At 57.8% G+C, this 115,343-nt stretch carries 84 protein-coding genes (1 of these 84 running past the window's edge); 46 read left to right on the top strand and 38 right to left on the bottom strand.

Translation table 11 applies throughout. From position 1 onward, the window contains the following. Nucleotides 1-361: the 5' portion of a hypothetical protein gene (locus tag HYZ49_06035; GenBank protein ID MBI3241838.1), read on the bottom strand. Its footprint begins 173 nt before the window's first position; the window shows 361 of its 534 coding nt (coding positions 1-361); it begins with the start codon at nt 359-361; the stop codon falls past the left edge of the window. Nucleotides 362-610: 249 nt separating this feature from the next. On the opposite strand from HYZ49_06035, the gene HYZ49_06030 reads away from it, so the two are divergent. From HYZ49_06030 to HYZ49_05980, 11 genes are all read left to right on the top strand, one after another. Continuing rightward, nucleotides 611-1,183 (top strand): sigma-70 family RNA polymerase sigma factor, encoded by a 573-nt coding sequence (locus tag HYZ49_06030; protein MBI3241837.1) that lies wholly within the window; start codon nt 611-613, stop codon nt 1,181-1,183. 99 nt (nt 1,184-1,282) lie between these two features. After that, nucleotides 1,283-1,912, top strand: coding sequence for a carboxypeptidase regulatory-like domain-containing protein (locus HYZ49_06025; protein ID MBI3241836.1), 630 nt, complete (start codon nt 1,283-1,285; stop codon nt 1,910-1,912). A gap of 2 nt (nt 1,913-1,914) precedes the next feature. After that, entirely contained in the window at nt 1,915-4,803 is a 2,889-nt protein-coding gene (locus HYZ49_06020; protein MBI3241835.1) for a CHAT domain-containing protein, read from the top strand. Between the two features lie 219 nt (nt 4,804-5,022). Beyond that, nucleotides 5,023-6,336 (top strand): S8 family serine peptidase, encoded by a 1,314-nt coding sequence (locus HYZ49_06015; GenBank protein MBI3241834.1) that lies wholly within the window; start codon nt 5,023-5,025, stop codon nt 6,334-6,336. A 407-nt stretch (nt 6,337-6,743) separates the two neighbouring features. Next, the gene (locus HYZ49_06010; GenBank protein MBI3241833.1) at nt 6,744-7,988 is read left to right on the top strand and encodes a glycosyltransferase; all 1,245 of its coding nucleotides are present in this window, start codon (nt 6,744-6,746) and stop codon (nt 7,986-7,988) included. Beyond that, nucleotides 7,985-9,259 carry a glycosyltransferase gene (locus tag HYZ49_06005; GenBank protein MBI3241832.1) on the top strand — a complete coding sequence of 425 codons (1,275 nt, stop codon included), beginning with the start codon at nt 7,985-7,987 and terminating at the stop codon, nt 9,257-9,259. Before HYZ49_06010 ends, HYZ49_06005 begins: the two co-directional genes overlap by 4 nt. Nucleotides 9,260-9,272: 13 nt before the next feature. Beyond that, nucleotides 9,273-10,571, top strand: coding sequence for an aminoglycoside phosphotransferase family protein (locus tag HYZ49_06000; GenBank protein MBI3241831.1), 1,299 nt, complete (start codon nt 9,273-9,275; stop codon nt 10,569-10,571). Beyond that, nucleotides 10,568-12,811, top strand: a complete 2,244-nt coding sequence (locus HYZ49_05995) for a glycosyltransferase (protein ID MBI3241830.1) — start codon at nt 10,568-10,570, stop codon at nt 12,809-12,811. Before HYZ49_06000 ends, HYZ49_05995 begins: the two co-directional genes overlap by 4 nt. Continuing rightward, on the top strand, nt 12,808-14,661 hold the full coding sequence (locus tag HYZ49_05990) for an ABC transporter ATP-binding protein (GenBank protein MBI3241829.1): 1,854 nt from the start codon (nt 12,808-12,810) through the stop codon (nt 14,659-14,661). Before HYZ49_05995 ends, HYZ49_05990 begins: the two co-directional genes overlap by 4 nt. Further along, on the top strand, nt 14,658-15,491 hold the full coding sequence (locus HYZ49_05985; GenBank protein MBI3241828.1) for a tetratricopeptide repeat protein: 834 nt from the start codon (nt 14,658-14,660) through the stop codon (nt 15,489-15,491). Before HYZ49_05990 ends, HYZ49_05985 begins: the two co-directional genes overlap by 4 nt. Nucleotides 15,492-15,512: 21 nt before the next feature. Beyond that, nucleotides 15,513-16,238 carry a hypothetical protein gene (locus HYZ49_05980; protein ID MBI3241827.1) on the top strand — a complete coding sequence of 242 codons (726 nt, stop codon included), beginning with the start codon at nt 15,513-15,515 and terminating at the stop codon, nt 16,236-16,238. 143 nt (nt 16,239-16,381) lie between these two features. On the opposite strand, the gene thrC is transcribed toward HYZ49_05980, so the two are convergent. The 8 genes from thrC to npdG all read right to left on the bottom strand — a co-directional run bounded on the left by thrC (nt 16,382) and on the right by npdG (nt 26,363). Further along, on the bottom strand, nt 16,382-17,683 hold the full coding sequence (gene thrC, locus HYZ49_05975; GenBank protein ID MBI3241826.1) for a threonine synthase: 1,302 nt from the start codon (nt 17,681-17,683) through the stop codon (nt 16,382-16,384). Continuing rightward, nucleotides 17,676-18,779 (bottom strand): 3-phosphoserine/phosphohydroxythreonine transaminase, encoded by a 1,104-nt coding sequence (gene serC / locus HYZ49_05970; protein MBI3241825.1) that lies wholly within the window; start codon nt 18,777-18,779, stop codon nt 17,676-17,678. The genes thrC and serC overlap by 8 nt, the downstream gene beginning before the upstream one ends. Before the next feature lie 75 nt (nt 18,780-18,854). After that, nucleotides 18,855-21,788: a molybdopterin-dependent oxidoreductase gene (locus HYZ49_05965; GenBank protein MBI3241824.1), complete on the bottom strand. Its 2,934-nt coding sequence runs from the start codon at nt 21,786-21,788 to the stop codon at nt 18,855-18,857. Nucleotides 21,789-21,827: 39 nt separating this feature from the next. Continuing rightward, nucleotides 21,828-22,601 (bottom strand): FAD binding domain-containing protein, encoded by a 774-nt coding sequence (locus HYZ49_05960; protein ID MBI3241823.1) that lies wholly within the window; start codon nt 22,599-22,601, stop codon nt 21,828-21,830. 9 nt (nt 22,602-22,610) lie between these two features. Then, nucleotides 22,611-23,822 (bottom strand): YgeY family selenium metabolism-linked hydrolase, encoded by a 1,212-nt coding sequence (locus HYZ49_05955; GenBank protein ID MBI3241822.1) that lies wholly within the window; start codon nt 23,820-23,822, stop codon nt 22,611-22,613. After that, complete coding sequence (locus tag HYZ49_05950) at nt 23,819-24,676, bottom strand: EF2563 family selenium-dependent molybdenum hydroxylase system protein (GenBank protein ID MBI3241821.1); 858 nt, start codon at nt 24,674-24,676, stop codon at nt 23,819-23,821. Before HYZ49_05950 ends, HYZ49_05955 begins: the two co-directional genes overlap by 4 nt. Continuing rightward, entirely contained in the window at nt 24,676-25,671 is a 996-nt protein-coding gene (locus HYZ49_05945; GenBank protein ID MBI3241820.1) for an LLM class flavin-dependent oxidoreductase, read from the bottom strand. The genes HYZ49_05950 and HYZ49_05945 overlap by 1 nt, the downstream gene beginning before the upstream one ends. A 17-nt stretch (nt 25,672-25,688) precedes the next feature. Beyond that, nucleotides 25,689-26,363 carry an NADPH-dependent F420 reductase gene (npdG, locus tag HYZ49_05940; GenBank protein MBI3241819.1) on the bottom strand — a complete coding sequence of 225 codons (675 nt, stop codon included), beginning with the start codon at nt 26,361-26,363 and terminating at the stop codon, nt 25,689-25,691. A 248-nt stretch (nt 26,364-26,611) separates the two neighbouring features. On the opposite strand from npdG, the gene HYZ49_05935 reads away from it, so the two are divergent. The 5 genes from HYZ49_05935 (at nt 26,612) to HYZ49_05915 (ending at nt 29,700) form a co-directional block, all read left to right on the top strand. After that, nucleotides 26,612-27,097, top strand: coding sequence for an adenosine-specific kinase (locus HYZ49_05935; GenBank protein MBI3241818.1), 486 nt, complete (start codon nt 26,612-26,614; stop codon nt 27,095-27,097). A gap of 186 nt (nt 27,098-27,283) precedes the next feature. Next, a complete protein-coding gene (locus HYZ49_05930) occupies nt 27,284-27,430 on the top strand; it encodes a hypothetical protein (protein MBI3241817.1) in 147 nt (48 codons plus the stop codon). A gap of 1 nt (nt 27,431) precedes the next feature. Further along, on the top strand, nt 27,432-27,950 hold the full coding sequence (locus tag HYZ49_05925) for an Lrp/AsnC family transcriptional regulator (protein ID MBI3241816.1): 519 nt from the start codon (nt 27,432-27,434) through the stop codon (nt 27,948-27,950). Further along, entirely contained in the window at nt 27,947-28,855 is a 909-nt protein-coding gene (locus HYZ49_05920; protein ID MBI3241815.1) for a DMT family transporter, read from the top strand. The genes HYZ49_05925 and HYZ49_05920 overlap by 4 nt, the downstream gene beginning before the upstream one ends. Before the next feature lie 218 nt (nt 28,856-29,073). Then, nucleotides 29,074-29,700, top strand: a complete 627-nt coding sequence (locus HYZ49_05915; GenBank protein ID MBI3241814.1) for an SCO family protein — start codon at nt 29,074-29,076, stop codon at nt 29,698-29,700. 38 nt (nt 29,701-29,738) lie between these two features. Here HYZ49_05915 and HYZ49_05910 read toward each other — a convergent pair whose 3' ends face one another. The 26 genes from HYZ49_05910 to HYZ49_05785 all read right to left on the bottom strand — a co-directional run bounded on the left by HYZ49_05910 (nt 29,739) and on the right by HYZ49_05785 (nt 72,922). After that, nucleotides 29,739-31,214 carry a LysM peptidoglycan-binding domain-containing protein gene (locus tag HYZ49_05910; protein MBI3241813.1) on the bottom strand — a complete coding sequence of 492 codons (1,476 nt, stop codon included), beginning with the start codon at nt 31,212-31,214 and terminating at the stop codon, nt 29,739-29,741. A 90-nt stretch (nt 31,215-31,304) separates the two neighbouring features. Further along, on the bottom strand, nt 31,305-32,333 hold the full coding sequence (locus HYZ49_05905) for a copper oxidase (GenBank protein ID MBI3241812.1): 1,029 nt from the start codon (nt 32,331-32,333) through the stop codon (nt 31,305-31,307). Between the two features lie 192 nt (nt 32,334-32,525). After that, nucleotides 32,526-32,708: a hypothetical protein gene (locus HYZ49_05900; protein ID MBI3241811.1), complete on the bottom strand. Its 183-nt coding sequence runs from the start codon at nt 32,706-32,708 to the stop codon at nt 32,526-32,528. Continuing rightward, the gene (gene rlmB, locus HYZ49_05895; GenBank protein MBI3241810.1) at nt 32,705-33,493 is read right to left on the bottom strand and encodes a 23S rRNA (guanosine(2251)-2'-O)-methyltransferase RlmB; all 789 of its coding nucleotides are present in this window, start codon (nt 33,491-33,493) and stop codon (nt 32,705-32,707) included. Before rlmB ends, HYZ49_05900 begins: the two co-directional genes overlap by 4 nt. Nucleotides 33,494-33,564: 71 nt before the next feature. Next, nucleotides 33,565-35,013 (bottom strand): cysteine--tRNA ligase, encoded by a 1,449-nt coding sequence (locus HYZ49_05890; protein MBI3241809.1) that lies wholly within the window; start codon nt 35,011-35,013, stop codon nt 33,565-33,567. A gap of 64 nt (nt 35,014-35,077) precedes the next feature. Continuing rightward, entirely contained in the window at nt 35,078-36,142 is a 1,065-nt protein-coding gene (locus HYZ49_05885) for a TRAM domain-containing protein (protein MBI3241808.1), read from the bottom strand. Nucleotides 36,143-36,379: 237 nt separating this feature from the next. After that, nucleotides 36,380-37,795 (bottom strand): DNA repair protein RadA, encoded by a 1,416-nt coding sequence (gene radA, locus HYZ49_05880; GenBank protein MBI3241807.1) that lies wholly within the window; start codon nt 37,793-37,795, stop codon nt 36,380-36,382. A 446-nt stretch (nt 37,796-38,241) separates the two neighbouring features. Beyond that, nucleotides 38,242-38,694: a hypothetical protein gene (locus tag HYZ49_05875; GenBank protein MBI3241806.1), complete on the bottom strand. Its 453-nt coding sequence runs from the start codon at nt 38,692-38,694 to the stop codon at nt 38,242-38,244. A 1-nt stretch (nt 38,695) separates the two neighbouring features. Continuing rightward, entirely contained in the window at nt 38,696-39,445 is a 750-nt protein-coding gene (locus HYZ49_05870) for a hypothetical protein (protein MBI3241805.1), read from the bottom strand. 18 nt (nt 39,446-39,463) lie between these two features. Beyond that, nucleotides 39,464-42,586, bottom strand: coding sequence for an ATP-binding protein (locus tag HYZ49_05865; GenBank protein ID MBI3241804.1), 3,123 nt, complete (start codon nt 42,584-42,586; stop codon nt 39,464-39,466). Between the two features lie 30 nt (nt 42,587-42,616). Continuing rightward, nucleotides 42,617-44,200 (bottom strand): Hsp70 family protein, encoded by a 1,584-nt coding sequence (locus tag HYZ49_05860; protein ID MBI3241803.1) that lies wholly within the window; start codon nt 44,198-44,200, stop codon nt 42,617-42,619. Between the two features lie 95 nt (nt 44,201-44,295). Beyond that, the gene (locus HYZ49_05855; GenBank protein ID MBI3241802.1) at nt 44,296-44,898 is read right to left on the bottom strand and encodes a hypothetical protein; all 603 of its coding nucleotides are present in this window, start codon (nt 44,896-44,898) and stop codon (nt 44,296-44,298) included. A gap of 101 nt (nt 44,899-44,999) precedes the next feature. Next, nucleotides 45,000-45,716: a hypothetical protein gene (locus HYZ49_05850; GenBank protein MBI3241801.1), complete on the bottom strand. Its 717-nt coding sequence runs from the start codon at nt 45,714-45,716 to the stop codon at nt 45,000-45,002. 6 nt (nt 45,717-45,722) lie between these two features. Continuing rightward, nucleotides 45,723-46,070: a hypothetical protein gene (locus HYZ49_05845; protein MBI3241800.1), complete on the bottom strand. Its 348-nt coding sequence runs from the start codon at nt 46,068-46,070 to the stop codon at nt 45,723-45,725. Nucleotides 46,071-46,101: 31 nt separating this feature from the next. Continuing rightward, a complete protein-coding gene (locus HYZ49_05840; GenBank protein ID MBI3241799.1) occupies nt 46,102-47,793 on the bottom strand; it encodes a trypsin-like peptidase domain-containing protein in 1,692 nt (563 codons plus the stop codon). Next, the gene (locus HYZ49_05835; GenBank protein ID MBI3241798.1) at nt 47,783-49,834 is read right to left on the bottom strand and encodes a hypothetical protein; all 2,052 of its coding nucleotides are present in this window, start codon (nt 49,832-49,834) and stop codon (nt 47,783-47,785) included. Before HYZ49_05835 ends, HYZ49_05840 begins: the two co-directional genes overlap by 11 nt. A 247-nt stretch (nt 49,835-50,081) precedes the next feature. Beyond that, nucleotides 50,082-51,467, bottom strand: a complete 1,386-nt coding sequence (locus tag HYZ49_05830) for a VWA domain-containing protein (protein ID MBI3241797.1) — start codon at nt 51,465-51,467, stop codon at nt 50,082-50,084. A gap of 25 nt (nt 51,468-51,492) precedes the next feature. Beyond that, nucleotides 51,493-52,497 (bottom strand): metallophosphoesterase family protein, encoded by a 1,005-nt coding sequence (locus HYZ49_05825; GenBank protein MBI3241796.1) that lies wholly within the window; start codon nt 52,495-52,497, stop codon nt 51,493-51,495. Between the two features lie 9 nt (nt 52,498-52,506). Next, nucleotides 52,507-57,009 (bottom strand): hypothetical protein, encoded by a 4,503-nt coding sequence (locus HYZ49_05820; GenBank protein ID MBI3241795.1) that lies wholly within the window; start codon nt 57,007-57,009, stop codon nt 52,507-52,509. 10 nt (nt 57,010-57,019) lie between these two features. Beyond that, complete coding sequence (locus tag HYZ49_05815) at nt 57,020-58,846, bottom strand: hypothetical protein (protein MBI3241794.1); 1,827 nt, start codon at nt 58,844-58,846, stop codon at nt 57,020-57,022. Between the two features lie 14 nt (nt 58,847-58,860). After that, entirely contained in the window at nt 58,861-60,480 is a 1,620-nt protein-coding gene (locus HYZ49_05810; protein MBI3241793.1) for a hypothetical protein, read from the bottom strand. An 86-nt stretch (nt 60,481-60,566) separates the two neighbouring features. Then, a complete protein-coding gene (locus HYZ49_05805) occupies nt 60,567-63,128 on the bottom strand; it encodes a hypothetical protein (GenBank protein ID MBI3241792.1) in 2,562 nt (853 codons plus the stop codon). Between the two features lie 2,179 nt (nt 63,129-65,307). After that, nucleotides 65,308-66,006 carry a hypothetical protein gene (locus HYZ49_05800; GenBank protein ID MBI3241791.1) on the bottom strand — a complete coding sequence of 233 codons (699 nt, stop codon included), beginning with the start codon at nt 66,004-66,006 and terminating at the stop codon, nt 65,308-65,310. Nucleotides 66,007-66,072: 66 nt separating this feature from the next. After that, on the bottom strand, nt 66,073-69,612 hold the full coding sequence (locus tag HYZ49_05795; GenBank protein ID MBI3241790.1) for a hypothetical protein: 3,540 nt from the start codon (nt 69,610-69,612) through the stop codon (nt 66,073-66,075). Nucleotides 69,613-69,681: 69 nt separating this feature from the next. Continuing rightward, nucleotides 69,682-72,537 (bottom strand): VWA domain-containing protein, encoded by a 2,856-nt coding sequence (locus HYZ49_05790; GenBank protein MBI3241789.1) that lies wholly within the window; start codon nt 72,535-72,537, stop codon nt 69,682-69,684. Between the two features lie 169 nt (nt 72,538-72,706). Then, nucleotides 72,707-72,922 (bottom strand): helix-turn-helix domain-containing protein, encoded by a 216-nt coding sequence (locus HYZ49_05785; GenBank protein MBI3241788.1) that lies wholly within the window; start codon nt 72,920-72,922, stop codon nt 72,707-72,709. Between the two features lie 718 nt (nt 72,923-73,640). Between HYZ49_05785 and HYZ49_05780 the strand changes: the two genes are divergently transcribed. Together HYZ49_05780 and HYZ49_05775 are read left to right on the top strand one after the other, a co-directional pair. Further along, nucleotides 73,641-74,459, top strand: coding sequence for a hypothetical protein (locus HYZ49_05780; GenBank protein ID MBI3241787.1), 819 nt, complete (start codon nt 73,641-73,643; stop codon nt 74,457-74,459). Between the two features lie 66 nt (nt 74,460-74,525). Continuing rightward, nucleotides 74,526-75,515, top strand: coding sequence for a phosphodiester glycosidase family protein (locus HYZ49_05775; GenBank protein MBI3241786.1), 990 nt, complete (start codon nt 74,526-74,528; stop codon nt 75,513-75,515). 99 nt (nt 75,516-75,614) lie between these two features. On the opposite strand, the gene HYZ49_05770 is transcribed toward HYZ49_05775, so the two are convergent. Both HYZ49_05770 and HYZ49_05765 read right to left on the bottom strand, forming a co-directional pair. Then, on the bottom strand, nt 75,615-76,481 hold the full coding sequence (locus HYZ49_05770; GenBank protein MBI3241785.1) for an IS3 family transposase: 867 nt from the start codon (nt 76,479-76,481) through the stop codon (nt 75,615-75,617). Continuing rightward, nucleotides 76,478-76,774, bottom strand: coding sequence for a transposase (locus tag HYZ49_05765; protein ID MBI3241784.1), 297 nt, complete (start codon nt 76,772-76,774; stop codon nt 76,478-76,480). The genes HYZ49_05770 and HYZ49_05765 overlap by 4 nt, the downstream gene beginning before the upstream one ends. Before the next feature lie 236 nt (nt 76,775-77,010). Here HYZ49_05765 and HYZ49_05760 point away from each other — a divergent pair, with 236 nt between their 5' ends. The 28 genes from HYZ49_05760 to HYZ49_05625 all read left to right on the top strand — a co-directional run bounded on the left by HYZ49_05760 (nt 77,011) and on the right by HYZ49_05625 (nt 113,413). After that, nucleotides 77,011-77,604, top strand: coding sequence for a hypothetical protein (locus HYZ49_05760; protein MBI3241783.1), 594 nt, complete (start codon nt 77,011-77,013; stop codon nt 77,602-77,604). Then, nucleotides 77,601-81,224, top strand: coding sequence for a serine-rich protein (locus tag HYZ49_05755; GenBank protein ID MBI3241782.1), 3,624 nt, complete (start codon nt 77,601-77,603; stop codon nt 81,222-81,224). Before HYZ49_05760 ends, HYZ49_05755 begins: the two co-directional genes overlap by 4 nt. After that, nucleotides 81,221-81,430, top strand: a complete 210-nt coding sequence (locus tag HYZ49_05750; GenBank protein MBI3241781.1) for a hypothetical protein — start codon at nt 81,221-81,223, stop codon at nt 81,428-81,430. The genes HYZ49_05755 and HYZ49_05750 overlap by 4 nt, the downstream gene beginning before the upstream one ends. Before the next feature lie 10 nt (nt 81,431-81,440). Further along, a complete protein-coding gene (locus HYZ49_05745) occupies nt 81,441-81,632 on the top strand; it encodes a hypothetical protein (GenBank protein MBI3241780.1) in 192 nt (63 codons plus the stop codon). Then, nucleotides 81,625-82,416 (top strand): Flp pilus assembly protein CpaB, encoded by a 792-nt coding sequence (gene cpaB / locus HYZ49_05740; protein ID MBI3241779.1) that lies wholly within the window; start codon nt 81,625-81,627, stop codon nt 82,414-82,416. The genes HYZ49_05745 and cpaB overlap by 8 nt, the downstream gene beginning before the upstream one ends. Continuing rightward, nucleotides 82,413-83,723 (top strand): AAA family ATPase, encoded by a 1,311-nt coding sequence (locus HYZ49_05735; protein MBI3241778.1) that lies wholly within the window; start codon nt 82,413-82,415, stop codon nt 83,721-83,723. The genes cpaB and HYZ49_05735 overlap by 4 nt, the downstream gene beginning before the upstream one ends. A 1-nt stretch (nt 83,724) precedes the next feature. After that, a complete protein-coding gene (locus HYZ49_05730) occupies nt 83,725-84,981 on the top strand; it encodes a CpaF family protein (GenBank protein ID MBI3241777.1) in 1,257 nt (418 codons plus the stop codon). Beyond that, nucleotides 84,981-85,919: a hypothetical protein gene (locus tag HYZ49_05725; GenBank protein ID MBI3241776.1), complete on the top strand. Its 939-nt coding sequence runs from the start codon at nt 84,981-84,983 to the stop codon at nt 85,917-85,919. Before HYZ49_05730 ends, HYZ49_05725 begins: the two co-directional genes overlap by 1 nt. 72 nt (nt 85,920-85,991) lie before the next feature. After that, the gene (locus tag HYZ49_05720; protein ID MBI3241775.1) at nt 85,992-86,852 is read left to right on the top strand and encodes a hypothetical protein; all 861 of its coding nucleotides are present in this window, start codon (nt 85,992-85,994) and stop codon (nt 86,850-86,852) included. Continuing rightward, nucleotides 86,849-87,436: an HD domain-containing protein gene (locus tag HYZ49_05715; GenBank protein MBI3241774.1), complete on the top strand. Its 588-nt coding sequence runs from the start codon at nt 86,849-86,851 to the stop codon at nt 87,434-87,436. The genes HYZ49_05720 and HYZ49_05715 overlap by 4 nt, the downstream gene beginning before the upstream one ends. Nucleotides 87,437-87,527: 91 nt before the next feature. Continuing rightward, entirely contained in the window at nt 87,528-88,529 is a 1,002-nt protein-coding gene (locus HYZ49_05710; GenBank protein MBI3241773.1) for a LysM peptidoglycan-binding domain-containing protein, read from the top strand. Between the two features lie 61 nt (nt 88,530-88,590). Continuing rightward, complete coding sequence (locus tag HYZ49_05705; GenBank protein MBI3241772.1) at nt 88,591-88,935, top strand: hypothetical protein; 345 nt, start codon at nt 88,591-88,593, stop codon at nt 88,933-88,935. A 138-nt stretch (nt 88,936-89,073) separates the two neighbouring features. Next, on the top strand, nt 89,074-92,328 hold the full coding sequence (locus tag HYZ49_05700; GenBank protein ID MBI3241771.1) for a hypothetical protein: 3,255 nt from the start codon (nt 89,074-89,076) through the stop codon (nt 92,326-92,328). 29 nt (nt 92,329-92,357) lie between these two features. Further along, on the top strand, nt 92,358-92,648 hold the full coding sequence (locus tag HYZ49_05695; GenBank protein ID MBI3241770.1) for a hypothetical protein: 291 nt from the start codon (nt 92,358-92,360) through the stop codon (nt 92,646-92,648). Nucleotides 92,649-92,686: 38 nt separating this feature from the next. Next, a complete protein-coding gene (locus tag HYZ49_05690; protein ID MBI3241769.1) occupies nt 92,687-93,268 on the top strand; it encodes a hypothetical protein in 582 nt (193 codons plus the stop codon). 10 nt (nt 93,269-93,278) lie between these two features. Continuing rightward, nucleotides 93,279-93,710, top strand: a complete 432-nt coding sequence (locus HYZ49_05685) for a prepilin peptidase (GenBank protein ID MBI3241768.1) — start codon at nt 93,279-93,281, stop codon at nt 93,708-93,710. A 346-nt stretch (nt 93,711-94,056) separates the two neighbouring features. Then, complete coding sequence (locus tag HYZ49_05680; GenBank protein ID MBI3241767.1) at nt 94,057-94,674, top strand: hypothetical protein; 618 nt, start codon at nt 94,057-94,059, stop codon at nt 94,672-94,674. 82 nt (nt 94,675-94,756) lie between these two features. Beyond that, on the top strand, nt 94,757-104,389 hold the full coding sequence (locus HYZ49_05675; GenBank protein ID MBI3241766.1) for an N-acetylmuramoyl-L-alanine amidase: 9,633 nt from the start codon (nt 94,757-94,759) through the stop codon (nt 104,387-104,389). Between the two features lie 174 nt (nt 104,390-104,563). Then, entirely contained in the window at nt 104,564-105,817 is a 1,254-nt protein-coding gene (locus HYZ49_05670) for an ATP-binding protein (GenBank protein MBI3241765.1), read from the top strand. Between the two features lie 120 nt (nt 105,818-105,937). Beyond that, the gene (locus HYZ49_05665) at nt 105,938-106,117 is read left to right on the top strand and encodes a hypothetical protein (GenBank protein ID MBI3241764.1); all 180 of its coding nucleotides are present in this window, start codon (nt 105,938-105,940) and stop codon (nt 106,115-106,117) included. Next, the gene (locus tag HYZ49_05660; GenBank protein MBI3241763.1) at nt 106,114-106,527 is read left to right on the top strand and encodes a hypothetical protein; all 414 of its coding nucleotides are present in this window, start codon (nt 106,114-106,116) and stop codon (nt 106,525-106,527) included. The genes HYZ49_05665 and HYZ49_05660 overlap by 4 nt, the downstream gene beginning before the upstream one ends. Then, a complete protein-coding gene (locus HYZ49_05655; GenBank protein MBI3241762.1) occupies nt 106,527-107,003 on the top strand; it encodes a hypothetical protein in 477 nt (158 codons plus the stop codon). The genes HYZ49_05660 and HYZ49_05655 overlap by 1 nt, the downstream gene beginning before the upstream one ends. Continuing rightward, on the top strand, nt 107,003-107,467 hold the full coding sequence (locus tag HYZ49_05650; protein MBI3241761.1) for a hypothetical protein: 465 nt from the start codon (nt 107,003-107,005) through the stop codon (nt 107,465-107,467). Before HYZ49_05655 ends, HYZ49_05650 begins: the two co-directional genes overlap by 1 nt. Beyond that, the gene (locus tag HYZ49_05645; protein ID MBI3241760.1) at nt 107,464-108,696 is read left to right on the top strand and encodes a hypothetical protein; all 1,233 of its coding nucleotides are present in this window, start codon (nt 107,464-107,466) and stop codon (nt 108,694-108,696) included. The genes HYZ49_05650 and HYZ49_05645 overlap by 4 nt, the downstream gene beginning before the upstream one ends. Before the next feature lie 205 nt (nt 108,697-108,901). Beyond that, complete coding sequence (locus HYZ49_05640; protein ID MBI3241759.1) at nt 108,902-109,663, top strand: hypothetical protein; 762 nt, start codon at nt 108,902-108,904, stop codon at nt 109,661-109,663. Nucleotides 109,664-110,046: 383 nt separating this feature from the next. After that, nucleotides 110,047-110,907, top strand: coding sequence for a hypothetical protein (locus HYZ49_05635; protein MBI3241758.1), 861 nt, complete (start codon nt 110,047-110,049; stop codon nt 110,905-110,907). A 320-nt stretch (nt 110,908-111,227) separates the two neighbouring features. Continuing rightward, nucleotides 111,228-112,709 (top strand): ATP-binding protein, encoded by a 1,482-nt coding sequence (locus tag HYZ49_05630; protein MBI3241757.1) that lies wholly within the window; start codon nt 111,228-111,230, stop codon nt 112,707-112,709. 125 nt (nt 112,710-112,834) lie between these two features. Continuing rightward, a complete protein-coding gene (locus HYZ49_05625) occupies nt 112,835-113,413 on the top strand; it encodes a metallophosphoesterase (protein MBI3241756.1) in 579 nt (192 codons plus the stop codon). A 274-nt stretch (nt 113,414-113,687) separates the two neighbouring features. On the opposite strand, the gene HYZ49_05620 is transcribed toward HYZ49_05625, so the two are convergent. Continuing rightward, the gene (locus HYZ49_05620) at nt 113,688-115,118 is read right to left on the bottom strand and encodes an ATP-binding protein (GenBank protein MBI3241755.1); all 1,431 of its coding nucleotides are present in this window, start codon (nt 115,116-115,118) and stop codon (nt 113,688-113,690) included. Between the last annotated feature and the right edge of the window lie 225 nt (nt 115,119-115,343).

Raw genomic sequence — 115,343 nt, 5'->3', positions numbered from 1 at the left:
CGCGAGTCAGCGTGCCATCGGTCACGGCTTGCTCAATCGAGCTGCGTGTTGCCTCCTGGCAAGCGGCGGTGACGGCGTCCTGAACATCCTGCAACTTAACGCCGGCTTTGTCTGCCAGGTTGGCCAGGCTCTCGCCGGCCCACAACTGGGTGGTCAACTCATCCGCCGTCAGGCCCAATGTCTTGGCGGCGGCCTCCAAGCCCGCCTGCCCGCACAAGCCACGCCCGCCGTGATCAACTGTTGTATCCTGTTGGGTTTGTGATGCCGCCGCCGGCAGAGTATTTGCCAGAGCGCCAATGCCCACCACCGTCAACACAGCCACCAGCGTTATAACCCCTACATTCCGAATGAACTTCAACATGTTTACCTCCGTAAATTGCCGGATTGCGCCGGCGCGTTTTGTTGGTTGCAGAATACTTGAGGCGTATACAGAAAGTGTTTAGAACCAATTAGAGGTTGATAAAAACAGCCGGCGCTTCTTTTGGCCCCTTTTGGTCAAAAGGGTAGCCGCCGCTTCGTTCCTTCCTTTACGCTTTGATTTGACAGCCTTCAATTAGCCGTTACAATGAACCGCCAGCCGCCCAGGTGAAAGGCCTGGCTACCCAAACACGTGATCGAGAATTCTTCTGACACTCTAACCGACTCGGATCGGGAACTGATCCTGGCTTGTCGCAAAGGCAATGTTGGGGCCTGGGAGCGCGTCCTGCAAAAATATGAGCGCCTGGTATTTTCCGTTCCACTTCATTATGGCTTCAGCCGCGAAGACGCCGCCGACGTGACTCAACTTACGTTCACCATCCTCATGCAACGGCTAAATGATTTGCGCGAAGACAGCCATCTCGGCGCGTGGCTCACCACGGTGGCCCGGCGGCACACCTGGCGCTTGTTCCGGCGGGCTAACCGAGAAGTTACCACCGACGACGATGATTTTGTCGAAACGGTCTCGGCGCTGGGCAAGCCCGGCAACGATCCAATTGACCGGTGGGAAATGACGCAATGGGTGGATCAGGGATTAACCCAGCTCAACGAGCGTTGCCGGATGATTCTGCTGGCCCTCTACTTCGACTCGCAGGAGCCTTCGTACGCCGAAATCGCCAGCCGCCTGGGCATTCCGGTCGGCAGTGTCGGCCCCACCCGCGCCCGGTGCCTGGAACGGCTGAAGCAGGTTCTACAGGAGTCGTAACCCACCTTGAGGCGGCGGCATCTGGGTGTATTTTCCAGCCTGGGAATGGGCATTTATCACTGACTACACCAAATGACTGACACCTTTGCCGGAGACAACATGCCAAATTCCGATGCCCTTAACTTTGAGCGCCTGGTAGACTGGGTGGATGGCCGCCTTTCTGAAGAGGAAGCCGCCACCGTTGCCAGGCAAGTGGCAACCGCCGACGAAGCCACCCAGGCGGACCTGAACTGGTTACGAGCCTTTGCCACAGCCAGCGCCGCCACCGCCCTGGCCGCCCCGCCGCCCGAAGTGAGGGCCGAACTCATTCGGCGCTTTGAAACCCTGGCGCGTGAACAACGCGGGCCTAGCTTCTTCCAGCGCCTAATTGCCTCACTCACCCTCGACAGCGAAGCGCAATTTGCCGCCACCGGTTTGCGCTCCGCCGGCGCTCAAGGCTCGCAACGGCAACTCATCTATTCAACCGAGATCGCCGACATTGCTCTAAATGTCCAGCCTCGCCTCTACGACAAGCATCTCGACATCACCGGCCAGGTTTTCCCCGGCAAGCAGGCCGCCAGCGGCAACTTCAGCGTTCAACTCCTGCGTGAGGCCGCCGAGTTTGGCCTGACCACCACCGACGAACTAGGCGAGTTTGCCTTCGAGGCCATCCCGCCCGGCGTATACGAAATTGTCTTAAGCGCCGAGCAGGCCGAAATTCTGATCGCGCCGGTCGAACTCAATTTGTAGCAATGCCTGATGATGATGACTCGGACATAAGCCCGCAGATCATAGAGAGTCTACTCGCCCAGCCGACTGTGGAACAACAGTCGGCCTTTTTGCGTTCGGCGAACTTGTTGGACGCCGGCGGTCTATTGAAGTTGTTGGATGAGGCCGCCTATCTCGCCGGAAGCGACCCCGGCAAGGCGCGGCGGCTGGCCGACCTCGGCGCCGAGGCCGCCCAAATCATCCACGCCCCAAACGTCATTCCTCGCGCCACCTACATTCGCGCCCAAACCCACGCCATCAACGCCGAATACGACGCCGCCCTTGACCTGATCGCCGCCGCCCGCGAAGGTTACAAGGCGCTGGGGCAGGAGCTGGATGCCTTGCGCACCAATCTCGGCCTCATTCACGTGCTTCAGGAGTTAGGCCGCTATCAAGAAGCCCTCGACGCTGGCAAAGTGATTCTGGATAACCTTGAAGCCGCCAGCCAACCTGAGGCCGCCAAAGCTTCGCCGGAGCGCGGCCTGGTGGCCGCAACTGCTTACCAGAACACGGGCCGGTGTTACGAGCAAATGGGCCGCTACGACGAGGCGCTGGCCGCCTATGCCGCCGCCGAGGCGATCTTTCTCGCGCTCGACATGAGCGACCGAATCGGCGACATTAGCAACAACCGGGGCATTGTGCTTTTGAGTCTGGGCCGGGGACGCGAGGCGCTGGCCGCCTTCGAGGCGGCGGCTTCCATCTTTGCCGAAGCCGACCTGGCCCTGTTCCACGCTCAAACCCAGATCAACATCGGCGACGCTCATCTTTTGTTGGGCAACTACACGCGCGGCCTCGAGGCCTTTGAGCGCGCCCGCCGCCTGCTTGCGCCGCTGGAGGCGCTGGCCGACAAGCACGTCCTCCTGCTCGACATGGCCGACGCTTACCTGGCCCTCAACTTGTACGCCGAGGCTTTGGCCGCTTATCGCGAAGCCGACGGTTTGTTGCAGGCCGCCGGCATGACCCACGACCGGGCGCGGGCCTTGTGGGGCATGGGGTCGGCCCTCATTGCCCAGTCGCAGTTTGAAGTAGCCGGGCAAATTTTGGCTCAGGCCGAGAGCCTGTTTTCTGCCGCTGACAACACGCCCCTGCTTTCGAGCGTGTTGCTGGAGCAGGCCTCTTTGCTGGCCGCGCGCGGCGACCGCGGCGCGGCGCTGACGACGGCTCGCCGGGCGTTGACTCTCGTCTCCGGCGACGATTGGCCGGTGCAACAAGTGTATGCTCACATTCGCATTGCCGACCTGCTCCTGCCCAACACCGGCAATGCTCAGGCGCACTTGCGCGAAGCCAGAAAACTGTCCGACCGCCTGGCCCTGCCACACTTGCGAGCGCGCCTCAACCAGCGGCTCGGCCACCTGCATTTACTGCTCAACCAGGATCAGGAAGCGCAAAAAGTTTTGCAGACGGCAGTGGACGAGATCGAGCAATTGCGCGGCATCCTCTCGCAGGAAATGGCGCGCACTTCTTTTGTGCGCGACAAGACCGCCGCTTACGAAGACCTGGTGCAACTCCATCTGGCTCGCGGCGGCGAAGAAAACACCTGGCAGGCCTTTGCCGTAGCCGAGCGCGCCAAGTCGCGGGCGCTGGTGGACTTGCTCACCGGCGTGGTGGACGCCAGGGCGGCCATCCCCACCGATCCCGAACTGGCGGCTCAACTTCAGTTGAAGCAAGCCGGGCTAGAGTCAGTCTATAACGAATTGTTAAGCGGTCAGGGCAAAGCCGCGCTCTCCGAACTTTACGGACGCGCCGTCAAGCTGGAGCAGGAGATCAGCCGTCTGCGCCTGCAAGTGACCGCCGCCGCGCCCGCGCCAGCCGGGCAGTTCGATGGCCCGCTCACGCCTGAGGCGTTGCAACAACAACTTCCGTCGGACGCGATTTTGGTCACCTACTACATTTGCGGCGATGAAGTTCTGGCTTTCGTTGGCATTCGCGGCAAGCTCAAGGTTGCGCGCCGCCTCGGCCTGGCCAGTTCGGCGCAAAAGCTGGCGCAAAAGCTGGCGATGCAGTGGGAACGCTTCCGGGCCGGGCCGGGCTTTGTGGCCCGGCATATGCCCCAGCTTGAGCAATCAACCCAACGTGTGCTGGCCGCGCTTTATGATGAACTGATCGCGCCGCTGGAAACGATCTGGGCCGGCTCGACCGGTGAAACCGCCTCGCCGCCCAAACTCGTCGTCGTGCCTCACGGCATTTTGCACCAGGTGCCCTTCCATGCTCTGTTCGACGGCAAGCAATACCTGATTGACCGATTCGAAATCTCGTACGCGCCAAGCCTGACGGTGTGGGCGCTATGCCAGAAACGAACTGCGCCGCCTGCCCGCAAAGCATTGGTGTTCGGGGTAGCCGACTCGCTGATCCCGGCGGCGGCGGCAGAAGCCAAAGCCGTTGCCCAGCACCTTGACGGCGTTACGGTTCGCACTCGCGAGACGGAGGCCACACTTGCCGCTCTTCAGGCCGAAGCCTCAGGGTGCAGCGTCCTGCACCTGGCGTGTCATGGTCTCTTTCGCGCCGACAACCCTATGTTTTCCTCGTTACGGTTGCACGATGGCTGGCTGATGGCCGTTGACGCCATGCAGTTTGAACTCAGCGGCGCGCTGGTGACGTTGAGCGCCTGCGAGTCGGGGCGAAGCCAGGTGATGGCCGGCGACGAGATTATTGGCCTGACGCGGGCGTTCCTGGGCGCCGGCGCTTCAACCCTGGTCGTTAGCCTGTGGCTGGTGCAGGACGAAACCACCATGACTCTGATGGGGAACTGGTACGAACAACTGAAGCGTGGCACAGGCCGGGCGGCGGCCCTGCGGGCCGCGCAACTTTCCCTTAAAGCCGTCCACCCTCACCCCTATTATTGGGCGCCATTTGTTCTGGTGGGGCAACGCTAAAAGCCTCCCCTGCAAATCGGCGGTTGCCACGTATTTTTCGGCTCAAATGTAGGCATATCTATTGAAAGAGGTGAAGTAACAGCAGAAAAATTGTTCTGGCTGACGCTTTAGCCGGAAGCAATTATTCAGGCAAATTCTGTCTGAACCGTAACTTTTTGGGGGCATTGCCGACATTTTAGTAAGTTGCAACATAAATCAATCAGCGGGGAGTCTGTTTGAATGAAAACCCAAACAATTATGCGGCATCTGATCAATGTCGCGTCACGAAGCGCAATTTTTGTTGCCTTAATGCTTGGCCTTGTTCATGCCAGCCCGGTGGGCGTCGTTGCCGCCGAGGGCGGCGGTTTTAGAGCAGGTGAAATCGTCATCAAACTTAATCCACTTGCCGGCGCTACTGTTGACGACATCAACGCCACTTACCAAACCACAACTCTCAAATCACTCGCTCCCGCTGACGGCATCTATCTATTACAAACGCCGCCCGGCAAAGACGCTCAGATATTAGCAGAGACAATAGAGCTTGATCTGAGATTGTCGTTTGTCGAACTGAACTTTCTCGGCCAGGCGCCGGAAGCCGACCCGCGCGGCATCTCGCGCTGGGGCGGCATGGACGCCGCGCCTTACTCCAGTCAATATGCCGCCGACCTGCTTGGCCTGGCGCAGGCACAGGTCATCAGCCGGGGCGCAGGCGTTGTGGTCGCCGTCATTGATACCGGCGCGCAACTCGATCACCCGGCGCTGGCCGCCAGCTTCACTGCCGCTCGCCACGATTTTATTGACGGCGATGATGTGCCCGACGACGTTTTCAGCGGCCTGGACGGCGATGGCGATGGCGTGGCCGATGAAGCCGCCGGGCACGGCACGCACGTAGCGGGCATTGTTCACCTGGTTGCGCCCGAGGCGCAGATTATGCCGTTGCGCGTGCTGGATACGGACGGCAACGGCGATGTCTTCACGGTTGCCGAAGCGATCATGTACGCCATTCACAACGGCGCCAATGTGATCAACCTCAGCCTGGGCACGCCATCAAAATCGGATATGTTGAAGGAAGTAATTCGAACAGCCACTCGCAACGGCGTGGTGGTGGTGGCCGCCGCCGGCAACTTGAACAGCAAGGAGCCCCAATACCCCGCCGCCAATGAATGCGCGCTTTCGGTGACGGCTGTCGGCCCAGGCTCTATAAAATCCGACTTTGCAAATTTTAGCGGGGGCGTTGATTTTGCCGCGCCGGGAGAATCGATCTACAGCACATTCCCGAAAGATGGTTACGCCTGGTGGAGCGGCACTTCAATGGCGGCGCCGTTTGTGGCCGGGCAGGCCGCCCTCATTCACAGCGCCGCGCCGGGCCTCAATGTGCGCGAGATTGCCCTGTTGATGGGTGGCGTCGCCCATTCTTTGGATAAGCTCAATCCACAATTCGACGGACAGCTGGGCCAGGGCCAGGCCGACATCGGGGCCAGCCTCGAACGCCTCTTCACTAACCCCTTGCCCGCTTCCAACCGTGGCCTGATGGGCCTTAGTTGCGTCCAGTAACAATCGCCAAAGGAAATTAGAAAATGAACAAGAAAACCTACTAACCAAACCGTTCATTGTATCTTTCAACAATCCCCAGTCCTCTGGTTCCCCCGTTGTAGACAAGAGACGTGACTCCCACACGTCTCTTGTCATTTAAACCAACTCTCGCCATAGAGCAAAACGCATTGCCCAAAATTAATGACCAGCACTTTTCGATCAACTGGCTGGTATTTTTCATGATGGGTTTAAGCATTCTTAAACATGGTCAATCATCTGTCGCAGGCGTTTAGCAACACGCTACGGTTATTGTTACTTCTCTGTAACAAAACCAACATATATCCAAAACGCCATAACTTCCGTATTTGTTAAGCGACTATTAGATAACCACTTGCCGATTACAATCTAAAACTGTTTGGATAACATTTATGTCTTCTCATAAAGCTCGTATCATGTTGTACTCGCACGACACCTACGGCCTCGGCCACCTGCGCCGTAGTTTAGCCATTGCCGGGCAAGTGGCCGCCGATTTGCCGAAAGCCAGCCAGTTGCTCATCACCGGCTCGATGGTGGCCGGCGCATTTGGTCTGCCGCCCCGGCTGGACATGATCAAGTTACCCGCCCTCAGCAAACGCTCCAGCGGCAAGTATCAGTCGCGCGCTCTGCCGTTGACGCTCAACGAAACCATGGCCTGGCGCACTCAAATGATTCATCAGGCCGTCACCGCTTTCAAGCCCGACCTGGTGCTGGTGGACAAGTCCCCCGCCGGCGTGCAGGGCGAAATGCTCCCGGCCCTGCGTTATCTCAAAACCTGGTCGCCGGAAACAAAACTGGTGCTGGGCATGCGCGACATCGAAGACGACGCCGGCGCCACCCGCGCCGAATGGGAAGCGTCGGGCGTGCCGCAACTCCACGACGAAGTCTACGATCACATTTTGCTCTACGGCGAACGCAACATTTTTGATCCGGTTGAGGTTTATGGCATGTCGGCCAGCGCCGAGGCCAAGTTGATCGAATGCGGCTACCTGGGCCGCGCCGACGCCAAACGCAGTCCCGAAGTCGTCCGCCGCGAGTTGGGCATTGGCGACAACCCCTTCGTCGTGGTCACCGTTGGCGGCGGCGGCGATGGTTACGAAATCATCCAGGCATATTTGGAAATGCTCGGCAACTGGCCCGGCGGCGCGCCGTTTCATAGCCTGATCGTCACCGGCCCGCTCATGCCTCACAGCAAGCGCAAACTTCTGCGCCAGTCCGCTCGCGCCAACCACCTGACTATCGTCGAGTTCACGCCCGATCTCGGCAGTTATCTGGCGGCGGCTGATCTGGTGATCAGCATGGCCGGCTACAACACCGTTTGCGAAGTTCTCACCCTGGGCGCGCGTTCGCTTCTTGTTCCGCGCACCCGCCCGCGCACCGAACAACTTTTGCGCGCCGAACGGCTGGCCGCGCGCGGCCTGGCCCGCATGTTGATGCCCGAGCAACTCTCGCCCGAACGGCTGGCCGCCGAGATCGAGTCGGCCCTGGCCGAGCCGCGCCCCGCCCGGATGCTGGACATGAACGGCCTCTCGCGCGTGGGCCGGGCCATCACCGACTTGGTTGCCCCGCCTTCGCTTCCCAGCCACACCCGGCAAACCGTCAATGCCGAAGCCTTCTTTGAAAGAGTTGCCGCATGACGACCATTGCCTATCTCGTCAAGATGTATCCGCGCTTTTCGGAGACCTTCGTCGTCAACGAAATTCTGGAGTTGGAGCGCCAGGGCCTGAACGTCCGCATCTATTCGCTCCACCGGCCCAACGACGGACGCTTTCATGCCAGCCTGGCCCGGGTGCAGGCGCAGGTCATCTACACGCCAGAGTTTCCGCTGGCCGAGGCCGAAAAGTTTCTGCCCGCCCATCGCGCCCTCTTCAAAGCGGATCGCTCGCGCTATCTGCGTGTGTTGAGCAACGTTCTCACGGCCAGAGACGATGACTTTGAAGCCCGCCTCAAATACTTTCTCAAAGCCGGCTTCATCGCCGACCACCTGCTCCGCCACCCGGTAGACGCCGTTCACGCCCACTTCGCCACCAGCGCAACTCGCGTCGCCGGCCTCGTCCACGATCTTATTGGCACGCCCTACAGCTTCACTGCTCACGCCAAAGACATTTATCATCGCGATGTTAACATCGACTCCCTTCGCCAAAAGATCGGAGCCGCCCGCTTCGTCGTCACCGTCAGCGAGTTCAACCGCCTCTACCTGCAAGACCTGACGCCCGAAGGCGTTGGCGACATTCGCCGCCTCTTCAACGGCATTGATCTGGAAATGTTCCGCCCCAACCCGGCCACACCGCGCGAACCCAACCTGATTCTAGGGGTGGGCCGCCTCATCGAAAAGAAAGGCTGGGAAGATTTGATCCGCGCCTGCGCCCTGCTGGCCGAACACGGCTCGTCATTCCGGTGCGAGATCATCGGCAACGGCTCGCTCGAAGGAAAACTCAGGAAGTTGATCGCCGAACTCGGTTTGTCATCTCAAGTGAAACTGGTCGGGGCGCGGCCACAGGACGAAGTGCTGGCCGCCTACCGTCGGGCGACCGTGTTCGCCCTCCCGTGCATCGTCGGCCAGGACGGCAACCGCGACGGCCTGCCCACCGTTCTGCTCGAAGCCATGGCCGCCGGCCTGCCCGTCATCTCCACCGACGTGACCGGCGTGCCGGAGATCATTGACGACAATGTTGACGGCCTGCTCACGCCGCAAAACAACCCGGCGGCGCTGGCACGCGCCCTGGACCGTTTGCTCGTCAGCCCGGCCTTGCGCGAGCGGTTTTCGGCGGCGGCGCGGCGCAAGGTTGAGCGCGAGTTCGACGTGCGCCAGAACGTGGCCGTGCTTCATTACTGGCTGGCCGGGTCAACTTCGACCCAAGCGTTCCACACGCCGGTTGCGTACGCGCAATTTCAGGCCGCCCACTGATTCGGAGCGCGCCATGCTACTTGTAGAGAGCGCCCTGCGCCCCGACCCAAAATTGCGCCACCTCGAAATGGCCTGGCGGCCCGACGAGATGGCCGGATTCTTCAACGAGACGGTTCTGCCCGCCCTGAACGACTCGCGACAAGTGACTGAGGCGCGCCTCGAGCGGGTCACTTACTCGCCTGGCAAAGAGTGCTTCGCCGTCTACCGGCTTGAGTTCGAGAGCGACCTGGAACAGGCCGCTCGTTGTGTCGTCACCTTCGGCCAACGCGCCAAACTTCAGGAAGTATTCGCCCAACACTACCAGGCTCGTTGCGGCTCGGCAGTATTTCTGCCTGAGCCATCGTGCCTGGTCGAGTTTTTTCCGTCCGACTGGAAACTCCCGTTCCTGGCACGCGCCCTCGATCCACGAGAAATGGCGCAAGTGTTCGGCGACTCAAATCGCCGCCCTGAAATTAAAGTGCTGGCTTACTACGCTCACCGGCGGAGCATCCTTCGTTATCGCGTCGGTTCAACCAAAATGCTGGGCAAGCTTTACACGCCGGGGCCGCTGGTTGAGAGCGTGCGACAGGTGATGAAAGACGTTCATTTGCAGGGAACAATTCGCGGCCTCCTCACCCCCAAACCGCTCGCTGTCGTCGGTGAACTGCTTCTCATGGAATGGCTCCCCGGCGTGTCAATGGATCGGGCGCTGGAGCAAACGGGAATGGAACAGAGCCGGGCCGCCATCCGGTTGGCGGCTGAGGCTTTGTCTAAAATCCATCGTCTTCAAGTCCACTGCGAGTCATGGCGATCATTGGACTCCGACTGGGAACGTCACGGCCAGCGGGCCGGCCAACTGCATCTCGTAGCGCCCGAACTCGCCGGGCAAGTTGACGCCCTGCGTGAGCAGATCAAGGCGCGCCTCGTTCGGCTTGATTCAGCGCCCAGCGTGTTTCTGCACGGCGACTACAAGACCGCTCAACTTCTGCTCGACGGCGACCGGCTGGGCGTGGTGGACTTTGACCGGGCCGGCTTCGGCGACCCGGCGATTGACGTGGGCAACTTCATGGCCGACCTGCGCCGGACGGCGGCGGCGACCGGTCAAGCCTTCTTAAGCGATCTCGCAGATGAATTTCTGGCTGAGTATCAGGCGCGTTCCCCCGAATTGGATAACGAATTAGAAGTGCGCGTCCGCCTGATGCAGAGCCTGGCTCTGGTCCGTATGGCAATGCGAACGTTCCGGCACGCGCCCCACGTTGAAGCATTGGCCGGGCCGGACTCGCTGACCTGGCTGTTGCTGCAGGAAGCGACCGAATGTTTGGAGCAGGCATGATGACTCCCGGCAACCAGAAACCGATGAATATCCTTTACCTCTGTGCTGATCGGGGCATCCCCGTTCGTGGACACAAAGGCGCCGCCATTCACGTGCGGGCGCTGGCCGAGGCCTTCAACCGCGCCGGGCACTCGGTGACGTTGATGGCGCCCAACCCCGGCCCGGCAGACGGCCCTTCGCCGTCGGCCAACATCGTCGTCGTGCCGCTGCCCGAAACGGCGGACGAATTGAACGCTCGCGAACTGAACGCTCGCGAAGCGCAAGCCCAGGGGTACGCCGGCGTTTTGGCTGAAGCGGCGCGAGGGCAAATTGAGTCGGGCGCATTCGATTTCATCTACGAGCGTTATTCTCTGTGGAGCAATGCCGGCGCGCGCCTCAGCCGTGAAACCGGCCTGCCGCTGGTTCTCGAAGTCAACGCGCCCCTGCGCCTCGAAGCCTCGCGTTATCGCGCTCTGGCCGACGCTGAAACGGCGGCCCGGATCGAAAGTGAACAATTGACAAGGGCCAGCGCCATCAGTGTCGTTTCAGACAACTTGCGCGATTACGTTCTCAAGCAAGGCGCACCGCCGGAGCGCGTTCACGTCCTGCCCAACGCGGTAGACATCGCTCACTTTCATCCCGGCGTGTCCGGCCAGCAAATCCGCGCCAGCTACGGATTGAAAGATCAAATTGTCATCGGCTTCGTCGGGCGGCCCCGGCCCTGGCACGACCTGGACACTCTGCTCGCGGCCTTTGTTCAACTGCTCGCCGCCGACTCGCGCTTTCACCTTCTGCTGGTGGGCGACATGCCCGAGTCGCTTAGGTCGGCCATCAGCCTGCTCGGCCTGGATCAGGCCGTCACCCTCACCGGCCCCATCGCTCACGATCAGGTCCCGGCTCACATCGCAGCCATGGACGTGGCCGTCTCGCCGCATCCACCGCTAGCCGACTTCTACTTCTCGCCGCTCAAAGTTTTCGAATACCTGGCTTGCGGCGCGCCGACGGTGGCCGCCGACATCGGGCAGGTGGCCGAGTTGATCAGAGACGGCGAGACCGGCGGCCTTTATTCGCCGGGCAACGCCGACTCGCTGGCAAATTCCATTCTCGCCCTGACGGCCAACCCGGCTCGCGCCAAAGAGATCGGCTGGAAGGCGGCGACTCACATTCTCGAATATCACACCTGGGATAAAAACGCCGGCGCAGTGGTGGCCTGGGTTGACGGTTCAGCCGCCACCCAATCCACACCGGCGGCTGAACCCCGGCCCGTCCCACTTCCGATCTTCGATCACAAACTCCGCCAGCGTCTCTATTGCGCCTCGCGCGCCGACCTGGCCGCGCCGCTTCTCTCACAACACCTGTCGCCGCCGGTCGTCGTCGAGGCCATCGAAGTGCTCAAATACAAGCCGGGGCGGCGCTGTGTGCTGGCCTACCAACTGGCCGGCGGCCAAAACGTGATCGGCAAAGTTTTCAAAGACGAACGCGGCCTGCGCCTCTTTCGTCTGCAACAGCGTTTGTGGCAGGGATGCTTTGGGCCGGCGGCGGCAGACGGGATTCACGTTTCGCAACCGCTGGCTTACATCCCCGAAATGCGAATGTTGTTGCAGGAACGGGCGAGCGGAACCACCCTCAATGCGCTGGCCCGCAAAACGGACGACATTCGAATGCACGTCCGGCGAAGCGCGCAGGGCATCGCCAAATTGCATGAGTCCGGGTTGGCAACCGCCTGCGCCGGCGAAGAGCCGTTGAGCCGGTATCTTCTGACGAACGAAGTGGAAAATCTGTCCCTCTTCGCCGCCGCCTTGCTGAAAGTCCGCCCTCAATCTGAGGCAAGCGTGATGAGTTTGCGCGACGCACTCCGGGATTGGGCCGCGCAACTGCCCGCGCCGGAAACAATCACACCCGTTCATCGCGACTTCTACTACAGCCAGGTTTTATTCGACGGCCCGCGCCTGACTCTGATTGATTTCGACCTGCTGGCCCTCGGCGACCCGGCTATTGATGCGGCGAACTTTCTGGCCCACCTGTTCCTCATGGGCCTCGACCAGTTGAACGACCTCGATGCGTTCTCCCGCGAGGCCGGCCTGTTCCTGGAAACTTACGCCAGCCACCGTTTTGTGGACGAAGCCTTTTTACAGAGAATGGCCTTTTACGAAGCCGCCACGTTCTTCCGTCTGATGAAGGTGGTCGCCGCCCGCCCCAACTGGAGCCGCCACTTTGAGCCGCTTCTCCACCGCACCCAGCAATGTCTGGAGGTCGCATGAACCTCAAGGAAACCCGCAGGCGCTACATTCCGCTGATCGGCGTTGATACCCGCTACCTGCACTACCTGAAGTCGTACAGCAACCTGCTTCTTGTTTCGCTGGGCTTGATTCTGGTGGTGGCCGTGCTGGACACCCTCGCCCCCTGGCCTGTCAAACTCATCGTAGACAACGTCCTCGGCGGCACATTATTCACCGGCCCGTTGAAAGACGCCATCACCCTCTTCATTGGAAACGATCAACGGGTGCTGACCGCCGTGCTTGGCATTGTCCTATTGGGCCTCACCGTTTTGCAGGGCCTGGCCGCTTTCGCCTTCGAGTACATGAACGGCACGATTCAAGAGAAAGCCACCTTCCGCCTGCGCTCCGACGTCTTCAGCCACGTCCAAAGACTGCCGCTCGAATTTTACGATCAGAGCCGGATGGGCGACGTGGTCAAACGCTTGACGGACGATTCGAGCAAAGTGATGGTGGCTCTGGTGGGAAGCCTGGGCGAATTGCTGGTCAACGCCGTGACGTTCCTGGGCTTTGCCAGCGTGATGTTGTTTATCAACTGGCGCTTCTCGATCATCATTCTGGCTTACGTGCCGCTGTTGTTCTTCCTGTTCCTCACTTTCCGCCGCAACATTCGCGAAAGCGCCCGGACGGCCCGAAACTACGAAGGACAGATGACAAACCTGGCGCTGGAAACCATGGAAGCGATTCGGGTGGTGAAGGCCTTTGGGCGCGAATCTTACGAGCAGGCCCGTTTTGAGGCGCACGGCAAAGAGCGCGTCCGCGCCGGGTTGCAGTCCATCCGTTGGACGGCCTCGTTCAGTCCGGTGATTGATTTCATTCAGGCGGCGGGCACGGCGGCGGTGATCTGGTATGGCGTCTCGCAAATTCTGATCGGCCAGCTCAGCGTCGGCGAGTTGTTGCTCTTCCTGTCGTACCTCAGTTCGATCTACAAGCCGCTGAAGAAGTTCGGCTCGCTGGCCGGAGAGTTGCAGAAGGCCGCCGTCGGCGCGGATCGACTCTCGGAGTTGTTGGACGCCGATGTTGGCATCCGTCAGTCGCCAAACGCCCGCTCTCTGCGCCGGGCCAGAGGCCAGGTGACGTTTGACCACGTGACGTTTGCCTACGCCAGCGCGCCAGACCGGCCCACCCTTCAAGATTTTGATTTGCGGGTGGATGCCGGACAGGTGGTGGCGCTGATCGGCGCGACCGGCGCGGGCAAGTCCACCATCACCAATCTCCTCATCCGCTTCTATGACGTGAGCGCGGGCCAGATTCTGATTGACGGCGTCAACGTGCGTGACATCAAATTAGAAGACCTGCAACGACAGTTTGCCCTCGTGCCGCAGGAGTCGGTCCTGTTCGCCACCACCCTCCGCGACAACATTGGCTATGGCCGCCCCGGCGCCAGCGAGGCCGATATTCTGGCCGCCGCCCGCGCCGCCAACGCCGACGAATTCATCCGCCGCCTGCCCAAAGGTTACGAGACCCTCATCGGCGAGCGCGGCGCAACGCTGTCTGGCGGCCAGCGGCAACGGATCGCCATCGCTCGCGCCTTGTTGCGCAACGCCCCCATTTTGATCCTCGACGAGCCGACGGCGGCCCTCGACGCTGAATCGGAAGAACTGGTGATGAGCGCGCTGGAGCGCCTGATGCAGGGCCGCACGACCTTCATCATCGCCCATCGCCTGTCTACCATTCGCGACGCCGACCTCATCGTGGTGCTTGAGCAGGGCCGTATCGTGGAGAAGGGCCGCCACGCCGACCTCATCCGGCTCGGCGGGCATTACGCCCGGCTGGTGCAGTTGCAACGCGGCGCCGATGTGGCCATGCCGGTGTTGGAAGGTGTGGCCCGATGATCGTCAATCGCTGGCTGGCGCTGGGATTCCTGGCGATGCTGGCCCTGCCGCTGGGGGTGAGCGCGATGACGTTCTACACCCTGGCGACGGTTGACCCGTCGCGCATTGTGGCTGGCACGCCATTAGTCGTCACCCCGTCTCCAACACAACTTCCAACCGAGACGCCCGATCCGGCTCAAATCTACCTGGACGGATTGGTCGCTTACGACGCGGGGGATTATCTTCTGGCCGAAGCGCGTTTTCGCGCGGCGCTGGCGCAGGCCCCCAACCAGGCCAACTGGCACAACAGCCTGGGCCTCACCCTGACCCAACTTGGGCGACAGGATGAAGCGATTGCCGAATATCAAACCGCCATCGCTTTTGATCCGGCGCTGGCCGAGGCGCATTACAACCTGGCCGCCCTCTACCATGCGCTGAATGAATGGGCCAAAGCCGAGGCCGCATATCAAACGGCGCTGGAGGCCGACCCGAACCTGGCTCAGGCTTACATCGGGCTTGGCAACTTGTATCAGGATCAGGGCAAGTTTGTTGAGGCGTTGACGCCTTACGAGCAGGCGGTGATGCTTGCGCCCGCCTCTTCGACGGCGCAACTTAATTTGGGCGTGGCTTATGCGAACGCAGGAGAGCTGGCTAAGGCGGAATTGGCGCTTGAGAAGGCGGTGGCCCTGGCCCCCGACCACGCGCCCGCGCACTACAACCTGGGCGTGGTTTACGCTTACCAGGCCGAGGCCGAGAAGGCGCGGCAGGAATTCAGGCTGGTGCTCAGCCTTGCGCCCGACTCGACCTGGGCAACGCAAGCCGGCCAGCAACTACAACAACTTCAACCCTGAATCAAAAAGGAATCGTTTTCAATGTTCAACCGTTTAGCGCGCAAAATTGCGCTTCCCGTCCTGGCCCTGCCGGCGCTGGCTGTCACGCTCATCAGCCTGTTCATTCTGCTCTCGACGATCACGAATGCGGCGGTTGCCAGCAAGCCCGGCGATGTTCTCTACTCGCTCCGCCAGCCTGCGCTCGAACTTCAACTCTCTCTGACAACCGATCCCGACACGCGCGCGCAGATCGAACTGCAACTGCAAACGGTATCCACCGAAAACGCCGCCACCGTTGAAGCTCAGGCCACCACTTCCAACTCTATTCAATCTTCGTCGTCAGGCAACGGCTCGTCTCAGAGCAACAACGGGAGCGGCGACAACGCCGGGCCGTCGCCATCCAACACGGCCCAACCCACCGAGCCGCCTGCCGTTCCCACCAACACATCTGAGTCCAGCGGGCCGTCGCCGTCCAACACGGTTGAACCGACTCGCACGCCAGAGCCTGGCCAAGACTCCGGCTCGTCGCCCTCGAACACGCCGCAACCCACCAACACCTTCGAGCCGACCAAAACGCCTCAGCCGTCCAATACGCCTGAGCCGACTCGCACTGAAGAGCCGACGAAAACGCCCAATTCGTCCAACACGCCCGAACCGACACGCACGCCGAAACCTGAAGATGGAGGCGGAGGAGGTGGTGGAAATGGAGGCGGAGGGGGCGGCAACGGCAACGGCGGCTCGTCACCGTCAAACACGCCCAAGCCGTAATCACAAAAAGAAGAGGCCCGGCTTCGTGCATGAAGCCGGGCCTTTTTTGGGTTGGTGCTGCTCGGTTGATTTCGATTTAGCGATTAAACCTTATCCAACCGCGTCCTCGCGGTTGGCCGCCCGCGAGGACGCGGGCTATGAGCTTATTTCCGATAAGGTCTATTCTGAAAATGCGCCTTCAACGCCGACAACTCCGGCTCAATGCGCACCGCCTCGCCCGCCGCCCGCATCGCCGACTTCACGTCCTTCAAACCGTTGCCGGTGTTCATCACTAGAATCGTTTCGTCCGCTTTCACCAGGCCACTCCGCGCCGCTTTGACCAGGCCGGCATAAGCCGTGGCCCCGGCCGGCTCGGCGAAGACCGCCGCCCCGCGCGCCAGGTCGCGCATCGCCGCCAAAATTTCCTCGTCGCTGACGACGACATATTCGCCGCTGGTGTCGCGCACGGCCCGCACCGCCCGCACGCCGTCGCGCGGCAAGTCCACCGAAATGCTGTCGGCGAGGGTGTTGGCTGACACAGGCGTGATGGTTTCGGTGTCCGCCGCCCAGGCGTTGGCGCACGCCGCCGAGCCTTCGGCCTGCACACCCATCAACTTTGGCATCTTATCAATCCAGCCGAGGGCCAGCAAATCCTTGAAGCCCTTGTGAATGCCGGAGATGATATTGCCATCGCCGACTGAGACGAAGACGCGATCGGGGGCAAGCCATTTGGTTATTGGTAATTGGTTATTGGAGATTTGCGTGAACTGCTCGCACATCTCAAACGCCGCCGTCTTCTTGCCCTCAGCCGTGAACGGGTTGTAGCCGGTGTTGCGGCAATACCAGCCGAACTCGCGCGAGGCCTCCAGCGTCAGGTCAAACGCCTGGTCGTAGTTGCCCTTCACCAAAACCACCCGCGCTCCAAACATCAACAACTGTGCGACTTTTGCCGGCGGCGCGGTTTCGGGGGCCAGGATGACGACGGGTTGGGCGACAGCGGCGGCCATCCCGGCCAGAGCCGCGCCCGCGTTGCCGGTGGAAGCCGCCGCGATCACCTCAGCCTTGATCTCGCGCCCTCGCGCGACCACCACCGCCGAGGCGCGATCTTTGAACGAGGCGGTCGGGTTGCGGCCATCGTCCTTCACAAACACGTTTCGCAAATTGAGATCGGCGGCGAGGCGGTCGGCGCGATAAAGTGGCGTCCAGCCAACAGCGGACAACGGAGTTAACGAAGGGAACGGAAATGATACTGGCAAAAGAGGCAGATAGCGCCAAATGGAAAAGTCGGGCGAGGCTGAGATCGAGTCGGGCGAGGCCGCGCGGTTGATTGCGGCATAATCTAAGACAACGTCGAGGTTGCCTGTGTCGCCGTGTTTAGGGCAAACGTATTGAACGGCATCGGGCGCGTACTCCGCGCCGCACAACGAACAGCGGTAGCCTAAAAAATTGCTCACAGCTTTATCCATTCGCGCGCTGGAACTCAATCATGAACTGGGCCAGCACTTCCGCTGACTCGTGCGGCAGGGCGTTGTAGAGCGAAGCGCGCAAGCCGCCCACCGAGCGGTGGCCCTTGAGTCCGATCAGGCCCTGCTTCTCCGACTCCTTCACGAATTGCTTTTCCAACTCTTCGGAGGGCAGGCGAAAAGGGATATTCATCTTGGATCGGCTCTCCGGCTGGGCGTGGCCCCGATAGAAACCGCCACTGCGATCAATGACCTGATAGACTAGGTTGGCCTTCGCTTCGTTACGTTTGGCGATCTCGGTCAGGCCGCCGAGATCCAACAGCCAACGGAACACCAGGCCGACGATGTAAATGGCGAACGAGGGCGGTGTGTTGTGCAGTGAGCCAGACTCGGCCAGCACTTTGTAGTCGAGCATGACCGGCATCTTCGGCGGCACGCGGGCCAGCAGGTCGTCGCGAATGATGACGACGGTTGTTCCCGCCGGGCCGGCGTTCTTTTGCGCGCCCGCGTAAATCAGCGCGTATTTGGATACGTCCACTGGCCTGCTCAAAAAGTCGGACGACATATCGCACACCAGCGGCACGCCGTCGGACGGAGCCGGTTGCACGCCGTCCGGCCACTCGTTGCCGTGAATCGTTTCGTTGGCGGTGATGTGCAAGTAAGCGGCTTTGGGATCAAGGTCGAGATCAGAGAGGGCGGGCAAACGATCAAAGCCTGTCTTCTCGGTCGAGGCGGCCAGGCGAGTCGGGCCGAGCTTGTCGGCTTCTTTGTGGGCCGTCTTGCCCCACACTCCGCTGACCACGTAATCGGCGGAGGCTCCGGCGGGGCGGAGGTTCATGGGCAACATGGCGAATTGCAGAGTCGCCCCGCCCTGTAAAAACATCACCTTGTAATTTGAGGGCAGGCCGAGGAGAGTCCGCAGATCAGCTTCGGCCTGCTTGATCAGCCCTTCAAATTCCGCCGAGCGGTGACTCATCTCCATCACCGAAAGGCCGCAACCGTTATAGTCGAGCAGTTCGGCCTGAGCCTTTTCGAGCACCGGGCGCGGCAGAACCGCCGGGCCGGCGTTGAAGTTATGAACGTGTTTTGATGTTGTCATTTGATCCTCTGTTGGGTGGGAGCGCGCTGTACACGCGACATTGAGTATCGCGGCTACAGGCCGCTCTCACGACGATTACTGTGCCTTCATCGCCTTCCACACCTTTTCCGGCGTGAGCGGCAGATCGCGGATGCGGACGCCGACGGCGTCGAACACGGCATTGGCGACGGCGGGCGCGACGCCGTCCATCGGAATCTCGGCCACGGCTTTCGCGCCGAACGGGCCGCTCGGCTCGTAAGTTGGCACAAGGATGGCTTGCACTTCGGGCACTTCGTCGGCGGCAAAGATGTGGTAGTCGCCGAAGCGCGTGGCGAGCGAGCGCCCGTTTTCGTCGTAGGCCATTTCTTCAGAGACGGCGTAACCGAGAGCCTGCACCTGCCCGCCTTCGATCTGGCCGATGGACGTTTGCGGATTGATGGCTGTGCCGCAGTCAACGGCCATCACCAGTTTAGTCACCGTCACCTGACCGGTCTGGGTGTCCACTTCCACTTCGGCGTATTGGGCAGCGAAGGGCGGCGGCGAGTGCGGCGACATGTGCGAAGCGGTGGCCATGATCTGTTGCTGGTCTTCGGTGTGCAGGCTGTTGAGGGCCACAGCTTCCAACGTCACGCTTTCGCCGTTGGGCGCAAAGACCGAGCGGCCTTTGAGCGACATGCCTTCGAGCGAAGTCTTGAGCATTTTGGCGGCGCGCTCGAAAATTTGGGCGCGCACTTTCTCGGCGGCTTTCTTCACTGCGCCGCCGGAAATGTAGGTGGTGCTGGAAGCGTAAGCGCCGGTGTCAAACGGGGTGAAGTCGGTGTCGGATGAGTAGATGACGACGTCGTTCAACGGCACGCCGAGAGTCTCGGCGGCGATCTGGGCCAGCACCGTGTCCGAGCCGGTGCCCAGGTCGGTGGCCCCGACCAGGACGTTGAAACTGCCATCGTCGTTCATCTTGATGCTGGCCGCGCCCATGTCGAGTCCGGCGATGGCTGTGCCGTGCATAGCGACGGCCATGCCCAGCCCGCGCCGGATGTGAGGCCGTTTCGGATCGACACGCCAGGCAGATGCAGGATCGAGTTTACGATCCCAGGCAATGGCGGCGGCCCCTTGCTCCACACATTCGGGCAGGGCGCAGGTCTGCACGATCTGAGCCGCGGCCTCGTGATCGCCTTCGCCCACCGCGCCGGTGATTGCCACCGGGTCGCCCACCTTCACCGCGTTCTTCAAGCGGAACTCAACCGGGTCGAGGCCCATCTCCAGCGCAATCTCTTCCATCAAACATTCGAGGGCGAAGAGGCCTTGCGGCGCGCCGTAGCCGCGAAACGCGCCGGGTGTGGGGATGTTCGTGTAGACGATCTCGGCCTCGAGCAACATGTGCGGACTCTTGTAAGTGGCGAGGCCTCTCATGCCGGCCACACTGCACACGGTGAGGCCGTGCGTGCCGTACGCGCCCGTGTTCTCCACAATATGCATGTGAAGCGCATTGAGCGTGCCGTCCTTCTTCACCCCAGCGCGGTAAGTGATGGTTTGCGGGTGGCGCGAGCGGGCGCTGGTGAACTCCTGTTCGCGGGTATATTCAAAACGCACCGGGCGGCTAGTGGCAATGGTCAGGTGGGCGCACAGGTCTTCGATGAGCATTTCCTGCTTGCCGCCGAAGCCGCCGCCGATGCGGGGCTTGATGACGCGAATGCGCTTGACGGGCAGGCCGAGCAGAGGGGCTACCATGCGCCGCACATGAAACGGAACCTGAGTGCTGGTGCGAATCACCAGCCGCTCGTCTTCGTCCCAGTAAGTGACTACGATGTGCGGCTCAATGTGCGCCTGCTGAACTTGGTGGACGTGATACGTTCGCTCGAAGACGTGATCGGACTCGGCCAAGCCTTTGTCAATGTCGCCAATCGTCGTGTGAATCGTGGCGGCGATGTTGCGGCCGGCGTCGTTGATGCCCACCGCGTCCGGCTCGTCGTGGATGATCGGCGCGCCGGGTTTCATCGCCTCGTCGGGCGTGAAGGCTGAAGGCAGAACTTCGTACTCAACTTCGATTAGCTTCACCGCTTCTTTGGCAATCTCCGGCGACTCCGCCGCCACGACGGCCACTCGGTCGCCCACGTGCCGCACTTTCGAGTCGAGCGACACCTGATCCCAGGGCTTGGGGTTGGGCCAGGTCTGTCCACCCGAGGCGTAGATCACGCGCGGCACATCCTGATAAGTGAGCACGGCATGAACGCCGGGCAAGACTCTGGCTTTGCTGGCGTCAATGTGTTTGATGCGGGCGTGAGCGTGCGGGCTGGTGAGCATGGCCGCGTGCAACATTCCCGGCAGATCAACGTCGTCGGCAAAAACGGGTTTGCCCTTCGCCAGTTTGACCGCGTCCACTTTGGTTTCGGGGCGACCGACGACTTCGGTGGTGGGCTTGGTGTCAACGGTGGGGAAGGTGATGAGGCGCGATTGAGTCTGAACGCCGCCGCCGGTTGCCGGGGAAGGCGGCTCTTCAAATGGGCGCATGGACGCGCCGAAGAGCGACTCGATGGGAATGGCGTGGCCGCCATCAATGGGTGGAACCGCCTCGCCGCGCAGAACCGCCGCCACCCGCAGAATCGCTTCCACCGGTTTCACGTAGCCAGTGCAACGGCAGAGCACGCCGCTCAAGGCGTCGCGCACTTGCGCTTCGGTGGGCCTCGGCTCCTTCTCCAGCAATTGCTTCGCGGCCAGAGCCATCGCCGGGGTGCAGTAGCCGCACTGGATCGCGCCCGTCTCGGCAAACGCCTGATGGATCGGATGCAGGCTTGGGCCGATGTTGAGCGACTCGTTGGCAACGATGGAGTGACCGTCGGCTTGCGCGGCCAGCATCACACAAGTCGGCGTCAACTTGCCGTCAATCAACACCGAACACGCGCCGCACTCGCCGGTCTCACAGCCGTGCTTGACGCTCCACATGCCGGAGCGCCGCAAGAGCGACATGAGCGTCTCGCCCGGCGCGCAGGAGAATGTTTTGGATTGCCCGTTGAGGGTGAATTGAATGTTCATGAGTGTCTGTCGCTGACAGCAGTAATTGGTTATTGGTTATTAGTTATTGGCGCGTTCCCGGGCTTCAGCCAGTACGCGGCGAGCCAGCACACCGGCCATTTCTTTTCGATACTCGGCGCTACCGCGATAATCGCCGACAGGTTGCGCTTCGGCTAACACGCGCTCCACGACGGCGCGCAGTTTATCTTCACTCCACGGCTGGCCTTCCAACAAAATTTCGGCGCTTGTCACACGCAGGGGTTGGGCAGAATCTCCGGCGACAGCCAGCCTCACGTTTCGACACAGGCCGCTCTCAACGGACAACTTCGCGGCGGCGGCCACAATGGCCTCGTCACGCGGCGAGCGGGCCACTCGCGCCAGGGCCGCGCCCGGGCTTGGTTGCGGCGAGCGCGGCAGAACAATTTCGGCTAGAGGATCACCGGGCGCGCGGGTTGCATCCAACACCAGCAAGGCCAGCTTCACTTCGGGCGGGCCGTCTTTTGCCTGCGAAGCCCCGCCAATCGTCGCCAGGTTGCGAAGCGTGAGGGGCGCAACCAACCGGGCGGCTTCGGCCAGCAGGCCATGCGCTTCACCTTGCACTTCCGGCGACTCGACAATCGCTTGCAGTGGCGTGGCGGCTCCGATTCGAATCGCCGCATCGCTCGCGCGAATATAGTTGAGTTCCAACCGGCTCACGTCTACCACCGTATCCAGGCCCGCAAACGGATCGTCGGGCAGACGCGGCCCAAACATCAGCGGTGTTGCCCCTGGCTGGCGCAGGGCGGCCTGGGCGGCGGGCAAATCTTTGGGGCGTTGATACTCGCGAATGGGCATAGGACACCTTTACAGCAACCCCGGCAGAACCGCGTAGAACTCGGTCGCCTTCACCATGTCGTCCAGCGACACCGAGTCGTTCACGGTGTGGGCCGTCACTTCGTCGCCCGGCCCGAAACCAATGGATGCGATCCTGGCCTTGCCTGCCCAGTAAATGCCATTGGTGCTAAAACTCCACTTGCCGCTCAGCGCCTCGGCCAACCCGATGAGTTTGCGCGCCGCCTGCCCGGCTTGCACCAGCGGGTGCGAGTCCTCGTAAGCCCAGGCCGGAAAGTATTTGTCCACCGGGAAGACGAAGCCGGTGTACGACGGGTTTTGGTAGAACATCTCCTCAACGGTGATTGAACTGCGATGTTCGGGCGGGATGAGCGAACGCACTTGCTCAATGGCGGCATTCTTGTCCTCGCCAAACGTCAGGCGGCGGTCAATGAAAACGGTGGCTTCGTCGGGCACAGCGTTGATGCTGGGGGTCTTCACCTGCATGTCGCTCACAGTGATTTTGCCGTGGCCGAGAAATTCGTGGTCGCCTAATTGCGGCTCCAGGTCACGGATGCCGGCGAGCAGTGGGAGCAGTTTGTAGATAGCGTTGTCCCCCAAATGGTTGCTGGCCGCGTGGGCGCTCTTGCCTTTGGACACGACCTTGATCTCCACCCGTCCTTTGTGGCCGCGATAGACCTGCATCCGCGTCGGCTCGCCAATCACCACAAAGTCGGGGCGCACTTTAGGATCCACTTCGGCGAAGGTGTTGGGAGCAATGCCATCGCACCACTCTTCCATGTTGCCAAAATAGTACGCCGTCCAGCCGTCTAGCAAACCGAGATCGCGGGCAATAGCCAAACCATAAACCATGCCCGGCGTGCTACCCTTCTCGTCGCAAGCGCCGCGCGCGTACAAAACCCCATCTTCCACTTTGCCCTCAAACGGATCCCATTGCCAGGCCGAGCGGTCGCCGATGCCGACGGTGTCAATGTGCGAGTCGAACACAATCTTCTTCGGCCCATTGCCAATGCGCCCGACCGTGTTGCCCATCTTGTCGAAGCGCACCTCGTCGTAGCCAAGCTTCTTCATTTCGGCCTGAATGCGCTCGCCCACCGGCCCGATCTGCGAGTCCATCGAGGGGATGGCGCAAATCTCGCGCATGAATTTGATGAGGGTCTCGCGTTGCTCGGCGACGCGGGATTGAATTTGTTTGACGGTTTCGGGCGTAACTTTGGTTGTCATGCTGATACTCCTTGAGAGTTTGTTGTTGAATTTCCAGGTTGAGGCCGCCTTTTGTCCACCCCGGCCAGGATTGCTTCCAAGACTCCGCCGCCCACGGCCCGGGCTTTGTCGGAGATGGTGAAACAGTAGTCAGGGCGGCCACGCGGGTCAAGGTCGCCCACTTTCATCCCGGCGGTGACGGGGATGCCGTCGTGTAAAATCCCGCGCAAGACGCCGTCGAAGGTGGTGATGATCGGTTGGCCGGCGACGCTTGCCAGCGCCTCACCGGCTTTGATTTTGTCGCCGATGCGAGCGTGACCGATGAACAGGCCATCACTCGGAGCGCGTAGCACACGCTGACCGGTAAAGCCTTGCACGGCTTCGGGCTGGCCGGTGTCGGTTTCGGCGCAACCCTGCCAGTAGACGCGGCCCAGGTTGTGGCCACGATTAGTCTCCACCACCGCGTGGCAATTTTCTCCGGCGACAAAGCCCGGCCCGATGCCAATGACGAGCGGCGCGTCGGTCAGGCGCGTGTCGAGCGGTTGTTTCGCCATGCGAGCATCCACGACGATGGGCGGCTGAAGGCGGGGGAGGGACAGGCCAACGTCATCCACCAGCACGGCGACTTCCCCGACGTTGATGCAGATCAGCGCCGCTTGAAGATCAGGTGCGCGCCTGGCCGTGATCCCTTCAACCTCGATCTCGCCTTCGTAAACCGCCTCGGCAAACGCGACCGCCCGGCGCACGGTGAGCGGCTGAGGCAGTTCGGTGACGAGCACGGCCAGCCCGGCGCGGCGCAGGCGGTGGGCGATGCCGGTAGCGAGGTCGCCGCCGCCGCGAATGAGCACCAGCGGGGCCGCCGCCAAAGTTTGCATCATGCTTGGGTGAAGGTGTCAATCATCAAATAGGGATCGCTCATTGGATAGAGGATCGGGCAGGTGCAACCGCGCTTAATGTATTCCTGCACTTTGGCTCGCGCTTCGTCGGGTGTGCCGGTGGCCGAAATCTTCAGCACGAAGTCGTCGGGCACGAACTGCATGGCTTCGTGAACCTGCTCTTTGGTGGCCGGCCAGCCGAGGATGGATTGCACTTTCTTGACGATGTCTTCGCTGACGCCGGAGGCTTTGGCGATGTGCGGCTGTTGGGCAAGGTACTGGGTGAGCAAGACTTTGGCCGCCTCAATCGCTTTCTTGCGGTCGTGATCCACCGAACACACGACCAACTGCGGGCGGTCAATGTCTTCGAGCCGCCGCCCGGATTTCTTCGCGCCCTTATCAAGCAGTTCGAGGGCTTTGTCGTTATATTCGGGCGGCACACAGTAGTTGAGCACCGCGCCGTCGGCGATCTCGCCGGTTAGTTCCATCATCTGGTCGCCGGTTGCCCCGATGTAGATCGGCACGTTGCGCGGCTCGCGGCGGCCATGCACCACGTCCAACTCAATGCCGGTCACGTGGTGAAACTCGCCATGAAAGGTGACGTTCTCCATCCGCAACAAGCGGCGCATAACCTCGATGGTCTCGCGCATGGCCAGCAGAGGCTTCTTGCGCTCGATGCCGACATTTTTCGCCAGCGGATCCCACCAGGCGCCAATGCCGCAGATCATGCGATTGGGCGCAAGATCATCCAGCGTCAACCAGGTGGCGGCCAGCAGGCCGATGTTGCGCGTCCAGTTGTTGATCACGCCCGATCCAATTTTGATTTTGGAAGTGGTGGCGGCGAAGGCCGCCATGGGCACAACGGCATCGCGCACCAGCCGGCTCTCGGCCTGCCACACCGCCTCGAAGCCCTTGCTCTCGGCGTACTGCGCATATTTGATCCCGTCTTGCAACGGGTGAGCGTCCTGCAAATAAAGAGCGACTCGCTGAGTCATGCCTGCCTCCTGTAGGATTAGTTGATGCCGGTGATTTTGATGCCCGACGATTTGACTTTGTGTTTCTGATTAAGGCCGATGAGGACTGAAGTGAGGCCCTCGACCACCACGGCGTTGGCGAGCGGCCCGGCGTCCCAGGCCTTCATTCCGGCATCGGCGGCCAACCCGATCACCACTGCCTTCGCCTCTTTATCATCGCCGCACACCAGCACATCGCAATCAATTGCGCGGTCAGGGTCTTTGAGATGTTCGGCAGAGATGCTCTGGAAAGCTGTCACCACTTTGACATTGGGACCAAGCAAGTTCTGCGCTTCCTGGCTGGCCGACCCAGCGGCAGGCATTTGCACCCGTGACACTTTGGGCGGGACGAGGGGCACGGTCACATCCACAAAGATTTTACCCTGCACGGCCTCGCGCACGCTTTCGAGGGTGGGAGCGTGGGCCGAGTACGGGACGGCGATCACCACAATCTCCGCCGCCTGAGCCGCCGCCGGGTTTTCAAGGCCGCGAACGCTGTTCGCGCCGAGTTGCGCGTTGAGTTCATTGGCCGCGGCCTCGGCCTTCTCCGCCGCGCGCGAGCCGATGATGATGGTGTGCCCGGCTCTGGCCCAGCGCGCTCCAAGCCCAAAGCCTTCGTGGCCGGTGCCACCGAGGATAGCGATTGTCGTCAATGTGTGTCTCCTGTGAGGGATTGCCTGTCCCTATCATAAAGCAATTTACCCAAGGACAACATCTCGCGCTTGTCTTAAACCACAACTCCTGGGCAGGGACATTGTACAATTGCACAACTTAGCCCGTCAAACAAAAACGCTTCTTTGGTTTACGCCGAAGACGCGCTTTCGGGCAATTTACTGCCTGATTCTATAATCAAATTCGACAATTGTGTCACTGCCAAACAACAAGTCGAATATACTTGGGTCTATCACAAGGAGGCACACCCATGGAACTCTCAACTGTCAAGATCGAAAAACCGGAAACCATCAACTTCATCCTCGGCCAGTCGCACTTCATCAAAACCGTCGAGGACATTCACGAGGCGCTGGTTAACGCCGTGCCGGGGATCAAATTCGGGCTGGCGTTCTGTGAAGCCTCGGGCAAGTGTTTGATTCGCTGGACGGGGACGGACGAGGCGATGATCGAACTGGCTCGCCGGAACGCCCAAACTGTGGGCGCCGGACACAGCTTCATCATTTTTCTGGGCGATGGCTTTTACCCGATCAACGTCCTGAACACGATCAAGGCCGTGCCTGAGATATGCGGCGTTTTCTGCGCGACGGCCAACCCGGTGGAGGTCGTCATCGCCAAAACCGATCAAGGCCGGGGCATTCTCGGCGTGGTGGACGGGTTCTCGCCCAAAGGCATTGAAGGCGACGAGGACATTGCCTGGCGCAAAGGCTTCCTGCGGCAGATCGGCTACAAGTCATAGCCCTGCAATGAACTCCTGCAAGGAAACACCCTTCCGGGAATCGCCCAGAAGGGTGTTTCGGTTAAAAAGACGAAGATTCTTAGGGAAAATCACGATAGCACTAATTATAAATTGACAAATGTGGAATTTGTCTTAAAATAACAGGCTGAAGCTGGCAGGGGTTTATCAAAGAAAGGCAAGTTTACAATGAACGTCTCACGTTATCCTAAATTCAACGACCATCCTTATACTCAACGGCCTGTTCTAGCGGCCTACAGCGGCACGCCATTTGGCGAACTGATTTGGCTCGCCATCCCGGTGATCGCTTTCCTGCTATGCCTGCTGTTTCGCTAATATGCCAACTGTTGCACTGGACGACACCGATCGTAAAATATTGGATTTGCTCCAGCGCGATGCGCGCATGACCAACGCCGCCATCGCCGCCGAAGTGGGCCTCACCGCGCCCTCGGTGTTCGAGCGCGTCCGCAAACTCGAACAGCGAGGCGTGATCGGCGGCTACACCGTCCGCGTCGATCCGGCCGCCCTTGGCAAAACAATGACGGCCTTCATTCGACTCACGGCCGCCACTGATGAAAAATACGGCCCCGGCATCGAAGCCGTCAGCGACGACCCCGACGTGCTGGAGTTGTACAACGTAGCCGGCGAAGACTGCTTCATCCTCAAAACCAGGGTGGGCGACCCAGGCGACTTGCACGCCTTGCTCAACCGCATTCGCTCGCGCCTGACGGTGACGCGCAGTGTGACCATGATCGCCCTGGCCGCCATCAAAGAAGACGGGGCGCTCAACGTGCTGGGCGCGCCGGCAGAAGCCAAGCCTGAAACGACAACTCGCAAACAAAGGAACGGTAAATGAAACTCAAGGAATGGATCGCCTTCGCCCTGCTGGGCCTCATCTGGGGCTCATCGTTTTTATGGATAAAAGTAGCCGTGTATGAGATTGGGCCGTTCATGCTTGTTGCCCTGCGCCTGCTCTTCGGCCTTCTCGGTCTAATCGTCGTGTTGAGCTTGCAACGACAATCATTTCCACGTGACCGCCGCGTTCTGCTGGCCTTCCTGTTCATGGGCGTTTTCAACACCGCCGTTCCTTTCGTCCTCATCTCGTGGGGCGAAACCAAAATTGACTCGGGGCTGGCTTCCATTCTCAACGGAACCGTGCCGCTGTTCACCATCGTCATCGCCCATTTCTGGTTGGGCGACGAAAAGATCACCCCGGCCCGCATCGCCGGCCTGGTCATCGGCTTCATCGGCGTGGTAGTGCTGGTAAGCCGGGACATCGGGCCGCAAGGGATTCACGGCAATCTTTTCGGACAACTGGCCGTGATCGCCGCCTCGATTTGCTACGCCACCGCCATCACCTTCTCGCGCAAATATCTCCGGGGCCAGCCGCCGGTGGTTCAGTCCACCATGATCCTGCTCATCGCCGACGTGATGTTGTGGATCGTCACCCCAGTCGCCGAGTCGCCACTGCGATTCCCGGCCCTGCCGCTCACCTGGCTCGCCGTGGCCTGGCTGGGCGTTTTAGGCTCGTGCGTGGCTTACTTGCTATTCTTCTATTTGATCAACGCCTGGGGGCCGACCCGGGCTTCGGTGGTCACCTACGTTTTTCCCGTCATCGGCGTGATTCTTGGTATCGTCTTTCTCAAAGAAGTGGCCGACTGGCGGCTGATCGCCGGCACGCTTTTGGTGGCCGGGGGCATCGTCGTTCTGAATATGAAGCTGTTCGTCAAACAAGTGGCGGTTGCCCCGGCCGCCGATTGAGCCGGGGTTTCCATCAAAAGCCTCTCACCAGACTGGTGAGAGGCTTTTTTATTTGGGCCAGTGATTTGTCACCAGCAAAACATGATTTCCATCACTGAGCAGTCTCGGTCTCATCGGATAAAGTTTGGGAGTATTCCGACCGGATAGAGATTACTTTGCTTATGAAGCATACCGACTTTTTGATCACAACTCCAAATTTATCCAGGCAGGAGCATCTTATGAGGCTAAGCAAGTGGATCATCATTGCCGGCCTCGTTCTGCTGGTCGCGGTTGGCGGCGCCGCCGCCTGGCTGACGCTGAAAAATGCTCACACGTTTTCTGGTGTGGCCGCCAGCCCGCCTGCCGTCGCCGCTAATTTCACCCTCACCAACGGCGACGGGCAAATTTTTTCGCTCGACGATTTACGCGGCCAATGGATTCTGCTGTCTTACGGTTATACCTCCTGCCCGGATGTGTGCCCGGCCACGCTGGCGAATTTGCGGCAGGTGAAGGAGGCGCTCAGCCCGGCCCAGGCCGAACAGGTGCGAGTGGTTTTTGTGACGCTGGACCCGGAGCGCGACAGCGCCGACATTTTGAAACGTTACGTAGCCCATTTTGGAGCCGACTTCATCGGGCTGACCGGCTCGCCGGACGAGGTGGCGGCGGCGGCGCAAGCCTACGGCGTTAAATACGAAAAGAAAATATCGGTTTCAGCGGCTGGTTATCTGGTGAGCCACTCGGCTTACGTGTACTTGATCGATCCTCAGTTCCGCCTGCGGCTCACCTTTCCTTTTGGCGTTCGTTCACAGGAGATTGTCAGCGATCTCAATTACTTGATCTCTCGCAGTTCACAGAAGGATGAATGAAACTCATTGCGAGATTTCTGGTGGCAGGGTTTCTTTTTCTAACGCGACAGCGAATTGTTCGCCGTCACGCAAGTGCAGGCTTCGATCTTCAAGGCCGGGAAGTCGTAAGTGAGCGTGCCTTTGTAAGGTTCGTCAGCTACGTGGGCCATCCAGCCGCTCAACACAAACGGCATCGGGCCATCCACCGGCATCCACTCGCCGTTGTAGCGCCGGGCCACGTGGACGTGCGTGCCGGTGGCCCGGCCCCCTTCACACGACGGGTGACCTAGCATATCGCCGGTCTTCACCACCGACCCGGCTGCCGCCAGGTCGTCGCTTCCCATGTGGTAATAAAACATCACCCAGCCGGTGCGGTCGTCGCCATCGCCGTCCAAGTCCAGCACCACCGCCGACTCGCTGCTGCGCGTGATCAGGCCGTCGCCCACCGCCGTCACCCACTCCGTCGAGTAACCGCACCCGCCCGTTACCGCCGGCGGGGCAAAGTCCAGCGCGCCCCAGGGTGTGTTGTCACCCCAAACCGGGTGTGGCCCGCCGGTGTAACTCCAAATTTTGCCAACCAAAAACGGCAGGGCCAGGTCGGGCTGTTGCAGGTTGGCGGGGATGATGGTGATTTCATTCATGAATGGATCGCCGAATAACTTGTGATAGGCCGCGCCAAATCCGTCCGGGGAAACCGCCACTGTAAATTCTTCCGAGTCCATCAACGCCCCGAAGAGCGTGTGCAGGGCCGCCGTGCCCGCGTTCTGCCAAAAGTCGAGGCGCTCTACGTGCCCGTCAGCCAGGCTCACTTCCACCCGTTCGCCGCTCCGCCAGCCATAGTAGCCGCGGGTCAACTGCTCTGCCGCCCACACCAACTGCTTGTGCAAACCGGTCTGCAAAGGGTCGCGATGTCCGAGTGGATAAGTGAAATCGGACACCCCCGGCTGAGTGAGCGCGCCGGAGCGATACTCGACGAGGGCCAGCAACAGGCGCGGGCTGATTGAATAATCGCGCGCCACGCGCTCGACGATCTCCCAACTGGGCCGCGTCTCCTCTTCGGCATATTCCGAGTAGCGGCTGAGGAAGCCGTTGTACTCCAAAATGGTTGCTTTAGCCGAGAAATGTTTCTGGCTCGCGCTTGCTACCAACTCGCTGTCGGGGATGAGGTGATAGGGCGTGCCGATCAGCGGCGCATAATAAGCGGGCAGAGTCAGGGCCTGGCCGGGCGGTAGCGTGCCGTAAGTTGCAAAATCAAAATCGGGGTTGAGTTGTTGAACGGCTTCGGGCGAGGTGTTGAAGTGCGCGGCCAGGGCGATCAATGTGTCGCCCGGCTGGACGGTGTAAGGCAACACCTCGCCAAACTGCCAGCGGACGCGAGTCGGCAACGGGGTGGCGGCCAACGGTTGGGGGGCGTGTTCGGTGGGCAGAGCCTGAGTCGGCGGCGGGGGCAGGGTTGCCGCCGGCGGCGTTGCGGCCCCTCCGTTGCACGAGATCAGCAACAAGGCAAGAATCAAAACCGGCGCGAGCAAACGCATACGCGCCGGAATATACCATAAACATATTGCGTATTCCGTTGAAGAAGTTTACGAAATACGCAACACGTAATACGTCGGGATTTGCGCCGGTTACTGCACTACCAGCGCCGTCACCATGCCAAACATGCCTGCCGCCGACTCGGCATGAGTGAGGATGTGGCAGTGGAAGGCCCACGCGCCTGCTTCGGTGCAATCTACGAGCACATCATAGCGTTCGCCGGGCGCGACGTTGAGCGTGTCGCACATGTAAGGATTAGCCAAATTCCAGCCATCCTTGGAAAACACCTGCTGTGGCAGACCGTGCAAGTGCATTGGATGGATGAGCAGGCCTTCGTTCATGTAGCGAATTCGAATCCTGTCACCCAGTTTGGCGACGATGGGCTGGGTGTAAGGGAACGACTTGCCGTTAATAGTCAGGCCAATGCCGGTGTCGTTGAGTACCATCGTATACTCGGCGTCATAGTCCGGATCGGCGCTCCTGTCTTTCGGCTCGATGATAAACGGCGCTATCAAGCCTTTGGTCACCTGCTCGGCGGCGTTGTGGTGCGAGTGATACATGTGCGAGCCGGGGTTGCGGGCGGTGAACTCGTAGGTAAACGTCTCGCCATTTTTGATCGGCGGCTGAGTGACGAAAGGCACGCCATCCATTGAATTGGGAACCAGCACGCCGTGAAAGTGAATAGCCGTGCTTTGCACCATCTCATTCTTCACCACCACTCGCACTTTGTCGCCCTCGGTGATGCGAATCTCCGGGCCGGGGACGATGCCATTGTAAGCCATAGCATCAATGCTCTTGCCCGGTTCGATCTCCCACTTTACATCTTTGCATGTCACTTCAAAAACTTTGAAGCCGTCCACTTCGGTGAACGGCAGCTTCGCGCCCCAGAAGCTGGGGTCTTTGCCGATGCCGGCCAGGAAAACATCAACCCGTTCCTTGTGTTTATTGTCCATCTCCTCGGCGGTCTCGCCCTGAGACTGGGTGCTTTCCACGTGCGCCGTAACATTGGTGGCGGTGGGCGGCACGGGCGCCGAGCCGGCGCAAGCCGAAATACCGGCGGCGGCCCCGGCCAGTCCGGCGACTTTGAGAAAATTGCGGCGTGAAAGATTGTCGAATTGCATTGAAGGTCTCTCCTTTGAAAGTGAATCGAAGTGGGTAATTTCTATTTGAATAGCCGCCATTCTACCGATTCAGGTTAAAGGTCGTAGTGCCAGATGTACCGTCCATCCTGTGACATTCTTCAGGGAGTCGTAAAGAAGCCGTGATCGACTCTCGTCCACGACCACATGGCCTTATTCCAGGTTTTGGCCGACTCAGTTGTGGAGATGCTCTCTGGCGAGTCTCAGAGCGCGGCGGATTTCGGCTTCTTTGGGATCAACGGCCAGGGTGATGCGGGTATCGTTTTTGAGGAGAGCGAAAAGCTGGAAGGTTTTGTAGGGGCGGCTGGCGGTGGTCAGTTGAGCGATGTCGAACTGCTTGACCTCAGAAAACTTCACCGTGCCGTCGAATCAGTTCCAGCCGGTGACCCCGACTTTTCACTCACAAACCCTCTCGCTTGCCAGGCGGCGTAAAGCACAATGGAACCGGCGACGGCGGCGTTGAGGGATTGAACGTGACCGCGCATAGGCAGGCGAATGAGCAAATCGCACTTCTCGCGCACCAGCCGCCGCAGGCCGCTGCCTTCGTTGCCCACCACAATCGCCAGCGCCCGGTTGAGGTCAACCTGCCCCAGCGTTTGCGAATCGGGCGCCAGGTCGAGGCCGGCGATCCAAACGTCCGACTTCTTGAGCAAATCAATCGTGCGCGCCAGATTGCCCACGCGAGTCACCAGCATGTGTTCACTCGCGCCCATCGAGGCGGTGACGACGGCGGGCGTGATCTCGCCGCTACCTTTGTCGGGCATCAGCACGCCATGCACGCCGCAGGCTTCGGCAGTGCGAAGCAGGCGGCCTACGTTGGCCGGGTCTTGCACCTGATCGAGCAACAGCAACAGCGGTTGCTCGCCTGCCGACTCGGCGCGGGCCAACACCTCGTCGAAGTCGGCGTAAGGATAAGGGCCGACTTCGAGGGCGACGCCCTGGTGGTTGTCGCCGTGGCTGATAACGTTCAGGTCTTTGCGGGGCTTGCGATCCGTTTTGAGGTTGCGCTTTTTGGCTTCGGCCAGCACTTCGCGCAGAGAGTCCTGGTCGGCATCGTCGGCGACGAATAGTCGTCGCAGGTCGCGCCGCCCGGCGCGCAGGGTTTCGAGGACGACGTTGCGGCGGTAGAGAAACTCACTCATGGAAAATCCCAAATCCCAATTTCCAAAATCCCAACATCAACGTTTTGAATTTTGGTCTTGGGGTTTGGGATTTAGATTTTCCAGGTTGTTCCATCTTTGCCATCTTCAAGCGTCACGCCCAACTCGGCCAGGCGTTTGCGAATGGCGTCGCCCGTGGCAAAGTCTTTGCGCTTGCGGGCTTCGGCCCGAAGTTCGATGAGAAACTGGATGAGGCCGGCTTCGCGCTCAGCGTTGGCGTCGCTGGAAGATGAAGCCGCCTCTGGAATGACGCCCAGCACCTGCCCGCCAACTTCGCGATAGAAGGCGTCAATGGCTTCGAGCGATCCGCGCGCAGGGGATGTGTCGGCGTTGAGCAGGGTGTTGACGATCTTGTTGAACTCGAACAGCCCGGCCAGGGCGGCGGCGGTGTTGAAGTCGTCGTCCATCGCGGTGACGAAAGCGGCGCGGGCGTCGGCAATGGCGGCCTCCACCCCAGAGTCGGTTTCACCGGCAAGGCCGGGGGCGCGGAGTCGTTGTCGCGCCGTCAGCGCCGGGGCCGCGAGTCGCTCCCAGCCTTTGCTGGCCGCTTCCAGGGCCTCGTCCGAAAAATCAATCGGCCCGCGATAGTGGCCGGTGAGGATGAAGAAGCGCACGGCCTCGGGGCGGTATTTTTTGAGGATGTCCTTGACGGTGACGAAGTTGCCCAGGCTCTTGCTCATCTTCACGCCTTCGACGGTGAGTGAGCCGGTGAGCATCCAGTAGTTGGCAAAGGGCTGGCCGTTGGCGGCTTCGCTCTGGGCTACTTCACATTCGTTGTGCGGAAAGATGTTGTCCACGCCGCCGCCGTGAATGTCGAACGTTTCGCCGAGGTACTTGGCCGACATGGCCGAGCATTCGATGTGCCAGCCGGGGAAGCCCCAGCCCCAGGGGCTGGCCCAGCGCAAAATATGTTCGGGCGCGGCTTTCTTCCAGAGGGCAAAATCTTCGGGGTGGCGCTTGTCGCTTCGCACCTGCTCGCGCGTGCCTTCTTCCAATTCTTCCACTTTGCGCCCGGAGAGTTTGCCGTAGTCCTTGAACGACGAGACGTCGAAGTACACCGAGCCGTCCGCTTCGTAGGCGTTGCCCTTTTCGATGAGGGTCTTGATCATCTCGATCTGCTCCGGCACGTGGGCGCTGGCGCGGGGCGAGATGTCGGGGCGCTGGACGCCGAGGGCGTCCATGTCTTCAAAGTAGGCGCGGGCGTACTTCTCCACAATTTCCATCGGCTCCACGCGCTCGCGGGCCGCGCCTTTGAGGATGCGGTCTTCGCCGCTGTCGAGCAGGTGGCCGACGTCGGTGATGTTTTGCACGTAGCGGACGTTGAAGCCGCGCCAGCGCAGGTAGCGCACAACCGTGTCGAAGGCCACGTAGGTTTTGGCGTGGCCGATGTGCGAATAGTCGTACACCGTCGGGCCGCAGACATACATACGCACCCGGCCTTCGACCAGCGGTTTGAATTCTTCTTTTTTGCGAGTGAGGGTGTTGTAGATGATAAGAGGCATAACAATAACTAATAACCAATTACCAATTACCAATTACACAAAATTGGTTATTGGTAATTGGTTATTACGAACGATCCGGCTTGGCAAAAATCATCCGCCCGGCGGCGGTTTGCAAGACTTTGGTGACGATGAGGTCTACATTCTGGTTCATGAGGCGGCGACCGTCTTCCACCACCACCATCGTGCCGTCATCCAGGTAGCCCACGCCCTGCCCCTGCTCTTTGCCTTCCTGAATCACTTTCACCGTCATACTTTCGCCGGGCAGGACGACGGCTTTGACGGCGTTGGCCAGGTCGTTGATGTTGAGGACGGTGACGCCCTGGATGCCGGCGACTTTGTTGAGATTGTAATCGGTGGTGAGGATGGCGCTGTGGAGTTGCTTGGCCAGGATGACCAGCTTGTCGTCGGCTTCGCGTACACCTTCCACGTTCATGTCGGTGATGCGCACCGGCACGACTGATTCTTTTTGCAGGCGGTTGAGGATGTCCAGCCCGCGCCGCCCGCGATTGCGGCGCAACACGTCCGACGAATCGGCGATGTGCTGAAGCTCATTGAGAATGAAGCGCGGCACCAGCATCGGGGCGGAGATGAAGCCGGTCTGGCTCACGTCGGCGATGCGCCCGTCAATGATCACGCTGGTGTCGAGCAAAATGCTGGCCGCCCCTGCGGAGGGTGTTCCGCCGGCGGCGTCTTCTTCGTTGTGTTGGGCTGGCAGGCGGTCACGGAAGAGGGTAAAGATGTCGTGCTGGCGCATCACAAAAACTGAAATGCTCAACCAGCTAAACAACAGCACGGCCACAAAAGGCAAAACGCGGCCCAGAGGCGCGGGAAGCAAAGAGAGCGGCACCGACACCAGCGCCGCAACGCCCAGGCCCACAATCAACCCGGCCATCCCGGCCACCAGCACTCGTGTCGGCAACAACCCGATCTGGTTGCGCAGCCAGCGAGCCGGGCGGGTGGTCAGATAGGGAGTCGCCACCAGCCCGGTTAACGCTCCCACTGCGGCGAACACCACTGCCCAGAAGTCGCGCGACAAGCCAAAAAATTCGGCCACCGAAAAGCCGAGAAAGCCGCCGCCGATGCCCAGAGCAAACATTCCAATAATTCTGAAAACAAATTCGACGCTCATGATGAATCCCGCCTAACAAACAAAAAGGTGAGTACCCGGCCTGAGGGTCTCACCCAAGATGAAAAGTTTTGTTTTGACGTGCAAAGAAGAAAATAAAGTTCTACAAACTACACAATCAACACAAAACAAGGCCAGGTAGACAGGCAGAGGAATAATAAAAATAAATGAAACTGCTGTCTGTGGGCTAATCTTAACATACCGCCCAACAAAAGTCAAAATTTTTGGCCTTGCACGTACTTAATCATCATTCCGCTTTGGCCGGCCAAGCGCAACATCAATGGCTTCGTGGGCCGAACGGGCTTGAATGATTTCGATCCCGTCCGGAAACGGCTCGCCCCGGCGCACGGTTTTGGGGATGATGGCCCGGCGGAACCCAAGTTTGGCCGCCTCTTTTAATCGGGCCGTGAGTTGCCCCACCGCCCGCAATTCCCCCGACAGGCCAATTTCACCCACCAGAGCCAGGTCTGCCGGAACAGGCAAGTCGCGCACCGACGAGGCAATCGCCATGGCCACGGCCAGATCAACCGCCGGCTCTTCCACTTGCAACCCGCCAATCACGTTCACAAACACATCCTGGTCGAATAACTTGAGGCCAATACGCCGGGCAAGCACGGCGGTGATGAGCAGGAGGCGGTTGAAATCCACGCCGTTGGGCGTGCGGCGCGGGTTGCCAAACGCCGTCGGGCTGGTGAGGGCCTGCACTTCCACCAGCAAAGGCCGCGTCCCCTCCATCGTCACGGCAATGGCCGAACCGGGCGCGTTCACCATCCGTTCGGCCAAAAACGCCTCGGACGGATTCAACACTTCCACCATGCCATTGCCCCGCATCTCAAACACGCCAACTTCGGACGTAGGCCCAAAACGATTCTTCACCCCGCGAAGCAGGCGATATGACTGATACCGATCGCCTTCGAGATACAGCACCGTGTCCACGATGTGCTCCAGCACGCGCGGCCCGGCAATCGTCCCTTCCTTCGTCACGTGGCCGATCAGGAAGACGGCATAGCCGTTGCCTTTGGCCGAACTGGTCAGGCGCATGGCGCACTCGCGCACCTGGCTCACCGATCCCGCCGCCGAACCGATCTCGCCTGTGTAAGTCGTCTGGATCGAGTCCACGATCAACAACTTCGGGTTGACCGCCTCCACGTGGGAGAGGATGAGGTCAACGTTGGTCTCGGTGACCAGGTATAGATTCTCAGAAAGGGCCGCCGTCTTTTGGCTGTCACTGCTTTGCGCCAATCGCAAAGCCCGCATCTTAATCTGCCGCGCCGACTCTTCGCCTGAAACATACAACACCGGCCCGGCGATCTCAGCCATGATGGTCGCCACTTGCAAGAGCAAAGTGCTTTTGCCAATTCCCGGGTCGCCGCCCACCAGCACCACCGAGCCGGGCACGATGCCGCCGCCCAGCACCCTGGCGAATTCGTCCATAGGCAGAGGAAGCCGGGCCTCGGCATCTCCCTCGATTTCTGAGAGCTTGAGCGGGCGTGAGGCGGCCACGCCCAGCGGCCGGCGGTCGGCCCCTTTGGCCGGCTCGGCCACGATCGTCTCAACCATTGTGTTGAACTCGCCGCATTGAGGGCACTTGCCCATCTCGCGCAGCGTTGTCCGGCCACAATTCTGGCAGATCCATTGGGTTTTGGTTTTTGGCATAGCACAACCTTTCCAACGCGATTAAAGCGCAGAATGGCAGAGATTGCAATTGAGGGTGGAAGTGGTGAAGAGAGGGGTGTCAGCTAAACGCCAAAGCCGACAGTTGTAGATGTCGGCTTAGAGGCACAAACGAATTCTTTTACGCGAAGCGGACCCGACGGGTGTTGAACAATCCCCGCGATAAATGAACCCTTGTGCTAAGCCAACATCGTTGATGTAATTTTACATTTCCAGTGCGCCTGTTATAACATTTTCCGAGAGGAAGTCAAGGACGAAATGATGTTTGTCTTAAAGTAAGTTGTTTACTTATGCCCAAGTCTCCAGGATAAAGTCGTCGGCGAATGGATTGATTCCATTCCAGTTTTCCATAACCTCGTGCTGAACAAAACAAGAGATACCGAGCTTGTCGCGGCTTCTTGCTCACCTTTGTCTAAAGCAACAATTATTCACTCCATCAATCTTTGAACAATAGCAGATGTGGTTACCGGAGGCCCCAACACTTCCTCTGCATCACGGTTTCGACGCCAACCGGAACCGTCCGCCAGTTCAGGATCGTCAAGAGGCCGCATCTTACTGTACGGCGCTATCAATACGGTTCCATCGATATACCAACGAATCGACCATAGTTTTGATGTGTTTTTCCAGACCATCCCACCATTACCGTCCCAGAGTCTATTCGATTCGTGATCGGGCGAATCTTTAACCAGGGGCCGACTCCTCATTCGCGCCACCTCAATAGCTTTCTCAAAACTTTTAAGGTCACTCTTCGATACTTGCTCAACGGGAGCCATGCTCTTCCAACTTAGATTCGAAAGCTGGATCATGCCAGTCACATAATATTGCTCATCCACTTGGTAAACTTGAATATGGTGAGCGATGCGAGGGCGAGATATTGTCATTCTACGGGATCTCCTTAATAACAAGTTGAACACCTTTGCTCGATGCATATTCTTCAAGTTTCAGCAGCGACTCGACTTGCTCGTTTGAAGCCTTGCCTGCCGGTATGCCTAACACTAGCGCAAGCTGGTCAATGTCGTCACGTGACACAGCGATTTCCTCTCCATTCTGGTGCCAAATAGTGTCATCAAAGTCGCTCAGATCATCGATATATGACTCCACTTTGCTTTCCATTTTACCGGTATCTTCGTATGTTTCAGCGGTAACATCCAGTGTCTTGAGACTCGTAGCTGTCCCAGTATCAGAGTCGATGTCATCGATGGTAGGGAAGTTTCCTCCAATGTTTGCCTCCTCAAGTTCCTCAAAGTCGCGACCGCGATTAAAAGGCGTTTCTTCCCACAGACTATCTCGGCCTAGCATATCCCGCACCTCATCAACATCAATTTTCTCCCATTCCGACTCTTTTGAGTCGTCAACAACAACTTGGTCTGTCAAGCTACCATAGCCACCAACGGAGCCATCCCCCCGGTCGACGTCATAGTCAGCTATGTTTACGTCACCAACATCGTAATCACCCACATCATACTGCCCATCATCAATGTCCCACTTATAGGATAGCAAATCGGCATCATAATCGATATCTGTGTCGAAACCGTTGTCTAGGCCCGTGTCGTAGCCAACATCATACACATCGCCGACGTAAAAATCCCCGGCATCGAATCCAGCATCAAAGGCAGCAAAATCCATTTCCATGACAAATCACTCCAGTCATCATTCAGGATACGACCGGTGGAAACTGCTAAGCATGTTGACGTAGTTGCCCAGTCGCTGACGCCATCGTGCGGCGGGATGATGTCCAATGGCCACTGTTATGTGGACTAAGTTACAGTAGACTACATCCTCGGCTTGACCTTCACCTAGAGGAATTTCGTTGTTGATGATTAACTGTGTTCCGAGTTGGCCGAGGCGTAACCATAGATCATTAGGGTCATCGCTGGTTTCAAGGACTTGGATCATTGGTGCCTCGAATTTTTCTCGCCATGCTTTGGCAGAACGCAAAGCATTGATCTGCTTGCCATATAAACAACGCCCTGTTTTCCAAAGCGGAAGGCAACCAACACAGTACGGAAATGGGAGATGGCCAGGCCCGAACGAAGACGACACGGCCGGGACTGACGTTGAACGGCTCTCCAGTCTATGTTCTTCCGGCTCTGACGCTATCAGTTTTGAGGTGGCATTCGGCTGCGGCTGTTGATCTTCGAAATCTTTGGCGTGCTGCCTAAGCAAGTCCTCAGTCTTGTGCGATTTATCATGTGGATCTGATCCTGATGGTTGATTCATAAGCTGCTCCTCGACTGAATCGATTTTAACGAGACACGCCTCACCTAGTTCTTCGCTATGTACAACCGCCTGACCTAAGGTGAGGCGGGACAAATGTTCAATTTGGGCCGACGTCAATCCCATGGCGTTGCCAACAGCACGTCGATCATCATCAGCTAAGAGACGGTGTACAAACTTCAAATTAGATCCCTTAATCACATCTGGGACCAGTTTGTTTGGTACCTGATCTACTATGATAAACCCTTCCCCGTAAGCGCGCATCTCAGCCATCATATCAGCGAACATTTCCACCGCTTTGCCCCGGGTGTTGGCAATTTCGGATGAGACTAAAATAGGTACGTTCCGGAGAAGCCGGTGCGCTTCTTCAATAAGGGTCACATGGCATAGATCGTTGCTAATCTTTCGGGTCTGACAAGCTTCGTATAGCCGAATAAATAGCAACGCCATCAGAAAAGCCTTCTCGTCGTCGTCTCCAACTCGGCGCAACTCTAGCACGACCGGGCGATCAAGCAGCGCCTGAAACGGTGTCGAGCGTTGAGTGTCCAACATCAGACCCTTGGTGCCCTGACACAGACTGCCAATGCGAGCCTTGAGCGCTGCTGTAAGATCACGAGCTATGCGCTCGTCATAGCCCTTACCTTTGACGACCTCATCAATCTTGTCGCGCAAATCGCTCAGTCTAGGTAGATAGGTGCGATGATCCTCGCCAGAGTTTGGCTTGAAGCGATCATTGGTCGAGTCCGTGATATTCCACCCGCGCTCTTGGTAAACAGCCAACATGGCTTCCTCCAGCAGATAAGGCATGGAGGCATACATTGGAAACGCAGCATTGAAGACCGCCTTCAACAAGTCTATATGTGTTAATAGCGGGAAATCTGGTTCAAACTCAAATGGATTGAGACGAAAAGGTGCAAGCGATTCATCATTTAACGTGAAAACCACTAGATCTTTACCAAGGCTTCGAGAGTTCAATAAGAGGCGATATTCCGTCTTGGCAGGATCGATAACTAAGAACTTCAGTTGTTGACTTTGGTGGCCATTTGCGAGCAACGCCAGACATGTGTTTGTCTTCCCCGAGCCGGTCAAGCCGGTGACGAATGTGTGCCGGGTCAAGCTTTTGGAAGAAATGGCGATCCGTGATGGGAGCTTTTCTCCACGATATAGCAATGAGCCAATCTCCGTACCCTTGATAGCGGGGGGATTGAGATTAAAATCTGCCACTGGCTTCAACTTCAAGCCTGGAACTTCTCGGTTTGGGAAACTGACCAGTATTGATAACTCGTCGGTAGTTAGCGGTGTCCCCAGACTTTGATATTCCTGGCCTAACGGATGTTCAATGGATTGACGGTTTTCGCCCGGTATGGCTTTCAAGGCGGGTATTCGCAAATTACCGAGAGCTCTGCGTACTTCGAGATTCTTTTCTAAGTTTAATATGCGAATAGGTTCGAAATAAGTGTTCTGCCCAGAAAAAAGCGCTCTTGAAATCCACTGAGCGCGCAAAAACGTATTTCGGTCATCACTTGTCAGAAAGACGCCCGTGTTCCAAAATCCCAAGCTTCGTCCCGATTGCAGTCGATTAATATAATGCTCTAAAAGCTGCTCGCAAAACTGCGCCGTTTTATCGAGTCTTTCCTGCGTTATCGAGGCGCTTACGCCTCGCGTGAAGCCAATCGTGTCGGATATAGATTTGCTGACACTTCCAGACACCGACAAAATTGCTGAGATCAACTGGGAAGTCCCTAAAGTAAATTGTTCCGATTTCCCTCTAGTGGTTTGTTTTGACGCGGTCTCGCTCCGGGAAATTGAACGCGATTGAAGCACAAGTGCGTGAACTTGTTCGCTAATTAAGCGTGCCTGATTAATCAAGTGATTCACGCGCTCTTCCAAAATGGGCTCAGCCAACACCAGCAATGTATAGGCCTCCCCACGTAATGCATCTACTAGCCGATCAATGCTTTGGCCAAACGCTTCTTGCCAGTTTTCCTGTTGGCGCAAGGACGGAATGCCAGTGATAGCAGCAAGGTAATGACTCTTTTGCATTGGGTCAAGGATACACACTTTATAATCGGCAAAATCGACATCGTGGTACTGTTCGTCCGCCTGCTGGCTCAAAACAATCCCCGGATAATTGCTTCGTAAAGCCCGGTGCATAACATTGATATACTCGTCTGTTGGGGTGATCGAATCCAGACGAGAGCGCCGTACCCCCATCAACAGTTTAACCTGCTCCCCATTACTTGTAGCGACATAAGCAAGCGAATGGCTCCCGTCGCGCAGGCTACTTAAAACATTCTGCATGTTTGCCAAGTGGAAACTACGAGCTACATCTTGAGTATATGCAACCTCAAAAATCTGCAAAAATCGTGTTTCTGCTTCCAAAGCTGCCGGTGTAGTAGACTGAATCTGATATTTATGAATGTCAAAGCTCTCGTACCAACGCCGCTCCAGCGTGTCTAATAGGGAGGCCGGTAAACGCCGGTTTACAAGCTCATCAACCGCTTCAGGGGTTAAGGTTTGAAGGGCGAAGGTCGTTTCTTCAGAATCTGCGGCCATCGTGCTGCCTCCTATTTCCAATGACATGGTTTAATGTTGCCGGGTTGAATCCCAATCAAGGATCGCAATGGTGCCTTCACCCATGCCCCAGATGACAAGCCCGGCAATCACCGGTTTAACCAAACAAAACAGCGTCTCCGTGAAAGGAGCAAGCGCGGTCGAAAGGCCAATAGACAAGGCCAGTAGCCCGATGACAAGTAGGATAATCAAACCATCCGTATATTTGTAGCCATAGCTCTTCGCAATTTCAAGCATCATATAAACTTCAATTGCCATGAGAAATGGCCATGACCCAAAAGGCAACCAGACCAGTGCCAATGCAACCCCAACCCCGATAAGCACCATAAGCCGGATTGTTTTCCTGGCTTTGGCGCGCCTATCTTGCCTTAACGTCTCTGGCGGAACTGGGGGAGGCAAAAGAGGTGGCGGTTTACCATCCTCTTTCGAAGGCACTGTGCCAATATCTGTCGTGTTTTCAATTTTCACGGCAGATTCGCTTACCCTTGTAAGTGGCGGCTTAAAACCACTTTGGGCTAAAGACAGGCCGAAGACCACGGCCAAATCGGGTTGATCTGGGAGAAAAACTTTATCGCGACCCCATTTTTGTTGAGTAGCTTCCAAAACAAACGGCCAGTGGGCGCTTCCACCTATCAAAACAACGCGCTCAATAGGTTCTTTCTCCAACTCGATTACCGGATTCGATTCAAGCAAAGCGTAAAACTCCTGAATAGCTGGTCGACACACGCCTTCAAAAATCTGTGTTGACAATTGAATTGGTTCTTCAAGGCCCAAACGATGAAAGTCAGAATGTACAGTGTTGCGTGTTTTTGACAAGCTTTCTTTTAACTCCTTTAGGAGCAATAAAATTGCCTTGCGGCGATTTGGATCAGGTTCATTTGCATCTTTCCAATAAGCCGGAAGCCACCAATCACGATAAAGTTGTTCATCAAGGTGATTGCCTCCCCAAACTAATGAGAGCGATTTCTTAATTTCCAAGTTGGCATCCCCAAGAGGTTTATGCACCATTGTCAAGCGTGTAGTTGCCCCACCCACATCCATCACAAGCCATGATTGTGATTGATCTAATAATTGTATATTTTCCTTGTATAACATACACAAGACTGCTGCCAGCGCGTCTGGATAAAGCATTACTTGGCCGAATCCACTGCTTAAACTTGCTGCTAGCAATTGCGCTTCCTGGCTATTTGCTGGCCAGTTTGCAGGAATTCCAGCCGAAATTTGGAATGCATTGGAAAGCTTACCAACGACGCGAAAATGTGTTCGCAAGCGCTCCGCAAGCGTTGCGCCAATTGCCGTAATCGACCGTTGGGAATTCAAATCGTGCTGTTCAACACCTAACATTGGGCGATCGCAGAGCAATATGTCAGACGTGGCCTCTATTAAGCGAATAACTTCCTCGCTATCCACAGTTTGCGGAGGCATAGTGTCTATTCTTGCGATCGATTCAACATATGTGCGAGAATGCACCCCGAAAACCTGCAATTGAGGTGGTGTCAAGTCCTCTGGTTTCTGAATACCTGCCATACCAGAGGTATATGCCAGGCGGGCATAAGTATTCCCAAGGTCTAACCCAATAAATTTAGTGAGAGCCATAACGGATCATCCTGTTATATCGTCAACAAATGACTTAGAAGTAATAAAGCAACTGCAAAGAAATGAAAGGGATCGTAGGGGAGGTGGCTTGAAGCTTAAATTTCGTCAAGAGCTTCTATCCCGCTTTGGCGGGAAAGCCCTCCTCTCACCAGGCCGATAATGGCTATAGTTGCCAGAGTTGAGTGTCCAAGAAATCCAAGCATTATCCCCCAACCCTGATGACTGCCTGCCAGTGTAGCAATCAGGCACAACACAAAATCTGAGGAGTATCCGAGAGTGTCGAGGGCGTGGAACTGAAAGATACTGAGCAACAGGCTGACGCCCGATACCCCAGCCAGGAAGGCATCCAAGAGTCGGGCAAATGAGTGTCGGTGTATGACTATCCGAACCAGGACCAGCAGCACTGCCAACGGATAAGACAAAGCTAATGACCATAACCACAGCGTAACAGGGAACGTCCCGATGAGGAATTGCCAGGCGAACAGGCTCTCGCCGCGCGCCAGTGCGGCGGCAACAGCACTCCACGGCGAAGCGCTGATAAGCGTGCTGAAGTTACAGCCGGTCACACACCCCAGTGCTTCTAAAAGTGGCCGAAACAGCGCCACTAGCGAACCATCCATCCAGCCGAGATTTTCTGTATAAAAAGTAGGGGATTGTGGGCTAACCCACGGCCCTAGAAAGCCGATCACGATCGGCAAGCTGACGCCCGCCAATCCCAATTCGATTGGGCCAGGTGTAATTGAACGGGGGGGTGGTGAAAAATCAGGCTCTGACATTTGGGTTGGAGAAGAGTCGATGATTACTCAAATAAGTCGCTGCTAAATCCTGCCGAACCATCTGATGATTCGGATGACGAGTGAGATGCTTGCCAGAGGCCAGACACCATCAAGCCAATCAACCCTAACATCGCGAAGTACGGGCCAATGCCAACCTGGGCGTTTGTGAGCAGAGCAACCAGACCGGTGGCGAGCCGGCCACGACTGCCCCAAGCATCCAGGGCGTTGAGATTGAAGATTAGCCCTAACAGCGCCATGCCCGCAGAAATGGTTTGAGCGAAGCCAAGCCGGCTGCGCCATGCTACCGGAAGGAAGGCCGCTGTAATGCTCGCTACGAGTGACGCGAGCGCAACCAACCCTGGCAAAATCAGCATGAAACGTTGGGCAAAATCCAAATTGAGTTCAAACATCACCGCCAGCAAACCATTGAGGTTGGCAAGCAGGCTCAGCGTGTTAAAGACAGGCCCTAACCATGCGATCCATCGGCTATTGATAATGAAGGAGAGAATCGGAAAGACATCGAACAATCCGCCCATCAAGCCGTCGAGCAGACCGCTGTTGAGGAACTCCCACGGCGCCAGTTCAACCCAACTAAGCAGCAAATAGGCCCCAACTACCCCCCAAATGCCAGGCAAATGCGCCAAGACATGGCGGGTTCTGTAAGAGGTGCCACGCCCGGCAACGATTGAGCCTAAGGCGGTTAGCCCGGCAATGAACAGGTGGAGAAGCAGGCCTAACATCAATCTCTAAGATTTTGGCTTGTCACCAAGTTTCGGTTTTTCGGCCTCATGAACCCACTTGAGCTTGACAACATAGCCCGACTCCACCCCGGTCGCAGCCAGCCCCCAAACTCCGGCTTCGGCATTGAATTTCAGACTCAACTCGACCTCTACTTCTCGAGGGCGCTGGAACAGATCGAGTTCATCAATTTTTTCGCGCAAAATGATGATGTTGGTTTTGACTACATCTAAAAAACCAGGTTTTAGTGGTTGAGGTGGCGGGGGTTCATTGCTTCGCGACTGAAGCACAGAGTATGTCTGTTGGGGCACCTCAATCCAGATTGAATTTCCATCACCTGATTTGTATTCAAGCATAGGCATAGCGACCTCCGTAAGACAATTGGCTTTATCGAGTTTCTGTAGCACGATGCTTATCAAGATGCTTATCAAGATGCTTCAAAATCAGTTTCGCACTAAGTGCATCTCCTTCCATTTTAGCAATTGCGTTTTTCTCGGCTGGTGGTGTTGCAATCTCAGGTTTTTGGCCCATGCTCGGATCGGGGCCTCTCCAGTGCATGCCAACAAGCCCATCATCACAGAAGACACCTGCCCCGCTGGAACCATTATCCGTGTTTGCATTCTGATAGATAAGATTTTCGTCGCCCTCTTTAAACTTGACCTGATTGTGGTGAAACAATGTTTCCCAGTGATATCTGATGTCCAATGGCATTCCATAAGTCAGAATTGTGCGGGGTATTTTAGCCAACAGATCCTCATGCAACACAGAAAAAATGTTGTGATCCGTACATGCCAGGATAGCAATGTCATGCTCCGCGTGTACATAGACGAAAGCTGCAACAAGGTCAATGTACTCAATCTCATCAGGCGGCCATCTGTATTTGATATTGATGAGTTTGTCTTTCGACGGAGACGCATCTGCCCCAAAAATCTTGTCAGTAATATGTTTGCAAGTGGCGACATACCATTTGCCGTCTCGGTGTATAAGGAGACCATTTCCTTCTTGATTATTGTCCTTATCATACACAGCAACCAACATTCGCTTTTGTTTTGCTTGAATATAGGCCTTTTGAGCATTTTCAGACGATGGAAATATCCTAAGAACCTCTGCCGTCTTTCCACTAGGCATCAGTTCAGAGTTCGTCCCGATTGGGCATTGATCAACGAGCCTCTTTGCAATATCGCCGAGTATCCCGTTATGCTCTTCATCATATTTAAGCAACTGGGCCTCTATACCAATGAAGTGGTATTCCGACGGCCAGCGCTTGAAAGCTTTGCACACTAAACGCAACAAATAGGGATGATATCCAGCCCATCTAAGAATCTCCTCCGCGATCTTGATCTTGGTGGCATCGTCGGGAGAAGTCTCATCTTTAGTTTTTACAAGCGTGCTAGCAACATTAGCAACACCCCTGGCCTCTGCTTCATCAAGCAAGCCAATCGATATTTGTCGGGTTTGCAGAACGCTTGGGTTGAGCTTTACCTCAAGGGGAGTCTCGATAATAATCCGCCATGTACCATCCTTAACCTTTTCTTTGAATAGCTTTGTTCCATTGATAAGATTAATAACATTGTTAAACGAGCTCTGATTACTAATTTCGAAAAGAAACACCAGTTTGTGCTCGCGAGCATTCATCAAAAATCGGTACCATGGAGAACCAGGATTATTGTAGTCGAACGCGCCCTCCCAATTCTTAGCAGCAAAGTCGCTACATAGGCTTTGGTATTCTTCAGAGCCCAAATTGTCACACCACCATTCTACAAGGTTCCTCTTCGCAATTTCAACAATGTCGACATCTTTCCCAGAAGGCTCTTCAAAGTAAAAGAACAACCACTTCTTAGCACATGTGAGTCCTATCTGGCCAGCGGTTCCGCTCTCTTGGTTGACTTTTGTCAGAGCATAACTGACAACAGATGACTTGCCAATATAAGGGCATCCGATTAAGTGAAAATGGGTCTTGTCGTTATCCTTTTTCAGCTTCTCCACAATAACATCAACTGGCGAACAGCGCGAACCATTTTTGTGTGCTCCGATAAATTCCCATTCGCAGTCGTTTAGCGTCCACATATTAGATTTCATCAGCCACCTCATTAGTATTGCCAGCGCCGGATTTTCGCGCCTCAATCTCAGACTCAAACGGCATCTTATATATGCTACGCGCGAACACATATAACCACCCCATCCGCCAAAATACACGCCTGGGCTTAGTAGAGTATTGCCTGTTTTCCGACTGTTCTCCATACCAAAATACGCCTAGTTGCCAAAGTCGCTCCAGTCGATCGGTAATTTTTCGGACGTATTCATGGCGAGTGTTGTCGGTGTGCGAAAAATGATCCGGGTACTGCAAGGCAAGCTTGTTCAATAAACCACCCTCTAGCCACAAACTCTGAGAATTAACCAATGAGAATTGAGAGCTATCTGCAATATCCTGCCGACTTAAGCCAGTAGTCCAACTATTCTGGTCGGTAAAATCGTCACCTGCAAGCACGGATAGTAGCCGTTGGTCAATGGGCGTAAGCACACCATCGTTACACCATGCTTGACCACACTCAAGGGCTACGTCTACCAGCACATCTTTGACACGATCGGTATATATTTTTTCGGGCGAGTCCTTCAAGGCACTGCAGAGTTCATCCAGCACCCCAAGACTGCCGCCGGAGAAGAGCCACATTGATTTCCGCGCCAATGTTGACATTTCCCGGGGCAAATATTTAGCTACCCACTGAAGACACTCTCCTTCGTTGCAAGGCCCAACGTATATTGACTCGAAAGACACGCGCTCGAGTGCGCCCGGCAGAGCGTTTCTAATGGGTCGATCCCAGGTGTCGTTGATGCCCTGCGCAATAACGACAATGCACCCTTCTCGCACTGCTCGCGACAAATACAAGATAAAAGCATCCTTGTTATTCTCGTCTTCTTCCTCCAACACCTCAGCATTGTCGATTAAAACTGCCCCTGGACCCTTAGCATCCCGTATTGAGCCCAGTAAGGATTTGATCTCTTCATCGCCACTGTGTTGACGACTGGTTTTTCGTCCCAAGCGGTGAATTCGTGCATCTTTGACTTCCTTTATCGCTTCCAGAATTCTTGTGCGCCCCGAAAACGGTGGGCCTTTCAGGAATACGACCCCACCTTCGCTAACCTTTTTGGCTACCGAATCATACTTATAGGGCTCGGGGACAGGATATTTTTCAGAAGGCACATCAATAGTTTTCTCAGGCGCGATCAAAGTCCGAGGAGTCGAGTCATAGTTGGTGACAAGTTGGCAGGTTGGATCCTGATCTGTTTCATACTTGTAAATGATCTTTCCAACCAGCATTCCCCCAGGTTTGATAGCACTCAACTTTATCTCTCGCTTTTCTTCGTTGCCACCAAACCTGAAAATGGGCGGTATTAGAGGGCCGTTGTCCCGAATCACCAAGTCGTTGGCCGCATATGTGTCATCCCTGTTTTCGATGAGCACTGATAACCTCAAGGAATAGGTTCCGTCAGAGGCGGAGATTCTTTCATCGCTATACGATATATCTAATGTGGATCTGGTCGAAATTGCCAATTCGAGTGGTTTGGTTATTTTTGCATCCTGACGTTTCTCAAGTCGCTTGAAGTAATCCAGGAGCGCGCTCGCCTCGGGTAGATTGTTAAGCGTGCTATTATTCTCTTTATCTTCCTCAAGAAGAGCGGCCCGGAGCGCGTCTACCGCCTCGACTTTGCTTGTGTTTTGCTCCAGACATTGATGAGCCTTTTCAACGAGAACCCTGAGACTAGAAGGGATAGCCGCTTTGTCAAGTTTGTTGTAGGTTTCGGCTATGAGTTGAATAGCCTTTTCCCGGACGTTGGCTTCTTTCTCCAAGTTAATCAGCAATTCGTATACTTTACGCAAGCTGTTCTGCTCTTCAGGTAGATTCGTGAGCCAGCCACTTGCCAAATAAACATTTTGGTATGCCTCCAAGCCGGGGTTGCGGTAAGCGGCGCTTACCATCTCTATGATTGACGAAATTGGATAGTGGTCATGTTTTGATAGATGTTCAAGAATCCCGATGTTGTTTCCCCACAGCAAAACCTCATCGTAAATCTCCTTGATAAGGTCTTGCGCAGATCCTTTTCTCTTAAAGCCAAGCATGCATCCTTGATTGTTTGCCCGACCTCAGCCGTTAGAGTCTCTTCGACCCGTTCGCTGACTTTCGCGGCAGACTCAATCAACCTATCTGTTTGATTTGATATTTCTTCAGGAGTTTTGGACTCTTGTAGCCCCTTTTGAATTTCGTCTTTGGCTTGCCGGTATTTTTCAAATTGTTTCCGCGCTTCGTCGTCAAATATGGCTTTGAGTCCTTCTAATTTGGTTCGCTCTATCTGTTCGCTTTCGTACTTCAGCCTATAATCCTCTGACTGGCTTCGTGCCCGTTGAAATTGCTTATACACACGCAAATGGTTTGACCCACGACCGTGTCCCCGGCAATCTCAAACCCCCGGATGGATGGCACGAGAAAAACGCCAACGGTCAAAGCACTTGACTCGGCCAGAACCGGCTCGCCGCCGCTACGGGCCGAAAGGGTCACGGTGTAAACGCCCTCTGCCAGCGCCCCGGTAAATTCCGCCGAGTAACGATCTGCAAAACGATCCATGACCAGAGCCGGAAAGAGTTGATTCTCAGGCCCTGCAATAGACAAGCTAAGTTCAAGAGACGATTTGCTGATTGACTGGTTAAGACGGAGCAATCGGCCGGTGAACGTTAGCGGTTGGCCGAGCGCTTGCGGTTCGGTTGGCCCTTCGAGGGTAAGCGTGGGCAGGCGGCGATCCACCCAAATGGTGGCAGCACCGCCAGTCGCACCCAGCTTCCATTCTCCGCCTTGTGGAGCGGTCAGGGCGAAAATCTCATGCTGATCGGTGCGACGTGTTGGAGGGATTTCAGTCTGATTAGGATCGATCAGGCGCAGTGAAACAGACGGACCGCTCTTGAAAACCGAGATCACCGCCTGTTCCAGGTAAGGCTCCAACTTGATTGTTTGCGAAGCGCCGGGCGCGGCTGTCTGCGCTTCGCCCGGGCGCAGGCCGAGGATGCCGGCGAACAAATCGCGGAAAGCGCCGACCAGGTCTGTATTCTGATCAATGACACGATAGCGGGCGGCGGAAATGGCCTGGATCCACAAATCTTCGACTTGAACAGTCTTGTCGTTGCGCAGAGCCACGACAAAAACCTGCGCCCCCGATTGTTGCAAAGAGTCGAGGCGCGGACTCATTTCAGTCGTAAAGTAAGCCCCTGCCTGAGTCACCGCTTCGCCTTCGGGCAGGCCGTCGGTGAAGAGGATCACCACCTTCTGCGAGTCTCCGGTGTCTTGCAGTTGATCAATGGCGAAATTGAGCGCCGGCGCAAACAGGGTGGACTCGCTGTCAGCACGCAGGCGAATGGCGTTCTGGGCGGCATCTCCTTGCAGGGGGCGCAGCGCAACCGCATCCGTCACGCTTTCACCGCCAAAGTTCGCCGCCGCAAAACGAACTGAAAGGCCCTGCACCCCGGCGACCTCCTGTATGAATTCCAGCAGGAAAACAGCAGCGTCCACGCGCAGGCCGGCCCGGTCGCTGTCGAGCATGCTAGTAGAGCTGTCAATTAACAGCACTAGGTCGAGTGAAGACGTTGAAGTTTCAGTTTGCGCACGCGCAACAGGAGACGAACCGGACAGACCAAGCGCGTGGGCCAGCAAGACCCACAGGCTGATGAGTCTAATGAGCATCCGGTTGCGCGGCGAGAGTTTCATGCATGTCCCTTTTAGTGTCAAAATGTCAGGCCGGTTTGACGACCTCTAAATCCCACTCCGGGGAACGATAAATGCCCCGATAACTATGAAGTTCCTCGCCGCCATTGGCCGTCCGCAAGCGATCGACCAATGGCTGGTAGACTTGTCTGTGTTCGTGGGGCGCTTGCTGGCTTTCGCGATTCAGTTTGTGCACCACTTCATGGACATCGTATTCAACGCGGCGAAACTCCACCGTGCCGGCCTCGGTATCCAGAATTACGAAAGCGGCCCGCGTATCGCCATCGCGGGGCTGGCCAACACTGCCGGGATTGATGGCATAGCATCCTTCGTTCAGCCGGATCGGTTGGCCGTACTTGATCGGCTGAAACACAACCGTCTGCCCATCTTCGCCGAGCCGGGCAAACACCGGGAAGTGGGTGTGCCCATGAAACAAGCACAAGATAGGCGCCGGCGATTGCATCCGCAACTGGCGCAAATCTTCGGCCAATAACGTCTGACGCCATGGATATAAATAAGTGATCCGCCGCGTTGCCGGAAACACCGAGGCATGCACAAACGCCATCGTGAGTACGGCGTGCGGCTCTATCACCAGCGAACGCGTTTCCTCGCCCAAGACATCTGGCTGATCTACTGCCGGCTGGCGATGCAGGGCCGCCCGCACGATCCGAAAAAACCACTCTCTGTCCTCCTCGTGACCGGGCTGTTGCAATAGATCAATCTGGCGGCGCAAGGTGGCTACGGCATCAGGGCGCAACTGTTCGCCGGGCGAAACCAGCCATCCATCATGGTTGCCCGGCACCCAGCGCTCGCCCAGATTAGTGTCGGGATCAAACGGGATGCCGCTTTCCCGTCTCAGCCAGCGGATACACTCCAGGGCTTCTTCCGCCGGGCCATAGCCGACCAGATCGCCCAGGAACCAGTAAGTTATTTCTTCATTCATAAGCTCGCGCCGCAATTGGCGTACCGCTTCTTCCACCGCCCGCAAGGCAGTACGGTTGGCGTGAACATCGCTGATGATGGCGTATCGCATTTCCCCCCCTTAACTCCCCGGCAGTGTATCGAGATAATCCTTCACTCTGGGCAGTTGATCGTTGAGCGGGTCCAGGTCAGCGCAAATTTGATAGAGCGTGCGCGCCACCTGGATATTGCCCAAAGGCGGCGTTGACGAGCGATTGGGGCTGAGAATACCGGGCCGTGGCGGATTTTTGAGGCCGGCCAATGCCTGATTCAACTTTTTGAACTCGTCGTTAAATTTTTTCTGCCGGTCGCCCGCCGCCTTCTTCAATTCCAGGATGCGTCTATTGATGTCATCGGCTTGCTCAATGTAGGCCTCCTTCGACACACTCTCGCGGGCCTCTTCAGCGCGCCGGCTCAACGGTTCGGCCTGCGGCGTCTCGCTTAGAACGCTCTCCAGCACGCGGTGGGCGCTCAGGGCGTCGTCACACTGTTTGAGCAGGTCTTTCAACTCGCTGTCTTGAACCAATTCGGCCAGTTCTTTCTTTAGCAGGGCTTTCTCGGCGCGGCGCAACTCATTAAAGTGTTTGTTTGTTTTGGCCGCCCACTCATTCCAGCGGATGAAATTCTTGTTTTGCTTGTCGGCCATGTCGCGATGCTCGCGCGGATGATTGGTTTCTTTAGTGGCCCACTCGTAGCGGTAGCCGATCAGGGTTTCGAGGCCGGCCCAGTCGGCCGACGCCGCCTTTTGCCATAGTTTTTCGAGGGCCTCGGCCTGCTCGATGACCTGCTCGAATTCCTCACGTTGAACGGCCAGCATCAGCGGCTCGATTCGCTCGGTGAGCGCGCGGGCAGTGGAAACCGCCTCGTCGTATTTCTTGCGCCGGGGTTCAACCAGGCGAAGCGCTTCCTGTTGAAGGCGGGCAATTGCCTCGACACTACGAAGCGGCGACTCGGCCTCGTCGAGCACCCAGCCGCCGCTGTTGTCCCGATCCAGCGGGAGCGGTATGTGTTGCGCTTCAGCCAGTTTCCGGTCAAAATCGTCGAGGTGGCTTTTGAGATTGCGCCAGGTCTCGCGCACTTTTTGCAGGCCGTCCAACGCCAGTTCCATTTGCGCTTTCAATTCGTCATCCAGGCCGAGCAGGCCGGCCACGCTGGTCAAGGCCGTAAGCGATTGGTGGCGCTTGTCGGCGTCTTCCAGGGCCTTGGCTAAAGGCCGGTTGCCGATTTTGAGGCCCTTCACTTCCTGGCAACGGCTCTCGATGCCGGTCTTCAGTCGCCGGCCCAACTGGCCCAGCGCCGTCTTGACCACCTCATGTTCCGGATCCAGGCTGTGGGCCAAGGCATATTTCTCTGCCGCTTCCAATAGCTTGTCGTCCAGGCCGCTCTTTTCGGCGGCCTGCGCCTCTCTCACCAATCGCTCGCGCAGGCCCTCGACCAGCTCGCGCTCTTTGGCGTCGAACAGATTGAGTTGTTCGTTGGAGTAGTTGCCTTTGCGCAGTTGATCAATGTGTGAGCGGCCCAGTTCGGGGTTGGTTTCGGCGAAGGCCTGCGCCGCTTTGGTGAGGTCCAGCCAGATCTTTTGCAGATCGGCGCCTCCTGCCTCAGGCAGATTTTCGCCAAAATAGCGGGTCGCGCGTTCGGCGGCGAGCCAGTCCTGGTTGCGCCAGCACAATTCCACCAGGAGCTGGATGAGCTGGGGGTCGGACCGGATGCTGAGCGAGTCTTCTGCGGCCCCTTCCAAATAGCGTTGGGCGTCTTTGGCGTCCGTTCGTTCACGGCGGTTCGTCTCGGCCCGAATGCGCCCGCGCTGGGCGGTTTGCAATTCGGCTACAACCTCCTTGGGGCGGGCGTGGAGAGTATCCAGCTTTTGCTTGCGGTTGTCTTCAACCGCCAGCCAGTCTCGCTCCGCCGCCGACATCAGGGTTTGATAGCGCAGGTCAAGCAATTCGAGATGTAAATCGCGCGCCAGGCGCATGTCTTCGGTTCGATACAGCAGGCCATGCGGATGCAGTTCGCCGGCCAATTTCAGGGCGCGGGTTAGTATCTCGTCATTCTCGCAACCCAGCGCAGCTTGCATCCCGGCCACGTAGGTCTTGCGCCACAGTTCCAGAGTGTCGCTCAACAATTGATCAGCCTCTTTATTCAGGGTTGACATACCCTTGGCAACCTGTTCAAGGCCGGCAACCATGTTGGCGAAGTCGCTCAGAGGGCGGACTTTATCCGGCAGGCGCATCGCTTCGCGAGCCTGCGAGAGCGCGAGCAGTTTCTCGTAGTCGGCGCTGGCCTGTTTGAGAATTTTGCGCGCCTGGCGGTCGTTGGCTTCCAGCGGTTCGAGGCGTTTTAGCGCTTGCTCGGCCTGATCGCGCGTCGCCTGAACGATTTCATCCGCGCCATGTTCGACAAACCCGCGAGCGGCGGTTTGGTAGTGACTTAAGGCCTTGCCCCATTCGCGCTGGTCTTCGGCGGCCCGCCCCGCCTCCATTTGCAACACTGCCTGAATGCGCCCGACCAGGCGGGTTGCCTCATCCTTTTGGCTGGACGCGCCCTGCGCCACCCGTTGAAGCGCGGTTTCAGCCGACTGCCATTGCTGAAGCCGGTAATGGCGGTTGCCCTCTTCCCAGTTGGCCTGATCACCGCGTTTAGTGGCCAGGCGGGCCTGAGTTTCGAGCGCGCGCTTATGCTCGAGGGCCGTCTTTGGCAGGATCGCAAGCAAGTTGGCGGTGTACTCTAAATCTTCTGGCGTGCCCTGGGCAATGCGCCGGTCGGCTTCAGCCAGCGTCTCTTGCATGGTGTTGTAAGCCCGCTGGTTGTTGGTAATGTCTCGGGCCGCCTGTTCGAGCGCGCCCAGAGTTTGCTCAAGTTGCGAGCCGGGCGGCGGCCAGGGAGATTCAATGAATGCCTTGCTGGCGACGGGCTTCCGCAACGCCATCTCGCGTTTGGCGCTGATCAGGTTGAGGGCCTCCTCAAACGACTCCGCCTCGGCCTTCAGCCGCGCTTCGAGGATGGCCGAAGCCACCTCACTGCTCACCCGGCTGGCCAGCACCGAGCGGGCAGTGTCTTCAGCCTCCCTCAGGCCGGGGTAATTGGGAAACAATTCAGCGGCGGCCGCGAGAAGGTTTAGCCGCTCGGTCATATCGTCAGATTGTTGAGCGGACACCAGTTTTTGCCCAGCCTGGTCGTAGCGGTTTTGGGCGGTTTCAACCAGACCAAGTTCGTGTTCGATTGTTTCCCGCGACGGTTGCAGGGCATTAGCGTGATCCTGAGTGAGCGCGCCTTTAGCATTCAGCAATTCCAACGCGTTTTCCAGCGTCCGGCGCGCCAGGGTCGGGTTGTTCTCGCGTTCGCTTCGCGCCTGACGCGTGCGTTCATCGGCCTTGGTCCGCAACGAGTCGAGGAGCAATTCAGATACTTTCTCAAAGAAAAACAAGGTCTCGATGAGGCCGCCGCCAAAAGCTCCACTTTCGTCGTAGATTTGTTTTGTGCCACGTTCGACATACTGGCGGGCGTTGAGGTAAGCGCCGAGATAATCCTCTTGCACCACCCGCGTACTGGCGACTCCCAATAATTTTCGCACCTGTCGTTGCTGTTCCAACAGGGTTCGCTTAAACTGTGAGCGTTGTTGCTGAAGCTCGTCAGTCAACAAGGAGTCATCAATTTGTTGCCCGCTTACCTCGCCGAGCATGGTGTTTATGGCGGACAAATCCTCGCTCTTGACTGCCCGGTCCAGTTCCTTTTCCCAATCGCGCAAGGCTCTGCCGACTTCGCGCTGGGCGCGCCGTTGGCTCAAGGCATAGAGTTCCGTTTCGGCGCGGGCCGAACCGGGATTGACATCGCTGACTTTTTCCCAGGCGGCCTGTTGCCGGTCAAAGTTTTCGTGATAACGTTTGGACACCTGCTCGGCTTCGGCAATGAGCCGGTTTTCGAGATTCTTCAATTCGGTTTCGGCCTGCGTCAGCTTGCGCTCCAGTTCGGTTAGCAACCCTGCGCGCGCGCGCAGGCTGAGGGACTTCAACCGTTTGGCGGCTTCGTAATACTGTTCGTTGCCCAACAAGGCCAACGCCTGGTCGTACTCGGGCCGCAGAGCGTCGTCCGGGTCGGGGCCGGGGGGCGTTTCGGGTTTTGTCGGTTGATCCGCTTCAGGAAGAGCATCGGGTGTTGGTAGGCCAAGTTCCGGGCCTGCGGGCGGCCAGATGCCCCAGGCGGCGAGTTGGTCGGCAAAGGGCAGAGGCCCATTTTGCTCGCTGGCCGCCCAGCCCTTGACGGCCTGGCGCACCCGCCGCAACTCCCCGCGATGCTCTTCCGAAGAGGCGTTGTCCAACTGGTTACGAAAGCCGTTCTCGATGAGGTCCAGGTCGGATTTGGAGAGGAGTAGTTGGTTTGGAGGAGGCACATCGCTTGTGCCGTCCACTTCCACACCCAGCTCGCGCAAGCGGGCGGCCTGAGGCGGCTCGCCATCCCCGTCCCAACGCTTGACTTCGGACCTGATGCTGTCAAGCTCGTCAAAGGTCCGGTCGTCGTCCGCCGGGACAACTTTGATTCGGGTTTGGATGGCTCGAAGCAGGACTTCGCGTTTGTTAGTTGCCATAGGTGCCACCTTACGGGTTCAAGGTAGGAATGTTCTCTGTTGATAGATTTTGTTTGTTGCCCATAACAAGTAGTGCATTAACTGGTTTTATCCAAACATACTCACGCTTACCATCACGCATGATTTTGACGTATTCAATATTGTTTATGTTTGTTTTTCCGATTACTCCGAATATTGTCGTTCGTGGCTCATACGGATAATTCGGTATTTTAGTAGAATCAATATTAGATGGTTCACGAGAGCTATAAAAACCCGCATCTTCAACTACAACCACGAGTCTATCTTCAGAAAAAGACACAATAGCCAAAGCTAAGGGCAATTGGGCTATTACTTCTCCATTATTAGTAACCTGAAGCCAAAGTGTGTAGTCCCCAATCAGAATTGGCTTCTCGGTTTGGTCAGGCACCCAGAAATACTGGCCAGATGGCGTCGAAGTGCCGTTTTCACCGGAGATCTCTTGCTGAAACTCACCTTTCAACTCGAAAGGCACGTCGCTAATCCCCCCAGAATCGCTTACCCAATACTTGCCTTCTGCATTTTCTAGCAAGAGACGTAGTTGTCCGTCTATGGCACCGGAGACCAGCAGAGCGCCCGAAGAATCATCCTTGGTGAGTTGAATCCCAGTAAAGGTTGGAGCGCTGATCTGCACCGGCGGCAAATCGTAGTAAGGGGCGAGCGGTAGATATAGGCGGCCAGGAACGAATTCCGCTCGTAGATTGAGGACCTGAGGGGCAGGCGGCGGAGTACCTAATGGGGTCAAGGTCGGCGGCGCCGTCGTGGGAAGCGCCTGCAGTTGAGCGATTTGTGTGCCTATGCTGTTCACAGCGGCAGACATAGTAGCAATGGCCTCGCTCTGAGGGGCTAGTCCGGTTGTAGTTGCAATTGTTGCAGTGGGTTGGCTGAGCGCGGCCAGGTTACGTGTCTGTTGTATGCTTAGAAACGACAATACTGCCAGCCCCAGCAAGATCACTGCCGCCAAACCTAGGAGGATCCTTTGTAGCCAGGTGGACTCCGAGACCTTCTGAGTCAGAGATCCTATTTCGCGCTTCACGATAGGGTCTGGGACTACCTCTATCTGTTGTGGTTGCTCACGAATCTCCCTTAGGGTTTGCAAGTCCTGGGCAACATGGTCGAGCTTGAGATTAATATCGCGCTCTGCCTTCGCGCGATCAGTCTGGTAATTCAGTGCCTGCAATTCAACAGCCAATCCCTGATATTGGCTGTTCTTATTATCAAGTTCTCTATGCAGGGTCTGCAACTCAGTTGTCAACCGCAAGTGCTCCTTTTCCTTTTCCTTGATCAGGCGTTCAAGGGAGTCCCGGCGGGCTGCATCTGACTGCAGGTCTTCCAATGTGTCGAATAGCAGTTTGGCCTGATTCAGGTTTTTCTCGGCCAGCGCGTTTTGGTAGCGAGTGACCAGCCTGTCGAGCAGAGACTTGTAACGCTCACGAGCGGCCCGAGTTTGTCTCCCTCGGGCATTTGGGTCGCGGACGCTGGCGGGCAAACGCCCTTGCTGAGCGCGAAGAGCACCCCACTCATCCTGTTTTTCTGCTTGCTCCATCAAGTCAAGCACAGGCCCGGCGAACTCGGCGTCCGCATGATCGCGCAATCGTCTACGCGCCTCAGTCAAGCTCTCTTTTAGTTCGCTTTCCAGGCCATTGCCAAAACGCAAACATATTTCCAACATCGCCGCCGCGCGCTTCAGCAATTTCGGAGAATCATTTTCAGCCAGGCGAGGCCTAACCATATCAAGGCAAGACTGAAGCAATAAGTTGTTAACTGGATCCTGCTCTAACGCCTGCTCTAATTGTGTAAGGGCATCAACTTGATTCTTCATCTTCTTGAACCTCGTCAATCAATACCGTTCAGGTAGTTCTCTAAAGCCTCTACTAACGATTTGCGATCTGACAATCGCGCCCGACGATCCCGTATCTTGCGGTCTAATTCAGCAATATGGTCAGGCAATTTCGCCCAATCACGTTCTTCCTTCAGCAAATCCCAGTAAGGGATATATGCGCCTTGTGCTTCTACTTCGCGCCAATCATCGAGGGCGGCTTGCCAGTCCTCCACGCGCTGGCTTGACTCTTTGACTGCGGCAGTCTGCGCCTTTAGCACAGCGTTCGTTTCAGCCCGCAATGTCTGAATAGAGGCAGAATTGCCTGCCAGGCCGGTTGAGTGCAGGGCTTCTAAAACGTCCCGAGCCTCGTCCCAGCGTTCGCCTTTCATAGCGGCAATCACGCTCTCCAGTCCCGGGCGGATGGGTTCGAATTGTTGACCCATCTCTGCTCCAGCCCGCGCCAACATCAGCCATCGCCACAAATGGATATGCCCGCGTGCTTTTGCTTCCGGCTCCCAACTATTGGCCGCTTCAGCATATTGTTGAACGTTGTAGTGGCGGCGGCCCACCACCCAGGTGGCCGTTTCGCCTTCCAAAATCTTTTGCAACCGGGCTTGGTAACGATTCAGCGTTTCCCGATCCCAAACATCGTGGCGGGCCAGGGCGTCCAGCAACCGTTCGGCTTCATCGAGCGCCAGCCACTTTGCCTTCTCCAGCGCCTGCGTCGGGTCAGGCGATAGATCGCGCTTCCATTCAACTTCCGCTTCCTGCAACAAGCGTTTAAATCTCTCGGGATATTCGTGGAATAGATCATCTGACCACTCTCCTAATAAACCGTGCTGTTCTTTTACAGCCAGCAAAAAGTCCTTGGCCGAAGCATATCGTCGGGCCGGGTTAGGATGCAAGGCCTGGGTCAGGAGTTGGCGTGTCCCGGCAGAAAGTGCGCTCCACCGGTCCCCGGCCCGTTTTTCCAGTGCGCGGGCGGTTGTGCCCTGGTCGCGGGCAAGTTTCCCAGTCAGATACCGATATATGTATGAGGCAAACCGGGCGAGGTCCTGGCGGCGCAAAGCAATAAACTCGGCATCGTCCGGGTCACGGTACCCGGCGCTAACGTGATTCCAGTCCATCACCTTCAACTGGCGTCTTTCGCGATTCCAGCAGAAGTTTTTGAATTGCATGTCGGTGTAAGTGCGGCGAAGCCCGGTGTGCAAACGGTCCAGGACCTCCAGCGCCTGCTCAGCCAGTTCCAGCCCTTCGAGTTCTGGCAAGACCCCGTTATCTTCCAGTTCATCCAGTGAAGGGAATTCCTTGCCATCCACCAACTCCAACACCATAAAGTTTGGCAGGGAACCTTTCTGTTGGTCTAACTTGAGCGGCACGGCTTTGGTTCCTTCCAGCCTGAGGCTACCCAAAATCAGGCCTTCTTCCGAGAAATTCCGCACCGAGATTTCGCTTGCATCCAACCGGAGCACTTTGAGGGCCGCCTTTTCGCTCGTCACTTTATTGCGAGCCAAATACACAACCGCCGTCACCCCTTCGCCTAAATAGTGCTCGACGACATAGGCGCCGTTCTCACCCTGAAGTTCAGCGCCGGGCTGTAAATGGACAGAGGAATTTTGGGTCAGATCAGTCATTTCAATCTCCGGTGAAATTATTCTCTGGCGGCGTTGCGCAAATGCCTTATGCTGAAAATTGACGCAAGCAAAACTTGCCTGCTCTGTTAACTGGTTTCCTTTGCTTTCAAAGCGCGCAAGAACATGCCAATTTCTTGCTCAACGGCCTGTTGGCTATTGACCAAAGGTTCGATCAGGATACGAGACATCTGATTGAGATGCACAGTGCGCTGGCGGGCCATGTCGCGGCGTTTGGCTTCCATAACCTGTTTCGCGCGGCGGCGCAGGGCGGAGTCGGCGCGCCAGAGGTGCGGCGGCTGTAGGTTGTAAATGGCTTCCAGAGCCAGCGCCAATGTGCCGGCGTCATCTACCACGTGTTTGGCATCAGGCTGACTTTCAACGAAGACCAACCCTTTCTCTGTCTGCTCGAAAACTTGATAGAGCAGGCCCAGCCCCAGCAGTTCAATGAGATCGGCGTCCATGGCGAACCAACGCAACAGGTTTGGACCGGGCCGCCCAACTCCTCCCGTGACCGCGGCTATTCGCTGTTCCGGCGGCCATACATACTGTTGCGCGGGTATCATCTGGCCCAGCCAGGCCGAATCGCTGTAGAGTTCGACCTTATCTAAAGGTATCCAGCCCTCAAGCCGGAGCAAGGTCACGGCATCCGGGTCGGCATCGGCATGGCTGGCTAAGAGCAAATTATTGATCTGCGCTTCAGTTTGCATCGTTTGTTGCAGGCGGGTTGCGGCCGGCGATTCAGGCGCCACCAGCAGGTCCAACTTTGCCGTTACCCAGTCACTGCCCACCGCATCGTTATACTGTAAGCGCGGCCTGGCCTTTTCGATCCATCGAGCCAGATCGCGGTTCTGAGCAAATTCAAGCGCGGGGCGGCGGCTATGGACGTGTACCAGGGCCTCGGTCAGTGGCATCAGGGAGTCCAATATTTGCCTGACGTTACGTTGCATGGCATACTCATTCAATGCCGGAGCCATATCTTCTTGCCAGATAAATGCGCCGGGCGGGATGAGAAAGCGCACCTGGCCATCATGCACGTCCCAGCCGAACCGGGCCGCCAGGCGCAATAGCGGGCTGGTCGTCTCACCGGCCTGCTCATCCCACGCGCGGATGTTGCGGCGATAAGTGCGCCATTCCAGATCGTCATCTATCACCCAATCGCGGGCCGTTTGCCGGCGCAAGCGTTCCAGGTCGTTCTGTGCCGCCTCCAAATTCTGCGCACAAACCGGGTACAGTGTGTTCCGCAAAAAAACATCCCATTCACCAATCTCGTCGAGCAGTTTTTTGATACCGTTGCGAGTGGACAGCGGCACGCTACTATCCAAACGTTTGAGAAGTTGTTCCAACCATTTTGCGGCCTGCGCCAAGCCCTTGCGGCGGCGGCTGAAATCATTTCCGCTCTTCTGCCAACTGCCGTTTAGCAACTCGCTCACGCGCTGGCCTACTCTCTCGGCAAACGCCGGTTCGCCAAACCGGTGGCGATGAATCTTGAGCAGGGCCTCAATTTCGTCAAGCAATTGCTTGCCCGTAAGCTTCTCCAGTTCCACATCCTCTTCCAGTTGCCGATACTTGCCGGTGGGCAAATCGCATTGCTCCACCGGCAACAGGCCAATGCCCAATTCAAACAGCGAGTCACGCACCATGCGCGCCGCCAGGGCCCGGGTGAGTGCGCCCGACGGGATACGCAGGGCGCAACTGCCCAGCGCGCAAACAAAACCCTGCCCCTCCTTCATAATCCGGGCAGTCGTATCACTCCGTCGGCGGTTCAAAGTATCCATCAACAATTGATGTGCGGTCGGGATTAGCAGAGCCAGAGCGCCATCAGCCATTGCCGCCAGCACATCGCCCTCGGGCGTGGTCCGATCGCGCATCTCAAACAGGAACAGCGTTTCGACGAGCGCCTGCTCACGAGTCTGACGAAGTTGGCTTTGAGGATGATTGGGCGGCACGTAGTTGAACTCCACCCGCTCATTGCGCTGGAAACGCTCCAGTTCACTCAAAGTCGCCAGCATGCGTTCGCGTTGTTCGTCGGGGCGCAAAGGGCGATTGCGTTCTGACAGACGCCCCGGCCAGTCACGGGTAAACGCCGCGGCCAGCCACAACTGCACCGGCACATACCGGGTTGCCGCCAATTGAATCAGATGAATAAGATCAACCAGCATGCCACTGCCCGCGTCATCGAACGCGGCGCTAAATACCCGCGTAGTCGGCGACGGCAGTCCTTGAAACACTCTTTCCAATGCGCCCCACAACTTGGATCCACTCCGGCCATCGCGCAGGTCATGGAAAAGGGCCAGACGGCCTCGCGCCCGGCCAAAATCCGGCGCGGCGCGGCGGTACCATTCCCAATGAACGGGCCAGTCAGAGTCATTCAAACTTTGCTCAACTTTCTGGAAGTCAGGAGTCAGAGCTACAAATTGGCCCACTCCCAATCCGCGCGGCGGCTCCAGTTTTTCACCCGGTATCTGAATATCAATCTGCAGCAAGCGGACATTGGACGGCCATTGAACGCCGAAGCGGGCATTGAGCGCTTCGGCAATCTGGCTCAACACTTCGCGCCCGGCTGAGCCAATGCCAATTAAAACAGTATCCTGCAATTGAGCAGAGTCGCTAGTAAGAGATTCAAGTTCCAAGCGATTGTTAGTGGTCAAGTTTTTAATCCAGGACACGATAGTCTCCGGAAAAAGTAACGGGGGTGGCGGTGGATGGGGCATCAGTGGCGATTCAGGCGGGCCAGGAACGGGTGGTTGTCGCCGTCCGTGCCACCACCGATACAACAAGTAAGCCAATAAAATCAGTAAAGCGACTACTAGCAAGATGATGATAGCCCACAGAATCCACTGTCCAGCCACGCTCAGGCCAGCCAAATTCATCCCGAAAGCCTCGAAAAATGAAACGACCTGCGGCCAACCAGGCGGGCCGGACAACGTTGGCGGCGACGATGTCGAAGGCGGTAGCCCGGTCGGCCCGGTAGAGTCAAAAGGCGCAGGTGTCGCTGAAAGCGCCGGAGGCGGGCGAGTAGCTTGTGAAAACGAGGGAGTGATAGAAGGAGTAACGGTCGGCTGAGCCTGCCTCATCATAAACAGGGTCAGGTGGTCGATTTCCGCGATTAGCAAGTTCGGCGCGACTCGGGTTGAAGGAATTAAGATCCAGGTTTGTAGGGACTCATCCCAGAAAAACAAGTCAATTGGCGAGCCGGCCTGCACTCGCGGATCATTGTCCGGTAAACTGACATACAACACACATGGCTCATTAAAGTGTGTAACGGGCAAGTCATTGCCTAGATTGGCTTGGATAGTAAACGCTTCTCCGATCGGTTCATGGCCAGGGTGCGGCGGAGGGTTGGCTTCGGGGCGAATATCTATCCAGGTCGGTTCAGTAGCGGCGGACGGCGGACATTCAAGACTCACTTCCTCGGGCACGTGGGCTGTCACCCTACCGCCCCATTCGGGATAAATGTCCGGCAAAGGGGTAGGCGTAATCGTTGGCGTGGATGTTGGAGAAGGCGTCAGAGGCGCAGGAGTGGAGGCAATTGGTGTGGGTGTGACAGTGGGAGTAGAGGTTTCTTTGAGTAAAAGCAACTGGCTATCCGGCTTGACTTTCCGGTACCCGTTGCAGTCCAAGTGAAAGATAAATGTGTTGAGCGATAAGGCAGGCAAACTTTGTTGGGCGTTGACCGAGATTTCGTAATTCAATTCAACGGTCTCTCCATCCTTTAGAGAGGCCTTCCGCCAGACAGCGGCATTCAAGCTCCGTATTGGCAAGCCAAAATCGACACTTTCCACGGTGGCGGCGTCTGCCGGAAAAGGTAGAGAGGCAACGTAAATATCCTGGGCTACGCTATCCTCCAGTATTCCACCCGTCATTTGCACAAAAACCCGGCGGAGCGATTGCGCCGAAAACGTCTCTATGACTTGTGATTGAGCCATCGATGGATAAAGTGTGTTCGGCGTTAATGGCTCGACGCCGTTCACAATGCCCCGAGTTTCAACGAACGCAAACACTTGAACACCCTGGGCCTGCGCTTCTGTAAGAGATTGTGAAAACTGATCGTCTAACCCTTGAGCGGAATGAACCGCCAGCACAATCGCCGGGATAGTTGAAGGGCGTTTTGATTCATTCAGGTGGCTCAAGGCAAAACGCACACCTTCGGCTAAAGAAGCGGCACCGCCGGGTTGCAGATTGTCGAGCGAAGAATACACCTGGCTATAATTCTCAGTGAGGGTGTCCAGATAGAAGGTTCCTGAGGGACGCCAGGCCAGCACTGCTATGCGGGAGTGCGTGGAGGATGTCGGCGGAGATTGAGGATCTTTGAGCCACTCCAGCACAAAGGTCGTAGGATCGAGTGATATAACATCTTGATCAGTTTGCGCCACAAAATTGCTCAGATTGGCGCACGTTTGAGCCAGATTAGAGCCGGGGTCGTCGGTACCCGCGCTGGGGGAGTTATCTACTACCAGCACCACATCAAGCGCCCGTTGTGGGATTCCGTAACACCCTCCAACCTGTTCCCCTTTCAAAGTCAAGCTGATTTGCGCCAAACGCCCCGGAACGAGCTGACTGGGTTCTGCTTGGATTCTGCCAACGGACACCACGTCATCAATCGCCGGTTGCGCAACCGTTAATGGTAAGGGAACAGGAGTAATCGTCGGTGTCTGAAGCAGTGGGGTAGTCGGGGCAGGTGTGGACGCGAAGACTACTTGAAAGGGCGCAGGCAAAGCGGCCATGAGCAATGCGGCGCTCACCATGAACGCGAGCAAACGACACATAGTCACCCGATAGCGACAATAACAAGCCATGGCAATCTTTACTAATGAGTGCGCCTAAAACTTATGGATCCATTCCTAACTTGATGAGCAGGTTGTGAAAGTGTGTTGGCAACAACATAACCCCTAGCAACAGGCCCAACGTAACCCCGACCGACCACCACTCCATCCAGACCAGAATATTCCCAGAAAGGAATACATCCCACAGTGTCATGGAGCTCATCCAAGTAAGCAGAAATGTCAATAGCCCGACAGAGTGCGTATCCAGCAATCGGTTAGCCAGCGGAATAATTGCAAAAGAATAAATGATCCCTGCAACTCCGCTGAACAATGGCCGTTCGAGCAATAATTGGCCAATTAACGCATCAACATGGCGATCTATGAACACCGCTGCAACGACAATACCGGTAACGATGCCCGCAGTACCTGATACAGGGAATATGGCGTTCAGCCCAAAGAAAACTGCCAATATAAGCAATCCTATTTGTGTTACTGCCGAAATCAACAACCCAACTATTCCGATCTTGTCATCAGTTTTCAACATCGCGCCAATACTCAAGCAACCCAGAGCCAGCAAGAAAGCTGGCACCGGATAAGATGTTACTTTGCGCTCTGGCATCGGGTTAGGTGCAGGTGGCGGGGTTCCGATAAATTGATTGTGACGCGGATGGAAAATATGGTATTCGAGAAGCAATAGAAGCAAGCCCCCAACAAATTGGCTTGAGAATCCTAAAACCCACCCCAATACTGAAGAACCTTCCATGCTATCACGCTGCAGGGCAGGCGCGCTCGCTAACGCCTGCCCCTCACATCTATGTTCAGAGTATAGTTACTCGTTCTTCTTTCGCCCGCCGAAAGGGCTTGTTGGGCGATTACCCTGTTCGCCCAGGGTGGCGGTGCGGCTAGTCCGTTCCTTAGCATCCGCCACCCAATCACTGATCATCATCTCCAGTACCACGGCCAAATCGGCCAGGTCGGCGTAGTCGGGCCTTAACCCTCCCTTGTCGTCAGGATACTCATAGGCCGTTACATTCAAGAATTCCACCAACCCCAGGCCTTTGTCTTCCAGCAATTCAACCTCACCTTGCGGGCCCAACTCCTGCAATTTGCCGTTGATGAGCCGCTCGGCAAATTCGAAGTCAATGGGAGTATCCTGGTCTTCTTGTTGGCTGACCCGCTTGATGGCATACCCATGCAATGCAGTAAGCAGACTGGGTTTGACGCGGCGACCCTGATCGCGTTCGGCATCCCAGCCACGAGTGAGCCAGAATGCACGTTTGCGGCCGTTTTGCTCCCAACTCAAATCCCACTTGTAGAGGCGTCCCGCCGCGTCGTCCTTGATATAACCTAACATGCCAAGATAAACGAATTGCCGCACGGCCTTGAGGTCTTCCATGATCATCACAACCCGCGGGTGCAGGGGCTTGAACGTCTTGCGTTGAATACGCCGTTCGAAGCCAACGGCATTGGCTTCGGCGGCGAAGTTGTGCATAAGCACCGGATCCAGCAGTTCTCGGTTCTTCCGGTGCTGGTCATACGAAGCGAGGCTTTGTGTCCAAGCATCAAATGCATCGTAGGCGTACAAGTCGTCCGTGCGCACCAGCGTCATCTTGTATGGATTTTCAGAACCGACCACTTGAATTGCATAGGTGTCCCCGCGTTTAAGCCTGTCCAGCTGATGTAGGCCACGCAAAATACCTTCCAGGCCGTTCTCGCCTGTAAAGAAGGGATCATTAGGGTCGGCCATGATGCGGATAAGATTGCTTTGTTTACGCGGGTTGGCGCCTGTCGGCCCCTCAAATAGCGGTTTGGCGCTCACTTCAGCGACTTCTTCAGCAAGCTTCCGAGGTGAAGATCCGTATATTCTCTTCAGTTGATCAGCAACAGTTGTGGCCACAGCGACACCAACAAAGCGCCGGCCAGCCAGTTCCAACAGGGCAGATTGGTTGGTCGTGCTGATTTCGCGCCGCAATTGGCTCGAGGCCCCACCCGCAGGGTCGCGCAGGTCTTTGTCCTCCCTGTCCACCGCTTCAGCCCGGATGCGGGCTTGTAGGCTGAACTTGGAGGGCGCACCTTCAAATGATGCTTCCCACTCCCATTGTCGCAGAGCGCGCTCAAGGTCGGCATCGGTAGCCGGAATAGTTGCCTCAGCCACAATCATTTGTACCTTCGTTGCCGTTTTGTCGTAACCGTGCGCAACGTGAACTTCCTCAAGGCTGGCACGCACGCCTTCCCAGAGTCCCGGCAGGCCGCTGGCATCGTCGCCAGTCGCCAGGTGCCAGATCCAACGTTGCAGGGCATCGCGCACCTCAACGCAGATTTCTTTCATCTGGCGCAGAGTTTCGGCTACGAACACGTGCATCACTTCCTCGCGGCGCAACTGCATTGTGCGCTGTTGTGCCTGCAAATAGGCCTGCTCGGACTTAAGAACATCGGGATGCTCCCAGAACCAAAATAATTTCTTGCCCATGCTCTCGGTGAGCATCTTCTGCGCTTGTTGTGTCAGCCCGGCCAACTTGGCTTCTGGAGTCATCCGCTCACGTTCGGCGCGAACAGCTTCCATAAATTCAAGTGCTTCGTCGAGTAGCTTAACTGCGCCATCGAAAAAATCATAGGTGTAGCCCAGCTTGCCACTTCGAGAGACAAGGATGTTCTCCTCAGAGCGACCCATCAGCATTTTTGCGACTCGGGACCGAACCAATCGTTGGAAAAATCTTAGCTGAGTACGGGTAACTTCCCCGAGCAACTTGCCAGTCGCGCCATATTCCGCTTCGCCGGAAGATTTAACTGCTCCAAACAGCTTGAGCATATCCTCTGAAATTTTCTTCAACCGAGCACGTCGGGCATCCTCTGGTTCTTTGTCATCACTTTTTCCGTAACGCTTGGGGATAACAACGTTTAGATTCTCCTCAATATCTTTGCGCAGTTGGACAAGCTCCTGATCCAGGCCAAAGTTCACAAAATAGCCCAGCCATCCATCACGTGCGGCGGCCTCGTTAGAAGCCGCAGCGCCTGCTTTTGCGACACGGCTGATGTTGGCAACCTTTTTCTGATTCTCCTTGTTGTCAACTATTAGTTGCCCGACGCGCTGCAGGAACACAGACGGTTTTTCTATCTGGTCATTGGAATCTATGCCTTCAGTAAACAGGTTTCCACTTCGCGATCGACCGGCGAATCCCGGATCTTCCCCGTTTTTGTCAGGCGCCGCCAATGCCATTAACCTCCCGGCATCGCCTGCTGACAGACGCCCTTCCGAGTCCGGTTCACGCTGAGGCCTAAGCAGTTGGAGCAAAATGTTCTGGGCCAGCGCATGACGTGATGTTTCGACGACAAAGTAGGCCGGTACTTGAACGGTAAACGCGCCAATGGCGCTGTACATTGGCAGGTTGGGAGTCCTTGCATACTCGGTTGCCAGATTTGTCAAGATCCATTCCGAATATGCTGTTCCAGCGTTCTCGTCTAAGAATGCGCTGATAGCCTCGGCCAGCATAGGAAAAACGCCGGTCTTGGCTTCGTCTGTCAACGGTTGGCCGTTCCGTCGCCCATCAACCAGATAACAGGCATCAAAAAGGCGTTGATTAGGGTGCACGCTAAAATTCTGATTGTTCTCAATGTAAGCCACTTCCGGCATCGAGAACTCTTCATCTACCACCATAAACCGATTAAGCTCGCGCCAGGCCGCGAAACAGCGGGCTTTCATGTCATCCGTAGGTTGGGTAGTAAACACGCTCGGCAGGGCGAAAATGCCGCGCATGACGTGCGGAATGTGATATTTGTTGGCCAGCAGGCGCAGAATCAAGGCCATATCGATAAATGTGCCAGAGCCAGTGCCCCCGGCAAACGAGCCGACTAACATGATCTCCAGAGGGTGTTGTTGGGTGGCGCTTGCGCGAACGCCCTCCATGGCGTTGACCAATGCGCGCCAGATTACTGATTTAACTTCGCCACCTAGCACATCCTTGTAAATTGCCAGCCGCCCGAATTGCCGCAACCGTCCGGCGCCTTCGTCAAGATTGAACGTTGCCTGAGTTTGGGTTCGCAGCCAAGTTTCAGCATTAAACCATTTGCGAATCTGCGGGTAGGCCCCTTTTTCATCCATATCTTTCACCATGCTTAAGGCATTGCCGCCAATATGGATGAATTCCATTGCATCAAGCATTACTCCGCCCACAGCAGCCGCTTCTTCCTTCTCGCCGCGCTCGGTGATGCGAGTAGCCGTAGCTTCTAAGCGCCTGGCCGTGTCGAATTCCAACAACCGTAATGTTTTGGGCATCTGCCCGCTATTCGACAAAAGAAGATCGCGCTTAAGCCAGGTTAGTACCCACTGGCCAGTACCACCCAGTCCAATGATCAATCCAGGTCTTGACATGGTTTTCTCCTTTAAAATGATGTGGATTGTAAAGTAGTAGATTGCCAACTACCATCTTGGCGGTCAGCATCACTTTTCATACAAAATGGCCTCATCCTGAAGCGGCATTGAGTTTTCAACATGGTTACCAAGATCGCTTTCTTCCAGCACATAAGTGTACAGAGTTTCACCGGCAGCCCCAATGATGTCTACTGCGACAGCTTTCTCGCCACTGCTCCCTGTTGCTTTGCGGTACTTTATTTCCTTGATCCCAAATTCAGCAAATTGTGGCCTGCGCAACCTTAAGAAAAAGCGTCTTGTTGCCAGTCTGAACGGCCCTGCCTTGACATCAGATGGTTTACCTAGGGCTACGATGGAGATAGCTCCACCAGGCCCGCCAGTCAATGCATAAATTGTTGCTCCCACCAAAGCCGCCAACAAAAACCCGCTGATGCCAAGAGATGTTTGACAAGTGGATGGCCGCGTCCAAAATTGATCGTATCGCTCGAATTTGATCAACCGCGGTTGGTGATAAGCAGGCAGGTAATTTGATGCAAATGCCTCGGGGCGCGGAGTAATTTCAAATTCATACGCCCCTTCATCTGCCGCTGTCAGCCCACCCATCGCCATAAAATACACGCGGTCGCCGTCTTTTACCGTAGTGAGTTGCAAATCCGGCTCGTTATCTTGCGGGCCAACCAAGCGAATACTATACAAATCTTCCAGCCTGCTCGCATTCACTTCATCGGGCCGGAGAGGATTACCACTTAGGTCTTCCAAAACAAACTCTAACTCGACAGGTTGAATACTACCTAAGCATCCATTTGTAAAACTTGAGTGCAAAGCCAGTGTTGATTGCTCGGAGGGAGTAATTGTCTTCACGTTAACCCCATTAATCAACGAGCGCGTCAGAAAGACCTCTTCAGTTTTCTTTTTATCAGAAATGGTGTACAAGTCAATTGGATAGCCACCCACAAACTGCACCTGTACCCGCATCCCCTCACAGGCTACGCCGCCGATCTGATCGTCAAGCAATTCTGCTACAAATATGCCAGTGTCTCCTTGTGGTTTTAGAAAAATCGGGACCCCAAGGGGTTCACCGTTCGCATTCAACGCTTTCGCTTGAAAAGCCTGTTCAAGGTCGGAGTTGATGTAATTGCTCGATAGCGTTCCGTCATCGCCGCGCACCTGAATCGATACTTGAATTGGGATGTTGACAAGTTGTCCCTCTTGCACGTTATTACATGGGAGCGTTTCTCCATTTGCAGGCGACTCAACTGAAAAGCTAAAGCGTTCCAATTTCTTGACGGTATATGTTAATGTTTGACTAAATGCCTGATAACCTATTTCTCCATTGCCGCCAACCGTAGTGCCAGTGATATTCAAAGAATAAGTGCCTTCGACTGGCGCAACGGCGTAAACCGATTTGGAAGGATCTGTCGGGTGTGCGCTACTCCATTCGCTTCGCTCGCCAGAATAATACAATTCGACTTCACCTGGAGCTTGAAAATCGGAAGGGAGTAGGGCGTCGGCAGGCAAGGCGAGATTCGCGACAACGGTAAGCGGATAGTTGCCCTTATCATCATATTTAATTGGGACGCCCTTGTCGGATTTCAGCCGCACCACGAATGGAATAGGATCGTCTATGTCATAGTAAGGTGCGTCGAATTGTTGCGCAAGAAATCCTGAGCCACTCGGTTTTGGGCTGCCCAATGTTGCTTCAGCTACCGCCTGTGCCTTTACTGCCTGATAGCGCCGCTGACACTCTTCTGTACTCAAACTTTCCACTTCAAAGCGCCATGCACCAGGCGCGGGGAAATCAAATACGATTTCCTCGCGGTTGCGTTTCTCAGCATACTTCGAAAGTTGCATGTCTCCCAGAAGGGCCGGGGCCAGACGTTCTTCAACGCCGTTTGAAAACTTGTAGATAGTATTGCCTTGCTCATCCAGTTTTACTAACTTCACTTTAGTAGTTAGTTCTTTAGATCGGAAAAAGACTAGTTGTAAACTCTGAAGATACGGGTCAACATAAAAAATCTCTCCACAAGAAATCGGCTCACCCGCTTGGCCTAGCTCATTATCAACAATCACTCGTATAGATGCTTGAAGAGCCTGTTCGTTGTACGGTTGTACAATTACCTGACCCCCATGCACCTTGGCAATGCTTCGCCAATCATCACCTAGCGATTCCCCGCAACCAACCTGATCTAAGTAGCGGTTGCTTTGGGTTACGCCAGCTGTCATCGCAACTACCCAAATAGAGCGATCACTCCAGGTGGGCTGATTAAGATCGCGTGCCAGCGAACACATGTAATTGCCAACATCAAACTGTCCAATGCCAGTAGGAGTGCCATCTGTAATCATAACGACTGCATGGCGGCGTGGCGCGTAATTTGGCGGGTCCGGCAGCTCTTGCGATTCCCTAAAAATAAGATCCGCTTTCTGAAATGCCGATCGCGGATCTGTCAAGGATTGGCTTCGGTCTTTCCCCGCCTCATCAATCCGCTCAAAATACTCTTGAAGCCAGATGTTCAGATCGGTAGATGCCGTAACGTCAATATCTGTCAGCACATTGCCATCGCTGAGAACCGGCTTGGGAGTGTCGCCGAAAGCAAGGACGCCGATCCGGTGCAAAGCCTCAGGGCAGACATCCAAGCGATTGTCTATTAGTCTTTCTAAAAGATCCTTGACTGCTTCGTAACGATAACCAAGAGGGTCACTAGGAGTCAGCGATTCCCCTGTATTCTCATCCACAGTCGCAAACATACTGTAAGACTGATCAACCAGGATGATCAAATCCAGTCCCCAACATGCCGCCTGTTGTTCTGTTGTAATTTCCACATTGGATTTGGGCGCAGAATCAAGCGCAGATGAGACGCCAGTCAGAGAAAAGATGTCGACAAACACAATGAGAAGGCAAACTGTGATACGGGTAGTATTTCTCATGCCTCTGTCCCTCTATAATTTGGAGTAATTTTCAAAGCGATGAACTGATGCGTGCGAATGGTTGTCGCAAACCATGGATGGCTTGCACTTTCTGGCTGTTGCGCCCCTGATATTGATATTGCCGATCAAGACTGGAGAACAAGGAATTGCTCATTGGGAATGTGTGCCTCTACTGATCAGCTTTGGTGATCAATGGTTGCCTCTCTACCAGCCATTCGTCTATTTCTACTCTCTTAAAGCGCCATAGACGACCTATGTGATGGCAAGGAATCTTTTCCTCTTTGACCAACTTGTAAACAGTTGCAGGGCTGACTTTCAGGTACTTTGCCACATCCCTCACTGTCATCAGCGTCTCACGATTGTTAGGGGTAGAATCTTTGGCCATTGGAACTCACAACCCATTTATCGGCAGTAAAGAGGCTACACATACCACTTACCCGCATCTCCTCTTCCTTTTCGCCTTCCACCCTATGCCTTGCGGTAGAATCAAGGCAAGCAACATGCCAGCACAAGCACTTGGCTTCCCGCATCCTGCAACCAACCACGAATTCGTTGCCAGGGAGGCGTGATTGGCTATTGTCGTTTCAATTCTTTTTGTAATGAGTTAAAGACAATCTAATATAAAAAAATATAACATTACAAGCCATGAGTCAATAGACAAATGTAATGAATCTTAAATAATTCAGACCATTCGGGCCTGTTAGCTCCGCTCTCCGACACAGTGCTGGCGAGCATAGTGTAAGATTTTGGTGAGCACGAAGAACAGCCGCCTTATATTAGGCCGGGTGTTTGGGTGCCAGAGCTCTGCGGGGCGACTTGGCTCTTCTGCCTGCTTCAGGCGCAACCACTCCTCACTTTTCAGCAGGTGTGTTCAGGGTGGCGGCAAACAATAATTCATTACAAATGTCTAGGCTTTTCAGCAAATCGTCAATTTACACCCGTTTGAAAATTTTGTATTCTGTGACCAGCCGCGTTTTGTTCATGACGGCAAGAGGTCGGGCAGGTCAGAGTCCTGCAAGCCAAAAAGCGCCCAACCATGGTTTTCACACAATCTGAGTGCTTTCCAAGCGCGAGACAAATCGCTTCACACATAGGAGGTTCAAATGGATGTACTTGGTTTGGCATTCACTTGCGTACTGGGGCTACTTGTTGGGGGCGTTCTAGGTGGCTTCGGTGTTGCTGTACTCCAACAGATTCGGACAGGGCGCATTAAAATTCCACCCACAATTGCGCTTGGCCCGGTAAAGTTGGATACATCTGGGTTATCCCCACAAACTGCAGGGGCAACGCAAGAAACTGACGTAAGCAGTGTCGGGCCGCTTATTGAGGGTGGTGGTTCCGCAACCGGTGGTTGCCTATCACTTATCGGTGCAGGTATGGTGCTGGTAGGATTCGTTCTACCCTGGTTCACCTGTAGCGTTCCCCTTTTAGCAATTCAGGGGAGCGTCAGCGGATTCAGCGCATTCGTTCAACTTGTTTTTGGAGTCCTGCTGTCTCTAGTGAGCTCCGCTGGCATTGGCACACAGCGCGGCGGTGGTGGCTTAGCGGCTTTAGGACTCTTGTTGACGCTTGTGCTAGTTGCCGCCGCTGTCTTTCTGACTCTCACTCCGCTGATGGGTCTCCAAATTGGCCGAACAGGGCTTCGACTCATTCAGTCTCTAAAAATCACAAATGAACAGCGTCGCCGCACAGCACGCAGTTTGACCATCGCGGCGGTTGTTGGATTTGTGCCTCTGCTGTGCTATATGACGAGCACGATGACTAACTTCAGCGTCGGGGTTCAGGTACAGAATCTTGGCGCAGGGTTATGGGTGACTATGGCTGGCTTTGCGTTGGCATTTGTTGCGGGCATTATCATCTCAACTGCCGCCGCCTTATCCGAGCAATTGCCAAAGCCACCTGCGAAAGATAAGGGTAGCTGAAGCATCACCACAAACCTCTTGAAAGATGAGCCTGTTTCTACCACTCGCAAAAAGGTAATACCATCTATGTTGAATCAACGTAGTTGGTGGCCTATATGCGGCGTGGCTCTATTGCTCGTCGCCATGTTTGGCTGCACGCCAAAAGAGCAGGCTCAATTGCAAACACAAGTCGCGGGAGCGGCTACCCTGGCTGTCAAGGTGGCAACAGAGGCCCCGCCCAAATTGACCCAAGCTGCACAGATAGCTCAAACAGCTATCGCTCTTGCAACTCAGTTAAGCAAACCGCCCACTTCAAGCGCGCCGACAGATTTCGTTTTGGTCACTTCTGCCGCAGGAGTTGAGTTCTGGCGGAAAGACTATCAAGGAGGGAATCCGGACTTTGTTGAGGTAATCAATTTATCTCAGGGAGCATCAGTAAAGCTCTTTCATGGGCAAATCACTGATTTAGGAACTGGGCAGGGAGTATATAAAGGAGACAATCCCAAAATTGCTCGGCAACCCCTTGATGCAGCGTGGAATCTCTTTTCCTCGTCTTATCCCAATGCTTTCTGTATCACAAATGGCCAATTCTTTGTAGATAAAGTGAATGAACAAGTGGTAGATCCCACTACTCTAGCATTTCCTCTAAAAATAGACGAGGTAATCGTTAGCGATGGATATGGTAGCAAGGAATATGTGAATCAAAAGCTCATACTGGAAATCTGGGGAGATATGGCGAATATAAGTGCCCTTACCGAAGATAATCTTTATTCCTCCCCTGCTCCCAATATAATAGCAGGGCTAACGGAGGATGCTAATAAAGGGCCAAACAACCTAACTGGCAGAACTTTCGCAGGAATCGATGACAAAGACAATAATGGGAAGTCCGAAGTAATACTAATCTTCAATTCAAAGACTTCCAAACAAGCAGATGCCGCCAACATACTGAGAAGCTTTGGAGCCGACAAAGTAATAATGCTCGATGGAGGTGATTCAACACAGCTGATCTGTCAAGGCACGCCTTACATTACATCAGATAGAACTTTACCACAGACAATTGGAGTAACAAACAGATAAGACCGAATTTCAGATGTCGCGCCGGCCACTGATGATGAGGCCTCTTGCCAACAAAGGAGAGGCTCACTCTGATCTTTCCCCTATAAAGTGGAGAGTCAGTTAAGCCAACGCGGTGGCAGATTCGAACTCCATTGGACTGCGATAGCCGAGCGCCGAGTGGCGCCGGGTCGGATTGTAAAAGCCTTCGATGTAGCTCACGATCTCCTGCCGGGCTTGGGCCCGCGAGCTAAAGGTGCAACGGTGAATCAACTCGGACTTGAGGGTGGCAAAGAAACTTTCCATCGGGGCATTATCGTAGCAATTGCCCGAACGGCTCATACTGGCCACCGGGCGGTGGAGCGCCAACTCCGCCCGATACTCGGCACTGGCGTACTGACTGCCTCGGTCAGAATGATGGATAACCCCGGCGGCCGGTCGACGTCGCCCAACGGCCATCTGCAAGGCTCGCTTCACCAACGGGGTGGTCAACCGCTCAGCCAAGCTCCAGCCGACAATCCGGCGCGAGTACAAATCCATCACCGTTGCCAGGTACAGCCAGCCGTCGCCAGTGGGCACATAGGTGATATCACTCAACCAGGTCTGATTGGCCGCCGTGGCTTGGAAGGTCTGGGCCAAACGATTAGGGGCGACGGGCAAGCTCGGGTCGACCTGGGTCGTGACCACCCGATAGCGTCGTTTGAGCCGCACTTGCAGGCCATTTTGCCGGATCAGGCGCTCCACCCGCTTGTGATTGCACCGCTCACCTTGCGCCCTCAGCTCGGCCTGCACTCGGGGACTGCCATAGGTCTGCCGACTGCCGGCTTGGATCGCTCGAATGCGAACCACCAGCCCCTGATCCGCCAGGCGGCGTTGACTGGGCGGGCGCTGGCGCCAGGCATAGTAGCCACTGGCCGAGACCGCCAGCACCCGGCACAGCCTGACCACCGGGTAGCTCTCGCGTTCTTCGTCGATGAAGGCGTAGATCATGGCTGTTTGGGTGAGATCACGCCGATAGCTTTTTTTAGGATTTCCCGTTCCTGGCGCAGGATGGCGTTCTCCCGCTCCAGTTGGCGTAGCCGCTCATCGGCTTCAGTCAGGTGACCCTTACCCGGAAAGGCGTTTTTGCCGTTGCGTTGGCGCGCCTGTCGCCAATGGCCCAGGCAACCTTTGCTGAGCCCCAAGTCCCGTTCCAGTTCCGAATCGGGCTTGCCACTGGTTTCGGCCAGGCGCAAGGCTTCCAACTTGAACTCGGGTGTATAGTGCTTACGGATTTGACCCATGAGTGTGTCTCCCTCTTTCAGTCTACTACGACTTTCTCTCTCTCCACTGAACGGGGGGAAGATCACTCTTCACAACCAAATAATCAAGCTGTAAAACTTCTCCTTGACAACCTCCTAACCTTAGATACAATCTCCCCCAGACAGCACGCCAACCCGGCACCATTGGGCAAATAGACTCGCAATTTGAGCACGCTCTCCCGAAACGGGTGGGCGTGCTTTTTTGTTGCCTGCGCCCGATGCTTGATTTGCTTCGCACCCTCCTCACCTGGATCGCCAACGGCGGCCTCATTGTCCTTTTCGTCATGGTGGACAACGTCGCCGTGTTGGCCGCCGTGCCGCCTGTACTTTGGCTAGCGTGGACTGCACCCGCTGAGATGCGCCAGCGCCTGGCTGTCGTCGGCGTGCTGGCCGCCGTCGCCTGCGTTGTCCTCGCGCCGCCTCTGCCCATCATCATCGCCATCATGTCGCTCGCCGGGGCGTTTGCCGTGCATCGCGAGCAGTTCAGCCGCGATCAATTGCTGGCTCGCGTCACGGCGAGTTTGGGCGTGTACACCTTGGCCGCCCTCGGGGCGGCGTTGTTCTCGCAATACCTGTCCACACTGGACGAGGCGAGTTGGGGCGGCCTCTTCGCCATCGGCAACGCCGCCCACACCGTCGCCCAGGGCCGCGACTATCTCAACACCATCGCCGCCATTTTCCTCATCGGCGTCCTGCCGGTTGTGTACCTCGGCCTGCTCTTCCAGAGCCTGTTCCTGCACGCGCCACCCAAAGCCGCCCCGGCAGATTATCTGGCCCGCATTCGTAGTCGCAGTAGGAGGCCGTCGCCATGATTACGGTGCTTGATGCTGGCGTGCGCGACCGGGGCGGCGCGCTCGACTACGCCTACTTCCGCCTGGCCACTGCCGAAGGAGAACGCTGGCGGTGCGTGCCGCTGTGGGAACTGCGCTACATCCCCATCGAGAGCCGCGAAGAGCCGGACGTGCTGGGCAAGACCTGGAGCGCGATGCGCGGGATGCACAACGCCGGTATTGACTTCGTCTACGTCGCGGCGGGCATCTTCAAGCCCGACCACATCGGCGTCAGTCAAATGTACGGCGTCGCCTGTGAGGCCGCAGGCGAAGAGGCTGCCGCCGACGCGGCGAGGGCGGCAATGGATGCGGTGCGGGCCATCATGGCCAACTTCCAGCAATCGCGGCTCCTGCCCGCCGACGCCGATCGGGTGAAGTGGCTCATCGAGTTCATCGCCACCCGGCGGCGGGTGCTGGCCTGTCTCGGCCATCCTGACCCGCGCCAGACCAAACGCGGCCTGGGCAGTGAGGGCAAGATGTCCGATCCGGACGACGACCTAGCCCTCCAGCAAAACGAAATCCTCTTTCGCGGGCTGGCCAAACTTCGCGAGAATTTTGCCTTCGTCGTCAACGCCGACCGCATCGCCCGTGGGTCGCTGGTCGAAGGGCTGGTGCGGGTGGCCGAAGAGGCGGCCAAGTTCGCCAGCCGCCGCAAGGGTTCCATCGGCATCGGCATCTCCCTTGGCATTCCCATCATGACCGGCATCGCCAGCGCCGTGGCTGGCACTCACTCCGCCGGTCAAGCCCAAGCTCATGCCGTCTCCGACGGAGTCTCGCAGAGCGACGGGCGGGCGCACACCGACTCGTGGGCCCATACCGACAGCCACTCGGTCGGCGTTGGCCAGTCCGAGTCGTGGGGCGAGAGTCATGCCCAGGGCGTCTCTCATTCACAGGGCGTGTCGGAGGCTGTCTCGGATAGCGTGGGGCACTCGGTCGGCCAGGGCTGGTCGCACACCGATAGCCAGAGCGAGGGCTGGGGTGAGACCAATGGCCAGTCGTGGGGACACAGCGACGGCCACTCGGTCGGCTCCAGTTGGGGCCACGCCGAGATGTCCGGCGTCAATCACAGCAACAACTTCAGCGCCAGCCAGTCGCAAAGCAACGGCGTGACAGTCGGCAGCAGCGACGGCACAGGCACTTCACAAACCGAAACCGAAGGCTCGTCTTCCAACGTCGGCGGCGGGGTGCAAATCCATCCCAATGACCTGCCCGTCGTCGGCGGCTTGTTGCCAGATGGCATCGACCCGAGCGTCAGCATCTCTGCCGGGGAGAACCAAAGCAGTGCGTCGTCAACCTCGCAGAACCACAGTGACAGCGTGGCCGTCAACAGCGGCGCGTCGCATGGGGTGAGCGTCGGTTACAGCGACGGCTGGTCGTCCGGAGTCAGCGACTTCGTCGGCGGCTCGGAGTCGTTCAGCTCCTCAGACAGCGTCGGCGGCAGTCACAGCGTGAGTCACTCTAACTCTATCGGCTCGGCGGATGGCGTCTCCGGCAGTGTGTCCGACTCGGAGTCGCACGGCGTCAGTCACGGCGCCTCCGAGAGCTGGGGCGAGTCGGAGTCATGGGGCCAGTCCCATTCGACCGGCGTGAGCAAGACTGAAGGCTGGGGCATGGCTGACACCGTCGGCGGCGCGGACAGTGTCTCTCATGCCGAGGGCCGTTCGCATACCGAAGGACAAGGGCAGGCCATCACCCAGGGACAGGGCGGCGGGCAGGCCTTTACCGGCGGCTTCTCGACCGGCATCACGCCCGGCCTCAACCTCTCGCGCAGTTTCCAGACCGAAGACGACGTGGCCGACCGCGTGACCGAGGACCTGCGCCGGGTCGAAGCCCTGCTCAACCAGGCCGCGAGCGAGGGCGGTTTCATGACCGACGCCTATCTCTTCGTCGACTCGCCGGGAGCAGAGCAAGCGGCGGCGGCCCTCGTGCCCCAAGCCTTTCACGGGCCGGTCGTCCCCCAACCAATTCTCACCCGGGCCATCGCCGGCGACGACTTGTCCATCGTGCGTCATCATGCGCTGGCCTTCCGCCCCTGCCGCTCGCTCGACAGCGGCGACCCATTCGGCGGACTCTTGTGGCGGCGCTACGGCACTCTGCTCACCGCCGGAATGTTGGCCGCTTATGCCGCGCCCGGTTTGTTTGAAGAAGGCCCGGCCACCACCACCCAAGAGCGACTCCCCGCGCTGGCTTTCTATCCGACGATGCCTGGCGAAGTCGTCATCGGCCATCAATACAGTCCCGAAACCTACGAACTCACCGACGCACCGGTGCGCCTCGACCGGGGCCGTTACTTCCACACCGCCTTCTGCGGCGACACCGGCTTCGGCAAGTCGGTGGCCGCGATCCGCATGGCCTACGAGACCACCCTCAAATGGAAACTGCGAACGGTGGTGCTCGACTTCGGCGCGGGCTGGCGGTCGCTCCTCAACGCGCCCGGCCTCGACGGCCATTGCAACATCTATCAACTGCAGCCCGGCGGGGCGCGGCCCTTCCGCTGGAACCCTCTGCAAATCGGCACCCACATTGACCCTGAAACCCAGTGGCGTCAGTTCACCGACATCTTCGCCGCGCTCTCGCAACTCGGCGTCAAGCGGCAGACCGGCGAGATGCGCAACGCCCTCAAGCGCGTCTATGTCGCCGCTGGCGTGCTGGTCAACGACCCGGCGGTGCAGAGCGATCCGGAGTGGGGCGTGGTTCGCCCTCTCGAAGAAGCGTTAGCCAATGCGCCAGCCGGAACACCCATCTCATCTCTCCCGCGAAGCGGGCGGCAAAAACTCGCCGTGCATCGCTCCAAGCAATGCGATCTCTCTGACCTGTACGCCGACATCAGCCGCGAGCTACGCGCTGTCCCGGCGCGCGACACGATGCTGCGCGGGGTGCTGGAGGGCATTCTCATCCGGCTCGACCCGCTGGTGCAGGGCGCGGCCTCACAGCAATATGCCAAAGGCGAAGGATGTGTGGAACTTTCGGACATCGCCGCGCCGTGGGGCGTGGTCATTCTCGAAGGCGGGGCGATGATGGACGCCTTCTCCAAAGCATTCTTGCTGGCCTTTGCTGCCTGGCACATCTACACCGACGCCGTGACCCGCCGCAAGCCGGGCGACCCTTCGGCAGGCTCGGGGCAGGCTCTCGAAGGTGCCGACGACTATATGCAGATCATCTTCGAGGAGGCCAACAAGATTCTGGGCGGCCTCTCCGGCGGGGGCGGCGGCGAGGATGGCCCCAGCGCCGCCGAGTACGTAGCCGACCTGTTCGCCAACATGTGGCGCGACTCGCGCAAGTACCGGATGTGGCTGCACATCATCACCCAGAGTCCGTCCCTCATCCCGCCCGGCATCCTGTCGTCGTGCAATAACCTGATCGTCAACCAACTCAAGAACGCCAAAGACCGCGATCTGGTCGTGGCCGCGCTGGCCCGCTCCGAAAAGGGTTTGCTCGACGTGCAATACAGCCGCCTCATCGCCCGCCTGCCCATCGGCCAGGCCATCGCCAAGTTCGGCTACGCCTTCGACTCCGCCGACGTGGAGCCATTGCTCATGCGCCCGCGCCTCCTCAAAGCCGCCGAGCCGAGCGATGAAGACATTCTGAGGATATTGGGATGAAGACTTCAACCCGACTCGCCCTTGTCCTCCTACTCGTCGGAGTCGCGGTGGTCGCCGTCTCCGTCCAGGCGGCCTTCGTCGTGGCCCCGCCTACCATCACGCCCACCGCCTGGGTGCCGCCGCGTATCGCCACTGCCACCCCGCCGCCCACGCCTACCGGCGGTTGGTTCGAGCAGATGTATCCGGTCACACCCACTCAACCATGAGGAGTATTCGATGGACTTATTGCGATTTCTCAAACCAGACGCGCTGGCCGTCGTGTTCGTCGTAGACAAGCAGGCCGAGAAGTTAGTCTCGGTGCAGTTGGACACGCTCGACCACGTCGCGGCGCTGTTGCAGACAATGCCGGACGAGGAGCTCGCCAAAGCTGGCATCGCCAAACAGGAAAGGAAAGTTCGGAATGCGTAAGTTGTTGCCCATCATCGCCTTCGTCGGCGCGGCCATCTTTATCTTTCTCGCCCTCGCCCCAGCCAAGAAGGCCACGGTGCTGGCCGCCGTCGCCGACCTTCCAGCCGGCCACACCCTCGTCGAGTCGGATCTGCGCGCCGTCGAACTGCCCGCCGATTCTCTGCCGCCGGATGCCGTGAGCGATCCGACGCTGGCTGTCGGCCAGACGCTCGCCGTGCCGCGCAGTGCAGGCGATGTGATCCGCGCCGCCCACTTCGGCCAGCCCATCGCGCTGCAATCCGATGAGCGCGGCCTCTCGGTCAAGGTCACCGACTCCACCGGCTTCGCCGGACTGCTCCAGCCCGGCCAGCGCGTCGGCGTGATCGCCGTCATCGTGGATCGCGAGGCGAACGCGCCTTACGCCAAGGTCGCCCTCACCGGCTTGCGGGTGCTCTACATCCCGCCAGACTTTCGCGCCGCCGAGCCTGCCGTCCAGCAAGACAGCGGCTTCACCTTCAGCCAGGATCGCCAGACTGATGGCGTGGTGGGGCTGGCCGTCCCCACCGCGCCGCAAATTGTGATCTACCAGACCACCGACGACAAAGGCAACCCGATCTCGCAGTCGCGCACGGTCTATCCGCTCGAACTGCTGGCTGCCTTGAACGAGTCGAACGACGCGCACCTGACTCTCTTTCTCGAACCGGACCAGGCCGCCCCGTTTGTCACCGGCGGCCTCTACCTGCCCGACTTGTCGCTCATTACCCCCACCCAAGTTCCATTCGCCCCGGGGAGCCTGGCCCCATGAGCTGGAAGTCTTCGACTCCGGCGGCCAACGGCAACGGCCAGAGCGCCGAGTCGGTCACCATCCTCTTGGCCGGATCGCCCGCCCGAACCCGGGCCTGGAATCTATCGCTCATGGGTGACGCCCGCTTCCGCGTTATCGCCGAGGCCGCCGACGTAGCCGACCTCACGGCGAAGATGGCGATGTCGCCCGACGCCGCGCTGGTTGAGGCCGAGTTGTTCAACGGCCCGGCAGAGTTGGTGCAGACGCTCTCACGCTTCAACAGCGCTGTCTACATTGTTCTGCCTTCGGCGGCCACCGCCCAGGATGTCGAGCAGGTCAAAGCCTGCCGTCCGGTGAAGGCCGCGCTGTCGGGCGATCCGAATCTCGGTGAACTCGCCGGTCGCGTCTACGCCGACGTGCTCGCGGCGCGCCAGGCCACGCCCACCTGGGAGACGGGTTTGCCATCATCATCTCGTGGCGGCGGCCCGACAGCGTTGAAGATTGTAGCGGTGTGGAATCAGGTTGGCGGCGTGGGCAAGACGACCATCGCCGCCAACCTGGCCTACGAGTCAGCCCGGCGCGGTTTGCCGACGCTCCTCATCTCGCTCGGCGCGCCCGACGACGCACCCCTCATGCTCGGCCTCAAACCCGATCCCAACATCATCCACTGGCGGGCCAAGCCCAATGTCGAGGGCCTGCACGCGGCGACGCAGACGGTGAAGGAGGTTGACCTCAAGGTGCTGGGCGGCTTCCCCGATTTCCTATCGGCCCACAAGGCGATGCAGGCCGGACTCGACGATCCCGACAGTATCGCCCGCCTGATCCGCGAAGCGCCCTACGCCGGTTTCGCCGCCATCATCGTGGACACGCCCAACTCCGATCTGGCCGGAGCCGCGCTCTCGGCCGCCAACTCGCTCCTGCTCGTCTCGCGCCCCATGCTGGCCGACTGCTGGCGCACCATCGGCGCGTATCGCGCCGTGACCGAGCAACTCGCCGGCCAACACCGGATCCCGCCCGACGGCATCCGCCTGGTGCTCAACCGGGTGCGCTCGTCGGGCCTCACCCCCGCCGACTTTCACAAGGCGGGCGAGAGCCTGGCGGGCAGAGCCTTCCCGCCGGTGAGCGCCATTATCCCCGACGACCCGCGCGTCGAAGAGGCGCAGAACAACCGCAAGATGCCGATCACTTATGCCGATTCGTTTGCGAAGGGCCTGCACGCGCTGGCCGACAACGTTCTGCAGGTGAAGGCCGGGCAGATCAAGAAGGACGACGGGCGCGTAATCCCGCTCGGCTTCATGCGTCTGCGCCTGCCCGGAGGCGGAGGTTGAGATGTGGGGCAATCTGGTTGTAGACAACTCCACGCCATCTAAAAAGCAGGCCGTGCTTGAGGACGCCGTCGAGCGCTTGAAGGACCTGTCGGTCTCGGTTATCCGCGGCGACAAGGCCGCGCTCGCCAACGAAGCCAACACCGCCCTCGTCGCCGCCGCTCGCAAAGCGGGCCTCACCCTCTCAACGTCTGATCTGGCCGAGCTCACGGCGCAGGTCATCGCCCAGGTCGGCGGCCTCGGCTTCCTGCACAGCCTGATCTATCACCGCGCGGCAGGGCCGCTGTCCGAGATCGCCGTCAACCCCGACGGCTCGATCTGGATTCTGCCCAAAGGCAAGTCGCACTTCGAGCGCGCGCCCCTCAACCCGGCTCGCGAAGAAGTAATGCGCTCGGTCGAAGCCCTGCTTGCGCCATTGGGCCGCGCCCTCACCGAGGCCACGCCTTCGGTGGACGCCAAACTGCCGCGTGAGGCCGATTTCGGCGGCGCGCGAGTCAAAGTCCTGCATCCCGTCGTCTGTCCCGGCGCGGGCTTTCCTTCCATCAACATCCGCCTCTTCGAGCCCAAGCCCGTTGCGCCGGAACAGATCATCCAATGGCAGGTCGCGCCCGAGTCGGTCGTCCGCATGTTGCTGGAGGCCGTGTCCCGCCGGGCGCGCTTGCTCCTCGTCGGCGGCACGAACACCGGCAAGACCACCCTGCTCTCGGCGCTGGCGCGCGGCATCCCCGAGTCGGCCCGGGTGGTGAAGATTGAAGACCCGGAAGAGATCTGGCTGGCGCATTCCAACGTCGTCACCCTCGAAGCGCGCCCCGCGCCGCCCGGCAGTGACGTGCCGCCCTACACTATTCGCAACGGTGTGGACGACGCCATGCGCATGTCGCCGCACTGGCTCGTCGTCGGCGAAGTCCGCACCGGCGACGCGGCGCTGGCCCTCTTCCGCGCCCAGATGAGCGATCACCCCGGCCTCTCGACCTTCCACGCCGAAGGCCCCGATGAGGCCGTCTTCCGCATGGCGCTCATCATGTTTGCCGACGCGCAGATCAAGCTTGAGGCGGCCAAAGGCATCTTCGAGCAGGCGGTTGACCTGGTGGTGCATGTGGGCTGGCTCAACATGAACGGCGCGAACCGGCGGCGCATCCTGGGGGTGTATCAGACCGAAGGCATGCCGTCCGGCAAGGGCGACGTGCGCTTCAAGGTCCTGTGGAAAGCCGACATGGAATCGCCGTTGCCTTACCTGGGCCGGCGTGGAGGCAGTGAGTGATGAACGCACAGAGCCTCTACGCCCTCACCGCAGCCCTGCTCGGCGGGGTGGCCGTGTACTTCATTATCCAACCGCTCACCCGAATCGGTCGCGGGGCGGGCAAGACTCTGAGCGACTTTGTCGGCAGCGCCGACGACCTGAATAGAGGCGGCCCCCAAGAGGCCGTCGCCGTTGGTTCGGAGAAGCATCGCATCCGGCTGGCATTTCAGGATTTTGGATTGGACGTGAGCGGACGCGAGGAGACGGCGCTGTGGGCGGCGCGCATTGTCGCCATCGTCCTCATCGCCGCCGCCATCATTCTCTCCGGCCTGCCCAGACTCTCGGCCCTGGCCGCCCTGCCCATCGGCTGGTTGATGGTGAAAGGCACCATCGACGGCGCGTGGCGCAAACGGCGTCAGGCGGTTGAGCGCGAACTACCCGTCTTTCTCTCGCGCCTGGCCGGAGTCACGCAGGCTACGCCCAACGTCATCGACGCGCTCGACGACGTGGGCAACACGCTCGACCCCGATGGGCCGCTCAAAGCCTGGGTAGGGCGCTTCGCCTCACGCCTGCAGACCAACGGCCAACTCGGATTGCAGGAAGGTCTTGAGGAGGCCTATGCCATCTCGCCCTCGCTCGGGGTGACGGCCTTCGAGATTGGCCGCCTGTGGGAGACCGGCGGATCAGGCTACGCCTCGGCGTTCTCCTCCGCCGCCGACAACCTGTCCGGCGTTCTCGAAGCGCGAGCCATTGCCATCTCCAAAGGCGAGGGCGCGCGCGGCTCGATTCGCGTCATCCTGCTGGCCCTGCTCGGCGCAATCCTGCTGATGACGACCAATCCCTACACCCGCGACATCTTGCAGAAGCCCGTGATTCAAATCGGCTACCTCGCCGGCCTGGCCTGGGTGGCCCTGGGCTGGACGTTTGTGAATGGAACGATTGATGAGGCAGTCTCGTAGTCGAGTAGTCGTTTGGTCTTGTGGTCAGCCGACCACACGACCACATGACCATTCGACTAACCGACTAACACAATGCAAACACTCTTCGCACTTCTCGCCGCGCTGATGGGCGGCGTCGCCATCGCTTCAATGGTATCGGCCATTCGACTGGAGTCGGCTCCCAATCGGGCGCTGGCTGACTTCGCCCAAAACGAGTCGAAGCCAGACCTTCTCGACCGGGTCGGCCAACGCCTCTGGCGCTATCTCCCGCTCGATCCGGCGCGCTGGGGACTCAACGTCGAATGGGCGTGCCTGGCCGGCAAGCACTACTCGCTGGGCCGCGTGACGGCCAACGCCTTGCTCTACGGCGGCGGTGTGGCGGCGGCCTTGCTGATCGCCGAGGCCGCGCCCTTATTGTGGTTGACCGTCCCCGCCGCGGCCGCCTTGCCGTTCATCAACCTGCGCGCCGCCGCCAACGAAGCCCGCACTGCCGCCGAACGCGGCCTGCCCGAAGTGGCCGCCCTGGTCGCCGCGGAACTGGCGGCCAACAACCCGCCTGACAAAGCCCTGCAACGCGCGGCGGACACCGCCGGAGTCCTGGGCTTGATCCTGAAAGGGGCCTTGGCCGAAGCTCGCTCGTCGTCACGCCCTCTCTTTAGTCGCAAGCCGCTCAAAGGCGCGCTGGTGGTCTGGGTCGAACGCTGGCGCTTGCCGTCGCTGCTCGCGTTTGGATCGTCGCTCGATCTGGTCGCCGGCAAAGGCGTGGCCGGCGAGGCGATGATGTCGCGCATCGCCCAGGGCATGTCGCGTGAATACCGCGAGAAGTTGCTCAAGCGCGCCGAAGCGTTGGAAAGCAATCTGGTCTTGCCCAGCGCGATCTTTTTCTTCGTGCCCTTCATGGCCGCCGTCGTCGTGCCGGTGCTCCTGCCGTTGTTCGAGACTCTGCGCCGATGAGCGCCGCTCACTTCTCGCTTCTGCAAAGAGCCTGGGCAGGTCTGGATTGTCACGAGCAGGCCCACGCTCTGCGGACAGCAGATCAGATTGTCGCGCTGGCCGCGCGCCTGGGTATCGACGAGGCCGCTCTGTTACACCTGCGGCGCGGGGCCATGTTGCACGACATCGGCAAGGCATTTGTGCCGCCAGAAATTCTGAGCAAGCCCGGCCCGCTCACCTACGAAGAAACGGCCGTCATGCGCTGTCACCCGGTGCTCGGCTACAAATTGCTGGCGCCCATCCCGTATTTGCGTCCGGCGTCGCCCATCCCGTTATTTCATCATGAACGGTGGGACGGATCGGGCTATCCATGCCAGCTGAAAGGCGAGGACATCCCGCTGGCGGCGCGCCTCTTTGCCGTGGTCGACGTCTGGGACGCGCTGCTGGATGGCCGCTCGTATCATGCCGCCTGGCCGGAGGCCAAAGCGCGTGAGTACCTGCTCGCTCAGGCCGGCATTCAGTTCGACGCCGCCATCGTCAAAGTATTTCTAGAGAAGCGCGAGAACGGACCCTTGCCGGTGACCCAGGCGCTCGAACCGGAGTGATGCGCCGCCGGGTAAGTGGCGAGCCACGAATTGAAATCCCCATCACCTTGATGGTTGGATATACCTCTTTACTCAGATTGGAGAAAACATCGTGAAACAAAAACTTCTAATTCCTCTTGTCGTGTTGTCTTTGCTGGTTGCCCTGGTCGCGCCGGTCTCGGCGGCACCGCCCGCGCCCGGCTTCACCATCACCGCCCAGAAGGGTGACACCTACTCGGCGCTGTCGTGGAAGTACGGGGTGAGCGTTGACCGCCTGCTCAAAGCCAACGGCCTGGAGCGAAACGGCGAACCGCTCACCAGCAAGAAGTTCTGGCTCGCCCCCGGCCAGCCCGTCGTCGTGCCGATTGAACTTGGCGCAACGCCGTCACTGGTCAATCCCTTTTTGTATGTGACGCAACAGGGCGACACGCTGGGAGTGCTCTCGGTGCGATTCGAGATCGCCGCCTGGGCGGTGGCCAAAGTGAACGGCGGCCTGGACGCCGGCAATCTCACCCAGGCCCTCACGCCCGGCGCGACTCTCCTCATCCCCGCCGGGCCTCACGTTCACAAAATGGGAAAAGGGGAAACGCTGGCGCAAGTGGCGGCGAAATACGGCGTGACCGAAACCTATCTGCTCAAAGCCAACAGCATCGCCGAAGGCAAGGCCGTCGCCGCCGGCACGGAACTCACCATCCCCGTCCAGTATGACCGCCCTTTCACGCCGATAGGAAGTGGTCAGCCTTCAGCAGTCAGCAATCCGCCAACGCCTGCGCCAGCCCCAGCCATTGCCGACGCGGGCGGCCTGTTGACCTTCCGCTGGATTGCCCAGAACTCCTCCTTCACGCCAGTCGGCGGAGGCCGCGCCGTCGCTACTTTCACCGCCGAGTTCAAGGGCGGACAAGCGCCGTTCAAAGTGTACGTCGTCAACTGGGGTCAGTATGTCAGCGTCACGGGGCCGTTCGTGAAAGTGGACAACGGCCAACAGTGGACGGACCTGGACTTCGCCGTCAACGCCAAGTGCGGCGAGACCTTCCCTCTGCATGTCGAGGTTCAATCCACCGACGGGCAGAAGGCGTTCTCCATCCGCGAGTTCGGGCCGGTGAGTTGCAAGTAGAAAGGATTGAGCGATGAGGGCTGAGTTGTTCATCGCTTGGCTCTCATTGCTCTCCACTTCTATGAACAGCCAACATCTTCGACGGCCTGACCTTATCCACGTATTGGCGATTTTGCTGGCGGTCACTGTCGCCAACTCAGTGTTGGTGAGCGCCCTTGTCGCCGCCGCGCTGGTCGCCCGTGTCGAGCCGATGACGGCCCCGGGCCAGCAAGGCGTTCACCTCTCTGCCCCGCTCTTCGACGACTGGCAGATCGGTGTGGGTGTGTTGTGGGGGAGTGAGCGCCTCAGCCTCGGCGGCGGTATTGCTCAACCCGGCGTGCAGGCGATTGGCGAAGGCTTCATCCTGGATTGGAAAACGCAGGCCATCATTCGCATGTCGGATCAGGCACTGCTGTTCTACTGGTGAAGCATGTCCACAAGAGAATTTGTTTGAGAGTCATTGTCGGCGTCGGCCTGGTGGTGATGTTCCTGGTATGCACCCTGTATGCCATCCTGCCGTACCTGGTGACCTGGCCGCGCTGAGTTGTCTCTGAGGAGAGATGTTATGCGTCGTTTGCTAATTGTGTTGATGTCCATGATAGTCGCCCTGGCCGGTTCAGGCATCGGCCCGGCTCACGCCGAAATCTTGAAGCGGCCTATTCAGTTGCTGGTCGCGCCGTCAGGCGGCACGGTGACGGTGCGCTGGTTCTGGTCCACCGCCGATAACAACCAGGTCATCATCCGCCGCAACGGGGTAACGGTTTTCACCGAAGCGATTAACAACGCCTGGGGCAACCGGGGTTCGGTCGGCATCTGGAGCACGGCCGTCAACGCCGGCGATTCGGTGACCGTGACCGCCGCCGTCGTCGCCAGAACGCTGCCCCCCACGCCCGGCGGCCTGTGCAATTCCAATGGAGTGCCGTTCAGCGGCCCGCCAGCCGAAGGTCTGTGCATCGAAGACGCCGCCGATAACGACTACGACGATTTGCGGTACGGCATCTACTTCACTCCCCTGCCGGACACTACCCCGCCGACGACGACGGCCAGTGTGACGGGCACGGCAGGAAGCAACGGTTGGTACATCAGCCCGGCGACGCTGTCGCTGAGCGCGGTGGACAACGGCGGCCCCGGCCCGGCCAGCGGCCTGAACCGTACTTATCTCAACAGCGCCCTCTACACTGGCCCGGTGAACGTCACGGCAGAGGGCACAACGGCGTTTAGCTTTTACTCGGTAGACAACCGTGGCAACGTCGAGCCGACAAAATCTACCTCGGTGAAGGTTGATACCGTGCCGCCGTCCACGTCGCCGTCGCTCTCCGGGGCGATGGGAAACGCGGGATGGTACATCGGCGACGTCACCTTGACTCTGACGGCGACTGATGCCGCGAGCGGGGTGGCCTCAACCACACTGGATGGCTCGCCATATAGTGGGCCGGTTACCTTTTCCACGCAAGGGGTGAGCAATCACAGCTACTTCAGCGCAGACAATGCTGGCAACTTCGAACCGGCGCAGGCGCTCTCGTTGAAGATTGACAGCGCCCCGCCCGTGGTGACGCCAGCCATCGCCGGCCCGGCGGGCAATGGCGGCTGGTATCTTGGCCCGGTCACTTTGTCGCTTGCCGCTTCCGATACTGCGTCGGGCGTCGCCAGCCTCCTGCTCGATGGTTCGCCCTACAGCGGGGCCGCTACCATCGCCGACGAAGGCGCGACGACGCATCTTTATCAGGCGACGGATGTGGCCGGGAATGCGGCAAGCGGCTCGGCGACGATTCAGATTGACCTCACGCCGCCGACCGTCGCTTACTTGCTCTCCGGCACTATTGGCGACGACGGCTGGTATGTCTCGCCGGTGACGGCGACTCTGGCCGCCTCCGACTCGGCGTCTGGCATCGGCAGTCTGACTCTGGATGGTTCGGCCTACACCGGGCCGATAGCGATTTCGACTCAGGGCGACAGCCTTCATGCCTACGACGCAACTGACGTGGCAGGCAACACCAGTTCGAGTCAATCGTTCTCGCTGAAGATTGACACTATTCCGCCAACGTCGAGCTTAACTTCACATGGTGTCGGGCAAGCGGTGAGTGGAACTGTCACCCTCTCCGGCTCGGCATCTGATGCAACCAGTGGGCTTGCCCGAGTCGACATCTCAATAGACAACGGCGCAACGTGGAACGCGGCGACGGTGAACGGCGGCCTGTGGAGTTACCTGCTGAACACAACCTCTTTGTCCGATAGCCCGCTGACTGTGTCCGTGCGCGCCCGCGATGTGGCGGGCAATGTTCAGCCGGATAGCGGGGCAGGCTCGACGTCGGTTGCCCTGCTGGTGGACAACACCGTGCCCGAGGCGGCTCTGTCTGCGCCGCCTTCATTCTGCCCATTGTGTGGCGAGACGGCGGCGCTGACTTATTCTGTGGGCGATGCGACGAGCGGCATTGCCAGTTGGACGCTGACCGTCGCAGGCGGGCCAACCCTGGCCAGCGGTTCGTCTCCGGCCTCGGCGTCGTTCGCCTGGGACGGGGCCGGGTTGGCGGCTGGCCCATACACCGTCCGCCTGACGGCTACAGACACGGCGGGCAACACTGTCGAACGAAGCGAAACCATCGCCATCACCTTGCCCGGCTCGCCCGTCGCTTCCATTGAACTGGCGTGTTCCCTGCCCGGCGACGACGGCTGGTGCAAAGCGCCGGTGACCGTTATCTTGCGCGGCCAGGTGAATGGCATTTCCATCGTCCGCCTGAATTATCTTTATGAGGACGACCTGAAGATTGCGAACGGCGGCACGTTTTCGTTCGACGAAGGGCGGCCAGGCGAACACGTCGTCAGGCTGACGGCGACCGACTCGCTGGGCCGGGTGTCACCGCAGGTGGCTGGCGCGTTCAAAGTGGACGGCGCGCCGCCGTCCATCGTCTTCAACGGCGGAACAGACTCGGCGCTGGCCATTGAAATCGCCGACGCGACATCTGGTGTGGCGCGCTGGGCAGTGCAGGTTTTTGACGAAAGCGGCCAATCCGTGTTCTGGCGAGAGGGGAGCGGAGAGTTGAAGAACCTTTCGAGCTGGTCAGCGCCCGCAGATGGAACGTATTACCTGAGCGTCTTTGCCCGTGACGCCGCGGGGCACGAGATCAGCTTGGAACATGTTCCGTTTTCCGTCGACGTCCCGGCGGCGGTGGAAGTGGTGCGGGATGTGCTCTTGCTGTTGTTACCCCACACCCCAACGCCTACTGCAATAGCTTCTTCGCCAACACCACATCCGACGGCGACTCGCCCTACGCCAACACCCACGCGCGAAGCGACCGCCATTGCCGCCGTCCAGCCTCCAAGCGTGCCTGTCGCCCCGGCTCTCGTGCCTGTCATCGGCGTCGTCTTTCATGATGTGAATGGCGATGGTGTGCAGAACGCCGGTGAAGCGGGTCTTGGCAATGTGACGATTGAGATTGTGGCCGGGGGTGAAACGACGAGCCTCGTTACCGACTCTACTGGCGCCTATCACTTGATGCTGCCAGGCGGTGGGCGCTATCGCCTGAGAGTAGTTGCGCCAGGTGCGACCTGGTTTGCCACGACATCGTCTGAGCAAACGCTCCTCCTGGACAGGGTCGGAGGGCAGGGGACGGCGATCCCGTTCGGCCTCAACCGGCGAGAGGTGGCGCTGACAGTAACTCTTTTGGTGTTGTTAGCGGCAGTGCTGGCCTGGCTGGCTTCGGCAGCGTTCGATCGTCGCCCGGCCGCTCTGCATTCACTGGCTGGCGAGCTACAAATGTTGACTCAGTCGCGCCTGCAAGGCGACGGCATAGCCGGCTGGCGAAGACGGTGGGGGCAATGAGATGGTTTCTTCACATAGCAAAGGTAGTCGTGCTCTCTGTTGCCTTCGCTCAGGCGATGTTTGTCGAACATCACGTAATTCGCACTTTCCCCCTGCCCATCGCGATGGCGATGGTGGCGGCGACGGCGACGACGACGGCTTTCTTACTTTTGCTGGTGGCGGGGTTTCATCAAATAGCGATCATCATGTTTTTACCCGTCGTCGCCGTGACCAGCGTTCTCTGGGGAATGCCTGCCGCCTTGCTGTTGCCCGGCATGTTGGCGATCAGTGGTCTGTGGCACGCCGAGGACGACAGCCCTCGTAAGCAGAGGAAGCGCTGACCCGGGCCTATTCTTGAATCTTCGAAAGGAAATCTTCCATGTTCACTCCAACCGACATCTTTCTTGTCATCTGTCTCGTCATCGCCCTGGGCGCGCTTGGGGCAATGATCACAATCGGCAACGAGCGCGTGCGGCGAGCAACCCTGCAAGTGCGTGACGTGGCCCGGCACTACGCCCTGGCCGACCTCGCTATGCGACGTGAGCAGGCCCGTGCCGCATTCACCTTCGCCACGCCCGCCGACGGCTTGCGGACGCTGAACCAAATTGCCCTCGACGTCACCGGCGAGCGGCAAGACAATACCCAAATGAGCGTCATTGCCGGATCGATTCCGGCAATCACGGCGCGAGGCAAAGACGAGAGCGAAATCATCTTCACGCCCTCCGCCGACGCTTACCTGAACGCCAACCCCGACAAGCGCCGCCGTGTACAACGGCTCTGCCCCATTGACGGACTGGTGTCCGGCCCGTTTGTCGTCGAAGAGTTGAGCGCCCTGGCGCAACATCTTGGCCTGTCAGCTCTGCCCCGCACCGAGCAGTGGAGTCTGATCGTCTTGTCGCAACCGCGTTTTGAGTATCCGAGAGTCGTGCGGCGGCTGTCGGGCTTCTTGTCGCGGCGCTAATTTTCGTGGCATGAGTCTACTGAACAAACCAGTGATTGAGCTGGCCGTTGCATTGTGGCTGGCTGTGTGCGGGTGGTTAGATGCCCGCACCGGTCGGGTGCCAAACTGGCTGACGAATCCATTGATGGTGGTGGCTGTCGTCGCGGCCACCACCTCAGTTCCGGCCTTCGGGTTTCTTCTTGTAGTGGCCGCATTCTCGATCGGGTTGTGGAAATCGGGCCAGGGCGTGGGTGGCGCGGATGCTAAAGTGCTGATTGCCCTAGCCGGGCTGTGGCCGGATGGGTGCATCGCCGCCACTCTGTCCCTGGCCCTCTTTGGCCTGGCCCGCGCCGTTTGGAGCAAGTGGCGGCCTATGCCGCCGACGTTTCCGGCGGTGGCGGTGATGGCGTGCGGGGTTTGCTTTTCTGGGTCGATACTCTATATCGCGAAACTGTTGATGTAGTGACGCAGTTTAGGGCATGTCAGACTGCCAGATTTTGTGAAGTTATGCTCTCGCGTGCAAGCGGAAATAGATGGTCAACCAGGAATATCAATGATGCCTGTTGTTCTGTGTTTATGAATTCGTTCAGTTGAGAAGCGTGACAATGTACTGTATGCGAACAGTACATTCGCCTATGTACTTGTGTCAAATTACCTATTTACTTTATCTGACCAAGAAGAGTAAAAAGATTAATCGGGGAACACCAGCGCTCAATTTAGACGCTAACTGCAAGTGTAGGGTCTCAAGGCACAGCCGGTATTAGCGCAAACGGCCTGGCACAAGCCGCAAGCCATATTGGATGGCTGCCATGTTGCCTTCAGACCCTGCATTCACTGCTATCTCTTTGCTGGTAGTTATCTCACTGCTGGTTTCTTCAGCAGGGTCAGCGCCGTTGGTTGAGGCCGCCCTCTGTAACCCGGATTTTACTTCGGCCAGTATTGGGAATACGGCACATCTACCCGCCCAGGTTTACACCCCACTCCCTCTCCAAACTCTCGCCGCCCCACCTCCCACACCAACCGACTACGATATCCTCCACCACGGCTCACCTTCTGTCCCTTGGACAACCTTTGCCGGATTGGGTGTGAATGTGGTCTTCAGCAGCTTTGCCTGGCAGGAACACGATTTGAGCGTCCCCGGGCGCGGCCTTGGCTTTGCGTTTCTTCACGTTTACAACTCAGCCAATGCTGATAGTGGCTCAATCGGGCTGGGCTGGTCTCATTTCTACGATCAGAAGCTTGCTGTCGAGTCGCCCTCTTCAATCCTGATTCGTATGGGCGATGGGCGGCTGGATCGTTACACTCCCTCTGGCTCTACCTGGACACCACCAACCGGAATCTTCAATACGCTGACCGACAGCGCGGACGGCACATACACTCTCAAACTCAAAGACCAGACCCGATACACCTTTAGCTGGAATGGCTAAGTTGCTTTTAGCATCAGCAGCCTGCATCAAGGATGACAGGTCAACAATTTACTAAAGCTAGTACCCCAAGAGGGAGGATAGCATGAAACCGACAACCCGCAAATTGGTGAATGTTCTAGCGAACAGCCTCGTCATTCTGTCAATCCTCCTTAGCAATATCTTATCTGGCTCTATCGTAGGACAACCTGCTCGCGCCCCAAGCGGACCGCCTACAACCAACCCGCCTGTTTCGCTAGTGCCGGCGACGGAAGATGCTCCGGCAACGGCAGTCGCCGCCGCGCCAACAGGAACAATTGGCGCAACGCCCGATACCTTGTCAGCGACCAAACTTCCCACCCTGCTGCCAACTCTCCAATCAGACTTACCAATTGCAAACGCCCGGACACCTGGCCCGACTGAGATTCAATCTGCTGAGACACCAGCAGGCCTGCCGACTAGCACCAGTGCGCCGCAGAGCATCACAAGCACTCCTCAGCCAACGAACCCACCCCCTATATTCGATGGAAAAATCTCTCCTGCAACAGGCGGCATCGTCACTTCGCCCGATGGTCAGGTTACGGTTATCTTTGCCCCTGGTGCAGTAGAAGCCGCGGCCATAGGCCATTACACTTACACGAGGCCCCGCAATCTGCCGCCCAGTTTGCGGCTGGCCGGGGCGTTGGCTTTTAACGTGACGGTGCAAAGCGAGGCCGATGGCACGCTCTTCCCCTACTTCCCGGCACTAGTTACCACCACCACCTACCATGACCCGGAGTTGAACGTTGACCGGGCGGTTTACGACGCCCAGCCGCGCGTGAAAGTCATGATTCAATTTTCACGGGCTGGCGTGGCCGGGTTACAAGAAAAATTCTTGAGCCTATACCGGCAAGACCCGGAGACAAGCACTTGGCATACGGTGCCGACGGTGATTGACACCGTTCGCCATACTACCTACTCTGAGATCGAATACGGCGGCCACTATGCGTTGCTGGGCTGGCCTGACGTGTCTGCCACCGCCGCAACAAAGCACGGCGGTTACAAAAACGCTCGTATCTTATTTGCCGCCTTGCCGCCTGCATCACAGAAAGTAGTCGTGCTCAATCCCGATCATGGTGGGCCCGATCCCCACGTGGCGGGGTGTGGGGGAAGAGTGACTTCTCCTCCAGATAAAGCCGCCTGCGAGAAAACCTACAATCTAATAGTTGCACAGCAAGTGAGTGTCCTCTTAGGGCGGTGTGGCGGCATTCAAGTCATAATGACCCGCACTGATAATGAAACCACGGTCTCGCGTGAGATGCGGACGGACATAATCAATAGCAACAACCCTGATGCGGCAGTGACATTGGCTTTCAATGTCACCAACGGCATCATGACGGACACTACCGGCACTGGGAGTGGTATCGAGCAATGGGTGAATTTCGACAAGCCCGGCGATATGGCGTTTGGCGAGCAAATGAATAAGCGGGTTAGCGAATTTGCTCCTCTACCAATACGCACGCCTGGGGTTAAAAATGCTGCCAACAATCCCGGCGGTCCGATCTATGTTGCTCTTCACGTCACTCCGCTCTTCACGCACGCCGAGTTAGCCTTCATGGACAACATCTATGACCGGACGATTATGGATGACCCAGCAGGCATGGGAGCTATCGCCAATGGGGTAACGGTGGCCATCATTGATCAATTGGGCGGCATCAGCGTTTGCACCAACCCCGACTTCCAACTGCCCGATCCGCTCTCGGCAGCAGACCGCGCTCGCTTATACGACTTGGCCTATCAGAACTGGATGCGCTACCGCGGCGACCCGGTTAACACTTCCACTGGCAATCACGTCCAGCAATTCACCGATCTTCAGATTCCGGGGGTGGGCGGTTTCGATTTCGCCCTCCAGCGCACTTACAACAGCCTCGACCTTTTTGATCTTGAAGGATGGCAGGGTGTGTTCGGAAAAGGTTGGGCGTCGTTACTGGATATGCATTTGCGCCTGGCGAACGACGGCAGTATAGACGTTCGCCGCCCCGACGGGCAGGGCATCTATTTTGTGACCGAAGGCGATGGCTACGCGCCGGGGCAAGATGGGGTCTTCGACACTCTCGCGCGCAACGGCCCCGACTTCATGTTGAGGACGCCCGATCAACTCTTCTATCATTTCAAGCTTTTCGGCTTTCGCGGACTCTTGATGGCTGTCAACGACCGTCACGGCAATACGATCACTTTTGAGCGCGACGACGATGGGCATGTGACACGCATCATTGACTCGGCAGGCCGTGAATACAACCTGACTTATGAGGGGGAACACATTGCTTCTATCACTGACCTGGCCGAGCGCACGATTCGTTACGAATACAACGCCGATGGCGATTTGATCCGCGTCACGGATGCTAATCAGGGGGTGTATCAGTTCGAGTACGCCGATCATCGCATGACAAAACTGACTGACCCCGTAGGTATCCTCTACCTGCAGAACATTTATGACACTGAGGGGCGGGTCGTCGAACAGATTGATGCTGGCAGCAGTCACGACCATTTCAATTATGACACGGATGGGCAGACCCTCTTCGCCGATAACCTGAGCAATCCAACCATTGATAAATATGACGATCTCTCCCGTGTGACCGAGACTCAGGATGGCCTGCCCCAGATAGAGAAACTTGTCTACGACGACGATTACAACGTTACTACTTACACCGACAAGCGCGGCAACACTTGGACATCCACCTACGACGATCGGGGCAATCTGCTCACCCTTACCGACCCGTTAAGCCATACTACCACCCATACCTATAACGCTACCAACGACCTGACAAGCATCACCGACCCCGGCGGGCCAGGCGATGCGCCGCGTACTACCACATTCGTTTATGATGGCGATGGCAATTTGATCCTTATCGAGCGACCCGACAGCACAAAGATCCGCGCAGAATACGACTCGCATGGCCAGATGGTGAAGTTGATCGATCCTAACCAACATCCCACCATCTTTACTTTTGACGCCCAGGGCAATTTGATCAAGGTCACCGACTCCATTCCTAATCAAACTCAGTACGGATACGACGCGGTGGGCCGCCGGACGAGCATGACGGATGCCAACGGCCACACGGTCAGCTTCCAACACGACGGCAACGACAACGTCACCCGCATCACCGACCCCAAAGGCCAGAGTGTTACTTTCACCTACGATCTCAACGATAACCTAAAGCAGATGGTTGACCGCCGGGGCGGCGTGACCAAGTACGAATACGATGTAAATCTAAAACTCATCGCCGAAACCGATCCCGAGGGCCATCGGACGACCTATGGCTACGACGCGATGTACAATCGCACCAGCATGACTGATCCGCGCGGCAATGTAACCACGTATCGTTATGATGCCATCTATCAACTGATTGAGGTCGAGGACGCTCTACATGGCCGCACTCGCTTCGTCTACGACCCGAATGGCAATGTCGTTCGTCTGAGTGACGCCCTCACTCAGACGACGGTATTTGAATACGACGCGCTGAACCGGCTCACCAAGCAGACTGACATTCTGAGCGGGATCACGAGTTTCGAGTACGACGCGGTCGGGCGGCTCACACTGATGACCAACCCGCGCAGCGCAAAGACGAAGTATACCTACGATTTGTTGGATCGCCTCACGCTCCTGCGCGACCCGCTGGATGGCAAGTGGCAGTTCGGCTACGACGCCGTCGGGAACGTCATCAGCGCGACCGACGCCAATAATAATACTGCCACGTCATTCTACGACACCGCCAACCGCCTGATCAAACACGTAGACGCGGACAGCAAACCCACTCTCTTCTTTTATGATGGCGTGGGGAACACAAAGAAGGTCGTTGATGCGCTCAATAATACAACGCTCTACAACTACGATGCCAACGATAACCTGGAGAGGATTACGGATTCGCTGACTGGCGTGACGGCGATGGCACATGACGCCGAAGATAACTTGGCGGCGCTCACCGACGCCAACGGCCACACCACACTCTTTGACCATGACTTGGATGGGTTGCTCACAAAAGTCACCGAGGGCGGGGGGCAGATAACGACTTATCGCTACGACGCGGCGCATAATCTGGTCTCGTACACCAACGCCAGGAACAATACCTGGACGTATGCCTATGACGAGCTCAATCGCCGGATCAGCCAAACGGATCCGCTCGATCAGATCGCCAGATACGAATACGACCCTCTCAGCCGGATGATCCGTATCACTAATGAGAGAAATATTGTGACGCGCCAGGACTATGACGGGCTTGGCCGTTTGGTCGCCGCCGTCCAAAACTACGTGCAGGGCGGCCCCAGCGACGCGCAAACCAACGTCGCCACCCGCTATGTTTACGATGCGGTAGGCAACCTGACCAACGTCACCGATGCCAATAGCCGCGCCTCTCATTTTGAATACGACCTCAATGACCGGCTGACCCAGTTCACCGCCAATGGCGGGCAGGTGAGGAAGTATGACTATGACCCGGTAGGCAACCTGGTCAAGTACACCAATGCCAGAGGCAATATCTGGCTATATGGCTACGACGCCCTCAACCGCCGAATCAACGAAACCGACCCGCTCAGCCACACCACCAGGTATGAATACGACGCACTCAGCCGGATGACGGGTATAACAGACGGCAACACCAACACGACCCGCCAAGAGTATGACGCGCTTGGCCGCCTGGCGGCCGTTATCCAGAACTATCGGCCCGGCGGCCCCACCGACCAGCAAACGAATGTCACCACGCGCTACACTTACGACGCGGTAGGAAATCTGAAGACCAGCACGGACGCCAAGGGCGCAAAGACAAGTTTCGATTACGATGAGGTGGATCGCCTGACGCAAAAGATTGACTCGTTGACCGGCGTCTGGAAGTACGAGTACGATGCCGTTGGCAATTTGACGGCCTTCACCAACCCGCGCAACGCCCGGACGGAATACACTTACGATGCTTTGGATCGCCCTACGCTCATGCGCGACGCCTTGAGCGGCGAGCGGAAGGCCGACTACGACGCGGTCGGAAATATCACTAGCGTGACCGATGCGAATCAGCATCACACGACATTGCACTACGACGCTCTTGATCGCCTGACTGAGCGGATAGACGCGGCAAGTCACTCGACGTTCTTCGCGTATGACGGCGTGGGCAACACGATCGGGGTCACTGATGAGCTTAACCGCCTGACCCGCTACACCTACGATGCCAACGATAACCTGATCACCGTCACCGATGTGCTGGATGGCGTGACGGCGATGGCGTATGACGCCGAGGATAACCTGACAGCATTCACCGACGCCAACGGTCACACGGCTCGTTTCACCTACAACGCCGACGACCTGCTTGTCGAATCCGCCCGGTTTGGCGGGCAGACCAGGCATTATGGCTACGACGCCGCCCATAACCTGATCTCATACACTAACGCCAGAGGCAACACTTGGAAATATACCTACGATCCCCTCAACCGGCGGCTTAGTGAAATCGATCCCGGCAGCCATATCACTCGGCATGGCTACGACGCCTTGGGCCAGACAACCAGCATGACGGACGGGAACGGCAATCCGACGCGTCAAGAATACGATGCGCTAGGCCGTATGACCGCCGTCATCCAAGACTATCAACCCGGCGGCCCGGGCGACCCTCAGACCAATGTGACGACCCGCTACACTTACGACGCCGTGGGCAACCAGACGGCCATGATTGATGCCAATGGTAACCAGACCACCTTTGAGTACGATCTACTGGATCGCCAGACGCAGAAGATCGATTCGTTGGGCGGCATCTGGCAATATGAGTATGACGCGGTCGGCAACCTGAAGACCGAAACTAACCCGCGCAACGCTCAAACCAAATATACCTACGATGAGTTGGATCGCCTCACCCTTAAGCGCGACGCCTTGGGCGGCGAATGGGGGACCGGCTACGACGCTATCGGAAACATCACTAGCACGATAGATGCGAACAGCCATCGGGTATTACTGCGTTATGACGACCTTAACCGGCTCGTTGAGCGGTTAGACGCTGGCGGTCATCCCACGTCGTTCGAGTATGACCACGTGGGCAATATCACGGCGGTCACCGATGCGCTCAGCCGCGTAACGCGCTACGGGTATGACGCTAATTACAATTTGGAGACCATCACCGATACGCTGGGGGGCGTGACGACGATGGCGCACGACGCGGAAGACAACCTGACAGCGTTCACCGACGCCAACGACCATGCTTCGCATTTTGACTACAACGCCGACGACCTGCTCGTCAAGTTCACCGAGGCCGGGGGACAGGAAACGGGCTACCAGTACGACGCGGCCCACAACCTGACCGTCCGAACCAACGCTAAGGGCAACACCTGGGCCTACACCTATGATCCCCTCAATCGCCGGATCAGCGAAAAAGACCCGCTCAACCACGTCACCACTTACGGCTACGACGCGCTGGGCCAGACAATTCGCCTCACGGATGCGAACGGCGTCAAGACCCGCTACGATTATGACGCGCTCAGCCGCTTGATCGCCGTCGTCCAAAACGAGCAACCCGGCAGCCCCGGCGACCAGCAGACCAACGTGACCACACGTTACGCCTACGACGCCGTGGACAACCTGACGAAGATCACCGACGCCAACGGCGAAAAGACGACGTTCGACTACGATCTGCTCGACCGCCTGACGGAGGAAGTCAACCCCCTGCATCACCGATGGCAGTACGAGCATGATGCCGTCGGCAATCTGACGGTGCGCACCGACGCCAACGGCGATGTCACGCGCTATACCTACAACGCCGACGATCTGTTGACGCGGATTGACTATCCTGACGACACGGGGATCGGATTGGGCTACGATAAGGTTCACAACCAGACGGAGATGACCGACTCGCTGGGCGTGACCCACAACGAGTACGACGCGCTGAATCGGTTGACAGCCAGCACCAATCACATTGGCCAGCGAGTGGGCTACACCTACGACCCGGTGGGCAACCGCACTAGCCTGACCTATCCCGACGGGCGAAAGGTGACTTACGACTATGACGGGACGAATTTCGTCAAGCGGGTGACTGACCCCGAGGGCAATATCTTCGACGTGACCCGTGACGCTACCCACAACGCCACCAAAGTGCAAAACCCCAACGACACGGTGGCGCGCTACGATTTCGACGCCGCCGAGCGTTTAGTGAGCGTCCAAAACCACCGAAACAGCGGCGAGGTGATCAGCACATTCGCTTACACCCTCGACGCCGTTGGCAACCGTACCCGGACAGCGGCCCAATACGGTTCGGGCCAGCCAAGCCAGGTAACCACCGACTACGGCTACGACCCGCTCTACCGCCTCATTCACTCCGAAGACAGCCAGGGGCATTTCACCGATTACACGTTCGACGCGGTGGGCAACCGCCTGAGCCAGACGACCAACTTTGACCCGGTGACCGGGTTGAAGAACGACGTTCTCACTACGACTTACGATTACGACGCCGCGAACGAATTGATCGCTGTTCTGCGCGAGGTGACGCCGAGTGGCGTCCCCGACCTCCCCGGCCAAACCGCCCAGGTCCTGCACGCCTTTATCCACGAGACGGAAGCCCAAAGCGGCAAACACATCGAAGAGGCCACGGCGACGGGTCTGCTAGATCAGGCGAAGGCGCTGGCCGCCGATTTGGAGGGCGACGCCCCGCCGGACGCGGAGGCAGTGGCGGCTGACTTGGCGGCGTTGCAGGCCGCGGTGGAGGCGGCGGGCGCGGAAGGGCGCATTGACAACGCCGGCATCGTCAACAGCCTGCTGGTCAAACTGCGCGATGCGGGCAAGACCAACCAGGGCGGCGGGGGCAAGGGGGTGGCGGTGACGCTGTACGATTACGACCGCAACGGCAATCGGGTCGCCCGCAGTCTCCGCGACAAAGGGCTAAACGATGTGCGTGGCTGGTCGAGAACGGACTACGGCTACGATTTCGAGAACCGCCTGAGTCAGGTGCAGAATTCTCGCGCCCCCGACCACGGCAACAAGGAACCCGGCGACGAAACCTTGCTGACCTACGATGGCTACGGGCGGCTCTTCCGCCGCCTGCACGACCAACGTGCTTCGACTTCGCTCAACACCGGCGGCGGGCAGAAGTGGGTGGATTCCGTCTACGACGGGCTTGACCCCATCGCCGAATACGAGGAGCCGGGCGCGCACTATTCCAACTACTACCGCGGCCTGGGGCGCATCCTGAGCATGCAACCCATTCAAGGCGGCAGCGCGGGCAACATCCTCCATTACTACCACTACGACGGACTGGGCAGTGTGACGGCGATGACTCAGGACCCGGGGCAGAGCGAGCACGACTACCGCTACAGCGACTACGGCATCATCCTGGGCAACAACGGCCACGCCGCCGACGCCAGCAACTTCACCGACCCGCACAACCACTTCACTTACACCGGCCAGGAGTGGGATGAAGAGCTATCGCTCTACCACTTCTACGCCCGTGAGTACGAGCCGGAGACGGGGGTGTGGGTGCAACCGGATCCGTATCGAGGGCAGTTGGAAATGCCGATGACACTGCATCGGTATGAGTATGTAGGCGGGAATCCAATCAGATACAGCGACAAAGATGGTTACTTCCTTAACGTTCTCGCAGGTGCGGCCGGCGGCGCAATTTTCGGTGGGGGAGCAAATGCTGTTATCCAGTATGCAACTACTGGCAAAGTTGACTGGAACGAGGTTAAGGCTTCAGCAGTTGGAGGTGCTGTTTCTGGAGCCCTTTGTTTAGGAACACTCGTCGGTTGCGCTATTGGTGGAGCCGCAGGTGGTGCTACCACTCAGATTGCAAAGGATCTTCTCAACAACAATTGGGACGTTCAAAAAATCCAATGGGGGGAGGTTGGCATGCAGGCTACTATTGGCACAGCACCTGGGATTGCTTCAAAATTTATAAGCGGGGGGATATGGAAAGAGGCATTTGGTGGAACCAAAGCCAATTTATTCAGTGACGCTTGGTGGCTGGGTAACAAAATGCCAGCTATTCGGCCAGTTATCACGGGCAATCTTTTCAGGCAGGTGTTCAGCTTGCGAAACCTACTTTGGGCAGGAAGAGAAGTGACAGAATCGTTAATCGACGAATCATTGCAGAAAAGAATAGGCGAAAATAGAGAGTGGTTTTCTAGCCGCAATAACACAGCACCACCCTCAGAGTTAGTATGTTACCAACAACCGTTAGGGTGTTATAACAATCGGCCGCCTATGTGCTACTCTGAGACGCCAATGTGTTATGCGAACAATCATGGGTCAGCAGAAGAAATGTATGGAAGAACAAATGAAATCACAAATCTAGTGAATAGCTATATACGAAAAGGGAAATCCTATTACTTGCAAATGCCGTTTACTTCGCCACCGACTCCGACCTTGACCTCATTGCCGACCCTCACACCCTCAGATGAGTGGGTAACTGTCAACCCTGAACCTAATCCTTCTCGAGCCCCTGCTAATGGGATAAGGGATTTTCATTGGGGGCCTATTGATTTTAGAGACTTTATCTATGTTTATCGTATCCCGAAGGTTAAGAACGCCGGGGATGTAAACCAATGTAGGATCCAAAGGCCAGGAAGAACCGAATGGAAAGCTTGCACTGACCTCGGTAATAACACCCCGGAAGATAGAAAGGTGTATGTGCAGCACGTAGATGGTTCAGGTGTAGAGAAAGGCGACTTCCTTGAGATGCGTCTCCAAAGCAGAGAAAAACCTTTAGTTCAATACAACAAGAGGTACCTCTCAAAATAGAAGTGTTCCCATCGAACCTTCCCGCAGGCTCGGAGCCCGCTGAGGACGTTGAGTCAGTGGCCTCAGTGAGCGTCAGTGCTTCAGCGGCTTTGGAGGAAGAAGAAGACGGATTTTGGGAATTTAGGCGTGTCGTCCATTTTGACAGTTTATACGTCGTGATGTATTATTCACGGCATGAATAGTAGTTATTCTCCACCAGAAACATATCACCCGCGCTGGCTCACCCCGGCCCTGCAAGCCGCCAGCCATGATCATGCGGTCATCGTCCTGACGGGCGCGCGGCAGGTTGGCAAGAGCACCCTCCTGCTCAATGCCGAGCCGTTTCGCGAGTGGCGGTTTCACAGCCTGGACGATTTCAATACCTTGCGTCAGGCGCGCGAAAGCCCGGCGGGATTGTGGGCAGGGACGAACCGGGTCGTTCTCGACGAAGTGCAAAAAGCGCCGGAACTGTTGCCCGCCGTCAAACAGGCGGTGGATCGCAACCCGCAACGAGTCCGCTTTGTGCTCTCTGGTTCGGCCAATTTGCTGTTGATGAAGCAGGTCAGCGAGAGCCTGGCCGGCCGGGCCGTATATTTCGTGCTCGATCCGATGACGCTGGGTGAAGTTCACCACGGCCAACCCACTGACCTGATCTCTCGCGCACTGGCGGGTGAATGGCCTGCTGAAAGCGCTCTGCCTGCTACCCCGCCTGATGCAATATTAGACCTTTTGCGTGGGCTGATGCCGCCATTGCTCACCCTGGAGACTCCTCAATCGTGGGTGCGCTGGTGGGATGGGTACGTCGCCACTTATCTGGAACGCGACCTTCGGCCCGTGTCGCAAATCGACGCCCTCCTTGATTTCCGGCGACTAATGGAATTGGCAGCGTTGCGTTCCGGGCAATTGCTCAATCAATCCGAACTGGCCAGAGATGCTCAACTGTCACAGTCGACGGCGCATCGTTACCTAAACATTCTCGAAGCCACGCACATGTTTGAGCGCCTGCCTGCCTTCACCGTCAGCCGCACTACCCGCCTCCTCAAATCGCCGAAGGCATTCTGGAACGACAGCGGGCTGGCAATTTTTCTTTCGGGCTACTACGAAGAAAATGATCTGCGCGGAGCACGGGAGTTAGGCGCATATTTCGAGACCTTCATCTACCACCATTTGCGCGCCTTGACCCGATTGATGACGCCGCCCGGCCGGCTGTACTTTTGGCGCACCCGAACCGGCGCTGAAGTTGACTTCGTCGTCGAGCACGGCCGGCGCCTACTGGCTGTCGAAGTCAAACGCACCGCGCAACCAGGGTATGCCGACACCGCCGGACTGCGTGCCTTTCTGGCCGACCACCCCAAAGCCGCAGGGGGTTTGCTTCTACACGGCGGACGCGACATCTACTACGTGGATAAAAATATTGTCGCCGCTCCATGGACGGTACTGACAGGTTAAATGCGTCCGTCAGATAATTGACAACTCACCAGATAAGCGTATAATGCAAGTTAGATAGGCGCACTTCTTCGAGAAGTGCGCCTGTCGCCGTTTAAGTCACTTTTCAAAAAGGAGAGACCGATGGTTGCAAAACTTTGGCAAGATGCAGTCCGTTTCTGGAACGACGACCGGGGCGACATGTCCCAGCAGGCGATCATGATCCTGGTGATGGTCGTCATCGTCGGCGCGGTGTTGTTCAAGCTCGGCGAGGCCATCGCCGGGGTGTTCAACAACACCACCGACATGCTTGGGCAACGATGACGGCCCTGCTTCGCTTTCTGCGTGACGAGCGGGGCGAGATGACCGAGATGGCCGTCGGCCTGCCGGTGTTGCTGTTGGTGGCGCTGGGGATGCTCAACCTCATCATCGCCGGGTACGCCGGCATGAACGCCCAGAGTGCCGCCGTCTATGGCGCGCGGCGCGGATCGGTGACGCAGGTCAACCAGATTGGAGCCGCCATTCAAGCGGCTATCCAGTCGCTCGACGCCGCGCCGGTCGGCGACTACCGGGTGCAGGCCTCCGGCGGCGGAGCGCGTGGCAGTGCCATCCGGGTGGCGGTGGATTGGTCGGTGCCAAATTTCTTCGGCGGACTGGCCAGAATGTTCGGAGCGCCCATGACCAACACGATTGACGGTTCGGAGATGGCGGTCTTCCGGGTGGAGGGTTGGTGATGACAAAGTATTCAGCCATCAGCGCCCAGCCATCGGCAAGACCTGGCGAACAAGGGGCGACGCTAGCCTTTCTGGCCATCATCTTCGCCACCATCTTTCTGCCGCTCATGGCTATTGCCGCGGACTTGCCAAGACTCATCTGGCTGCGGAGCCAGATGCAGGCGGCGGCTGACGCGGCGGCAGAGGCCGGAGCTGTCTACGGCGTGGACGTGGACTACTGGCAATCCACCGGGAACCTGCGTCACTCGCCGGGCGCGGTGAACGCCTGGGCGCATCGCGTCTTCGCCGAGCAGGTAGCCAATGCCAACCTGCGGCAGTACACGCCGACTCTCACGGGAGTTTCAGTGCAGGCGGGCGACAACGCGGTCACGGTCATTGCCGAGGCCCAGATTCGGATTCTGATCCCCGCCATCACGCCGCCGATCACCATCCACGTCACTTCTACTTCGCAGTCGCGCATCGGAGCCAACCGTTGATGGACGCCCGCTACCGCCCCGGTTCGCCGGAACTCATTATCGACCCGGCAATCACCCGCGCCGTACCTTATGCCGTGATGGTGGCCGTTGGCATCGTGATGACCCTCCTCGCCCTAGTGGGGCGCGCCGCCACGCCGCGGGATGAAGTGCGGCTCATCGGCTGGCTCGATTGGCAGGCGCTGAAGGCCCAACGGCAATACGACGGCGAACTGTCGGCGTTGCGGCGTGACGTGGACGCGTTGGCGAAAGCACTTGAGCGTTATCCCGATCCGGTGGCGGCTTCCCTCCTCGCCGAGCGCATCGCCAACCGCCATCGCGCGGGTGTCCCGATGCTGGCCTCTCAACGTGAGGCGGCGCTGAAGGCCGCCGACTCGGTTCAACTCTGGGCGCAGTCGGGGGTGAGCCGGGAAGAGGCGGTTGCCGCAATCGAGGCGGCGGCAACGTTGCTGGAGGGGCGACCATGACCGGCGGCCTGGTCTTCGATCCGGTCGAGCGCGTCAACGCCGACCTGTTGAACACCGAGCGCAGTCTGCGACAAGCGGCCCAGTCCGAAGTCGTCGCCCTCCGCCGCTTGCTGATGCGGGTCTGCTATCACCTCGACGGTCGCACGTTGGAACAGGCGCAGGAGAAAAATCCCGCCGCGCCGGACTGCTGGACCTCGCGCGAGTGGGCGGCGTTTCTCGACGGGTTGGACCGCCGGTCGGCCAGGCCGGGCGACGGCTGGCGTGGTGGTGAGGCAGAAACATTACAGCGACAGAACACCGCCTTACAAAAAGAAGTGGATGAACTGCGCCGGTCATTGCTCGAAGCCCGACAGGCCCGCCCACCGCTGGCCGATACAATGCCAATCGAGCCGGCAAGACCTCAGACGGCCATCGTCGAGACTTCGACGGTTTCGGCCAGGAAGAAAGACAGCGGCGACAAGCCGAAAGGCAAACCCAAACATGCCCTTCGCCTCGACATTCCCTGGCCCGGCCACTGGCCTGAGAAACCGCCACTGCGCTTCGAGAAGCATTTCAAGCAATGGGAGCGCGAACGGCTGGTGCTCTGGGTGGTGGCGCAGGGCAAAGGCATTGCCATCGAAGCGCAGGAGATCGTCGCCAGCAAGATTCCCAGCGTCTCGAGCGGTGACAGCGGCTCCATCGAGCGGCTGTTCAAACGCTTGGTAGAAGGCAAGAGTTTGACAGGGACTCAAATGCGAGTCGAAAACATCGATCCGTTTGGCAGTTCGACCCTCAACGTCATGGGCCTGGGCGAAGTCGGGCGGGAAGTGTGCGGCGCGTTGAACTGGGACATCTGCGAGACCGAATACGAGCGCCTGTGCCGATTGCACGACGGCGCGGCGCAACCGGAACACACAGCCGCCATTCTCATCCTGCTCTGGCATGCCCGCCGCAACGGCTGGCGCGCCGAGCCGGTGCCGGATACGACCGGCAAAGCGAAGCCCGATGCCTTGCTCGAAAAAGATGGCGAGATTGTGTACGTCGAAGTTGAACTGGGCGAAGACAAGCCGCAAAAGTGGAAGAACGCCGCCGGACTGCAAGGCTTTGTCGCCGTGTTGGCCCGCGACGGCAAACGCCGGCTGATATTGGAGAGTGAAATCAAAGCCCTGAGCTTGAGCGGGCGGGCGACGGACATTGCCAGCCTGATCATGACCACGCCCGAGACGCCGCTCTTCGTCAGCCGCTGGTGAGTACATAGAGCACGAAACAAATTCCGCCCTGTGGCAAAACCGAGCGCGGCCTGTGGAGGTCGTGCTGAATGGGCAGGTTCGACTCCTGCCGGGCGATTTGTAGGGCTGCACCTTAACAACTGAAGACGCAAGCTGGCAATTTGCCGAAGGAGCGCCCTGTTCCTACCCGGCAGACGATTGCCGGCTATTGCACACAGGAGGTGCCATGAACATCACTTCACTCAAGACCCTGACCGGACTGACGCTGGCCGACCTGGCGGCCAAACTGGACGAAGAACTGCCGCCCGACGCTTACAAGGCCGTGCCGGGCGGCGCCGACCTCACCGACATTGACCCCAATCACATGAACCGTATCCTCAATGAAGTGTTCGGGCTGTGCGGGTTGGGCTGGGGCTATCACTACGACCCGGCCTCCATCGACCTGCGCAACGGCGAGAAACGCATCTTTGCCACTGTCGGAAATTTGAACTTCTGGTACACGCTGACCGATGAAACCGGGCCGCACCGGTTCGAGATTCAGGCCACCGGCGGTAACGACAACTCGGTGGCGCAGTACGCGATGAAGGGCGCTATCACCAACGCCATCGGCAACGCCGCCTCGAAGATCGGCTTTCAGGAGAGTGTGTATCTGGGCAAGCGCGATCATCGCACGGTTGCCAAGCGCAAACTCGTCCCGCCGCCGGCCAAGCCGTCCACGCCGGCGGCTTCGTCAAACGGCAATGGTAACGGGAACGGCGCTTCGCCCGCTCCGGCGACACCCGCCGACGATGATCCCGGATCGCACGTCATCCACGTCGGGGCGGCCAAAGGCAAAACGCTGCGCGAAGTGTCCATCGAGAAAGTGGTGTACTTCGCCGACCCGACTCGCTACGCGCGCGCCGACGAGAACGCCAAAGCCCTCGCCCTCGCCGCTGAGCGGTACGCGGCCAGCGCCGAGTTCACAGCCAAGAAGGTCAAGGCCAACTAGCGCCGGACTTGTGCAAGCGTCTTCCCGCGAACTTCGCGGTGCAAGCTGCGAACTTTGCGGCCCAAGCCCTGCGTTGAGGGCGGCTATCTCGCCGCCCTCACCTAACCGCCCGTCGGCAAGTGTTCGGCCTCCACAGGCCGCACCTCAGGTGGGTTCGACTCCCACCGGGCGGACTCGGGTGAAGCAAGATTCACTCGCCGCACTTTTACAACTCAATATAAATGATGATTAGCGGCCTCTGGCCGCTGTGCCGGACGGTTGTGGCAACACAACCCACCCGGCTTTATTAAGCATCTCAATGCAAACTCGGGCCGTCGCCTGCTAGCAACACGGCAGGCGGCGAGGCCCTTCTCACTTTTCTCTTCTTCAAGGAGCCATTGTCTATGAACACCTTACCCGCCGACCTGCCGACAGCCATAAAAGAGTCACCTGCTACTGCCCCTCACTTGCATCCAACTTCAAGCCGCTCTCGCACTGAAAACGTCCACCTCAACGAAACGACGGTGTCCGGCGTCGTGAAAAAAGTCGTCTTCCAAAATGGCGACGTGCTGTTCCGGCTGGCGCAACCGCTCGAAACCGAGCGAGAGAACATTCTCTCCGTCAGGATTCCGGGCGGCCAGATTGACGGCGCTCTCGTCAGCCTCGGCCCGGGCGACCTGGTGCGGGTGAGCGGTTATCTGGCTGACGCACCTCAACGTATGTCGCTCTCGTCGATTCTAGAGAAATTGCGATTGCCCGACCGCATCCAACCGGGCGACGAAGGACTCCTGGTCGGGCACATCACTACCCAGCTGGTGGCTCAGGCCTTTGAACGATTAGACGTCGGCCAACCTTTTACCAACACCGTCCAGTTGGGCGGCGTGATTCACAAGTTCTACGCCGCCAAGGCCGACACTATTATCCGGCTCGACATTTATGACCGGCATACGCGGGTGGTGGAACACAATGCCCGTGTCGGCCTCCCTCACCGGCAGGCGCATCATGTGTCCCTGCGGCTCGTCGGCGGCAAGTCTGCCGATGGGCACAAACCAAGTTTGAAGACTAAAGGGCAGGTTCTGGCGACGGGGGAATTGCGCCAGTATCTTTACTCTGAGTCGCTCAAGAAGATCCTGATGCGAACCCGGCAGTTCAACCGCATCCTGGACGGCGACGATGAGCGGTTCATCACCCTCGAGACGTTTTACGTAGTCGTCCAGTCGGCAGTTTATCCGGATGTGTTCATCAATCCGCTTTCGGGAAAATAACTGCGTGGCGAAAGGCCCAGAACGTACTTCTTCGGCTTGCCTTTGCGGCCCGGCCCATTGCCGATAACGAATGGCCCGGCCGCGGATAGTTCCACCATTCGAGAAACCGGGTTTGATTTACTGCCCGTAGTCCGTAAAATCTATCTTCAGAGTATTATACTTGGGCGATACATTTTGCGGCTCTCACGACCCCGTTCGAACAAAATTCGAACAGCCGAACCATCCGTTCTTCAACAATTTCGCCACCCTGTCCAATAACAGAGTTTGTGCTATTATAGTGAAAACTCTGTTGTTGAGCACACTCTGAAGGCAGCCCTGCTATGAAATTCGTCGATCGTCGGCGCGAATTGAAACAACTGGATGACTTTTACCACCACCCACGAGCCGGGTTGCTCATTGTCTACGGCCGCCGCCGGGTGGGCAAGACCAGCCTACTGTCTCATTGGTTGGATCAGATCGTGGCTCAATCTAAACTGCCAGCCAACACCTCTCTATTCTGGACGGCAACCACCCAAGGCATTCAATATCAACTGCGTGATTTCTCTCAAGCGGTGATCCGCCTCGATCCACGATTGCCGGCGCCACCCGCCCCAGACTATTCCTTCCCAACCTGGGATGCCGCTTTTGGCTATTTGGCCGACCTGGCCGCCATGCATTCGGCGAAATCGCCATTTGTCGCGGTCATTGATGAGTTCACCTATTTGGTGCAAAGTGATCCCGGCATCGTCGGCCTGCTCCAACGAGTCTGGGATCATCAGCTCTCGCGCACGCCCAATCTTCGCTTGGTGCTCAGCGGGTCGTTGGTGGGCATCATGGAAAAGAAGGTGTTGTCGGCCCAATCGCCGCTCTATGGTCGGGCCACCTCACTGCTCAGACTCAATCCGCTCCCGTTCGGGACCCTGGCCGAACTTTTTCCTGCCTGGTCTTCTGCTGAACGCGTCGCCTTGTACTCAGTCTGCGGCGGCGTCCCTTCTTACCTGGCCCTGTTTGATGGCACCGCGAGCTTCACCCGCGGGTTGCGGGCGGGCGCGCTGGCTCCGGGCAGCCTGATGTTCAGCGACGCCGCCTTGCTGTTGAACGAACGCCTGACAGACCCGTTCGTCTATTCTTCGGTGCTTGGCTCGATTGCCAGTGGCTACCATATCTGGACCGAGATTGCCAAAATGGCCGGCGTCCCTGAGACAAATTTGGGGCATTACCTGGACACCCTCCAGGCCCTCGGCTTGGTGGAGCGCCGTAGCCCGGTTCTGGCCGGGGCCAACACCCGGCGGGGCCGGTATCACGTTCGGGATCCATTCCTGCGGTTCTATTACCGGTTCCTCCTTCCACACCGGACCGCCATTGAGCGCGGCGAACTGGCGCGAGTCACTGAAACGATTGCCAGTGACTTGCGGGCCTTTATTGGCGCTTATGTGTTTGAAGAATTATGCCGGGAATGGGTATTCTATGAAGCCGACCGGGGCGGGCTGGGATTTCTGCCAGAAGAAGTCGGAAGTTTCTGGGCGCAACAACGCGGACAATCCGTTCAGCTGGATGTTGTCGCGGCCAGCCGCCGTAGCAAACAACTATTGATTGGCGAGGCGAAATGGGGAGATAAACCGGTGGCCCGAGAAGTTTTGACGGATTTGGTCACGCGCAGTCAACGGATGCCGCAAGTTCCGGAAGGGTGGCAGACACACTACGTGCTATTTGCCCGCGCCGGTTTCACCGACGCCACCCGAGAAGCGGCGCGGACGCTGAATGCCCGGCTGGTGGACCTGTCAGAGTTGGAACAAGGCCTGCGCGCCTCGGCTGAACCCTGACGCTTTGCTCTGCACCACCAGGGCGGGGCAGAAACGTGATTCCGCCATCGCTCAACACCTTGATGTTTTGCAACTCGCCCGCTGTTGCCCTAAACAACTCGTCCTTGAGCAAACAGGCTATGGCTATACCCCAAATCTGGTTTACAGCTGATCATCACTTCGGCCATACGAACATCATTCGTTACTGCGCCCGCCCATTCGGCTCAGTGGGCGAGATGGATACTGCCCTTATTCGGAACTGGAATGAGTTCGTCGGCGCAGAGGATGTCGTCTATCACCTGGGCGATTTCACACTCGGCGATGTTGGACGGTTGATAGCCATGGTGGTCAACTTGAACGGGCGCATCCACCTTTTGCCCGGCAGTCACGATGGCCGGTGGCTGAAGGACTTTCACCCTGAAATCCCCAGCCGTTCGGGGCACTTCGTGAAACTCTTGCCGCCACTCGTTTCACTCGAGTTTCCCGAACGCAGCACGGGCCGCTACCCGCTCGTCGTGGTGCTGTGCCACTACGCCATGCGCGTCTGGGATCGCGCCCACTATGGTGCATGGCATCTTTATGGCCACAGTCACGGTCGCCTGCCGCCACAGGGCCGATCGCTCGACGTGGGTGTGGACTGTCACAACTTTTACCCCATCAACATTGATGCCATTGCCGAGCGCATGCCGCCAATGGAGTCAACTCCTGATGAAAGCGAGCCGTAAATGGCAATGCCACCTGATAATCAAACGGCGACTTCGATTGTGTCGTCGGGGGATGTTGGGTAGTGTCCCTGTATAGGGCAGGTATGTTTTTTTGTGCGCGAAAGGCCTTGAAAACAAGCAGTTTCGCAAGCGCCAAAAGGCTACCTGCCCGTTATAGGGACACCACCCTCACTCCGACTTCACCGACAAAGCACGACGAGCTGCCGCTGGCCACCATTGTCTATGGACAAGCATGGATGACGTTGACGCGGCGCTCAGGTGCGAGGGATGGCGATCAGCTTCCTAATTCCCGATCCAGCCGGGCGAGATCGACCAGAAGCGCTTGATGCGCCCTGGCTAAGGTTTGGGCGGCAGGAGTAAAACCAGCGCGACTGAAGAACGCATAGTGAGCTGACCAACTGCGCCCTGCCTCAGGCAGGGCTTGAAGCAACAACGGCGCTTTCTTTTCTATCAGCTCGCTCACTACCTTGCGGGCCACTTTGTCGGTTCCCCATTTGCATTCGCCCAACAAGATAGACTTGGCCTGCCAATTCACCGCCACCACATCTACCTGAACACCCTTACTCCAATGGCTGCCGACCTGCTGGGCTTCAAAGGGCAGGCGGTTCTGAAGGCTGGCCGAGCGCACCCAGGACCGACAGAGTTCCTCATAAGTCGTCGCGCCGACAAAAGCCCGCAACTGCTCTTGGATGCCCGGCAGCACCGTCGCCGGGCGATAACCGACCTCATCACGCAAGGGAGCGATAAAGCGGAAATAGAATCGCAGGAAGGGATCGATGAGATGATAACGCCCCAGCCGGCTGGCCTGGCGCTTGCCAGGCGGGATCGTCACCGGCAGTCGTCGCTCGACAAACCTCAATTCCTGCAAGCGTACCAGGTAGGCCGAGAGATGGGCTTTGCCAACCAGCGCCGCATTGGCAATCTCGTCAACGGTGTGCGCGCCCAGGCCAATGGCTTGCAAAATGGCACGGTAAACGCGGGGTTCATGAACCTCGTCGTAAAGCAGAAGTTCCGGTTCGGCCACAAACATACTGCCTGGAGCCAAGATCACGTCCCGGATGTTATCTGCCAGCGAGGCTCGAGAATTGAGGCGCTCCAAGTACGCAGGGATCCCGCCCACAATGGCATAGGCCGCAACTCGCTGGTCCGCTTGCCAGCCACGCAGGAACTGACGTAGGGCGGCAAACTCCAAGGGTTGCAGATGCCACTGGCCAGTGAACCGGCCAAACAACGGCGAGCCACGTGCCAGGAGCGTTTCCATCGTGTGGACGTGCGAGCCGCTGAGGATCAGAGTCAGATGAGAATGTTTGGAGAGGTGATCCCAGGCGTGTTGTAAGGCCGAGAGAAATGCCGGGTCAGAGTCAGCCGCGTAGGTGACTTCGTCAAGAATCAGAATCTGCTTTCGCTCGCCGAGGATTGAGGCAAAAGCCTGCCACAAATCGGCCCAGGACTCGAACGTGGCCGCCTGGGTGAGCGGCACCCCCAACATTCGGGCAAAGAGTTTGCGCCGTTGCAAAGGCGCCGGCTCACGCTCGGCAGCCCAGTATAGAGTTGGCAGTCCCGTCGTCTCAGCCCAATGCCGCGCCAGGACGGTTTTGCCAACCCGTCTGCGCCCGTAGAGCAGAACCATCTGCGCCGGAGTCGGGTGAGTCCTGGCCAGCACCGAATTCAAAAAAGCCATTTCCTCATCGCGATTGACGAACATAAAAATTCCCCTTGCCCCAAAATAAGCCACATCTGGATTAGTATAATCCAGGTGTGGCTTATTTTCAACACAGCGGCTGGTGCCGAGTGCCCGTCAAAGTTTTGGGAGCAGAAGAGAGAGGAGTAAGATAGGGGCACGTTGCGCGTCCGACAGCCCATACCCCTTTTGGAGGCTCCATGAAACGAACCGACTTCGACCGTGCCTGGCGGGAACTGAGTGAAGAAG

The sequence above is a fragment of the Chloroflexota bacterium genome (genome assembly GCA_016197225.1).
Lineage (GTDB): Bacteria > Chloroflexota > Anaerolineae > Anaerolineales > VGOW01 > VGOW01.
Note: the sequence above shows the minus strand (reverse complement) of the source record. Positions and strands in the feature narration are given on the sequence as shown.

What these genes read in the sequence shown, in the direction of transcription:
- HYZ49_05720 (MBI3241775.1), top strand. Translation starts at nt 85,992, where the DNA reads ATGCAAACACTCTTCGCACTTCTCGCCGCGCTGATGGGCGGCGTCGCC.
- HYZ49_05755 (MBI3241782.1), top strand. Translation starts at nt 77,601, where the DNA reads ATGATTACGGTGCTTGATGCTGGCGTGCGCGACCGGGGCGGCGCGCTC.
- HYZ49_05790 (MBI3241789.1), bottom strand. Translation starts at nt 72,537, where the DNA reads ATGAGAAATACTACCCGTATCACAGTTTGCCTTCTCATTGTGTTTGTC.
- rlmB (MBI3241810.1), bottom strand. Translation starts at nt 33,493, where the DNA reads ATGAGTGAGTTTCTCTACCGCCGCAACGTCGTCCTCGAAACCCTGCGC.
- cpaB (MBI3241779.1), top strand. Translation starts at nt 81,625, where the DNA reads ATGCGTAAGTTGTTGCCCATCATCGCCTTCGTCGGCGCGGCCATCTTT.
- HYZ49_05760 (MBI3241783.1), top strand. Translation starts at nt 77,011, where the DNA reads ATGCTTGATTTGCTTCGCACCCTCCTCACCTGGATCGCCAACGGCGGC.
- HYZ49_05820 (MBI3241795.1), bottom strand. Translation starts at nt 57,009, where the DNA reads ATGGCAACTAACAAACGCGAAGTCCTGCTTCGAGCCATCCAAACCCGA.
- HYZ49_05800 (MBI3241791.1), bottom strand. Translation starts at nt 66,006, where the DNA reads ATGGAAGGTTCTTCAGTATTGGGGTGGGTTTTAGGATTCTCAAGCCAA.
- HYZ49_05780 (MBI3241787.1), top strand. Translation starts at nt 73,641, where the DNA reads ATGGATGTACTTGGTTTGGCATTCACTTGCGTACTGGGGCTACTTGTT.
- serC (MBI3241825.1), bottom strand. Translation starts at nt 18,779, where the DNA reads ATGACAACATCAAAACACGTTCATAACTTCAACGCCGGCCCGGCGGTT.
- HYZ49_05690 (MBI3241769.1), top strand. Translation starts at nt 92,687, where the DNA reads ATGTTCACTCCAACCGACATCTTTCTTGTCATCTGTCTCGTCATCGCC.
- HYZ49_05645 (MBI3241760.1), top strand. Translation starts at nt 107,464, where the DNA reads ATGACCGGCGGCCTGGTCTTCGATCCGGTCGAGCGCGTCAACGCCGAC.
- HYZ49_05910 (MBI3241813.1), bottom strand. Translation starts at nt 31,214, where the DNA reads ATGCGTTTGCTCGCGCCGGTTTTGATTCTTGCCTTGTTGCTGATCTCG.
- HYZ49_05835 (MBI3241798.1), bottom strand. Translation starts at nt 49,834, where the DNA reads ATGCTTGGCTTTAAGAGAAAAGGATCTGCGCAAGACCTTATCAAGGAG.
- HYZ49_05635 (MBI3241758.1), top strand. Translation starts at nt 110,047, where the DNA reads ATGAACACCTTACCCGCCGACCTGCCGACAGCCATAAAAGAGTCACCT.
- HYZ49_05785 (MBI3241788.1), bottom strand. Translation starts at nt 72,922, where the DNA reads ATGGCCAAAGATTCTACCCCTAACAATCGTGAGACGCTGATGACAGTG.
- HYZ49_05830 (MBI3241797.1), bottom strand. Translation starts at nt 51,467, where the DNA reads ATGAAACTCTCGCCGCGCAACCGGATGCTCATTAGACTCATCAGCCTG.
- thrC (MBI3241826.1), bottom strand. Translation starts at nt 17,683, where the DNA reads ATGGATAAAGCTGTGAGCAATTTTTTAGGCTACCGCTGTTCGTTGTGC.
- HYZ49_05620 (MBI3241755.1), bottom strand. Translation starts at nt 115,118, where the DNA reads ATGTTCGTCAATCGCGATGAGGAAATGGCTTTTTTGAATTCGGTGCTG.
- HYZ49_06010 (MBI3241833.1), top strand. Translation starts at nt 6,744, where the DNA reads ATGTCTTCTCATAAAGCTCGTATCATGTTGTACTCGCACGACACCTAC.
- HYZ49_05770 (MBI3241785.1), bottom strand. Translation starts at nt 76,481, where the DNA reads ATGATCTACGCCTTCATCGACGAAGAACGCGAGAGCTACCCGGTGGTC.
- HYZ49_05650 (MBI3241761.1), top strand. Translation starts at nt 107,003, where the DNA reads ATGGACGCCCGCTACCGCCCCGGTTCGCCGGAACTCATTATCGACCCG.
- HYZ49_05795 (MBI3241790.1), bottom strand. Translation starts at nt 69,612, where the DNA reads ATGTCAAGACCTGGATTGATCATTGGACTGGGTGGTACTGGCCAGTGG.
- HYZ49_05905 (MBI3241812.1), bottom strand. Translation starts at nt 32,333, where the DNA reads ATGCAATTCGACAATCTTTCACGCCGCAATTTTCTCAAAGTCGCCGGA.
- HYZ49_05670 (MBI3241765.1), top strand. Translation starts at nt 104,564, where the DNA reads ATGAATAGTAGTTATTCTCCACCAGAAACATATCACCCGCGCTGGCTC.
- HYZ49_05890 (MBI3241809.1), bottom strand. Translation starts at nt 35,013, where the DNA reads ATGCCTCTTATCATCTACAACACCCTCACTCGCAAAAAAGAAGAATTC.
- HYZ49_05765 (MBI3241784.1), bottom strand. Translation starts at nt 76,774, where the DNA reads ATGGGTCAAATCCGTAAGCACTATACACCCGAGTTCAAGTTGGAAGCC.
- HYZ49_05680 (MBI3241767.1), top strand. Translation starts at nt 94,057, where the DNA reads ATGTTGCCTTCAGACCCTGCATTCACTGCTATCTCTTTGCTGGTAGTT.
- HYZ49_05630 (MBI3241757.1), top strand. Translation starts at nt 111,228, where the DNA reads ATGAAATTCGTCGATCGTCGGCGCGAATTGAAACAACTGGATGACTTT.
- HYZ49_05850 (MBI3241801.1), bottom strand. Translation starts at nt 45,716, where the DNA reads ATGTTAGGCCTGCTTCTCCACCTGTTCATTGCCGGGCTAACCGCCTTA.
- HYZ49_05735 (MBI3241778.1), top strand. Translation starts at nt 82,413, where the DNA reads ATGAGCTGGAAGTCTTCGACTCCGGCGGCCAACGGCAACGGCCAGAGC.
- HYZ49_05950 (MBI3241821.1), bottom strand. Translation starts at nt 24,676, where the DNA reads ATGCAAACTTTGGCGGCGGCCCCGCTGGTGCTCATTCGCGGCGGCGGC.
- HYZ49_05840 (MBI3241799.1), bottom strand. Translation starts at nt 47,793, where the DNA reads ATGAAATCTAATATGTGGACGCTAAACGACTGCGAATGGGAATTTATC.
- HYZ49_05920 (MBI3241815.1), top strand. Translation starts at nt 27,947, where the DNA reads ATGAAACTCAAGGAATGGATCGCCTTCGCCCTGCTGGGCCTCATCTGG.
- HYZ49_05865 (MBI3241804.1), bottom strand. Translation starts at nt 42,586, where the DNA reads ATGGCCGCAGATTCTGAAGAAACGACCTTCGCCCTTCAAACCTTAACC.
- HYZ49_05665 (MBI3241764.1), top strand. Translation starts at nt 105,938, where the DNA reads ATGGTTGCAAAACTTTGGCAAGATGCAGTCCGTTTCTGGAACGACGAC.
- HYZ49_05640 (MBI3241759.1), top strand. Translation starts at nt 108,902, where the DNA reads ATGAACATCACTTCACTCAAGACCCTGACCGGACTGACGCTGGCCGAC.
- HYZ49_05700 (MBI3241771.1), top strand. Translation starts at nt 89,074, where the DNA reads ATGCGTCGTTTGCTAATTGTGTTGATGTCCATGATAGTCGCCCTGGCC.
- HYZ49_05995 (MBI3241830.1), top strand. Translation starts at nt 10,568, where the DNA reads ATGATGACTCCCGGCAACCAGAAACCGATGAATATCCTTTACCTCTGT.
- HYZ49_06025 (MBI3241836.1), top strand. Translation starts at nt 1,283, where the DNA reads ATGCCAAATTCCGATGCCCTTAACTTTGAGCGCCTGGTAGACTGGGTG.
- HYZ49_06015 (MBI3241834.1), top strand. Translation starts at nt 5,023, where the DNA reads ATGAAAACCCAAACAATTATGCGGCATCTGATCAATGTCGCGTCACGA.
- HYZ49_05860 (MBI3241803.1), bottom strand. Translation starts at nt 44,200, where the DNA reads ATGGCTCTCACTAAATTTATTGGGTTAGACCTTGGGAATACTTATGCC.
- HYZ49_05745 (MBI3241780.1), top strand. Translation starts at nt 81,441, where the DNA reads ATGGACTTATTGCGATTTCTCAAACCAGACGCGCTGGCCGTCGTGTTC.
- HYZ49_05925 (MBI3241816.1), top strand. Translation starts at nt 27,432, where the DNA reads ATGCCAACTGTTGCACTGGACGACACCGATCGTAAAATATTGGATTTG.
- HYZ49_06005 (MBI3241832.1), top strand. Translation starts at nt 7,985, where the DNA reads ATGACGACCATTGCCTATCTCGTCAAGATGTATCCGCGCTTTTCGGAG.
- HYZ49_05725 (MBI3241776.1), top strand. Translation starts at nt 84,981, where the DNA reads ATGAACGCACAGAGCCTCTACGCCCTCACCGCAGCCCTGCTCGGCGGG.
- HYZ49_05705 (MBI3241772.1), top strand. Translation starts at nt 88,591, where the DNA reads ATGAACAGCCAACATCTTCGACGGCCTGACCTTATCCACGTATTGGCG.
- HYZ49_05825 (MBI3241796.1), bottom strand. Translation starts at nt 52,497, where the DNA reads ATGCGATACGCCATCATCAGCGATGTTCACGCCAACCGTACTGCCTTG.
- radA (MBI3241807.1), bottom strand. Translation starts at nt 37,795, where the DNA reads ATGCCAAAAACCAAAACCCAATGGATCTGCCAGAATTGTGGCCGGACA.
- HYZ49_05945 (MBI3241820.1), bottom strand. Translation starts at nt 25,671, where the DNA reads ATGACTCAGCGAGTCGCTCTTTATTTGCAGGACGCTCACCCGTTGCAA.
- HYZ49_05685 (MBI3241768.1), top strand. Translation starts at nt 93,279, where the DNA reads ATGAGTCTACTGAACAAACCAGTGATTGAGCTGGCCGTTGCATTGTGG.
- HYZ49_05990 (MBI3241829.1), top strand. Translation starts at nt 12,808, where the DNA reads ATGAACCTCAAGGAAACCCGCAGGCGCTACATTCCGCTGATCGGCGTT.
- HYZ49_05810 (MBI3241793.1), bottom strand. Translation starts at nt 60,480, where the DNA reads ATGACTGATCTGACCCAAAATTCCTCTGTCCATTTACAGCCCGGCGCT.
- HYZ49_05965 (MBI3241824.1), bottom strand. Translation starts at nt 21,788, where the DNA reads ATGAACATTCAATTCACCCTCAACGGGCAATCCAAAACATTCTCCTGC.
- HYZ49_05885 (MBI3241808.1), bottom strand. Translation starts at nt 36,142, where the DNA reads ATGAGCGTCGAATTTGTTTTCAGAATTATTGGAATGTTTGCTCTGGGC.
- HYZ49_05930 (MBI3241817.1), top strand. Translation starts at nt 27,284, where the DNA reads ATGAACGTCTCACGTTATCCTAAATTCAACGACCATCCTTATACTCAA.
- HYZ49_05960 (MBI3241823.1), bottom strand. Translation starts at nt 22,601, where the DNA reads ATGCCCATTCGCGAGTATCAACGCCCCAAAGATTTGCCCGCCGCCCAG.
- HYZ49_05660 (MBI3241763.1), top strand. Translation starts at nt 106,114, where the DNA reads ATGACGGCCCTGCTTCGCTTTCTGCGTGACGAGCGGGGCGAGATGACC.
- HYZ49_05775 (MBI3241786.1), top strand. Translation starts at nt 74,526, where the DNA reads ATGTTGAATCAACGTAGTTGGTGGCCTATATGCGGCGTGGCTCTATTG.
- HYZ49_05715 (MBI3241774.1), top strand. Translation starts at nt 86,849, where the DNA reads ATGAGCGCCGCTCACTTCTCGCTTCTGCAAAGAGCCTGGGCAGGTCTG.
- HYZ49_05655 (MBI3241762.1), top strand. Translation starts at nt 106,527, where the DNA reads ATGACAAAGTATTCAGCCATCAGCGCCCAGCCATCGGCAAGACCTGGC.
- HYZ49_05870 (MBI3241805.1), bottom strand. Translation starts at nt 39,445, where the DNA reads ATGGAAATGGATTTTGCTGCCTTTGATGCTGGATTCGATGCCGGGGAT.
- HYZ49_05750 (MBI3241781.1), top strand. Translation starts at nt 81,221, where the DNA reads ATGAAGACTTCAACCCGACTCGCCCTTGTCCTCCTACTCGTCGGAGTC.
- HYZ49_05935 (MBI3241818.1), top strand. Translation starts at nt 26,612, where the DNA reads ATGGAACTCTCAACTGTCAAGATCGAAAAACCGGAAACCATCAACTTC.
- HYZ49_05730 (MBI3241777.1), top strand. Translation starts at nt 83,725, where the DNA reads ATGTGGGGCAATCTGGTTGTAGACAACTCCACGCCATCTAAAAAGCAG.
- HYZ49_05675 (MBI3241766.1), top strand. Translation starts at nt 94,757, where the DNA reads ATGAAACCGACAACCCGCAAATTGGTGAATGTTCTAGCGAACAGCCTC.
- HYZ49_05915 (MBI3241814.1), top strand. Translation starts at nt 29,074, where the DNA reads ATGAGGCTAAGCAAGTGGATCATCATTGCCGGCCTCGTTCTGCTGGTC.
- HYZ49_06020 (MBI3241835.1), top strand. Translation starts at nt 1,915, where the DNA reads ATGCCTGATGATGATGACTCGGACATAAGCCCGCAGATCATAGAGAGT.
- HYZ49_05985 (MBI3241828.1), top strand. Translation starts at nt 14,658, where the DNA reads ATGATCGTCAATCGCTGGCTGGCGCTGGGATTCCTGGCGATGCTGGCC.
- HYZ49_06000 (MBI3241831.1), top strand. Translation starts at nt 9,273, where the DNA reads ATGCTACTTGTAGAGAGCGCCCTGCGCCCCGACCCAAAATTGCGCCAC.
- HYZ49_05955 (MBI3241822.1), bottom strand. Translation starts at nt 23,822, where the DNA reads ATGACAACCAAAGTTACGCCCGAAACCGTCAAACAAATTCAATCCCGC.
- HYZ49_05980 (MBI3241827.1), top strand. Translation starts at nt 15,513, where the DNA reads ATGTTCAACCGTTTAGCGCGCAAAATTGCGCTTCCCGTCCTGGCCCTG.
- HYZ49_05815 (MBI3241794.1), bottom strand. Translation starts at nt 58,846, where the DNA reads ATGAAGAATCAAGTTGATGCCCTTACACAATTAGAGCAGGCGTTAGAG.
- HYZ49_05875 (MBI3241806.1), bottom strand. Translation starts at nt 38,694, where the DNA reads ATGACAATATCTCGCCCTCGCATCGCTCACCATATTCAAGTTTACCAA.
- HYZ49_05845 (MBI3241800.1), bottom strand. Translation starts at nt 46,070, where the DNA reads ATGCTTGAATACAAATCAGGTGATGGAAATTCAATCTGGATTGAGGTG.